The 113,300-nt window shown below is 65.5% G+C and carries 112 protein-coding genes and 1 riboswitch (2 of these 113 only partly in view); of the genes, 61 read left to right on the forward strand and 51 right to left on the reverse strand.

What is annotated here, in order from left to right:
- From ppk1 to BTJ49_RS15520, 6 genes are all read left to right on the forward strand, one after another.
- Positions 1–166, forward strand: partial view of a polyphosphate kinase 1 gene (ppk1, locus tag BTJ49_RS09575; RefSeq protein ID WP_240601797.1) — the final stretch only. The gene continues 1,931 nt to the left of window position 1, outside the view; only the last 166 of its 2,097 coding nucleotides appear in the window; its start codon lies beyond the left edge, outside the window; it ends in the stop codon at positions 164–166.
- Positions 167–232: 66 nt separating this feature from the next.
- Entirely contained in the window at positions 233–1,753 is a 1,521-nt protein-coding gene (locus BTJ49_RS09580) for a Ppx/GppA phosphatase family protein (RefSeq protein ID WP_113065174.1), read from the forward strand.
- A gap of 84 nt (positions 1,754–1,837) precedes the next feature.
- Positions 1,838–2,560, forward strand: coding sequence for a peptidylprolyl isomerase (locus BTJ49_RS09585; protein ID WP_113065379.1), 723 nt, complete (start codon positions 1,838–1,840; stop codon positions 2,558–2,560).
- Positions 2,557–3,288 (forward strand): UDP-2,3-diacylglucosamine diphosphatase, encoded by a 732-nt coding sequence (locus tag BTJ49_RS09590; RefSeq protein ID WP_113065175.1) that lies wholly within the window; start codon positions 2,557–2,559, stop codon positions 3,286–3,288. Before BTJ49_RS09585 ends, BTJ49_RS09590 begins: the two co-directional genes overlap by 4 nt.
- A 5-nt stretch (positions 3,289–3,293) precedes the next feature.
- Positions 3,294–3,758 (forward strand): YaiI/YqxD family protein, encoded by a 465-nt coding sequence (locus BTJ49_RS09595; RefSeq protein WP_113065176.1) that lies wholly within the window; start codon positions 3,294–3,296, stop codon positions 3,756–3,758.
- A 176-nt stretch (positions 3,759–3,934) separates the two neighbouring features.
- A complete protein-coding gene (locus tag BTJ49_RS15520; protein WP_146742314.1) occupies positions 3,935–4,159 on the forward strand; it encodes a hypothetical protein in 225 nt (74 codons plus the stop codon).
- Here BTJ49_RS15520 and BTJ49_RS09600 read toward each other — a convergent pair.
- The 10 genes from BTJ49_RS09600 to folC form a co-directional block, all read right to left on the reverse strand.
- Positions 4,124–5,383, reverse strand: a complete 1,260-nt coding sequence (locus tag BTJ49_RS09600) for a delta-60 repeat domain-containing protein (RefSeq protein ID WP_146742315.1) — start codon at positions 5,381–5,383, stop codon at positions 4,124–4,126. The genes BTJ49_RS15520 and BTJ49_RS09600 overlap by 36 nt on opposite strands.
- 134 nt (positions 5,384–5,517) lie before the next feature.
- The gene (locus tag BTJ49_RS15525; RefSeq protein ID WP_146742316.1) at positions 5,518–6,096 is read right to left on the reverse strand and encodes a hypothetical protein; all 579 of its coding nucleotides are present in this window, start codon (positions 6,094–6,096) and stop codon (positions 5,518–5,520) included.
- Positions 6,097–6,170: 74 nt separating this feature from the next.
- Positions 6,171–6,524 carry a hypothetical protein gene (locus tag BTJ49_RS09605; RefSeq protein WP_113065178.1) on the reverse strand — a complete coding sequence of 118 codons (354 nt, stop codon included), beginning with the start codon at positions 6,522–6,524 and terminating at the stop codon, positions 6,171–6,173.
- A gap of 361 nt (positions 6,525–6,885) precedes the next feature.
- A complete protein-coding gene (locus BTJ49_RS09610; protein WP_240601798.1) occupies positions 6,886–7,173 on the reverse strand; it encodes a hypothetical protein in 288 nt (95 codons plus the stop codon).
- A 424-nt stretch (positions 7,174–7,597) separates the two neighbouring features.
- On the reverse strand, positions 7,598–8,044 hold the full coding sequence (locus tag BTJ49_RS09615) for a hypothetical protein (protein ID WP_113065180.1): 447 nt from the start codon (positions 8,042–8,044) through the stop codon (positions 7,598–7,600).
- A 1,026-nt stretch (positions 8,045–9,070) separates the two neighbouring features.
- Positions 9,071–9,868, reverse strand: coding sequence for a ferritin-like domain-containing protein (locus BTJ49_RS09620; RefSeq protein ID WP_113065181.1), 798 nt, complete (start codon positions 9,866–9,868; stop codon positions 9,071–9,073).
- A gap of 200 nt (positions 9,869–10,068) precedes the next feature.
- Positions 10,069–11,544 carry an amidophosphoribosyltransferase gene (purF, locus tag BTJ49_RS09625; protein ID WP_113065182.1) on the reverse strand — a complete coding sequence of 492 codons (1,476 nt, stop codon included), beginning with the start codon at positions 11,542–11,544 and terminating at the stop codon, positions 10,069–10,071.
- Between the two features lie 211 nt (positions 11,545–11,755).
- Positions 11,756–12,397, reverse strand: a complete 642-nt coding sequence (locus tag BTJ49_RS09630; RefSeq protein WP_113065380.1) for a CvpA family protein — start codon at positions 12,395–12,397, stop codon at positions 11,756–11,758.
- A 19-nt stretch (positions 12,398–12,416) separates the two neighbouring features.
- Positions 12,417–13,391, reverse strand: a complete 975-nt coding sequence (locus BTJ49_RS09635; protein WP_240601799.1) for an SPOR domain-containing protein — start codon at positions 13,389–13,391, stop codon at positions 12,417–12,419.
- Between the two features lie 50 nt (positions 13,392–13,441).
- Complete coding sequence (gene folC, locus BTJ49_RS09640; protein WP_113065183.1) at positions 13,442–14,713, reverse strand: bifunctional tetrahydrofolate synthase/dihydrofolate synthase; 1,272 nt, start codon at positions 14,711–14,713, stop codon at positions 13,442–13,444.
- Positions 14,714–14,795: 82 nt separating this feature from the next.
- Here folC and BTJ49_RS09645 point away from each other — a divergent pair, with 82 nt between their 5' ends.
- From BTJ49_RS09645 to BTJ49_RS09660, 4 genes are all read left to right on the forward strand, one after another.
- Positions 14,796–15,233, forward strand: a complete 438-nt coding sequence (locus tag BTJ49_RS09645; protein ID WP_113065184.1) for a nucleoside deaminase — start codon at positions 14,796–14,798, stop codon at positions 15,231–15,233.
- Between the two features lie 180 nt (positions 15,234–15,413).
- On the forward strand, positions 15,414–16,937 hold the full coding sequence (locus BTJ49_RS09650) for a serine hydrolase domain-containing protein (RefSeq protein WP_113065185.1): 1,524 nt from the start codon (positions 15,414–15,416) through the stop codon (positions 16,935–16,937).
- A gap of 328 nt (positions 16,938–17,265) precedes the next feature.
- On the forward strand, positions 17,266–17,598 hold the full coding sequence (locus BTJ49_RS09655; RefSeq protein WP_113065186.1) for a hypothetical protein: 333 nt from the start codon (positions 17,266–17,268) through the stop codon (positions 17,596–17,598).
- A gap of 69 nt (positions 17,599–17,667) precedes the next feature.
- Positions 17,668–18,114: a GNAT family N-acetyltransferase gene (locus BTJ49_RS09660; protein WP_113065187.1), complete on the forward strand. Its 447-nt coding sequence runs from the start codon at positions 17,668–17,670 to the stop codon at positions 18,112–18,114.
- 280 nt (positions 18,115–18,394) lie between these two features.
- Here BTJ49_RS09660 and BTJ49_RS09665 read toward each other — a convergent pair whose 3' ends face one another.
- The 6 genes from BTJ49_RS09665 to BTJ49_RS09690 form a co-directional block, all read right to left on the reverse strand.
- Complete coding sequence (locus tag BTJ49_RS09665; protein WP_113065188.1) at positions 18,395–18,922, reverse strand: hypothetical protein; 528 nt, start codon at positions 18,920–18,922, stop codon at positions 18,395–18,397.
- Positions 18,923–18,931: 9 nt separating this feature from the next.
- Complete coding sequence (locus tag BTJ49_RS09670; RefSeq protein ID WP_113065189.1) at positions 18,932–19,303, reverse strand: hypothetical protein; 372 nt, start codon at positions 19,301–19,303, stop codon at positions 18,932–18,934.
- Between the two features lie 341 nt (positions 19,304–19,644).
- On the reverse strand, positions 19,645–22,158 hold the full coding sequence (locus BTJ49_RS09675; RefSeq protein ID WP_113065190.1) for a heavy metal translocating P-type ATPase: 2,514 nt from the start codon (positions 22,156–22,158) through the stop codon (positions 19,645–19,647).
- A complete protein-coding gene (locus BTJ49_RS09680; RefSeq protein ID WP_113065191.1) occupies positions 22,155–22,580 on the reverse strand; it encodes a heavy metal-responsive transcriptional regulator in 426 nt (141 codons plus the stop codon). Before BTJ49_RS09680 ends, BTJ49_RS09675 begins: the two co-directional genes overlap by 4 nt.
- A 55-nt stretch (positions 22,581–22,635) precedes the next feature.
- Entirely contained in the window at positions 22,636–22,833 is a 198-nt protein-coding gene (locus BTJ49_RS09685; protein ID WP_113065192.1) for a CsbD family protein, read from the reverse strand.
- 118 nt (positions 22,834–22,951) lie between these two features.
- Complete coding sequence (locus tag BTJ49_RS09690) at positions 22,952–24,064, reverse strand: SLC13 family permease (RefSeq protein WP_168184708.1); 1,113 nt, start codon at positions 24,062–24,064, stop codon at positions 22,952–22,954.
- Positions 24,065–24,172: 108 nt separating this feature from the next.
- Between BTJ49_RS09690 and BTJ49_RS09695 the strand changes: the two genes are divergently transcribed.
- The gene (locus BTJ49_RS09695; protein ID WP_113065194.1) at positions 24,173–25,138 is read left to right on the forward strand and encodes a cation diffusion facilitator family transporter; all 966 of its coding nucleotides are present in this window, start codon (positions 24,173–24,175) and stop codon (positions 25,136–25,138) included.
- A 28-nt stretch (positions 25,139–25,166) separates the two neighbouring features.
- Here the strand turns inward: BTJ49_RS09695 and BTJ49_RS09700 are convergent, their stop codons facing one another.
- The 4 genes from BTJ49_RS09700 to BTJ49_RS09715 form a co-directional block, all read right to left on the reverse strand.
- The gene (locus tag BTJ49_RS09700) at positions 25,167–25,775 is read right to left on the reverse strand and encodes a cytochrome c (protein WP_113065195.1); all 609 of its coding nucleotides are present in this window, start codon (positions 25,773–25,775) and stop codon (positions 25,167–25,169) included.
- Between the two features lie 15 nt (positions 25,776–25,790).
- A complete protein-coding gene (locus BTJ49_RS09705) occupies positions 25,791–26,816 on the reverse strand; it encodes a copper resistance protein B (protein ID WP_113065196.1) in 1,026 nt (341 codons plus the stop codon).
- 41 nt (positions 26,817–26,857) lie between these two features.
- Positions 26,858–28,588, reverse strand: coding sequence for a copper resistance system multicopper oxidase (locus tag BTJ49_RS09710; RefSeq protein ID WP_113065197.1), 1,731 nt, complete (start codon positions 28,586–28,588; stop codon positions 26,858–26,860).
- A gap of 94 nt (positions 28,589–28,682) precedes the next feature.
- Complete coding sequence (locus tag BTJ49_RS09715) at positions 28,683–29,069, reverse strand: hypothetical protein (protein WP_146742317.1); 387 nt, start codon at positions 29,067–29,069, stop codon at positions 28,683–28,685.
- 75 nt (positions 29,070–29,144) lie between these two features.
- On the opposite strand from BTJ49_RS09715, the gene rlmJ reads away from it, so the two are divergent.
- Together rlmJ and BTJ49_RS09725 are read left to right on the forward strand one after the other, a co-directional pair.
- Positions 29,145–29,993, forward strand: coding sequence for a 23S rRNA (adenine(2030)-N(6))-methyltransferase RlmJ (rlmJ, locus tag BTJ49_RS09720; RefSeq protein ID WP_113065199.1), 849 nt, complete (start codon positions 29,145–29,147; stop codon positions 29,991–29,993).
- A 63-nt stretch (positions 29,994–30,056) separates the two neighbouring features.
- A complete protein-coding gene (locus BTJ49_RS09725; RefSeq protein ID WP_206098393.1) occupies positions 30,057–30,608 on the forward strand; it encodes a Slp family lipoprotein in 552 nt (183 codons plus the stop codon).
- A gap of 3 nt (positions 30,609–30,611) precedes the next feature.
- Here the strand turns inward: BTJ49_RS09725 and BTJ49_RS09730 are convergent, their stop codons facing one another.
- Positions 30,612–31,520 (reverse strand): cation diffusion facilitator family transporter, encoded by a 909-nt coding sequence (locus BTJ49_RS09730; protein ID WP_113065201.1) that lies wholly within the window; start codon positions 31,518–31,520, stop codon positions 30,612–30,614.
- A 170-nt stretch (positions 31,521–31,690) separates the two neighbouring features.
- Here BTJ49_RS09730 and ccoN point away from each other — a divergent pair, with 170 nt between their 5' ends.
- Genes ccoN through BTJ49_RS09775 form a run of 10 tightly spaced genes read left to right on the forward strand, consistent with a single transcriptional unit; the run spans position 31,691 to position 39,977 of the window.
- Positions 31,691–33,115, forward strand: coding sequence for a cytochrome-c oxidase, cbb3-type subunit I (ccoN, locus tag BTJ49_RS09735; protein WP_113065202.1), 1,425 nt, complete (start codon positions 31,691–31,693; stop codon positions 33,113–33,115).
- Positions 33,116–33,125: 10 nt separating this feature from the next.
- Entirely contained in the window at positions 33,126–33,740 is a 615-nt protein-coding gene (gene ccoO, locus BTJ49_RS09740; RefSeq protein WP_113065203.1) for a cytochrome-c oxidase, cbb3-type subunit II, read from the forward strand.
- Entirely contained in the window at positions 33,737–33,889 is a 153-nt protein-coding gene (locus BTJ49_RS09745) for a CcoQ/FixQ family Cbb3-type cytochrome c oxidase assembly chaperone (RefSeq protein WP_113065204.1), read from the forward strand. The genes ccoO and BTJ49_RS09745 overlap by 4 nt, the downstream gene beginning before the upstream one ends.
- Positions 33,886–34,791, forward strand: a complete 906-nt coding sequence (ccoP, locus tag BTJ49_RS09750) for a cytochrome-c oxidase, cbb3-type subunit III (RefSeq protein WP_113065205.1) — start codon at positions 33,886–33,888, stop codon at positions 34,789–34,791. The genes BTJ49_RS09745 and ccoP overlap by 4 nt, the downstream gene beginning before the upstream one ends.
- Complete coding sequence (locus BTJ49_RS09755; RefSeq protein WP_113065206.1) at positions 34,788–35,081, forward strand: hypothetical protein; 294 nt, start codon at positions 34,788–34,790, stop codon at positions 35,079–35,081. The genes ccoP and BTJ49_RS09755 overlap by 4 nt, the downstream gene beginning before the upstream one ends.
- Positions 35,078–36,511, forward strand: a complete 1,434-nt coding sequence (ccoG, locus tag BTJ49_RS09760) for a cytochrome c oxidase accessory protein CcoG (protein WP_113065207.1) — start codon at positions 35,078–35,080, stop codon at positions 36,509–36,511. The genes BTJ49_RS09755 and ccoG overlap by 4 nt, the downstream gene beginning before the upstream one ends.
- Positions 36,508–36,675 carry a hypothetical protein gene (locus BTJ49_RS15745; protein ID WP_168184709.1) on the forward strand — a complete coding sequence of 56 codons (168 nt, stop codon included), beginning with the start codon at positions 36,508–36,510 and terminating at the stop codon, positions 36,673–36,675. The genes ccoG and BTJ49_RS15745 overlap by 4 nt, the downstream gene beginning before the upstream one ends.
- A gap of 1 nt (position 36,676) precedes the next feature.
- Entirely contained in the window at positions 36,677–39,097 is a 2,421-nt protein-coding gene (locus BTJ49_RS09765; RefSeq protein ID WP_113065208.1) for a heavy metal translocating P-type ATPase, read from the forward strand.
- Complete coding sequence (gene ccoS / locus BTJ49_RS09770) at positions 39,094–39,258, forward strand: cbb3-type cytochrome oxidase assembly protein CcoS (RefSeq protein ID WP_113065209.1); 165 nt, start codon at positions 39,094–39,096, stop codon at positions 39,256–39,258. Before BTJ49_RS09765 ends, ccoS begins: the two co-directional genes overlap by 4 nt.
- Positions 39,255–39,977, forward strand: coding sequence for a sulfite exporter TauE/SafE family protein (locus tag BTJ49_RS09775; RefSeq protein ID WP_113065210.1), 723 nt, complete (start codon positions 39,255–39,257; stop codon positions 39,975–39,977). Before ccoS ends, BTJ49_RS09775 begins: the two co-directional genes overlap by 4 nt.
- A gap of 4 nt (positions 39,978–39,981) precedes the next feature.
- On the opposite strand, the gene fnr is transcribed toward BTJ49_RS09775, so the two are convergent.
- Positions 39,982–40,749: a fumarate/nitrate reduction transcriptional regulator Fnr gene (gene fnr / locus BTJ49_RS09780; RefSeq protein ID WP_240601800.1), complete on the reverse strand. Its 768-nt coding sequence runs from the start codon at positions 40,747–40,749 to the stop codon at positions 39,982–39,984.
- A 145-nt stretch (positions 40,750–40,894) separates the two neighbouring features.
- Here fnr and BTJ49_RS09785 point away from each other — a divergent pair, with 145 nt between their 5' ends.
- The 7 genes from BTJ49_RS09785 (at position 40,895) to BTJ49_RS09815 (ending at position 49,362) form a co-directional block, all read left to right on the forward strand.
- A complete protein-coding gene (locus BTJ49_RS09785; protein ID WP_240601801.1) occupies positions 40,895–41,566 on the forward strand; it encodes a GNAT family N-acetyltransferase in 672 nt (223 codons plus the stop codon).
- Between the two features lie 64 nt (positions 41,567–41,630).
- Entirely contained in the window at positions 41,631–45,092 is a 3,462-nt protein-coding gene (gene mfd, locus BTJ49_RS09790) for a transcription-repair coupling factor (RefSeq protein WP_113065213.1), read from the forward strand.
- A gap of 150 nt (positions 45,093–45,242) precedes the next feature.
- Positions 45,243–45,635 carry a hypothetical protein gene (locus BTJ49_RS09795; RefSeq protein ID WP_113065214.1) on the forward strand — a complete coding sequence of 131 codons (393 nt, stop codon included), beginning with the start codon at positions 45,243–45,245 and terminating at the stop codon, positions 45,633–45,635.
- A gap of 117 nt (positions 45,636–45,752) precedes the next feature.
- Positions 45,753–46,304: a hypothetical protein gene (locus BTJ49_RS09800; RefSeq protein ID WP_113065215.1), complete on the forward strand. Its 552-nt coding sequence runs from the start codon at positions 45,753–45,755 to the stop codon at positions 46,302–46,304.
- Positions 46,305–46,376: 72 nt separating this feature from the next.
- Entirely contained in the window at positions 46,377–47,066 is a 690-nt protein-coding gene (locus BTJ49_RS09805; protein WP_113065216.1) for a DUF4396 domain-containing protein, read from the forward strand.
- 56 nt (positions 47,067–47,122) lie between these two features.
- Positions 47,123–47,611 carry a GFA family protein gene (locus BTJ49_RS09810; protein WP_113065217.1) on the forward strand — a complete coding sequence of 163 codons (489 nt, stop codon included), beginning with the start codon at positions 47,123–47,125 and terminating at the stop codon, positions 47,609–47,611.
- Between the two features lie 191 nt (positions 47,612–47,802).
- The gene (locus tag BTJ49_RS09815; RefSeq protein WP_113065218.1) at positions 47,803–49,362 is read left to right on the forward strand and encodes a M4 family metallopeptidase; all 1,560 of its coding nucleotides are present in this window, start codon (positions 47,803–47,805) and stop codon (positions 49,360–49,362) included.
- A 246-nt stretch (positions 49,363–49,608) separates the two neighbouring features.
- On the opposite strand, the gene egtD is transcribed toward BTJ49_RS09815, so the two are convergent.
- Both egtD and egtB read right to left on the reverse strand, forming a co-directional pair.
- Positions 49,609–50,580: an L-histidine N(alpha)-methyltransferase gene (egtD, locus tag BTJ49_RS09820; RefSeq protein ID WP_113065219.1), complete on the reverse strand. Its 972-nt coding sequence runs from the start codon at positions 50,578–50,580 to the stop codon at positions 49,609–49,611.
- Entirely contained in the window at positions 50,577–51,851 is a 1,275-nt protein-coding gene (egtB, locus tag BTJ49_RS09825; RefSeq protein WP_240601802.1) for an ergothioneine biosynthesis protein EgtB, read from the reverse strand. The genes egtD and egtB overlap by 4 nt, the downstream gene beginning before the upstream one ends.
- Before the next feature lie 153 nt (positions 51,852–52,004).
- On the opposite strand from egtB, the gene BTJ49_RS09830 reads away from it, so the two are divergent.
- Entirely contained in the window at positions 52,005–52,469 is a 465-nt protein-coding gene (locus tag BTJ49_RS09830; RefSeq protein WP_113065220.1) for a GNAT family N-acetyltransferase, read from the forward strand.
- Between the two features lie 60 nt (positions 52,470–52,529).
- Here BTJ49_RS09830 and BTJ49_RS09835 read toward each other — a convergent pair whose 3' ends face one another.
- The 3 genes from BTJ49_RS09835 to BTJ49_RS09845 all read right to left on the reverse strand — a co-directional run bounded on the left by BTJ49_RS09835 (position 52,530) and on the right by BTJ49_RS09845 (position 55,666).
- Entirely contained in the window at positions 52,530–52,949 is a 420-nt protein-coding gene (locus BTJ49_RS09835; RefSeq protein WP_113065221.1) for a hypothetical protein, read from the reverse strand.
- A 69-nt stretch (positions 52,950–53,018) separates the two neighbouring features.
- A complete protein-coding gene (gene rlmKL, locus BTJ49_RS09840; RefSeq protein WP_113065222.1) occupies positions 53,019–55,148 on the reverse strand; it encodes a bifunctional 23S rRNA (guanine(2069)-N(7))-methyltransferase RlmK/23S rRNA (guanine(2445)-N(2))-methyltransferase RlmL in 2,130 nt (709 codons plus the stop codon).
- Entirely contained in the window at positions 55,145–55,666 is a 522-nt protein-coding gene (locus BTJ49_RS09845) for an alpha/beta hydrolase (protein WP_113065223.1), read from the reverse strand. The genes rlmKL and BTJ49_RS09845 overlap by 4 nt, the downstream gene beginning before the upstream one ends.
- Positions 55,667–55,752: 86 nt before the next feature.
- Between BTJ49_RS09845 and BTJ49_RS09850 the strand changes: the two genes are divergently transcribed.
- From BTJ49_RS09850 to BTJ49_RS09865, 4 genes are all read left to right on the forward strand, one after another.
- Complete coding sequence (locus BTJ49_RS09850) at positions 55,753–56,319, forward strand: N-acetylmuramoyl-L-alanine amidase (RefSeq protein WP_113065224.1); 567 nt, start codon at positions 55,753–55,755, stop codon at positions 56,317–56,319.
- Between the two features lie 51 nt (positions 56,320–56,370).
- The gene (locus BTJ49_RS09855) at positions 56,371–57,243 is read left to right on the forward strand and encodes an acyl-CoA thioesterase II (RefSeq protein WP_113065225.1); all 873 of its coding nucleotides are present in this window, start codon (positions 56,371–56,373) and stop codon (positions 57,241–57,243) included.
- Positions 57,244–57,264: 21 nt separating this feature from the next.
- Positions 57,265–57,666: a DUF2007 domain-containing protein gene (locus BTJ49_RS09860; protein ID WP_113065226.1), complete on the forward strand. Its 402-nt coding sequence runs from the start codon at positions 57,265–57,267 to the stop codon at positions 57,664–57,666.
- A gap of 74 nt (positions 57,667–57,740) precedes the next feature.
- On the forward strand, positions 57,741–58,478 hold the full coding sequence (locus BTJ49_RS09865; RefSeq protein WP_113065227.1) for an arginyltransferase: 738 nt from the start codon (positions 57,741–57,743) through the stop codon (positions 58,476–58,478).
- Positions 58,479–58,620: 142 nt separating this feature from the next.
- On the opposite strand, the gene purT is transcribed toward BTJ49_RS09865, so the two are convergent.
- Entirely contained in the window at positions 58,621–59,802 is a 1,182-nt protein-coding gene (purT, locus tag BTJ49_RS09870) for a formate-dependent phosphoribosylglycinamide formyltransferase (RefSeq protein WP_113065228.1), read from the reverse strand.
- An 84-nt stretch (positions 59,803–59,886) separates the two neighbouring features.
- The gene (locus BTJ49_RS09875; protein WP_113065229.1) at positions 59,887–60,264 is read right to left on the reverse strand and encodes a DUF423 domain-containing protein; all 378 of its coding nucleotides are present in this window, start codon (positions 60,262–60,264) and stop codon (positions 59,887–59,889) included.
- A 52-nt stretch (positions 60,265–60,316) separates the two neighbouring features.
- On the opposite strand from BTJ49_RS09875, the gene BTJ49_RS09880 reads away from it, so the two are divergent.
- Together BTJ49_RS09880 and BTJ49_RS09885 are read left to right on the forward strand one after the other, a co-directional pair.
- Positions 60,317–60,943, forward strand: coding sequence for an SCO family protein (locus BTJ49_RS09880; RefSeq protein WP_113065230.1), 627 nt, complete (start codon positions 60,317–60,319; stop codon positions 60,941–60,943).
- A gap of 5 nt (positions 60,944–60,948) precedes the next feature.
- Positions 60,949–61,413 carry a copper chaperone PCu(A)C gene (locus tag BTJ49_RS09885; RefSeq protein WP_113065231.1) on the forward strand — a complete coding sequence of 155 codons (465 nt, stop codon included), beginning with the start codon at positions 60,949–60,951 and terminating at the stop codon, positions 61,411–61,413.
- Here BTJ49_RS09885 and BTJ49_RS09890 read toward each other — a convergent pair.
- The 7 genes from BTJ49_RS09890 to BTJ49_RS09920 form a co-directional block, all read right to left on the reverse strand.
- Positions 61,403–62,248 carry a cytochrome c oxidase assembly protein gene (locus tag BTJ49_RS09890; protein WP_113065232.1) on the reverse strand — a complete coding sequence of 282 codons (846 nt, stop codon included), beginning with the start codon at positions 62,246–62,248 and terminating at the stop codon, positions 61,403–61,405. The genes BTJ49_RS09885 and BTJ49_RS09890 overlap by 11 nt on opposite strands.
- A 59-nt stretch (positions 62,249–62,307) precedes the next feature.
- A complete protein-coding gene (locus BTJ49_RS09895; RefSeq protein WP_113065233.1) occupies positions 62,308–64,155 on the reverse strand; it encodes a Gldg family protein in 1,848 nt (615 codons plus the stop codon).
- A gap of 1 nt (position 64,156) precedes the next feature.
- A complete protein-coding gene (locus BTJ49_RS09900; protein WP_113065234.1) occupies positions 64,157–64,891 on the reverse strand; it encodes an ABC transporter permease subunit in 735 nt (244 codons plus the stop codon).
- On the reverse strand, positions 64,888–65,823 hold the full coding sequence (locus BTJ49_RS09905; RefSeq protein WP_113065235.1) for an ABC transporter ATP-binding protein: 936 nt from the start codon (positions 65,821–65,823) through the stop codon (positions 64,888–64,890). Before BTJ49_RS09905 ends, BTJ49_RS09900 begins: the two co-directional genes overlap by 4 nt.
- A 189-nt stretch (positions 65,824–66,012) precedes the next feature.
- On the reverse strand, positions 66,013–67,482 hold the full coding sequence (locus BTJ49_RS09910) for a polyketide cyclase (protein WP_113065236.1): 1,470 nt from the start codon (positions 67,480–67,482) through the stop codon (positions 66,013–66,015).
- A 190-nt stretch (positions 67,483–67,672) separates the two neighbouring features.
- A complete protein-coding gene (locus tag BTJ49_RS09915; protein WP_113065237.1) occupies positions 67,673–68,314 on the reverse strand; it encodes a response regulator transcription factor in 642 nt (213 codons plus the stop codon).
- 52 nt (positions 68,315–68,366) lie between these two features.
- The gene (locus BTJ49_RS09920; RefSeq protein ID WP_240601803.1) at positions 68,367–69,584 is read right to left on the reverse strand and encodes a sensor histidine kinase; all 1,218 of its coding nucleotides are present in this window, start codon (positions 69,582–69,584) and stop codon (positions 68,367–68,369) included.
- Positions 69,585–69,832: 248 nt separating this feature from the next.
- Here BTJ49_RS09920 and BTJ49_RS09925 point away from each other — a divergent pair, with 248 nt between their 5' ends.
- From BTJ49_RS09925 to BTJ49_RS09945, 5 genes are read left to right on the forward strand one after another with little or no spacing between them, the layout of a single operon-like run.
- Positions 69,833–70,447, forward strand: a complete 615-nt coding sequence (locus BTJ49_RS09925) for a GNAT family N-acetyltransferase (protein WP_113065239.1) — start codon at positions 69,833–69,835, stop codon at positions 70,445–70,447.
- Positions 70,444–71,211, forward strand: a complete 768-nt coding sequence (gene minC / locus BTJ49_RS09930; protein ID WP_113065240.1) for a septum site-determining protein MinC — start codon at positions 70,444–70,446, stop codon at positions 71,209–71,211. Before BTJ49_RS09925 ends, minC begins: the two co-directional genes overlap by 4 nt.
- A 49-nt stretch (positions 71,212–71,260) precedes the next feature.
- On the forward strand, positions 71,261–72,073 hold the full coding sequence (minD, locus tag BTJ49_RS09935; protein ID WP_113065241.1) for a septum site-determining protein MinD: 813 nt from the start codon (positions 71,261–71,263) through the stop codon (positions 72,071–72,073).
- A gap of 2 nt (positions 72,074–72,075) precedes the next feature.
- Entirely contained in the window at positions 72,076–72,342 is a 267-nt protein-coding gene (gene minE, locus BTJ49_RS09940) for a cell division topological specificity factor MinE (RefSeq protein ID WP_113065383.1), read from the forward strand.
- Entirely contained in the window at positions 72,329–72,838 is a 510-nt protein-coding gene (locus BTJ49_RS09945) for a hypothetical protein (RefSeq protein WP_113065242.1), read from the forward strand. The genes minE and BTJ49_RS09945 overlap by 14 nt, the downstream gene beginning before the upstream one ends.
- A 15-nt stretch (positions 72,839–72,853) precedes the next feature.
- On the opposite strand, the gene BTJ49_RS09950 is transcribed toward BTJ49_RS09945, so the two are convergent.
- Positions 72,854–74,113: a multidrug effflux MFS transporter gene (locus BTJ49_RS09950; protein ID WP_113065243.1), complete on the reverse strand. Its 1,260-nt coding sequence runs from the start codon at positions 74,111–74,113 to the stop codon at positions 72,854–72,856.
- A 111-nt stretch (positions 74,114–74,224) separates the two neighbouring features.
- Positions 74,225–74,300, forward strand: a riboswitch (Fluoride riboswitch).
- A gap of 61 nt (positions 74,301–74,361) precedes the next feature.
- Here BTJ49_RS09950 and crcB point away from each other — a divergent pair.
- The 7 genes from crcB to BTJ49_RS09985 all read left to right on the forward strand — a co-directional run bounded on the left by crcB (position 74,362) and on the right by BTJ49_RS09985 (position 84,672).
- Entirely contained in the window at positions 74,362–74,748 is a 387-nt protein-coding gene (gene crcB / locus BTJ49_RS09955; RefSeq protein ID WP_113065244.1) for a fluoride efflux transporter CrcB, read from the forward strand.
- A 15-nt stretch (positions 74,749–74,763) separates the two neighbouring features.
- Entirely contained in the window at positions 74,764–75,117 is a 354-nt protein-coding gene (locus BTJ49_RS09960; RefSeq protein WP_113065384.1) for a DUF190 domain-containing protein, read from the forward strand.
- Between the two features lie 149 nt (positions 75,118–75,266).
- A complete protein-coding gene (locus BTJ49_RS09965; protein ID WP_146742318.1) occupies positions 75,267–77,672 on the forward strand; it encodes a hypothetical protein in 2,406 nt (801 codons plus the stop codon).
- A 51-nt stretch (positions 77,673–77,723) separates the two neighbouring features.
- Positions 77,724–78,842, forward strand: a complete 1,119-nt coding sequence (gene cfa / locus BTJ49_RS09970; RefSeq protein WP_113065246.1) for a cyclopropane fatty acyl phospholipid synthase — start codon at positions 77,724–77,726, stop codon at positions 78,840–78,842.
- A gap of 68 nt (positions 78,843–78,910) precedes the next feature.
- Positions 78,911–79,786 (forward strand): TraB/GumN family protein, encoded by an 876-nt coding sequence (locus tag BTJ49_RS09975; RefSeq protein WP_113065247.1) that lies wholly within the window; start codon positions 78,911–78,913, stop codon positions 79,784–79,786.
- Between the two features lie 63 nt (positions 79,787–79,849).
- Positions 79,850–82,090 (forward strand): DNA topoisomerase IV subunit A, encoded by a 2,241-nt coding sequence (gene parC, locus BTJ49_RS09980; protein ID WP_113065248.1) that lies wholly within the window; start codon positions 79,850–79,852, stop codon positions 82,088–82,090.
- Between the two features lie 191 nt (positions 82,091–82,281).
- Positions 82,282–84,672 (forward strand): penicillin acylase family protein, encoded by a 2,391-nt coding sequence (locus BTJ49_RS09985; protein ID WP_113065249.1) that lies wholly within the window; start codon positions 82,282–82,284, stop codon positions 84,670–84,672.
- A gap of 583 nt (positions 84,673–85,255) precedes the next feature.
- Here the strand turns inward: BTJ49_RS09985 and BTJ49_RS09990 are convergent.
- Entirely contained in the window at positions 85,256–87,598 is a 2,343-nt protein-coding gene (locus BTJ49_RS09990) for an SEC-C domain-containing protein (RefSeq protein ID WP_113065385.1), read from the reverse strand.
- An 891-nt stretch (positions 87,599–88,489) separates the two neighbouring features.
- Positions 88,490–89,323, reverse strand: a complete 834-nt coding sequence (locus tag BTJ49_RS09995) for an oxidoreductase (RefSeq protein ID WP_113065250.1) — start codon at positions 89,321–89,323, stop codon at positions 88,490–88,492.
- Between the two features lie 151 nt (positions 89,324–89,474).
- Here BTJ49_RS09995 and BTJ49_RS10000 point away from each other — a divergent pair, with 151 nt between their 5' ends.
- The 3 genes from BTJ49_RS10000 to BTJ49_RS10010 all read left to right on the forward strand — a co-directional run bounded on the left by BTJ49_RS10000 (position 89,475) and on the right by BTJ49_RS10010 (position 93,134).
- On the forward strand, positions 89,475–90,386 hold the full coding sequence (locus BTJ49_RS10000; protein ID WP_240601804.1) for an AraC family transcriptional regulator: 912 nt from the start codon (positions 89,475–89,477) through the stop codon (positions 90,384–90,386).
- Between the two features lie 625 nt (positions 90,387–91,011).
- Complete coding sequence (gene dbpA / locus BTJ49_RS10005; RefSeq protein WP_113065252.1) at positions 91,012–92,406, forward strand: ATP-dependent RNA helicase DbpA; 1,395 nt, start codon at positions 91,012–91,014, stop codon at positions 92,404–92,406.
- Between the two features lie 278 nt (positions 92,407–92,684).
- Positions 92,685–93,134 carry an XRE family transcriptional regulator gene (locus tag BTJ49_RS10010; protein WP_113065386.1) on the forward strand — a complete coding sequence of 150 codons (450 nt, stop codon included), beginning with the start codon at positions 92,685–92,687 and terminating at the stop codon, positions 93,132–93,134.
- Between the two features lie 242 nt (positions 93,135–93,376).
- Here the strand turns inward: BTJ49_RS10010 and BTJ49_RS10015 are convergent, their stop codons facing one another.
- Positions 93,377–93,865 carry an 8-oxo-dGTP diphosphatase gene (locus tag BTJ49_RS10015; protein ID WP_113065253.1) on the reverse strand — a complete coding sequence of 163 codons (489 nt, stop codon included), beginning with the start codon at positions 93,863–93,865 and terminating at the stop codon, positions 93,377–93,379.
- 116 nt (positions 93,866–93,981) lie between these two features.
- Between BTJ49_RS10015 and BTJ49_RS10020 the strand changes: the two genes are divergently transcribed.
- From BTJ49_RS10020 to dsbG, 4 genes are all read left to right on the forward strand, one after another.
- Positions 93,982–94,794: a phosphodiester glycosidase family protein gene (locus BTJ49_RS10020; protein ID WP_113065254.1), complete on the forward strand. Its 813-nt coding sequence runs from the start codon at positions 93,982–93,984 to the stop codon at positions 94,792–94,794.
- 111 nt (positions 94,795–94,905) lie between these two features.
- Positions 94,906–96,879: a CocE/NonD family hydrolase gene (locus BTJ49_RS10025; RefSeq protein WP_240601805.1), complete on the forward strand. Its 1,974-nt coding sequence runs from the start codon at positions 94,906–94,908 to the stop codon at positions 96,877–96,879.
- Positions 96,880–97,070: 191 nt separating this feature from the next.
- Entirely contained in the window at positions 97,071–97,910 is an 840-nt protein-coding gene (locus BTJ49_RS10030) for a TlpA disulfide reductase family protein (RefSeq protein WP_240601806.1), read from the forward strand.
- The gene (dsbG, locus tag BTJ49_RS10035; RefSeq protein WP_113065255.1) at positions 97,907–98,683 is read left to right on the forward strand and encodes a thiol:disulfide interchange protein DsbG; all 777 of its coding nucleotides are present in this window, start codon (positions 97,907–97,909) and stop codon (positions 98,681–98,683) included. The genes BTJ49_RS10030 and dsbG overlap by 4 nt, the downstream gene beginning before the upstream one ends.
- Before the next feature lie 16 nt (positions 98,684–98,699).
- On the opposite strand, the gene BTJ49_RS10040 is transcribed toward dsbG, so the two are convergent.
- From BTJ49_RS10040 to map, 11 genes are all read right to left on the reverse strand, one after another.
- Positions 98,700–99,542: an RsiV family protein gene (locus BTJ49_RS10040; RefSeq protein ID WP_168184710.1), complete on the reverse strand. Its 843-nt coding sequence runs from the start codon at positions 99,540–99,542 to the stop codon at positions 98,700–98,702.
- Entirely contained in the window at positions 99,539–100,318 is a 780-nt protein-coding gene (locus tag BTJ49_RS10045; protein ID WP_168184711.1) for an alpha/beta fold hydrolase, read from the reverse strand. The genes BTJ49_RS10040 and BTJ49_RS10045 overlap by 4 nt, the downstream gene beginning before the upstream one ends.
- An 84-nt stretch (positions 100,319–100,402) precedes the next feature.
- A complete protein-coding gene (locus tag BTJ49_RS10050; RefSeq protein WP_113065258.1) occupies positions 100,403–100,816 on the reverse strand; it encodes an NUDIX domain-containing protein in 414 nt (137 codons plus the stop codon).
- Positions 100,817–100,877: 61 nt separating this feature from the next.
- The gene (gene dapE, locus BTJ49_RS10055) at positions 100,878–102,008 is read right to left on the reverse strand and encodes a succinyl-diaminopimelate desuccinylase (protein WP_113065259.1); all 1,131 of its coding nucleotides are present in this window, start codon (positions 102,006–102,008) and stop codon (positions 100,878–100,880) included.
- A 67-nt stretch (positions 102,009–102,075) separates the two neighbouring features.
- Entirely contained in the window at positions 102,076–102,561 is a 486-nt protein-coding gene (locus BTJ49_RS10060; RefSeq protein ID WP_113065260.1) for a shikimate kinase, read from the reverse strand.
- A 50-nt stretch (positions 102,562–102,611) separates the two neighbouring features.
- Complete coding sequence (locus BTJ49_RS10065; protein WP_113065261.1) at positions 102,612–103,670, reverse strand: VIT1/CCC1 transporter family protein; 1,059 nt, start codon at positions 103,668–103,670, stop codon at positions 102,612–102,614.
- Position 103,671: 1 nt separating this feature from the next.
- A complete protein-coding gene (locus tag BTJ49_RS10070) occupies positions 103,672–104,028 on the reverse strand; it encodes a Spx/MgsR family RNA polymerase-binding regulatory protein (RefSeq protein ID WP_113065262.1) in 357 nt (118 codons plus the stop codon).
- Positions 104,025–104,852, reverse strand: coding sequence for a 2,3,4,5-tetrahydropyridine-2,6-dicarboxylate N-succinyltransferase (gene dapD, locus BTJ49_RS10075; protein WP_113065263.1), 828 nt, complete (start codon positions 104,850–104,852; stop codon positions 104,025–104,027). Before dapD ends, BTJ49_RS10070 begins: the two co-directional genes overlap by 4 nt.
- Before the next feature lie 132 nt (positions 104,853–104,984).
- Positions 104,985–105,575 carry a DsrE family protein gene (locus BTJ49_RS10080; RefSeq protein ID WP_113065389.1) on the reverse strand — a complete coding sequence of 197 codons (591 nt, stop codon included), beginning with the start codon at positions 105,573–105,575 and terminating at the stop codon, positions 104,985–104,987.
- Positions 105,576–105,660: 85 nt separating this feature from the next.
- Entirely contained in the window at positions 105,661–108,324 is a 2,664-nt protein-coding gene (glnD, locus tag BTJ49_RS10085) for a [protein-PII] uridylyltransferase (RefSeq protein ID WP_240601807.1), read from the reverse strand.
- 266 nt (positions 108,325–108,590) lie between these two features.
- Positions 108,591–109,355, reverse strand: a complete 765-nt coding sequence (gene map / locus BTJ49_RS10090; RefSeq protein WP_113065265.1) for a type I methionyl aminopeptidase — start codon at positions 109,353–109,355, stop codon at positions 108,591–108,593.
- A gap of 348 nt (positions 109,356–109,703) precedes the next feature.
- On the opposite strand from map, the gene rpsB reads away from it, so the two are divergent.
- The 5 genes from rpsB to uppS all read left to right on the forward strand — a co-directional run.
- A complete protein-coding gene (rpsB, locus tag BTJ49_RS10095) occupies positions 109,704–110,585 on the forward strand; it encodes a 30S ribosomal protein S2 (protein WP_113065266.1) in 882 nt (293 codons plus the stop codon).
- Positions 110,586–110,645: 60 nt separating this feature from the next.
- Entirely contained in the window at positions 110,646–111,524 is an 879-nt protein-coding gene (gene tsf, locus BTJ49_RS10100) for a translation elongation factor Ts (protein ID WP_113065267.1), read from the forward strand.
- A 167-nt stretch (positions 111,525–111,691) separates the two neighbouring features.
- The gene (gene pyrH / locus BTJ49_RS10105; RefSeq protein ID WP_113065268.1) at positions 111,692–112,417 is read left to right on the forward strand and encodes a UMP kinase; all 726 of its coding nucleotides are present in this window, start codon (positions 111,692–111,694) and stop codon (positions 112,415–112,417) included.
- A 97-nt stretch (positions 112,418–112,514) separates the two neighbouring features.
- Positions 112,515–113,072 (forward strand): ribosome recycling factor, encoded by a 558-nt coding sequence (frr, locus tag BTJ49_RS10110; protein ID WP_113065269.1) that lies wholly within the window; start codon positions 112,515–112,517, stop codon positions 113,070–113,072.
- A gap of 25 nt (positions 113,073–113,097) precedes the next feature.
- Positions 113,098–113,300, forward strand: the 5' portion of a protein-coding gene (uppS, locus tag BTJ49_RS10115) for a polyprenyl diphosphate synthase (protein ID WP_113065270.1). 547 nt of this gene lie beyond the right edge of the window; only the first 203 of its 750 coding nucleotides appear in the window; the start codon lies at positions 113,098–113,100; the stop codon falls past the right edge of the window.

Below are 113,300 nucleotides of genomic sequence, written 5' to 3' on the forward strand. Positions count from 1 at the left end.
CGACCCGGAGCTGGCGCAGCGCGTCTACGACGAAGCGCTGGTCAACTATCTGCAGGACAACACCCAGGCGTGGCTGCTCAACTCGGACGGCCGCTACACGCGCACCGAACCCGGCGATGCGCCGCCGCACAGCGCGCAGAAGGCGCTGCTGGCGCCCCTGCTCTGACTGCCGGATCTGCAGCTTCGACCGCCGCCGTGTCATCATCCCAGCGGTGAACGCAAGGAACGGCTCGTGAGCGAAACCGGCGACAGCCTCCACGACGGCGACCTGCTGGCCGCCGCCGACCTCGGATCGAACAGCTTCCATCTGGTCGTGGCGCGCTACGACAAGGGCACGCCGCGCATCATCGATCGCGTGCGCGACAGCGTGCGGCTGGCTGCCGGCGTGCGCAGCGACGGCGCGCTCGATCCCGACTACCTGCAGCGCGCGCAGGACTGTCTGGCACGCTTCGGCCAGCGCATTGCCAGCATTCCCGGCGCGCACGTCCGCGCCATCGCCACCAATGCCGTGCGCCAGCTGGCCGACCCCGAAGGCTTTCTCGAGCAGGCCGAACAGGCACTCGGCCAGCCGGTGGAAGTCGTCTCCGGCCGCGAGGAAGGCCGCCTGATCTTCCTCGGCGTCAGCCACGGCCTGCCGCGCTCGAAGCAGCGCCGGCTGGTGATCGACATCGGCGGCGGCAGCACCGAATTCATCATCGGCCGCGGCCTCGAACCGCTGCAGACCGAAAGCATCCAGGTCGGCTGCGTGGCCTCGACGCTGCGCTTCTTCCCCGACGGCGCATTGACCGCCGCACGCTGGCAGCGCGCGCAGGACGAGATTGGCTTGCAGCTCCAGCAGTTTGCCGCCGACTACCGCGAACTGGGCTGGAACGAGACCATCGGCTCGTCCGGCACCGCCAAGGCCATTGGCACCATCGTGCAGAACATGAAGCTGTCCGACGACGGCGTGCGCATCGAACACCTGGCAGTTCTACGTGATCGCCTGCTGGAAGCGGGTCGAATCGACGCCATCGACCTGCCCGGTCTCAGCGCCGAGCGCGCGCCAATCATCGCCGGCGGCGTGGCCATTCTCGAAGCCGCTTTCCGCGCGTTGAGCATCCGCCGCCTACAGGTCTGCGAGATCGCCATGCGCGAAGGCGTGCTGTGGGATCTGGTCGGCCGCAGCAGCGACCGCGACCCGCGCATCGCCAGCATCCGCTCGCTGGCCGCGCGCTACGCCGTCGACACTGCCCAAGCCGAGCGCGTCGAGGACACCGCGCTGCAGCTGTTCGAACAAGCCGCCGCCGGCTGGGACTTCCACCCCGGCGAGCGCGAGTGGCTGAGCTGGGCGGCGCGCGTGCACGAGATCGGCCTGTCGATCGCGCACAGCCAGCATCACGTCCACGCCGGATACATTCTTCGCCACGCCGACCTGGCCGGTTTCTCGCGCCAGGAACAGGAACTGCTGGCCGCCATCGTGCAGGGCCATCGCCGCAAACCGGACGTCGCCTTGTTCGACGCCCTGCCCGTGCGCTACCGCACACTGGCCCGACGCATCGCCGCCCTGCTGCGCCTCGCCGTGCTGCTGCGCCGCGCGCGCCGCGAACAGAAGCTGCCGCCCCTGCGCCTGCACGCCGAAAACGATCGCATCGACCTGCATCTGCCTCCCGCCTGGCTGCAACGACATCCGCTGACCGCCACCGATCTGGAGCGCGAAGCCTCGTACATGGCCGAACTGGGCCTCCGCCTGGACATCCATGCCGACCGCGCCTGAACGTCTGCCGCGCCGACCACGCGCACACCGCGCACGGCGGGTATCATGACCGCTCCGCTGCATCCGACCGAACGATTCCACGCCATGCAAAGAATCCTGATCGCCCTCGCCTTTCTGCTGCTGTCGCCGGCGCTCTGCGCACAACAGGACAACCCCGCACCGGCGTCGTCCTCGGCCGCAGGGACCCCGGCGCCGAATCCCGAAGTGCGGATCCACACCAGCATGGGCGACATCACCCTGGAGCTGTTCCCGCACAAATCGCCCAAGAGCGTGGCCAACTTTCTGCAGTACGTGCGTGACGGTTTCTACGACGGCACGGTGTTCCACCGCGTCATCGACGGCTACCTGATCCAGGGCGGCCTGTACACACGCGAACTGACGCCCAAGCGCACCCGCGCACCGGTACAGGCCGAGGCGGACAACGGCCTGTCCAACCTGCGCGGCACCATCGCCGTGGCGCGCGGCGCGGACCCGAACTCGGGCACCGCACAGTTCTTCATCAACCTGGTCGACAACCGCCGTCTGGACTACACCAGCGACCAGAGCGGCCTGACCTGGGGCTACACCGTGTTCGGCAAGGTCATCCAGGGCATGGACGTGGTCGACAAGATCGCCAAGCTGCCCACGCATCCGCAGGGCCCGTTCGCCGGCGACGTGCCCAAGCCGCTGGTCATCATCGAGAGCGCGAAGGTAATCGGCGAGGACCAGCCCGCCAGCAACGCCAGCGCAGCGACACCGGCCAAGGCCGCCTCGGCCGCGAACGCGCCCAAGGCCGACAAAGCCACGGCGAAGAAGACATCCGCATGAGCACCCTGTTCATTTCCGACCTGCATCTCGACGACAGCCGGCCGCACATCACCGCGCTGTTCGAGCAGTATCTTGCCAGCGACGAAGTGCGCGGCGCCGACGCGCTGTACATCCTGGGCGACCTCGTCGAGGCCTGGATCGGCGACGACGACGACGCCGAACTGCCCGCGCGCATCGCCCGCGCCACCCGCGCCGTGCGGGAAGCGGGCGTGCCGGTGTATTTCATGCACGGCAACCGCGACTTCCTGCTCGGCGAGGCCTTCGCCGAACGCGCCGGCCTGACCCTGCTGGACGATCCCACCGTGCACGACCTGTACGGCACACCGACGCTGCTGATGCACGGTGATCTGCTGTGCACCGACGACACCGTCTACCAGCAGGTGCGCGCCAACGTGCGCACACCGGAGTGGAAGGCGCAGGTGCTGGCCACACCGCTGGAAGCGCGCCGCGCGCTGGCGGCCAAGTCGCGCGCCGAAAGCCAGGCGCACACCGGCAGCACCGGCGAGACCATCATGGACGTCAACCAGGACGCCGTCGAAGCCGCCATGCGCGACGCCGGCGTGATCCAGCTCATCCACGGGCACACGCACCGCCCGGCTGTGCACGACCTCGAACTCGACGGCCGCCACGCGCAGCGCATCGTGCTCGGCGACTGGTACGAGCAGGGTTCCGTGCTGCGGGTCGACGCCGACGGCATCGACCTGCGCAGCCTGCCCGTCTCCGACTGATCGCGATGCGCATCTGGGTCGACGCCGATGCCTGCCCCGTCGTCATCCGCGACATTCTCTTCCGCGCCGCCGAACGCACGGGCGTCGAACTGACACTGGTCGCCAACCGCTGGCTGAAGGTACCGCCCGCGCGCAACATCCGCGCGATCCAGGTCGAGCCGGGCTTCGACGTCGCCGACAACGAAATCGTGCGCCGCGTGGCCGCCGGCGATCTGGTGGTGACGGCTGACATCCCGCTCGCCGCCGAAGTCGTCGCCAAGGACGCCGTGGCCCTGAACCCGCGCGGCGAACGCTATACCGCGGAAAACATCCGCGAACGCCTGAACATGCGCGACTTCATGGACACCCTGCGCGCCAGCGGCATCGACACCGGCGGCCAGTCCGCACTCGGCACCCGCGACCGCCAAGCCTTCGCCAACCAGCTCGATCAACTGCTGGCGCAAGCCCGGCCGGCGCCTCGCCGCGACTGACACGTCTGCCTCGCCCGCAGCGCGTCGCCGCAAGACGGACGCCGCCCGCCTGACCATGAACCCGCTTGCCCGATATTCACAGCCGCAAGGCGGACAGCGCCACCCGACAAGGCGCCCGCTTGCCGGATTCTCGCCGCCCTAGCAGGCTGGACACTCCACCACGCCACGACACCGCCATGGCCGCCACCGACCCGCGCGTCGACGCCTACATCGCTAAATCCACCGACTTCGCCCCCTCGAACACCTGCGCGCCATCGCAAGAAATGGTTCCTGACACCGTCTTTACGAAAAAAGCAAACCCCTCCCAAGCGAACCAGGAAGGGTTTGCTGATGCTTCCGTTAAAACAACAAATGTCGAGAACCGGCTATTGGTAGCGCGCAACAACGAACGTCGTTGGTGAGTTGCCATAGCCCGCAACGACGATTTTTCCGTCACTTTGTATGGCGAGCCCTTGTACAGCAGCATTCGCGCTGCCGACCGTGGTGGTGACAGGTCCGAAGCTGTAATCCAGGTTGCCGGACTGGTCGTAACGATTCAGCGTCAACTGGCGGTAGCTGCCTGCACTCGAGTAGCCGCCGACAATGATGCCTCCATTGGCATCGATGGCTACGTCGTTGCCGATCGCATCGCTGCTACCGATGGCGGTAAGGACCTTGCCGGTGCCGGAGCCAAAGGTGGTGTCCAGCGCACCGGTAGTGGTGTAACGAACAGCCGCGAAGCGGTAGTAGCCGCTGCTCGATGTGTTCGCGTAACCGGCAACGACAATATCTCCATTGCTTTGCATGGCCAGCGAAGTGGCGATGGCGGAATTGCCGGCGAACGTGCCGCCCACATGGGTCAGAACCTTGCCGCCGGTACCGAACGTGGAGTCCAGCGTGCCATTCGTGGTGTAACGCACCACCGCGAATACAGTGCCGCTACTCGACGCGTAGCCGGCCAACACAGGTTTACCGTCCGCCTGAATGACCAGGTTGTTTGCGAAGGCGGAGCCGGTACCAACTGCCGAGGTGACGGTACCGGAACCACCGCCGAAGCTGTAATCCAGCGTTCCGCTGCTGGTAAGACGCGCCAGCGCAAAGTCGGAACCGGCATAGCCAGCCACCCAGATCAAGCCATCCTGTACGGCAACGGCCCAGGCTTCCGAAGCCTTTCCGTAGAAATTGACGGTCGCCTTGCCCGAGCTGCCAAAGGTGGTATCCAGCGAGCCATCCGGGTTGTAGCGATAGATGGTGAAGTTGCGGGTGGAAGTGAAATTCGGGCACGAGGTGCCCACCACGACGATCTTGCCATCCGCCTGCAAAGCCAGTGCGCGCGCCTGTCCGTGGCAACTTCCGGAAAGACTGGTGACAACCTTGCCGGTACCGTTGAAGCTCGTATCCAGCGCGCCACTCGTCGTATAACGCGCAAGGACGAAGTCGCCCAAGGCGTCCTGGCCCGTGGTGACAATCCGTCCGTCCGGTTGGACAACAACCCGGGCGGCGGCACCGTAGCTCCCGAAGGCAGTGGACGTGACGCCCGCCGAACCGAACGAGGGGTCCAGCGAAGCCGCACGCGTAGGCGCGGCGAAGGCGATGAGGGTGATGAGGGCGATGCCAAATGACATCCTTATCGTGTTACGGATCACGGCTTACTCTCCTTGTTGAAAGTGGTTGTATCCATCTGATTTTTCAATTCACCGTCGCTTACTGCCAAGCCTCACTCGTTGGCTTCCAGAAAACTCGCCAACCTCGCAAAAAAATTGTCCCCGACACCGTTTTTTCACATCCTCATGCTTCTAGATCCTGGTTGCTGCATTGGCTCAGGATCAGGCTCATATCCCATCGATTGCTGGTAATCTGAAATTGACATACATTCGACTATATTTCCGTCGTCTTTAACACAAGCCACTAAAGAATAGTCTGCTAGTGATAGCCCGCCAGCGCCTCCACCACCATCAGGTGGGTTTTTTAGACCAGTGAATTCTTCTACATATTTGGCAAATGCGTTCTTATCAATACCTGTTTTTAGGGCGGACTCTATTGAATCTCGATCTTTCGCGGAAAAGTAGGTTTTGCAGTTGAGGCGAAAGTTTCCATTGAATTCACCATAGATTAAATAATGATGATCATCTTTATCAGACAATTTTGTTAAAGCTTTTTCGTAATCATAAAATTTTTTAATTTCTGAGCTTAAGCAGCTTTCATCCCGCTTGAATTCAATTAGCACCCATTTATTATTGGAAGATATTATAGTATCACCGAGCTTTTCCTCTTTTCCGTCTAAAGGCGATACAAGCAAGTTTGGATCAACATGCTTTAATATAAAATAATACTCAACCGTTTTTTCCCACCACTTCATAAATATAAGATCTCCTTTATCCAGCTAACGCTGGAGTTAAGCGGCGGCGGTACGCCGTCCGCTTGACTGAACAGTTAGATTGCATTTAGCCGAAATCCCCAGAAGACCTTGAAGACGGTCTCGGGGTCAATTTGAGCATGATAGTTGAAGTACAAACGCAGAGTTCCTTGTTCGTAGTCTAGGTCGTCTTGACGTGCCATGAACATACGAGGCTCCGACCATTGCTGTGCAACCACGGCCAGCACGATATTGGACGTGACCGACCAAGTCGCGTGACCACCGGCAATGCTTGGAAGATAGCCCGACTGAACAATGCTCTCGATGATTTCGACTGGTTCGGTGCCGTCCGGCACAGAAAGCGACCTTGCGTTTGGCGCATCCACGTCGTCACCGGCTGCGACGCTGCTTCGAGATACGTAAACTTCCATATGCGATCTAACGCTGGAATTGAGCGGCGGCAAAGCCGTCCGCCTCGAATGAGTGGTTAGGTGCCACGAGCCGGCGCCTCCGTGCCCCAAACTACACCTTTTGTACTTACCGAGAGACCTGCGACCCGCCGTAGCTCTTGCCATGGTCGCGTCGAGGTTTCGTACTCGATGATCTCGTATTTGCGGCCACAAGTTTGCCAGCTCTTGCAGGGTGCTACGTTTGGCTCGCAATCCCAAGGGATGGTTGCCAAGTGACGCAAAGCTTCCCACGCCTTGGCTAAAGACGGATGCTCACTGACTTGCTCAGCGTGGCTTTCGTCCTCAATTACGAAACACTTTGGCATGGCACCTAACGCTGGAGTTAAGCGGCGCCGAAGGCGTCCGCCTTGAACGAAATGTTAGACGGCTCACCCGATGCAGATGGATACCGCTGATGAGGTTGCTGCGATTGATTCAATGCCTTGGTAGAGCCGCCCATCGTTGATGCCTCTGAGCGATTCGGTGTTGACGAAAATGAGCTGACACTCACCAGGCCACCCAGGGCCGCCGCCAGTAACTGCATCTCGGAACGCGTCGAGGTTACAACCAAAAAGATGGCCGCCCGAAGGCTTTGCTGCGTGCAAGTAAGTGCACCAAAAGTCTGGCTCACTAGTAATTCCTGTGCAGTCGATAGTGATGATGTTCATACCGTCTAACGCTGGAGTTAAGCTGCCGGCCGCTGGCGTAGCCAGTGGGCGGTCAGCTTGGACGAGTTGTTAGGCACCCGCCACTGCGAGTGGTGCCTTGTTTCCGCAAACTACGCAACGCTCTTCAGCTCTTGCGCAGTCGATGCACAGAACCCAGGAGCCATTGCAATAATTCTTATCGCTCTGGCTATTCCACGTTAAGCCGCATAGCGTGCAACCACGCACGGATCTTACGAGTTCCGTCTCCTTGCAGGCTGCTGAGCAGAACAATGGTTCTTGCTTGTTCGCCATGATCCTCCCTGGACGCCTAACGCTGAAGTTAAGACGCCGACCGCTGGCGTAGCCAGTGGGCGGTCGGCTTGAATGAATTGTTAGGCAGCTCTCGACTCACCACCAGAACCAAAGCCTGAAGCTGCCCTTGCCAGTAGGGCCAATGGAATAGTCTCCACGCCCGTGAGGAATGCCCGAGATGCCCTCGTGGAGTGGTGTCAGCCAGTCCGCGCCTATTGTAAGAAGCGCCGGATCCAGGTCGGGCGGGAATGACCAGTCGGCAGGGTTGCCGGAGAAAGCTAGCCGAAGCTTGCTGGGTGCTCGCCAAGCAGCCAGGCCGGACTTGTTGTTTGGAACACCCAGCTGAGCCTTGGAGGGCGGTGTGATCTTGACTGCGCGGGAGGCGGGGGTGCCATCCGCGGCCAAGGCATCAAGCAAGGCAACAAGAGACTCGCAGCCGGCCGCATCAGCGGTGAGGTGCCAGCCCGGGTAATTGCGCTCGTTCTCCGTGTAGTACCAGAGCGAGACATTGCCGGATTGTTTCCATGAATGAGCGCGATGCATCAAAGCTGCCTAACGCTTGAATTAAGCGGCACGCGTCAGCGTGTCCGCTTGGATGAACTGTTATGCGGCTGCCGCAAACTCAACACACAGTACATCGAGGCGACCCCACGCGTTGAAGTTGAGCCTAATATGGCGCAGGCCAGCAACAGAATGAATCGTACACCCGGGTGGATGCGCGGACAGTAGATCGCTTTCGAAAAGCTCGCAAGACCCATCTGAAGGTTCGCCAGGAAGCAGAGAATCATTTCCCTCTTGCCACGAGAACGCTGCGACGCCTGCGAACCTGACATGAATGGCTTGCCCGGATGAACTATTGAAGCGCACTGACAGCTTACCCGGAGCTGAAGCAAGATCCGGGTAGCTAGTATCTGCTGTTGAGAAGCCGGGTTGGAGTTTCTCTAGCCGCATAACAAGATTGGAGTTGAGCGGCGGGCCGATCAACGGTGGTTTTCGCTTCAGCCTTCACCCCGTCCGCTCGGACGACTAGTTCGACGTCCGTAGGCTCACGAGCGTTACTACAGCCTACTACGGTAAATGACGAAGTGGCTCCGCAGCGATCCGCTTTTAGCGTCTTCAGATGACCAAAGGGCCTGGGGCCGCCGGATCAACGAAAGTTATCCGGCGGCCCCAGGCCCTTTGGTCAGTATCCGCCGCTGCGTAAGTGGGTCAATCAGGCGACTCCGCTTCGTTGTGTCAGCGATGATCTCTCTTCGCAAGCGTCCTACGTGAGCCTATGGGCGTGGAACTAGAAGTATCCCCCGAATCCGGGGTGTTGCACCCAATATTCAGCAAACCTCATCCCGAGGTCAAGGAAAAACACCAACCCAAACAGTCGGATAGCTGGACCGATGGATCGGAAACATGCTGAACAGGCTGCGTTTACGCATCGGATATGAGGGTGTAACGCCTTACACCTGCGGACATGCAGGTGTAAGCGGTATGCGCGGCGACGATTGCGACTCGATGCGTGGGTGGGTCACATGGGACGTACCGCGCATGCTGATGATGACCCGGCCGCAGGCTCGTTCAGAGACCCGCTTCGAGCGCTTCCAGCTCGGCTTCGTCGAAGCCAGCTTCGCGCCGGGCTTCGTGGTTGAACGGGCCACGCAAGTTGCTGCCCATGTATTCCTGTAGCAACTTGCGGAAGGTCGCGCGCGGTTCCAGGCCGTCGCGTTCGCAGCACCAGCGGAACCAGCGGCTTCCGAAGGCGACGTGGGCGACTTCCTCGCGCAGGATCACTTCCAGCACGACCACGGTGGCGTCGTCGCCGACACGCTGCAGGCGTTCGATCATGCCGGGCGTGACGTCCAGGCCGCGCGCTTCGAGTACGCGCGGGACCAGGGCCATGCGGGCGGTGTCGCTGTGAGCGGTCTTTTCGGCCATTTCCCACAGGCCATTGTGGGCATCGAAGTCGCCGTAGGCGTGCCCCAGTTCCTTCAGTCGCGTGGACAGCAGCGCGAAGTGCCGCGCTTCGTCGTGCGCGACGCTGGCCCAATCGCGGTAGTACTGCGCGGGCATGCCGCGGAAGCGGTAGACCGCGTCCCAGGCCAGGTTGATGGCGTTGAACTCGATGTGTGCGACAGCGTGCACCAGCGCGACGCGACCCTCGGGCGTACCCAGACCGCGCTGCGCGAGTTCGCGCGGGTGCACCAGACGCGGGCGTTCGGGACGCCCTGCCGAGATCGGCTGTGGCGGCAGCGCATCCGCGTCAGGCGCGAGCTCGCCGCGCAGTAGTGCATCCCAGGCCGCATGCGTCCGACGCAGTTTTTCCTGCGGATCGGCGCAATCAAGGCACTGCTTGGCGGTTGCGTGAAGGTCGGGCATGCAAGACAAACGTGACGTCGGGTCGGACAGGCGTGGAGCGCAAAGGATATACGGACGAGGCTGAAGCAGCAGATCATCCGGCAGCTTGCGCACAAGACACTGGGTTCCTGCCTACGCAGGAATGACGGCAAAGAGACTGCGCGCTACTCCTGCCGTAGCGCTTGCCACACTCGCAGCTTCGCCCTCGCAGCAGCCCTTTCTCAGGCGCTGCGCAGCTTGGCCTTGGCCTCGTCCGAGCGCAGCATTTCGATCTGCGCGAGATAGGCCGGATCGACGCCGGTGATGTACTCGCCGGAGAAGCACGACGTATCGAAGTGCTTCAGCGATTCGTTGCCGTCGGCCACGGCCCAGATCAGATCGTCCAGATCCTGGTAGATCAGGCGGTCGGCGCCGATCAGGCGCTGGATCTCGTCGACGCTGCGGCCGGCGGCGATCAGCTCGGATGCAGCGGGCATGTCGATGCCGTAGACGTTGGGGAAGCGCACCGGCGGCGCGGCCGAGGCTACGTAGACCTTGCGCGCGCCGGCTTCGCGCGCCATCTGGATGATCTGCCGCGAGGTGGTGCCGCGGACGATGGAGTCGTCCACCAGCAGCACGTTCTTCTTGCGGAATTCCAGGTCGATGGCGTTGAGCTTGCGGCGCACCGACTGCACGCGCTCGCCCTGCCCCGGCATGATGAAGGTGCGGCCGATGTAGCGGTTCTTGACGAAGCCTTCGCGGAACGGCACGCCGAGCTGCATGGCCAGCGTGCTGGCGGCGGTGCGCGAAGTGTCGGGAATCGGGATCACCGCGTCGATGTCGTGGTCGGGCCACTCGCGCAGGATCTTCTCGCCCAGCTTCTCGCCCATGCGCAGACGCGCCTTGTACACCGACACGTCCTCGATCATCGAATCGGGACGCGCCAGGTAGACGTATTCGAAGATGCACGGTGCGTGCACCGCGCCCTCGGCGCAGTGGCGCGCGGTGATGCGACCGTTCTCGCTGATGATGACGGCCTCGCCCGGCTCCACGTCACGCATGAACTTGAAGCCGAGGATGTCCAGCGCCACGGACTCCGAAGCGACGGCGTATTCGCGGCCGTTCGGCGTCTCGCGCTGACCCAGCACCAGCGGGCGGATGCCGTGCGGATCGCGGAACGCGACCAGGCCGTAGCCCAGGACCAGGCCGACGCAGGCGTAGCCGCCGCTGGCGCGCGCATGCACGCCGGCCACCGCCTTGAAGATGTGATCGGGCGTCAGCTGCATCCGCTCCTGGATCTGCAGCTCGTGCGCCAGGATGTTGAGCAGGATTTCCGAATCGGAATTGGTGTTGATGTGGCGGCGGTCCTGCTCGAACATCTCGCGGCGCAGCGCCTCGGTGTTGACCAGGTTGCCGTTGTGCGCGAAGGCGATGCCGTAGGGCGAATTCACGTAGAACGGCTGCGCCTCGTCGACGTCTTCGCTTCCGGCCGTCGGATAGCGGCAATGGCCGATGCCGATGCGACCGTGCAGCTTCTCCATGGCCTTCTGCGTGAACACGTCGCGCACCAGGCCCTTCCGCTTGTGGAGACGCAGCTTGGCGCCGTCCACCGTGGCGATGCCGGCGGCGTCCTGGCCGCGGTGCTGCAGCACGGTCAGGCCGTCGTACAGGGCCGACGCCACGTTCGCGGTGCCGACGATTCCGATGATTCCACACATGAGCAGGCGTTCTCTGAAGCTGGGGCCGGTGGCGGAGGACGGCGCAAGCCGTCGCGCATCCGCGGGGCGGGATCATCCCGCGCCTCGCGGGCGGGGCATATTGTACGACCAAGCGGCCTCCCGCCGCATGGTTCGACTGGACCTCCTGTCTGCAGATGCGGCATCCCCTGCCGCCGGGGGCGTGCGCGCAACGCGCGCCGAAGGTCGGAAGCTAGGGTGTTCCCGTCCTCACCGAGAGCGGCTGCGGGCGCGCTGCGGCACTGGACGGCACCGCTGCCCGGGCCGCACCTGCCATACCGGAAAGACCCGTCTGCACGGCTTCCGGCAGGTGATCGGCGGCGGCCGGAAGCGTCGGCGTGCGGTCGTCGGGATGCACGTAGCGGCGCACGCTGTCCGGCAGGCGCTGGGCCAGCCAGTCGGCGACCACCTGGGCCTGCCCCAGCAGCACCGACTGCTGCCACCACGGATCGCGCGAAAACGGCGTGAAACCGAGCAGGAAGACCGCGAGGGTGACCAGCAGCACGCCGCGCACGAAGCCGAAGCCCATGCCCAGCAGGCGGTCGGTGCCGGAAAGTCCAGTGCTCTCGACCAGTCGCGCAATGATGAAACGCACCAGCGCGCCGAGCAGCAGTACGGCAACGAAGCACAAGCCGTAACCCACCAGCATGCGCGCGGACGGCAGTTCGATGGAGTGCTCGAAGTAGGCCGCGACGCTGGGACCGAACAGCCAGGCCACCCAGAACGCCGCGATCCAGATGACCAGCGCCATGACCTCGGACACGAACCCGCGCCACAGGCCGATCAGCACGGACAGGACAATGACGCCCAGCACCACATAGTCGGCCCAGTTCATGGCGTCGAGCGCATCCACGTCAGGGCACGGTGACGACGACGCCGCCCAGCTTCAGCTTGGACTGCAGGTCGCGACGCACTTTCTCGGCGTCGGCGCGCTGAGTCTGCGGTCCCACGCGCACCCGCCACAGGGTGCGGCCGCCGCTGCGCACGTCGTCGACGAAACCGTCGAAGCCGGCCTTGCGCAGCTTGTCGCGCAAGGCGGTGGCGTCGGCCTTATGGCTGTAGGCGCCGATCTGCACCGCCCAGCCACCAGCGCGACCGGCCGGCAAGGCGCTGGCCGGCGCATCGCCCTTCTGATCGTGCGCGGAGGACACCACGCTGGCCGGCGCACCCGGAATGGCCTGCTTCAGGCGCAAACGCGCAGTCTCGGCCGCGGCCCGCGTGGCGAACGGCCCGGCGCTGACGCGCGCGCCGACCTTGCCGGAAATCGTGACCTTGTCGGTCTGTACGCCGTAGCCCAGCTTGCGCACGCGCTCGACCAGGCTGCGCGCATTCGCGGTATCGCTGTAGGCACCGAGGTTGACTCGATACGCGCCGTCAGCCGCCTGTCCGGGCGCGGAAGCCGGTTGCTGCGCGGTCGGCTTCGGCTTGGAGGGCGCGGGTTTGGGTGCGGGTTTGGCCGGAGCGGCGGGCGCCTGCGTCGCCGGTTTCGTCGGCGCCTGCGCGGCCGGAGGTGTCTGCGCCGGCTGCGCATCGTTTTCCGGGTGCACGTCCGGCGGGCGGCGCGACGGGATATCCACGGTCGCGAGCTGGTCACCGCCGGAGGCGGATGCCGTGGCCGCGTTCGCGGGCATCGCCGCGCTGGACGGCGGCGCCACGCTCATGGTTCGCGTGGTCAGCTCCTGATCCGGCGAGGCGGGCAGCGCGAGGCTGAGCGTCTTGCCGTTGTCGGACGGCGGCGAACCGCCGGAAAAGAACATCGGCACGATGATGACAGCAAGCGCGATCAGCACCAGGGCACCGATCAGACGCGTTTTCAGAGCGGGCTCCATGGAAGTCCCCGTTGGCGCGATGCGGAAATTATACCTGTCGTCGAAACGCTTTACGGCATGTGCGGCGGATCGCCGTTCATGCGCCGTAACACTGCCGCGACCAGAAAGAACGAACCGAAAGCGACGATGCGCGCCGGCGCAGCCCTGCGCGCGGCATGCAGCGCACTGCCGACGTCATCGTACAGGTCGTGTTCCGCCGTGTCCGGCAAGGCGAATGCACAAGCCTGTGCGGAAAGCCCGCGCGATGTCTCCGCCGTCAACGACGCCAGATGCCAATGCGCGATGCGGTTGCCGAGCGTGGCATACACGTTGCCCACATCCTTGTCGTCGAGCGCGCCGAACACGGCGTGCACGGGGCCATCGACGGGATGCTCGTCAAGCCACTGCGCCAGCACGCCCGCAGCCTGCGGATTGTGCGCCACGTCGACAATCAACTCCGGCACCTCCGCCAGCCGCTGCAACCGGCCGCGCACCCGCGCCGCGCGCACACCCTGCGCCAACGCCTGCTCCGTACACGGCAGCACGCCATCGAGCGCATGCAAGGTCGCGATGGCGGCCGCCGCGTTGGTCCGCTGCGCGGAAGCGTCCAATGCCGGATTCGGCAGCGTCAGGCGCGTGCCATCTTCGTGCTGCCAGACCCACCCGTCGGCGGCGTCCTGCACGTGATAATCCACGCCGTTGCGCTGCACCCGTGCACCGATACGATTCACGGTCGCCAGCAGCGCCTCCGGCGGGTCCAGCTCGCCGACGATCAGCGGCCGGCCGGCGCGCGCGATGCCGCCCTTCTCGGCGCCAATGCTGTCGCGGTCCGGACCCAACCAGCTCTGGTGATCCAGATCCACCGTGGTGACGATGGCGGCATCGGCGTCGACGATGTTGGTCGCATCCAGGCGTCCGCCCAGACCGACTTCCAGCAGCGCCACGTCGACACCGGCGCGCGCAAACAAGTCCAGCGCGGCCAGCGTGCCGAACTCGAAATAGGTCAGCTCGGTCTCGCCGCGCGCGTGCTCGATGCGCTCGAAGGCCGCGCACAGATCGGCGTCGGAAGCATCCGCGCCATCCACACGCACGCGCTCGTTGTAGGCCAGCAGATGCGGCGAGGTGTACGCGCCGACGCGATAGCCCGCCGCCTCCAGCATGGCTTCGAGGAACGCCACGGTGGAACCCTTGCCGTTGGTACCGCCGACGATCACGCTGCGCGGCGCGTTCGGCGCACCCATGCGCTGCCACACCGCGCGCACCCGATCGAGACCGAGATCGATCTCGCGCGGATGCACGCGCAACTGGTAATCGAGCCATTCATCGAGCGTGCGTTTCGTCATGGCGCGAAGTGTAACGGGGATGTGCGCGCATCGGTCCTTCACGCTACCTTTCCGGCAACGACACCATCACGGAACGAACATCATGGACACCTTCATGCAAACCGCCATCGAGGAAGCCCGCCAGGGACGCGACGAAGGCGGCATCCCGATCGGCTCGGTGATCGTGCACGAAGGCCGCATCCTCGGCCGCGGCCACAACCGCCGCGTGCAGCAGGGCAGCGCGATCCTGCACGGCGAAATGGACGCCTTCGAGAACGCCGGCCGCCAACCCGCCGCGGTCTACCGCGAAGCGACGCTCTACACCACGCTCTCGCCCTGCTCCATGTGCAGCGGCGCGATCCTGCTGTACGGCATCCGCCACGTCATCGTCGGCGAGAACCAGACCTTCATGGGCGAAGAAGAACTGCTGCGCTCGCGCGGCGTGCGCGTGGAGGTGCTGCAGGACGAAACCTGCATCGCACTGATGCGCGAGTTCATCGACGAGCGGCCAGAGCTGTGGAACGAGGATATTGGCGTCTGACCACTCTCACATCCTCATGGATGACCGTGCGATGCACTGCCACGGGCGGTACGCAGACCTATCACTGAGATGGGGCCGCCGCGCGCTGTCTTCGTCGGCGACGAGTGCATCCGTTCGGGACCAGAACGTATCTAAGTAGTCGATACCGCCACATGGGCGGCTGCCAAGGATCGACTACCCATGAACAACCGCACCCTCTTCTCGCCATGCGCAATCCGCAAAGCCGGACTGGCTTCGCTACTCTGGGCAGTGCTGACCGTCAGTTGCCTGGCTACTCCATCGGTAGCGCTGTCGGCACCACATCAAACACTCCCCGACACGCCCGCAGGGCGGCTCACCGGCGAATTGATTCATCATGTCGACACCGACAGCCCGGCGCAGATCCGCAAGTGGTTGCCCAGCCTCCTTGCTGCGTCCATCGACCCGGACAGTCGCAAGGACTTTGTCGCGAACATGGCTTCGGCCGCCCGTGACAGTGGCGGCCTGCAGATATTCGATATACGCAGCAACGCGCATCGCCCCGGGTTTATCCAGGTGGCCGTCAAGGCACGCCGCGGCGACAGGCATGCCTTGTTCGTGCTGAACGTCGATCCGGCGCATGCCGGCAAACTCGACCAGGCGATGTTGTGGCCCATGCAGGACCCGGCGTTGTATGCGGGTTGGCCGAAAGGTGCGGTTTCTCACGCCAAACTGCGTCGACTGATCCAGAGGGCGCTCAATCGTTTGGTGCATACCGAAGATTTCTCCGGCTGCCTGACGGTCGAGGACAACGACCAAACGATCTTCAACGCATGTCGTGGCCTTGCCGAACGCAGTTTCGCCGTACCGGTGAATCACCAGACCCGCTTTCGTATCGCCTCGATGGGCAAGATGTTCACGGCCGTCGCCATCGCGCAACTGGTGCAGGTCGGCAAGCTGTCATGGAACGACACCCTGGCCAAGCGGGTGCCGGAATACCCCGACCAGGCGACGGCGAGGAAGATCACCGTGTGGGAACTGCTGCACCACACCTCCGGCCTGGGTGATTACATGGTGCCGGCGTTCTTCGAGCATCGCGAACGCTACGTCCATCCGGCCGACTATCTGGGGTTGATTGCCCGCCAACCAATCGTGAGCGCGCCGGGCAAGCAGTGGAATTACAGCAACTCCGGCTATGTGCTGCTCGGTCGCATCATCGAGAATGCCTCCGGCGAGAGTTATTTCGACTACGTCCAGCGCCACATCCTTGCGCCGGCACACATGAAGTCCAGCGGCTTCAGCAGCTTGGACCAGATCATCCCGAAGCTGGCGACCGGCTACTACCACGGCGCCCTGTTTTCCCGCGCCTGGAAGTCCAACTGGTTGAAGCTTCCCTACATGGCAGCCCCGGACGGTGGCGGCTACTCCACCAATGTCGACTTGCTCCGTTTCGCCAAGGCACTGCGCGACGGCACACTGGTCAAGCCCGCAACCCTGGCAAAGATGTTCGATGACGAAGTCCCGGCCGGGCCGGGCTGGAATGCCGCTGGTTTCGGCGACCGTCTCTCGCACGGTCGCCACATTCGCGGCAAGGTCGGCGGCATCGAGGGTACGACGGCTGATCTGCAAATGGTCTGGGAAACCGGCGCGACCGTGGTCATGACCAGTAATGAAGGACCGTCGGAAAACTGGATGCTGGTCGAACGTATCGCCGACCTGCTCGCAGCAGAAGGCACCAGGCACTGACTGTTCGAGTCGTGTTGCCCCGATAAATTGTCCCTGACACGATTTTCCCCTGACACGATTTTCCCCTTGCAGCTGTTCTGATGTTCGTGACCGCTGTCGGCACAGCATCACTTCACTTTGGCCATTGCGGTCCTAGCAGCCTTTCATCTCGGGGGCCGCACTGCCGTGGTGCGTCACAGCTACTCATTGCTTCTTATGCAGTCTTTGCAGCATCTCTTGGCCTCACGGCAACCACTGTCTGGCTCGACCGAAAACGTCGTGGCAAGCTCTAACCACTCATCCAGTTGGACGCGCCGATGTGCGCCGCCTAAATCAGGCACCAGAACCCATGGGAAGCACCGAGAATCTCGAAAACCAGTCCTTGCTTATCGAGGCCCTTGAAGCATTTCTCGGATCCCGGATCGGCGTTGTTGAAGCAACTCGTTTGATTTGCAGTGCTTGCTTTGCACTTCGACAAGACAACAACCCCTTGTTCACTCCATTTATCGGCATCAACTCCGAGACGCACATATTTTCAGTGGGACCCGCTCGCGAGCTGTGGGCGCATGAGGCACTCGTTCGCTACGATCAAGAGCGCGCGTTTCAGGAGCAAAACTTCAATGCGTTTGCAACGCGATCAGCCATAGCGCTGCTCGCATGGGCACGCGCGCAAGAGTTCTAGCTCACCATCCAAGCAGACGCTTGTGACCCGCGGCGGTTCATTCCAGCATTGGACCCAAGAGAAGAAGCCATGTCCGTAGTCGTCCGACAAGCCACCATCGAAGATCTGGAACATTTAGCGCCGTTGTTCGACAGCTTTCGGCAATTCTGCCAAAAGAAAGCGGATGTGCGCCTGGCGCACGCCTTTCTCGCGGAGCGCATTCAGCGCGAAGAGTCGCTGATACTGGTGGCCGAACTGTCCGACCGTCTCGCAGGGTTCACCCAACTCTATCCCAGCTTTTCGTCCGTCGACGCCAGCCGCACATTCATACTGAGCGATCTGTTCGTCGCTCCCGAAGCGCGCCGCAAGGGCGTAGCGCAGGCCCTGCTCGCAAAGGCCACTCAGGTCGCACGCACCCAGGGGGCGGCAAGCCTAAGCCTGTCCACCGCACGCGCGAACAAGCAAGCTCAGAAGTTGTATGAGTCTCAGGGATGGGAGCAAGATGACTTCTTTTTTCACTATAACTTGGCGCTCTAGATCCGACAGACTCATGCCATCGGCCGAACATTCTCCGCTTTGCCGCGCCAACCTACCGGATAGTGCTCGACGTTGAACGACTACCTCTGCCCGAGCACAGTCCTTGCAGGCTGCGCGGGACCCGATCAAGCCACGAGGTGTGACTTTCGACCCTGAGCTGCTGGTCGGGACAAACTTAATTGCCTCCGCCCCCTTACTGCCTTACGTCCCCTTACTGCCTCAGCAGTGGAGTGCAGCGTCAACGGCTAACAGCTGAGCCGCTAACAAGAGGGGCTTAGCGTCAGTGTCGCAATGCACCAAAGCCATGCATATCGTCATCGTTCTGCTTATCAATATTGATGATTTCAGCGGCCATCCTCATGATGGAATTTGAAAACACGAACATCAGTGCGATAGGAACGACATAAATAAACCAACCACCCGCATTGAGCACAGAAACATCTCGAACCACCTCGCTGGCTCTCTTCATGATGTCCTTGATCTGCTGATCCTGGGTGTTTTCAACTGCCTTTGAGCGTTCGCTAACTTGCGCTCTGAGATCCGAATCGTGTGTCAGGCGACGATGCATCTTTGCCTGCATCTCAAGGTCAAGCACATCAACAAGGTTAATCGCATTATTGATGCCGTGTTGCGTAATCTCGAAGGCAACACGGTCGTAGTTCTCGTTGTCAAACGAGAACGTACGCAGTTCGTCACGTAGCGCAAACAGTTTATTCCGCCAACGGCAGTGGACAGTTGGAAGAACAATGCGCTGGTACAAGTAGTGCCAAGCGCCAAGAAAGACGAGTGCAATGACTACATATTCCATATGACCTCCTCAAGCCCTGCTGGACGGTAACTTCCCGCCAGCAATACGCTCCTGAAGTGCAGTCTTTTCCTTTCCAATTCGACTGCTTTCGGCATCCGTGGTTCCTTTCGCGAATCGCGCATGCATGACCCACCCTAGCAACGTCATGATCCAAAGAACATAGCCAAGCACGTGATGGTGCACGATGAGTTCGACGCATCTATAGCCGAATTTGGAGAGTTCATCAGGGCTTACGCGAACCATCCAGATCAGCAAGGCAAGCCCTAATAGGACAGGAATCAACTGGCCTTTGTTCATCGCCGCGATGATGATGTCCCGAAACGCCTGCGCCCAGGTCACCTTTTCAACCGTGACCTTCCTATCTCGACTTTTCTTAGACACGCGCCCCCCATAGCATCCTTTCTATGCGCCCACAGAAGTGAGTACTCGCTGACCAGAACACCACAAACCATGGCGTCATCGACTCGATCAACCGTACATGCTACTACAAAAATCAGTCACCATTGAATGCATGCCTCAAACGGCCATCCGTATACAGGATGGCGTGTGAAAACGGCCCCAGGTTAACTTACGACCATTTGAATCATGCTCGGTCAGCTGTTCTAGCGCCTGGATCGAGAATGCACTAATCGGAACGAGCGACTGCTTCTGGCCAATCCCAGTCTTACGTGTAGGACCCTGCCCCCTCACACGCCAAGTTCACCTGCAAATCACCACCCCAATCAACCCAGTTCGACCCGCCTCAACCGCAAAGCGTTACTGACCACCGACACCGACGAAAGACTCATCGCCAACGCCGCGATCATCGGCGACAGCAGCAGGCCGAACCAGGGGTACAGCACGCCGGCCGCCAGCGGCACGCCGAGGGCGTTGTAGACGAAGGCAAAGAACAGGTTCTGACGGATGTTGCGCACGGTCGCGCGCGATAGCGTGCGTGCGCGGCGCAGACCGCCGAGGTCGCCTTTCACCAACGTCACCTGCGCGCTTTCCATCGCCACGTCGGTGCCGCTGCCCATGGCGATGCCGACATCGGCGGCGGCCAGTGCGGGGGCGTCGTTGATGCCGTCGCCGGCCATCGCCACGCGATGTCCGTTCGCCTTCAGCGCCTGCACCGCTTCGGCCTTGTCTTCGGGCGACAGCCCCGCCTGCACGTCGTCGATGCCGAGCGCATCGGCCACGGCTTTCGCCGTGGTGGCGTTGTCGCCGGTGAGCATGCGCAGGGTCAGACCCTCGGCATGCAGCGCCTTGACCGCCTCGGCTGCACCTTCGCGGATGCGGTCGGCGACGGCCAGCAGGGCCAGCACGCGCCGGCCGTCGGCCAGGAACGTCACCGTGGCACCGTCCGCGCGCAGCGCTTCGGCGCGCTGTTCGATGCTCTCGTCCAGTGTCACGTCGTGTTCGCGCAGCAGGCGCGCGTTGCCCAGCATCACGCGTTGGCCGTCGATGCGACCCAGCACGCCGCGCCCGGTCGGCGCTTTGAAGTCTTCGACGTCGGGGAGCTTCAGCTCGGCTTCCTCGGCGGCGGCCAGGATGGCGCGCGCCAGCGGATGTTCGCTGGAACGTTCCAGTGCGGCGGCCAGCGTCAGCGCGCGGTCGCGTTCGATGTCGCCCAGCGCGACCACGTCGCGCAGCGACGGCCTGCCTTCGGTCAGCGTGCCGGTTTTGTCCATGACCAGCGTGTCGACATCGCGCAGGGCCTCGATGGCGCCGGCGTCGCGGAACAGTACGCCGTGCTGCGCACCGCGCCCGCTGGCGACCATGATCGAGATCGGCGTCGCCAGCCCCAGCGCGCACGGACAGGCGATCACCAGCACCGACACCGCCGCCACCAGCGCGTGCGCCAGACGCGGATCGGGGCCGATCAGCGTCCACGTCACGAACGCCAGCGCCGCGACGGTCACCACCGCCGGCACGAACCATGCCGCGACCTTGTCGGCGATGCGTTGCAGCGGCGCCTTGCTGCGCTGCGCCTGCGCCACCAGCGCGACGATCTGCGACAGCATGGTTTCGCCGCCGACCTTCTGCGCGCGCATGACCAGGCCGCCGTCCTGATTGACGGTACCGCCGGTGACGGTATCGCCGGCCTGCTTGGCGACCGGCAGCGGTTCGCCGGTCAGCATGGATTCGTCGACGTGGCTGGCACCTTCGATGACCTCGCCATCCACCGGAAGCTTTTCGCCGGGGCGCACGCGCAGGCGGTCGCCGACTTTCACGTCATCCAGCGAGACGTCGTGTTCCTTGCCGTCCTCGCCGATGCGGCGCGCGGTCTTCGGCGCGAGGTTGAGCAGCGCCTTCAGCGCATCGCCGGTGCGGCGGCGCGCGCGCAGTTCGAGAAAGTCGCCGAGTGTGACCAGGGTGACGATGACCGCCGCCGACTCGAAATACACGCCGACGTTGCCCTGCGCGTCACGGAAGCCCGCCGGGAACAGCTGCGGGAACAGGAACGCCACCGCGCTGTACACCCACGTCACGCCGGTGCCCAGCGCGATCAAGGTATACATGTTCGGGTTCCACGGCTTGAGCGAATTCCATCCGCGCTTGAAGAAACTGGCGCCGCCCAACAGCACGACCACGCTGGCGAGCACGGCTTCCACCCATGCGCCGACGCGCGACCACGGCGCGGGCAGATGCACGTCGAACGCATGCGGCACCATCGCCAGCAGGAACACCGGGATCGTCAGCACGACCAGCGTCCAGAACTTGCGCGACATGGCCTGCAGTTCGCCGCCGTCATCGTCGTCGGCGCTCGGCATCATCGGCTCCAGCGCCATGCCGCACTTGGGACAGTCGCCCGGCCCCTGCTGCTGGATTTCCGGATGCATCGGACAGGTGTACATCGCGTTCTTCGGCGCCGCCGGCTGCACCGGCGCCGGACCCAGCCAGCGCCCGGGATCGGCCTCGAACTTCTCGCGACAGCGCGCCGAGCAGAAGTGGTAGGCGTGACCCTCGTGTTCGGTCGCGTGCCTGGGCGCATCGGGATCGGTGCGCATGCCGCAGACCGGGTCCATGCGTCCCTTTTCGATCTCGCGGCGACGGCCCTTGGCGTGGATCGCCTCGGGATCGTCGCGGAACTTGTTCAGGCAGCCGTCGCCGCAGAAAAAATAGCGACGGCCTTCGTGATCGACGTGACGATGCGAATCCAACGCCACGCGCATGCCGCAGTTGGGGTCGACGGCGTGGGCGTCGTCGAACGGGAATGCGATCTTCGGGGTGTGGGTGTGCGTGTCGTGGCTCATGACGCTTCCTTGGCGGACAGCGCCTTGAGAATGGGACATTGCGCCAGCTCGCCGTGGCCGGGACAGGCGTCGATCAGTTTCTTCAGCCCGCGCTGCATGCGCTTGAGCTCGCGGATGCGATGCTCGACATCTTCCAGCCTCGCCTCGGCGCGCGCCTTGACGCCGGCCACGCCGCGGTTGCGGTCCGTGGACAGCGCCAGCAGTTCGCGGATGTCGTCGAGGCTGAAACCCAGATCCTTGGCGCGGCGAATGAAGCGCAGCTGGGCGATAGCCGAGGCGTCGTAGTCGCGATAGCCCGAGGCACGCCGGCGCGGTTCGGGCAGCAGCCCCTCGCGCTCGTAGTAGCGGATGGTGTCGACGCCGACGCCGGCCTCGCGGGCCGCCGCGCCGATACGGTAGCGGGGTGTGGGTGCGGTATCCATGCGGAAAGTCTAAACCCTGGACCATGGTCCAGAGTCAAGACTTCCGCCGCCTGGATTACATTCTCACTTCGAAGCGCTGCACCTGCTCCTCGGCTTCGTCGCGGGCGATGCCGTAGCGTTCCTGGATCCTGCCGATCAGGTAGCTTCGATGCCCTTCAGCGATATCCAGGTCCTCATCGGTGAGCCGGTCCCACTCTTTCTTGAACGGACCCTTCCAATCGGCCCAACGGCTTTTGAAACGATCTTCACTCATGACGCGTCTCCGTATCCGGAATAGGTGCACGACCGCATGATCGCGCCGCCCCATTACAGCAAGTCGCGCATGAACCCGAGACGACGCATGACGTACCTTGCACGGTATGCCGATGGCTTCACGGCCGCAACCACCACCAGGCCAGCGTCAGCACGACGAAAAAATATGGCACGGAAATGCGGTGGAACACGCGCCATGCCGCTGCACTGCCTTCCATCCGCAAGGCGATGAGATTGGCCAATGAACCGATCGCCAGCCCGCTGCCGCCGATGTTGACCGCCACCGCCAGCCACAAGGGATCGGACACCTGCTGCTTCAACGCCACGGTAGCCGGCACATTGCTGACCGCCTGCGACAGCAGCGCGCCGACGAACAGCGTGACGTCGGGGCGGTCCCACGCCAGATGCGCCATCATCGACCGCACCTGCGGCAACGCTGCGAGATGACCCAGCGCAAGCAGCATCAGGGCGATGCTGACCATCAACAACCAATCCAGACGCGCCAGCGCGCCACGCCGAACGACACGCAACGCGACCAGCACGAACACCAGCGCCGTGAACTCGAACCGCCATTCGAGCAGCGCCAGCAGAACGATGAACAGCACCCCGCCGATCACGGCGAGCCGCCGATCCAGCGGCGTGCGCGGCGGCGACGGGGCGAGCCGTTCGAACCGTCCCCGCGGAATCAGCAGCCATGCCGCGACCAGCAGGCAGAACACCATGATCGCGACAACCGGCGCCATCGCGACGACGAAATGCAGCATGCCCACGTTCGCCTGCCGCCACAGCAGCAGATTCTGTGGATTGCCGATCGGGCTGAGGGCCGACCCGGCATTCACCGCCAGCGCCACCAGCGCGACCACGCGCAGGCGCGGCAGTGCAGTCAGCTCGCAAAGCGCCAGCGCCAGCGGCAGCACCAGGAACAGACTGACGTCGTTGGTCAGCAACATCGCCGCGCACGCGGACAGCGTCATCAACGCAAGCACCAGCATGCGCTGCGAATGCACATGCGCGAGCAGACGTTGCGCCGCCCATTGCACCAGACCACTCTCCCGCAGCACCTGCGCCACGGCCAGCAAGGCCAGAAGACTGCACAGCGCCGGCGCATCCAGCCAACGCAGCCAGTCGTTCCAGGGACGCGGGTCGACCCAGGCCAGCACCAGCGTCAGCGCGATCAGCAGCGCCGGCATCCAGTGCCGGCGCAACAGGGCGGTGACTCGGGTCGGCAACACGTGCATCGCCCCAGCATATCGCCAAGCACCGCGCAGAATGTCATGTCATAACACTGCGCCGTCGGCGTATGCTCGCGCCACCGAAGCCGCCTGCATGCGAGGAACGCGTTGCACGCCCATCATCACGACCACGACCACCACGGTCACGATCATCATGCACACGGTGTCTCCGCCGATGCGGATCGTCGCTATCTGACGCTCGCCCTGTTGCTGCTGACCGGCTACATGGCGCTGGAAGTCGTGGCCGGCATCATCGCCTCGTCGCTGGCGCTGATCTCCGACGCCGGCCACATGCTCACCGACGTCGCCGCCATCGGCCTGGCACTGGTCGCGATGCATCTGGCGCGGCGGCCCGCCGACGGCCATTACACCTTCGGTTTCAAGCGCGCCGAAATTCTCAGCGCGCAGGCCAACGGCATCACCCTGCTGTTGCTGTCGGGCTGGTTCATCATCGAGGCGGTGTTTCGTCTGGTCGATCCGCCGCAGGTCGAAGGCCGCTGGGTGTTCTTCGTCGCCCTGGCCGGCATCGTGGTGAACCTGCTCGCGGTGTGGATCATGAGCAAGGCCAACCGGCGCAGCCTGAATGTCGAAGGCAGCTTCCAGCACATCCTCACCGATCTCTACGCCTTCATCGCCACCGCCGTGGCCGGCGCGGTGATCTGGGCAACGGGCTGGAACCGCGTCGATGCGCTGGCGGCACTGGTAGTCGCCGGACTGATGCTGCGCGCCGGCTACGGCCTGGTGCGCGATTCCGGCCGCGTGTTCCTCGAAGCCGCGCCGCGCGACCTGCATCCGGCCGCGATCTCCGAGGCGATCCTGGCCATGCCGCACGTCAACCGGCTCGACGATCTGCATGTCTGGGAAGTCACCTCGGAGATGCCGGCGCTATCCGCGCATGTGCTGGTCAGTCACGAAGTCGACTGCCACGACACCCGGCGCGACATCGAACACATGCTCAAGCAACGCTTCGGCATCACCCACACGACTCTTCAGACCGACCACTGCGCCGAGGGCGAACCGACGGAAGCTGCGCCCTGCGCCTTCGGACGCGGCCACCTGCACGAACACGCCTGAATCCTGCCGGCTTCAGTCCGGCATCCATTCAATGCGCGCTGGACGCCGGCGCGGGCACGCCCTGGCCTGTGGCCTCGGCCGTATCGGCATGCACATGTGCGATGTGCGCTGGCGCTGCGTCGTCATCGTCGTCCGCATCGCCGGCGCTCAACGCCCGATACTGCGCAACACTCATCTGCGGCTGCTGTTCCAGATAGGCCACCATCGCCCAGATCTTGTGATCATCGTGCGTCTTGCCCCAGGCCGGCATGGCGGTCATCTTCACGCCATGCTTGATGACCCAGAACGCCTCGGCCGGTTCCGGCACGAAACGCGTCAGGTTCGGCGGCTTGGGATACAAGCCTGCGCGCAACTCCGAATCATGCATGCCGGGCGCCAGATGGCAGCCCGTGCACATTTCGCGATAGTGCTCCGCGCCGAGACGGATCAACGCCGGATCGCTGAGATTCGGCATGCCGGTCACCTTCGCCGCGCGCGTTTCGATGGACCGCTCGCGCAGCACCGCGATGGCCTTTCGGGTAATCGTCCAGTGCGGCGCATCCGCACCGATGTCGTACAGGCCCGAATAAGCCCAGGCACCCAGCGCGACGATCGCCACGGCGACGATCAGGATCAGGGACCCGATCCACTTCTTCATCTTGCTGCTCCTTCGTCAGAACCACATCCGCACGCCGGCGACCCAGTTACGCTCCAGCACCGGTTCGCCGGCACGTCGTGCCAGACCGGCCGATGCGCCCAACCGACGCGACCACTCTATCCCCAGGTAGGGCGCGAACCGCCGGCGAATCTCGTAGCGCAGACGCAACCCGAACCCGGCATCGGATACGCCGCGCGCAATGCCGCGTGCCGGATCGTCCTTGCCGTAGGCGTTGAGCTCGAACTTCGGAGTCAGGATCAGGCGCTGCGTGAACAGCACGTCGTATTCGACTTCGACGCGTGCCGCGGTGCGTCCCGACGAGCCGGCATAGACCTCCGCCTGCACGTCGAACCAGTACGGCGCCAGCCCCTGCACGCCGAACGCGACCCAGTCGCGCGACGGTCCTTCACCGCCATCGTGCCGGACGCCAAGCTGGGTATCCCAGTACGCGCTGACGGCATGACTCCACAACGCCTCGACGCGGCTGTCGGTGACGCGTCCGCCGCTGGAGTCACCCTCGAATTCCAGCACCGCGCGGTCGAGATCGCCGCCATACCAGGCCCGGCCTTCCAGCGAGGCGCCCTTCGCATGATCGCCGTACACATATTCGAGACGATCCACGGCGAGCATGCCGAAGCGGCTGTCGCCGTGCATGTGCACGTCGTGATCGGGCGCGAAGGAGATGCCGTCCGAGTAGTCCGGATCGCGCGCATCCGGCGGCGCGCTGCCACCCTGCATCGCGCCCATGGACATGCCCTGCATGGTGTTGCTTTCGCCATGCTGCATGCCCGGCATGGCTTGCATCGACGAGTCGACATGATCCGTGTGCGCCATGTCCCCGGCACCATGCATCCCGGACATGGCGGACGGGTCGTGACCGTCCTGGTGCGTGGCCGGCATCGGTGATTTCGCAGAGGGCGTCGTCGCATCCATCGATGTCTGCGGCGTCATGGACATGCCCTGCATGGCCGGCATCGCGCTCGCGCTGGATGCCGGAGCCGGCGCTTCCTGTGCCTGCGCCGGAAGCGTCGCGATCCCCATGCACGAAGCGAGTCCCGCCAGGAGTAAACGATAAACACGGCTCATGACACCACCACCTCGCGGAACATGCCCGCCTCCATGTGATAGAGCAGATGGCAGTGGTAGGCCCAACGCCCCAGCGCATCCGCCTTGACCCGGTAGCGCACGCGCTGCGCCGGCTGCACGCTGACGGTGTGCTTGCGCACCTGGAACGCCCCGCTCGGCGCTTCCAGCTCGCTCCACATGCCGTGCAGGTGGATCGGGTGGGTCATCATGGTGTCGTTGACCAGCGTCACGCGCAGATGCTCGCCGTAGCGGAAATGCAGCGGCTTGGCGTCGGCAAACTTCTGGCCGTCGAACGACCACATGTAGCGTTCCATGTTGCCGGTCAGATGCAGCTCGATGTCCCGCCCCGGCTCGCGGGTGTCGATGGGGCCGCCGATCGTGTGCAGGTCGGCGTAGGTCAGCACCTTGCGACCGTTGCCGCGCAAGCCGATGCCGGGGTCGTCGATGTTGTCGCGCGGGTGATCCACGCGCATGTCGACGCCGGGGCCGTACTCGGTGCGCGCGTGATGCGCCGGCGGATCGTCCGGCATGCTCATGCCATGCATCGCATGCCCGTCGTGCTTGCCGCCCGGCATGGCCATCGCGCCCATCATGTCGACCATGGCCAGACGCGCGCGCGGGTCCATCGCCGGCACCTCGGCCCGCATGCCCGTGTGCGGCGCCAGCGTGCCGCGGGCGTAGCCGGTGCGGTCCATCGACTGCGCGAAGATGGTGTACGCGCGGTCATCGGACGGCTCGACGATGACGTCGTAGGTCTCCGCCACGGCGATGCGGAATTCGTCCACCGTGACCGGCTCGACGTCCTGACCGTCGGCGGCGACCACAGTCATCTTCAGGCCCGGAATGCGCACGTCGAAGAAGCTCATTGCCGAGCCGTTGATGAAGCGCAGCCGTACCTTCTCGCCACGCGAGAACAACCCGGTCCAGTTGCCGTTCGGCGCATGGCCGTTCATCAAGTAGGTATAGGTATAGCCGGTGACATCGGACAGATCGGCCGGACTCATGCGCATGCGGTTCCACATCTTCCGCTTCGCCAGCGCCTTCTGCAGGCCCTCATGCTTCACGTCACGCAGGAACTCGGGCGCGGTCGGCTCGGCGAAGTTGTAGAAGTCGCTGTGCTTCTTCAGCGTGGCGAAGATCGTCCACGGGTCCTCGTCGGTCCAGTCGCTGAGCATGACCACGTAGTCGCGCTCGGTCGGATGCCGCTCGCCGCCTTCCGATTCGACCACCAGCGGACCGTACAGGCCGGTCTGCTCCTGAAAACCGGAATGGCTGTGGTACCAGTAGGTGCCGCTCTGGCGCAGCTTGAAACGGTAGGTGAAGGTCTCGCCCGGCGCGATGCCGGGGAAGCTGAGACCGGGCACGCCATCCATGTCCGCGGGCAGCAGGATGCCGTGCCAGTGGATGGATGTCGGCACGCGCAAGCGGTTGCGAACCTGGATGGTCACGGTGTCGCCCTGCTTCCAGCGCAGCAGCGGTCCGGGCACGGAACCGTTGATGGTGGTGGCGATGCGCGCGCGACCGGTGTAGTCGACCGGCGTCTCGCCGATATCGAGTGCGAAGCGGGTGCCGGAGAGGTGGGGCAGGCCCTGGGGTGGCGGCGCGGCCAGGGCGCGCGGCGTGCGCAGCAGGCTCAGGCCGACAGCGGCGCCGCCGAGCGCCAGGCCTTGCACGAAACGGCGTCGGGTCAGGGCCGCCGGCGGCGGCCCGTGTCGGAAATCGGACATATCGAAGAATCTCCTCGCGTGGGCCGGCCGGAAGCCGCGCCCGGAATCGCGCACCACGGCGAGTGCGCGTACACAGATCGTGAAATGGGGAGATTCAGCTGCGTGGTGGTCGTAGCGGCGGCGAGGACGGAGGCCCCGCCCAGTCCGGCACGTGCGCCGGCCAGGATGGCGACACGGTCACGGCCAGCGTGGGCCACGCTCCCTGCGCCAGGACCGCCAGGCCGCCGCAGGTCAACGCGCAGCCGCAGGCGTGCAGACAGCCGGTGTCGTGCCCGGCCCCGCCGCAGCACGGCATGCCGCAGGCCGCATCGGAGTGCGCATGCATCTGTGCCATGATCGCGGTCACCGGCGTCGCCTGCGCCGCATGCGACGCGCGCACACCGGCAAGCGTCGGCATGGCCGCCATCAGCAGCCAGGCGAACAACGCCAGCGCCGTCAGGCGCGGGGCATGCGACAATCGCTGGAGGGACAAGGTACGCACGCCGCTAGCGTACTTCGCTCCGCCCGCCCGCTCAACGCTGGACCCGGGTCCAGCCTCGCCGCGCACGACTGCCGAATGAACTACCGCCACGCCTACCATGCCGGCAATTTCGCCGACGTTCTTAAACATTGCGTGCTGATCGCGCTGATCGAGGCGCTGCAGGCCAAGCCCAAGCCGCTGTGCTATCTCGACACGCACGCCGGCGCCGGTCGCTATGACCTGAGCGGCGAAGCCGCGCGCAAGACCGCCGAGGCCGACGCCGGCATCGGTCGCCTGCGCGCGCTGCACGGCCGGCTTCCGCTGCTGGACCGCTACCTCGACCTGGTCGCCGCCGAGGGCGCGGACCACTACCCCGGCTCGCCGCGCATCGCCGCTCGCCTGCTGCGCGCCGACGATGCCGCGCAGCTATGCGAACTGCTGCCCGAGGAAGCCGCGAAGCTGCGCGCGCTGTTCCGCGACGACCGCCGTATTCACGTGCACGAGCGCGACGGCTACGCGGCCATGAAAGCGCTGCTTCCGCCCACGCAGAAACGTGGTCTGGTCCTGATCGATCCGCCGTTCGAGGAGCAGATCGACGAGTACGCTCGCATCCAGACGGCCTTGGACACGGCGCTGACGCGCTGGCCCAGCGGCGTCTACGCCGTGTGGTATCCGATCAAGCTGGGCCGCGAGCTGCATCCGTTCCGCCGCTGGCTGCGCGGCTGCGCGGCGAAGACCGTGCTCGACATCGAGCTGTTGACCCGCCCGGACACCGTGCCGCAACGCCTCAACGGCGCCGGCATAGCCGTGCTGAATCCACCTTGGCGCCTGGATGCGACGCTGCACCCGCTGCTGCGCCTGCTCGCCACGCAGCTCGCGGCCGATGGCGAACGCGGCACGGCGCGCCTGAACTGGCTGAAAACCGAAGACGGCACAGCGGTCTGAACCGCTTGCCGTCCGCGCCGCTTGGGCTAAGCTGGCGGCACGCTCGCGCGCACAGGACCGATCATGACCCGCTTCGCCCGCCTTCTTCCGAGCCTCGCCGTCGCCACCCTGCTGGCGCTCGTCGCCGGCTGCGCGCCCGCGCCGATCTACACCGTCGCGCCCGGCACCGCGATCATCACGCCGACGCAGGTCGCACAGACGCCGGAGCAATACCAGAACCAGACGGTCATCTGGGGCGGCACCGTGGTACGCGTGGAGAACTTCAGCGACCACACCGATGTCCAGCTGCTGGCCTACCCACTGGACCGCTCGCAGCGGCCGCGCATTGCCCGCGACAAGGGCATCGGCCGCTTCATCGCCGTGCTGCCCGGCTACGTCGAACCGCTGAGCCTGCCACCGGGTTCGCCGGTAACCGTGCGCGGCACGCTGGATGGCGTGCATGCGGGCCAGGTCGGCGAAGCCAGCTACGTGTTCCCGCGCGTCAAGGTGGAACAGCACCACGCCTGGACGGCGGAGGAAATGCGCCAGGGGCACCCGAACTTCAGCTTCGGCATGGGCGTCGGGGTCGGCAGCGGCGGCCGCAGCGGGGTCGGCGTGGGCGTTGGCGTGCACTGACCCTCAGTCGTCGACGTCGGGCTCGAAGAAGCACCAGCGCACCGCGGCAAAGCGGGCACGGAAATCCCGTTCCACGGCATTGATGTCGTCGACCTGCGCGCGACCCGACGATGCCGGGCGCATGCGCGCCTTGATCGCCACCATCACCTCCGGCCCCATGTGCAGGGTCAGCAGGTTGTAGACGCACTCGACTTCCGGGCGCTCGCGCAGGAAGGCCAGCATCGTCTCGCGCTGCTTCGGCTCTACGCCGTGCCCGATCAGCAGGCCCTTCACCTCGACCGCGACCAGCACGGCGACCACCACCAGCAGCACGCCGATGGCGATGGTGCCCAGCGCATCGAAAAGCAGGTTGCCGGTCAGCATCGTCGCCAGCACCGCGAGCAGCGCCAGCAGCAACCCCAGCAGCGCGGCGGAATCCTCGCCGAAGATCACCAGCAGCTCGCTGGAACGGCTCTCGCGGAACCACTGCCACAGGCTGCGATCGCCCTGTTCTTTGCGCACTTCCTGCAGACAGCCACGCATCGAGAGACCCTCGGCGACAAGGCCGAACACCAGCACGCCGACCGCCAGCCACGGCCAGCTGAGCGGTTCGGGATGCGTCAGCTTGTGCACGCCCTCGTAGATCGAGAACACGCCGCCCACACTGAATAGCAGGATCGCGACCAGGAATGACCAGAAATACAGCGCACGCCCCCAACCCAGCGGATAGTCGTCCGAGGGCGGCCGCTTGGCCTGGCGCAGTCCCAGCAGCAACAGCCCCTGATTGCCGCAGTCGGCCAGCGAGTGCACGGCCTCGGCCAGCATCGCGCCGGAACGGGTGATCAGGGCCGCCGCCAGCTTGGCGACGAAGATCGCGAAGTTGGCACCCAGCGCCAACAGGATGACCTTCAGGGAATTGGCGTGTCCGGACATCGGTCCCCCGTAATCGCCTCGAAACGAGAATCGAGTGTAGCCGAGCCACCCGCAGGCGCGTGAACCCGGCGCCTGAAGGCTCATGCGCACGGCAATTGACCAAGATCAAGATGGCCTAGCCACCCAGCCCCTAGAGTCTCGCTCGATGCGCAATCACTTTGGGGAACCGCATGGACTCGACGAAGACCTATAACGACAAGGTCGTACGGCAGTTCACCGCCGCCACGATCCTGTGGGGCGTGGTCGGCATGCTGGTCGGCCTGTACATCGCCGCCCAGCTGGCCTGGCCCGCACTGAATTTCGACATCCCGTACCTGACCTTCAGCCGCCTGCGTCCGCTGCACACCAGCGCGGTGATCTTCGCCTTCGGCGGCAGCGCGCTGATGGGCACCGCCTTCTACGTGGTCCAGCGCACCTGCCAGGTGCGGCTGATCAGCGACAAGCTGGCGGCCTTCACCTTCTGGGGCTGGCAACTGGTCATCGTGCTGGTGGCGATCACCTATCCGCTGGGCATCACCCAGAGCAAGGAATACGCCGAGCCGGAGTGGTTCATCGACATCATCATCACGGTGGTGTGGGTGGTCTTCGCGATCGTGTTCTTCGGCACCCTGGCCAAGCGCCGCGTCAAGCACATCTACGTGGCGAACTGGTTCTACGGCGCCTTCATCATCACCATCGCGGTGCTGCACATCGTCAACAACATCGCCATCCCGGTGTCGTGGACGAAGTCCTACATCGTCTACTCCGGCGCGGTCGATGCCATGGTGCAGTGGTGGTACGGCCACAACGCCGTGGGTTTCTTCCTCACCGCCGGCTTCCTGGCGATGATGTACTACTTCGTGCCCAAGCAGGCCGAGCGTCCGATCTATTCCTATCGCCTGTCGGTGGTGCACTTCTGGGCACTGATCGCGATCTACATGTGGGCCGGCCCGCACCACCTGATGTACACCGCGCTGCCCGACTGGGCGCAGTCCCTGGGCATGGTGTTCTCGCTGATCCTGCTGGCGCCGTCGTGGGGCGGCATGCTCAACGGCATCCTCACGCTGTCCGGCGCATGGCACAAGCTGCGCACCGATCCGGTCCTGAAGTTCATGATCGTGTCGCTGTCGTTCTACGGCATGTCGACCTTCGAGGGGCCGATGATGTCGATCAAGACGGTCAACTCGCTGTCGCACTACACCGACTGGACCATCGGCCACGTGCACTCGGGCGCACTGGGCTGGGTCGGTTTCATCACCATGGGTTCGCTGTACTGCCTGATCCCGCGGCTGTACGGCCGCAAGCAGATGTACTCGCAGAAGCTGGTCGAGACGCACTTCTGGATGGCCACCATCGGCGTGGTGATCTACATCGCCGCGATGTGGATGGCCGGCGTGATGCAGGGCCTGATGTGGCGCGCGACCAACGACGACGGAACGCTGACCTACACCTTCATCGAGTCACTCAAGCAGACCTATCCGTTCTACTACGCGCGCTTCTTCGGCGGCCTGCTGTACCTGAGCGGCATGCTGATGATGGCGTGGAACACCTGGATGACCTGGCGCACTTCGCGCGAACCCGCGCCGGCGCTGATTCCCACCGCCGTGCACGCCTGAGGAGCCCGCCATGCTGCATGCAAAGATCGAGAAGAACGTGGGCCTGATGGCCGTGCTGATCGCGGTCGCGATCAGCTTCGGCGGCCTGGCCGAGATCGTGCCGCTGATGTTCGAGGCCAACGCCACCCAGCCCGTGCCCGGTCTGAAGCCGCCCGCCGCGCTGCAACTGGCCGGACGCGACATCTACGTCCGCGAGGGCTGCTACAACTGCCATTCGCAGATGATCCGCACCCTGTCGTTCGAGACCCAACGCTACGGCCACTACTCGGTGGCCGGCGAGTCGGTCTACGACCATCCGTTCCTGTGGGGCTCCAAGCGCACCGGCCCGGATCTGGCCCGCGTCGGCGGACGCTACAGCGATGACTGGCACCGCGTGCATCTGATGAACCCGCGCGACGTGGTGCCGGAGTCGAACATGCCCGGCTTCCCGTGGCTGGCCGAACGCACGCTGGACGCGAAGGAAGTCGCCTCGCACATGCGCGCGCTGCGCAGCATCGGCGATCCATACACCGACGCCGACATCGCCGCCGTTCCCGCTGCGGTCAAGGGCAAGACCGAGATGGACGCCCTGATCGCCTACCTGCAAAGCCTGGGCACGCACGGCCCGAAGGAGGACACGCCATGATTTCCGGCATCCTGACCGCCCTGCTCATGATCCTGTTCATCGGGGTCGCCGTCTGGGCCTACAGCGCACGGCAGAAGCCGCGCTTCCGCGAAGCCGAGATGCTTCCGCTGATCGAGGACACGCGCGCCACGAAGGAGGATCAGGCATGAGCACCTTCTGGAGCATTTTCGTGATGGTCCTGGTGACCATCAACGTGGTCGGCGCGGTATGGCTGCTGTTCGGCAACGCCAAGAGCGACCCGAGCGAGACCACCGGCCACACCTGGGACGAGAATCTGACCGAGTACAACAAGCCGCTGCCGATGTGGTGGATCGGTCTGTTCGTGCTGTCGGTCGCCTTCGGCATCGGCTACCTGGTGCTCTACCCGGGCTTCGGCGCGACCAAGGGCAGCCTCGACTGGAGTTCGGTGAAGCAGCACGACGCCCACGTGGCCGCGGCCAACGCGCGTCTGGAGAAGCTGTTCGCGCAGTTCCGCGACATACCGATGAACAAGCTGGTCGACGATCCCAAGGCGCTGAGCATCGGTCACAACGTGTTCGCCAACAACTGCGCGATGTGCCACGGCTCGGATGCGCGCGGCGCACGCGGCTTTCCCAACCTGACCGACAACGACTGGCTGTACGGCGGCAATCCGCAGCAGGTCATCACGACCATCACGCACGGCCGCAACGGCGTCATGCCGGCGTGGGGCGCGGTCGCCGGCGACCAGGGCGTGACCGAGTTGGCCAACTACGTGCGCGAGCTGTCCGGGCAGTCCCACGACGCCACGCTCGCCACGGCCGGCAAGGCGCGCTACATGACGCTGTGCATCGCCTGTCACGGTCCAACGGGCAAGGGCAACCAGGCACTCGGCGCGCCGAATCTGACCGACAACACCTGGCTGTACGGCGGCGACCTGGCGACCATCGAGGCCACCATCCGCAACGGCCGCAACGGACAGATGCCGGCCTGGGACAAGACCCTCGGTCCGGACCGCATCCGCATGGCCGCGGCATGGGTGCTCGCGCAGTCGCAGCAGGCCCCGGCCGACACGGCGGAGGCGGCGCAGTGATCGCGCCACGCGTATCCGCGTCGACGTCGCGTCTGCCGCTCGCGGCACGCGTCGGCGCGGTGGCGTGGCCATCGTTCTTCGCCGCCGGAGTCGCGACCATGGTGTTCTTCGCCGTCGTCGATCCCGACCGTCTGGCCACGATCACCTGGCCGACGCTGAACGTGAGTCGCGGCGTCGGCTACACGCTAGGCTTCTTCATGTTCTGGGTCTGCACGCTGGCCTCGAGCCTGTTCACGTCGCTGCTGCTGAAACCGCGCGGCGACGTTCCGGTGGATGACGAGAACGCATGAACGAACGCATTCCCCTGCAGTTAGTCGACGGCGACGAGGGCACCCTCTACGCGCGCCAGCCCAAGGTCTACCCGCGCGAGATCAAAGGCCGCTTCCAGCGCCTGCGCAACGCCGCCGTGCTGTGGCTGCTGGGCATGTTCTACGTGTTTCCGTGGCTGAACTGGGATGGCCGGCAGATGGTGCTGTTCGACCTGCCGCACCGCAAGTTCTACATCCTCGGCCTGACCTTCTGGCCGCAGGACTTCTTCTTCATGGCCTGGCTGCTGATCATGGCCGGGCTGTCGCTGTTCTTCTTCACCGCCCTCGCCGGCCGGCTTTGGTGCGGCTACGCCTGTCCACAGACGGTATGGACCGAGGCGTTCCTGTGGATCGAACGCAAGATCGAAGGCGACCGCAACCAGCGCATGCGTCTGGACAAGGCGCCGTGGGGCGCGAAGAAGTTCGCGCGCAAGGGCCTCAAGCAGCTGGCGTGGATCGCCTTCGCGCTGTGGACCGGTTTCACCTTCGTCGGTTTCTTCACGCCGATCCGCGAACTGGCCGGCGAAGTCGCGCACTTCGATCTGGGCGGCTGGGAGATGTTCTGGATCGCGTTCTACGGCTTCGCCACCTACGGCAATGCCGGCTTCCTGCGCGAACAGGTCTGCAAGTACATGTGCCCATACGCGCGCTTCCAGGGCGCGATGTTCGACCGCGACACGCTGATCATCAGCTACGACGAACCGCGCGGCGAGGATCGCGGTCACCGCAAGCGCGGCACACCGAGCGTGCTGGACTGGGCGGACAAGGAAGGTGAGCGTCCCGCGCTGGGCGACTGCATCGACTGCCAGGCCTGCGTACAGGTCTGTCCGACCGGCATCGACATCCGCAACGGCTTGCAGGTCGGCTGCATCGCCTGCGCGGCGTGCATCGACGCCTGCGACGCGATCATGGACAAGATGGCGTACCCGCGCGGGCTGATCCGCTACACCACCGAGCACGCCATGGAAGGCAAGCCGAGCCGCGTGCTGCGCGTGCGCACACTGATCTACGCGACCGTGCTGCTGCTCCTGGCCGGCGCCTTCGCCTGGAGCATCGGTCATCGCAGCATGCTGCTGGCCGAAGTGCTGCGCGACCGCAACGCACTGTGGCGCGCGGGACCCGCCGGCAGCGTGGAGAACAGTTACACCCTGAAGTTGGTCAACAAGAGCGACCAATCGATGACGCTGACCCTGAGCCTGGACGGCGACACGCCGCTGGTGCTGGTCGGCCGCCAGTATCTGGACATCGCCGGCGGCGAAGTCGCCTCCGTGCCGGTCACCCTGCGCGCGCCGGCCGGCAGCGTGCACGGCCGGCAGCGCGTGACGCTGCAACTGAACTCCACCGACCCGAACGCCTCCCAGCCCGTCGCCGACGTGACGACGGCCTTCTTCGCACCGAGTGATTCGCCATGAACACACCCACGCTTCCCTGGTACCGCGTTCCCGAGGTCTGGCTGATGATCGTGCTGCTCAGCGCGGCCGTGGCCGGCGGCATCACCACGCTGGTGATCGCCGAACGCCTGCCGGACGCGCAGATCCACAACCCGAACACGCAGGGCCGGCTGCACGGCCACTGACATGACGCAGGCCTGCTTCCACTGCGGCGAGCCGGTGCCGTCCGACTGCACCCTCACGGTGCGGGCGAACGGCGTCGACGCGCCCGTCTGCTGCCGCGGCTGCGAGGCCGCGGCAACGTGGATTCAGGGGCTGGGCCTGTCCGACTACTACCGTCTGCGCAGCGAACCCGCCGAACGCGCCGAGCCGCTGGCCGACTTCAGCGCCTGGGACCGACCGGCCATGGCGCGGCTGCATGTGCGCATGCACGCCGACGACCGCGCCGAAGTCGTGGTGCTGGTCGACGGCATGCGCTGCGCCGCCTGCGGCTGGCTGATCGAACGCGCATTGGGTGCCGAATCTGGTGTGTGCGAGGTCGGCGTCAACGCGCCGGCACGCCGGGTGCGGCTGGTGTTCGATCCGCGCGACACGCCGCTGTCGCACCTGCTCACGGCGCTGGCGCGACTCGGCTACGACCCGCATCCGCTGGACCTGGCCGCACTCGACGCGCTGCGTCAGCGCGAGAGCCGCGATGCGCTGAAACGCTTGGTGGTCGCCGGACTCGGTACCATGCAGGCGATGATGTACGCGGTGGCACTGTACGCTGGCCACTTCGACGGCATGGACGTCGCCACGCGCGACTTCTTCCGCTGGCTCGGCTTTCTGGTCACCACGCCCGTGGTGCTGTACGCCGCCCGTCCCTTCTTCGCCGGCGCGCTACGCGAACTGCGCGCGCGGCATGTGTCGATGGACACGCCGGTGGCGCTGGCCATCGCACTGATCTACCCGGCCAGCCTGATCGCCACGCTCGGCCGCGGCGGCGAAATCTACTTCGATTCGGTCAGCATGTTCGTGCTGTTCCTGCTCGGCGCGCGTTATGTGGAAATGCGCGCCCGCCATCGCGCCGGCGATCTGGTCGATGCCCTGGCCCGTCTGCAGCCCGCCACCGCCGAGCGGCTGATCGACGGCGACCGGGTGGAAACCGTCGGCGTGCACGAACTCGAGACCGGCGATCGCGTGCGCGTCAGTGCAGGCGCCGGTGTGCCCGCCGACGGCGTGCTGCTGGACGGGCCGTGCCAGGTCGACGAATCGCTGCTCACCGGCGAGTCCACGCCGCGTCGCCACGTGTCCGGCGACACGCTGATGGCCGGCACGCTGCTGCAGGACGGGCCGGTACAGGTGCGGGTGACCCAGGTCGGCGCCGATACGGTGCTGGCCGGCATCGTGCGCATGATTACCCGCGCGGCCAGCGACAAACCGGCGCTGGCGCGGGCCGCCGACGCACACGCGCGGCGCTTCGTCACGCGCACGCTCGCCCTGACCGTGCTGACCGCGCTGGCCTGGAGTGTGTTCGATCCCTCGCGCGCCTTCGACGCCGCCATCGCGGTGCTGGTCATCAGTTGCCCCTGCGCGTTCGCGCTGGCCGTGCCGGCAGCGCTGACCCGCGCCGTCGCCGTGCTCGCCCGGCGCGGCGTGCTGGTGGTCGACGGCGACGCGCTGGAACGGCTGGCTGGCGTCGACACCGTCGTGTTCGACAAGACCGGCACCCTGACCGTGCCCAGGCTGAATCGCGCACGCAGCGAGGCCGTTCGCGGCGAACTCGAGCATGCACTGCATATCGCCGCCGCACTCGAACAATCCAGCACACACCCGCTGGCGCGCGCCCTGCGCAGCGCCGCCGACGAAGCCGTTCTACCGACGGTCCACGATCGCCGCGATACCGCCGGCTGCGGTGTCGAGGGCGTGATCGACGGCGTGCGTTACCGCCTGGGCCGTGCCGACTGGACCGGCGAAAGCAGCGGCGACGAACGTCTGGTGCTGCGCGACGAACGCGGCACGCTCGCCCGCTTCGCCCTACGCGAGTGCCCACGAACCGAGGCCGCCAGCACCGTGAGCGTCCTGCGTGAAGCCGGTCTGCGGGTGATCCTGCTCAGTGGCGATCGCCGCGCGCGCGTGGCGCGCATCGCCGAAGCGCTGGGCATCGAGACCTGGCGTGCCGAGGCCACGCCGACCGACAAGCTGGACAACCTGAAACAGCTCCGCCGCGAAGGCCGTGTCGTGGCGATGGTCGGCGATGGCATCAACGACGCCCCCGTACTGGCCGGCGCCGATGTCGCCATCGCGCTGGGCAGCGGTGCGGCGCTGGCCCAGGCCAGCAGCGGTCTGTTGCTGGCCGGCGACCGCCTGGATCGGCTGCTGGACGCGCGCGCGGTCGCGCGGGAAATGCTGCAGGCCACCCATCGCAACCTGCGCTGGGCCATCGGCTACAACCTGGCCGCCGTGCCGCTGGCTGCATTCGGACTGGTCCCGCCGTGGCTGGCCGCCATCGGCATGTCCGCCAGTTCGCTGCTGGTGCTGCTGCAATCACTGCGCATCGGTCGTCATGTGTCCACACAGGCCACGACGAAGTCCGTCGCGCCGACTCCCCGCGAGGCGCTGGCATGAACGTGATCCTGCTGCTGATTCCACTGAGCATGGTGCTGCTGGGCGCCGGCGTCTGGGCCTTCTTCTGGGCGGTCAATCATGCGCAGTTCGACGACCTCGACACGCCGGCGCTGATGCCGCTGTCCGACGATGCGCACCCGGACGAGGACACGGACGCATGACCGGCGCCCTGACCATCGCCGCCGCCGCGCTGCTGGGCCTGGCCGGCTCCGGGCACTGCGCGCTGATGTGCGGCGGCATCTCGCACGCGCTGGGACTGGCCACGCAACGGCGCCCCGACGGCCGCCCCCGTCGCGCCTTGCTGCTTACCTACCAGTTCGGTCGCATCAGCGGCTACGCCCTGGCCGGCCTGCTGCTCGGCAGCGTCGGTGCCGCGCTGTACGGATGGCTGGACGACGCCACGCTGCGGCTGGGGCTGCGCGTGCTGATGGCGACGGCCTTCGTCGTCATCGGTGTCGGCCTGTGGACGGGGCGTGGCGTGCTCGACCGCATCGCCGGCACGCGCGTGTGGGCCTGGCTGTCACCGCGAATGCGTCGTCTGCTGCCCGTCGACAGCCTGCCCAAGGCCTGGATGCTGGGACTGGCTTGGGGCTGGATGCCCTGCGGTTTCGTCTACACCGTGCTGCTTCTGGCCTGGACCAGCCTGGACCCGTGGAGCAGCGCCGCCACCATGGCCGCGTTCGGTCTCGGCACCCTGCCCGCGGTGCTCGGGGTGTCGCTGGGCGCGGATTTCCTGTCGCGCACGGCCGGTGCGCATCTGCGGCGCGGTACCGCCGTGGTCATGCTGGGCATGGCAGCGCTGACGCTGGCCGGCCCGTGGCTGGCGCCGCTGGGCATGCCCGACGCCCTGTTGCCGTTCGACTGTGTGGCGCGCGGCTGACCGCTCAGGAGGACGAGGACGCGGACTTCTGCGTGTCCGTCGGCGTGTCGCCGCCGTGCGCCATCGCGCGCAGCGCATCCATGTCGCGGATGCGGACGATGCGGCGTTCGACCTCGAGCACGCCCGCCGTCTGGAACCGACCCATCAGACGGCTGACCGTCTCGATCACCAGCCCCAGGTAATTGGCGATGTCCTGCCGCGACATGCTGAGGTTCAGCTCCAGCGGATCCAGACCCAACCGCTTGCGCCGCTCGGACAGGCTGTGCAGGAAGATCGCCAGTCGCGCCGGAGCCTGACGCCGCCCCATCATCACCATGTGTTCCTGCTCGAGCGCGAACTGGTCGCTCATGACCCGGTACAGCTGCTGCTGCAGACCGGGCAGTTTCGACGCCACCACCGACAAGTCGTTGAACGGCACTTCGCACACCGTCGAGCGTTCCAGCGCCTCGGCGCTGCAGCGGTGTCGCTCGGACGGCAGCGCATCCAGCCCCAGCAGATCGCCGGGCAAATGGAAACCGAGCACCTGATGGTCGCCGTCGGGCAGATCGACATACGTCTTGAACGAACCGGAGCGCACGACGTAGAGCCTGGCATGCGAGCTGCCGGTATCGAACAGCGTCGTGCCGCGATCGGTCGGCTTGCGCTGCTGCACCAGATGGTCCAGACGGGTCAGGTCGTCGGCCCCGATCGATGCCGGCAGACACAGCTGCGCCAACGCACAGGACCCGCAGGACTTGCGCAAGGCATTGAAATCGATGACCTCTGTAGCCACAGCGGACTCCCTGACCGCGGATGCTTCCGTCACCATAACGATTTCGCGCGCATCCTGCCACGGTCGCTTGCTCGCACCTGAACGTCGCACCCTCTACATCCTCCGCCCGGTAGACACCCTCGACCCGGACCCTCAGACTATACGCATGAGTATGGTCAACGTCCTGCGAAGCGAACGCATCGTGCCCGTGCCGGCGCAGGCCACGCCCCTGCCGCCTCGCGGACGCGCCCGCTTCGGTCAAGCAGCGGACGAATCCGAGCGCGCGAAAGGCGAGCAAGTCCGTCTCGACGACGGGCGCACGCTCTACCTGCGCCCGATCCGTCCCGACGACGTCGACGCCGTGCGCCGCTGTTTTACTCGCCTGCATCCAGACGAAGTACGCATGCGCTTCATGCAGGCCATGCGCGAGCTGCCGCTGCCGCTGGCCAGACGGCTATGCACGCTGAACCCGGCCGAGGCTTCGGCCTACGTACTGATGGACGAGACCTGCAACCCCGCCGAACTGCGCGGCGTCGGCCGCATCCACCTCGATGCCGCCACCCACAGCGCCGAATTCGCGGTCCTGGTCGAGCGCGCCTGGACCGGCAAGGGGCTGGGCCATCTGCTGATGTTGCGCCTGATCGAGGAATGCAAACGACGCGGCCTCGAGGAAATCTGGGGCTACGTGCTGGTGGACAACCGGCCGATGCTCGATCTGTGCCGAGAACTGGGCTTCCGCCACCGCCTGTCGGTCGATGATCCCGGCATGCGGCTGCTCAGCCTCGCGCTCGATGGTGCGTCCGAGCCGGTTTCGCGCCCCACGGAACGCGACTGCTAGAATCATCCTCTTTCCTTTACGCGCTGGCCGCCCGAGCGACCGGCGCTGTCCTGTGTTGCCGAACATGCCCACAGCACTGATCCAGCCGCCCCTGCCGACCACCCCGAAACAGCGCCGCTTCTGGAGCGCGCCGGACGGCGCCTCGATGGCGCTGGCCGTCGTCGCCGCCGCCCGCGAGCACGAGGGACTGGTGGTCGTCGCGGTGCGCGACAACCTGCGCGCGCACCAGCTGGAGCAGGAACTGGAGGTCTTCGCCGGCGATCTTCCGGTGCTGCATTTCCCGGACTGGGAAACCCTGCCCTACGACCTATTCAGTCCGCACCCTGAAATCGTGTCGCGGCGCATCGCCACGCTGTACCGCCTGCCGACCGTGACCCGGGGCGTGCTGGTGGTACCCGTCTCCACACTGATGCAGCGCCTGGCGCCACGCAGCTATGTCGCCGGCAGCGGCCTGTCCATCCGCGTCGGCCAGACGCTGACCATCGCCGACGAACAGCAACGCATGGAAGCCGCCGGCTACCGCCACGTGCCGCAGGTTGGCGATCCGGGCGAGTTCGCGGTGCGCGGCGCATTGATCGACATCTTCCCGATGGGCGCGGCCGAGCCGTACCGCATCGAGCTGTTCGACGAGGAAATCGAATCGATCCGCAGCTTCGATCCGGAAACCCAGCTGTCCGCGCACAAGGTCGAATCGGTGGAACTGCTGCCGGCGCGCGAGTTCCCGCTGACCGATCACGCCACGCGCGATTTCCGCAACCGCCTGCGCGAGCGCTTCCCCATCGACGTGCGCCGCTGCCCGGTCTACCAGGACATCAAGCAGGGCGTCGCACCGGGCGGCATCGAGTACTACCTGCCGCTGTTCTTCGAGACCACCGAGACGCTGTTCGACTACCTCGCCGACAACGCGCTGTTCGTGCTCGGCGAACGCGCCCTGGAGTCGTCCGACGCATTCTGGACGCAGGTCGGCGAGCGCCACGAACAGCGCGCGCACGACATCGAGCGCCCGATCCTTCCGCCCGAGGATCTGTACCTGCCGCCGGACGCGCTGCGCGAACAGCTCAATCGCCAGTTGCGCGTGGAACTGGTCGACAAGGATCATGAGCACGCCCGCGCCCTGGGCACGCAACCGGCGCCCTCGCTGCCGCTCAACACGCGCGGCGAAGAGGCTGGCGAATCGCTGAAGCACTTCCTCGATGCCTATCCGGGCCGCGTGCTGATCGCCACCGATTCCGCCGGCCGGCGCGAGGCGCTGTATGACCAGCTCGGCACGTTCGGCGTGCATCCGCAGCCCGTCGACGGCTGGCGCGCATTCGCCGAGGCCGAAGGCGACGACGCGCCGAAACTGGCGATCACCGTCGCCGAACTGGAACAGGGCTTCGCACTGACCCAGCCCGCACTGACGGTGCTGACCGAGCGCGAACTGCTGGGCGAACGCGTGCGCCAGGAGCGTCGCGGCCGCCGCACCGCCACGCGCGATCCCGACACCATCATCCGCGACCTTACCGAGCTGGAAATCGGTTCGCCCATTGTGCATCTCGACCACGGCGTCGGCCGCTACCGCGGACTGACCTCGCTGGACGTCGGCGACACCGCCAACGAATTCCTGGTCATCGAGTACGCCAAGCAAGCCAAGCTCTACGTGCCGGTCGCACAGCTGGGCCTGGTCAGCCGCTACACCGGCACCGCGCCGGAACTGGCACCGCTGCATTCGCTGGGCGGCGACGCCTGGGAGAAGGCGCGCAAGAAGGCCGCCGAGAAAGTCCGCGATGTGGCCGCCGAACTGCTCGCCATCTACGCCCAGCGCGAGGCGCGCAAGGGCGCGGCGATGCCCATCGACCGCGTGATGTATGCCGACTTCGCCGCCAACTTCCCGTTCGAGGAAACGCCGGACCAGCGCAACGCCATCGAAGCCGTGCTGAACGATCTGGCCGCGCCGAAACCGATGGACCGCGTGGTCTGCGGCGACGTCGGCTTCGGCAAGACCGAAGTCGCGCTGCGCGCCGCCTTCGTCACCGCCGCCGCCGGCCGTCAGGTCGCGGTGCTGGTGCCGACCACCCTGCTCGCCCAGCAGCACTACCAGAACTTCGCCGACCGCTTCGCCGACTGGCCGATGCGGGTCGAGGTGCTGTCGCGCTTCCGCGCCAAGAAGGACGTAGACGCCGCACTGAAAGGCATCGTCGATGGCACGGTCGACATCATCATCGGCACCCACAAGCTGTTGCAGAAGGATGTGAAGTTCAAGGACCTGGGTCTGGTCATCGTCGACGAGGAACAGCGTTTCGGCGTGCGTCAGAAGGAAGCGCTGAAGAAGCTGCGCGCCGAGGTCGACCTGCTGACGCTGACCGCCACGCCGATCCCGCGCACGCTGAACATGTCGATGAACGGCCTACGCGACCTGTCCATCATCGCCACGCCACCCGCACACCGCATGGCGGTGAAGACACTGATCAGCGAATACGATCCGGCGCTGGTGCGCGAGGCCGTGCAGCGCGAACTGGCGCGCGGCGGCCAGATCTACTTCCTGCACAACAACGTCGAAACCATCGAGCGCACCGCGCGCGAACTGGAAGACCTGCTGCCCGACGCCCGCGTACGCGTGGCCCACGGCCAGATGCCCGAGCGCGAGCTGGAGCAGGTGATGCTGGACTTCCATCGCCAGCGCTTCCACATCCTGGTCTGCACCACCATCATCGAGACCGGCATCGACATTCCGACGGCGAACACCATCGTCATCGACCGCGCCGACCGCTTCGGCCTGGCTCAGTTGCACCAGTTGCGCGGCCGCGTCGGCCGCTCGCATCACCGCGCCTACGCCTACCTGATCGTACCCGACCGCAAGGCCATCAGCGCCGACGCGCAGAAGCGTCTGGAAGCACTGGCCTCGCTGGAGGAACTCGGCGCCGGCTTCACCCTGGCCACGCACGACCTGGAAATCCGCGGCGCGGGTGAACTGCTCGGCGACGAACAATCCGGCCAGATCCAGCAGATCGGCTTCGGCCTGTACACCGAACTGCTGGAACGCGCGGTCAAGGCGCTGCGCAGCGGCAAGGTACCCGACTTCGATCTCACCGCCGACCACGAAACCGAGGTCGAACTGCATCTTCCCGCGCTGATCCCGGACGACTACCTGCCCGACGTGCACACGCGCCTGACCCTCTACAAACGCATCGCCAGCGCCCGCGACACCGATGCATTGCGCGAACTCCAGGTGGAAATGGTCGACCGCTTCGGTCTGCTTCCCGATGCCGTCAAGCAACTGTTCGCGGTGACCGAGTTGAAGCTGCGCGCCACGCCGATGGGCATCCGCAAGCTCGAATTCGGTCCCGTGGGCGGGCGCATCCTGTTCCAAGAGAAACCCGAGATCGATCCGATGGCGATCCTGCGCCTGATCCAGGGTCAGCCGCGCGTGTACAAGCTCGACGGCCAGGACAAGCTGCGTATCACGCTGGACCTTCCGGGCGCCGCCGAACGTCTGCGCACCGCACACGATCTGCTGGACACGCTGGGCGCGCGCAAGGCGGCCTGATCCACACGCAGCGCCGGAATCTTGAACGCAAACTGATCCGCCGTCGCCGCTTCGCCGAATCCTGCCTGCCGCATGCGGTCCAAAGGCACGCGTGCGGTAGACCCGACGCCTGCCGTACGCGCCTCCCCCGATTCGCAAGGAGCGTGTGCCATGTTCACGAAACCAACGTCTCGTTCGCTTCCCCTCGTCCTCGGACTGGCCCTGACCGGCGTCGCCGCCGGCGCGATGGCGCAGAGTGCGCCCACCGTATCCGCCCAGGTGACGAACGGCCCCGCCATGAAGCCATCGCCGCCGCAGCCGGCCGTCTACCACACCCGGCAAGGCACGCTGATCGTCAAGAGCTCGATGCCTGCACCGCCGAAATACGGCCCGGCCCCGACCTTCGCTGCGCTGGACAGCAACCACAATGGCCGTCTGAACGCCGAGGAAGCCAATGCGTATGCACCGTTGGCCAACGACTTCCTGTACGTGAGCCACGGCACCAAGACGATCTCGCGCGGCGCCTATCGGCGGTGGGTGCACCAGCGCTCGACCACGTCCTGATCCGAGCGCGGCGAGGCCACGCGGACACGGTCGCAGTCATGGCAGCCGTGTCCGCGTGCTTGCACCCCAACGCATGAACCCGCATGGTAGGGACACCCGAACCGAGCGGAGATGCTCATGCGTCCTGCAAGCCTGTTCGCCGCATTGTTCCTGTGCGCGCCGGTACTCGCGGCGGCGCCCGCGAAACCGCCACGACCGGCCCTGCTCTCTGATCACGATCTCGGCAAGACCTGCGCGGCACCGGTCTTCCGCCAGTTCGACTTCTGGCTCGGACGCTGGCACGTGACCAACCCCGCCGGTGTGACCGTCGGGCACAGCCGTATCACGCGCATCTCGCGGGGATGCGCCATCCGCGAACAATGGTTCGGACGCAAATCGACCGGCAACAGCCTCAACTACTACGACGCCGGAACCAAACAGTGGCACCAGGACTGGGTCGGCAGTGGCGGCCAGGTACTGCATCTGCACGGTCGCCTGCAGGGCGCGTCGATGGTGCTGACCGGCACCCGCAAGGACAAGCGAGGCCATGTGCGCGACCGCATCACCTGGACGCCGCTGAACAGTGGCCGCGTACGCCAGCACTGGGAGATCTCCCGAGACGGCGGCACAAGCTGGAAGACGATTTTCCTCGGCACCTACACGCGCGCAACGACAAACGGCACGCTCTGACACCGGCCAATTCACCGCAGATTGCACGGCTCCGCGCTAGCCTGTCCGGTGGTTTTTGCAAAGGAGTCGCACATGCCTTCCTGGCTGATCCTCCTGGCCGAATGCTCCCTGGGTCTCGCCATCGCCTGCGCGGTCTGGATCGCGTGGGATATCGTCCGCGGCTATCGTCAGCACATGGCGATCATGAATCTGGTCTGGCCCATCACCGCGCTGTATGCCGGCCCACTAGCCGTGTGGAGCTACCTGCGGGTCGGTCGACGGCACAGTCCGCGGGGGCGTCGCGAAGCCGAGGATCGCGGGAAGGCCGATCGTGAACCCGGACGCCTCCAGCACGCCGCGCTGGCCGCGACGCATTGCGGCAGCGGCTGCACCCTGGCCGACCTATTGATTGAATCGGCGCTGATCGCCCTGCCGCTGACGCTCTTCGGCAGCGAGGTCGCCGCCGCGTGGACGCTGGACTATATGTTCGCGTTCGCCATCGGCATCGCGTTCCAGTACTTCAGCATCCGGCCGATGAGCGACGAGCCGCCGATGGCCGTGCTGAAGGCTGCCGTGAAGGCCGACGCGCTGTCGCTGACGTCCTGGCAAATCGGCATGTACGGATGGATGGCCATCGCGCTGTTCGTGCTGTTCCCGGCCGGACTGCCGAAGACGGGCGCGATGTTCTGGTTCATGATGCAAATCGCCATGTTGGCCGGTTTCGCCACGGCGATGCCGGTGAACGCCTGGCTGCTCAAGCGCGGCATCAAGGAGCCGATGTAGCGACTCCAGCCGCCGCGCCCGCAGCCATCCGCCCACCCCGACGACGGAGACGCGACATGAAACTGGAAGGTTCCTGCCACTGCGGAAGCGTGCGCTTCAGCTGCAAGGCCTATGCGCCGGTCCCGTACATGCACTGCTACTGCTCGATCTGCCGCAAGACAGCCGGTGGCGGCGGTTACGCGATCAACCTCGGCGCCTACGCGGAGAGTCTCAAGGTCGAGGGTCGCGAGCATCTCGCGGTCTATCAGGCCGTGATCCACGACGAGCACGGCGACACCCGCACCAGCAGCGGCCAGCGGCACTTCTGCAGGTTGTGCGGTAGCGCGCTGTGGCTGTACGACCCGACCTGGCCCGAGTTGGTCCACCCGCACGCCTCCGCCATCGACACACCGTTGTCCGAAGCACCCGAGCGAGTGCATATCCAGCTCGACTCGAAGGCTTCCTGGGTGCCGGCCCCCGAGGGGCCGCACGATGCACACTTCCCGGAGTACCCGGATGAATCGCTGCGCGAGTGGCATCGACGGCATGGCCTTCTGGACGACTGAGCGCCTCGGAAAACCTACTCAATCTGAGGAGTTGCGGTGCAGCGTGACGCTCACCGCATCGTCATGTCATGGTGATTTCGTTCGTACCGCGGAGCGCAGGGAACGCCCCGCATCAGCGACGAACAGGTCGCGGTCGTGCTGGGGAGCAGGGGGAGACGGCCGCATCTTTCGGATTGGGAGGAAATCCATACATGTTGCAGAAAAAAGTTGCCTGCGCCGTGCTCGGCGCACTGGGTATGTTCGGCCTTTCGATGGCGTCCGCCGCACCGGGGAACGTGCGCATGGGCGCGATGGGTCACGTCAACGATCGCGGCCTGGCGCAGGGCATCGGCCTGAGCGCCGATGCGTCGCTGATGCCGGCGCAGTCCGCGCGCACCGCGCACGGCACCCTGAAGACACGTGAGCACCAAATGTTCCGCGGCGTGCCCGTGTACGGCCGCAGCGTTGTCGTCGAACGCGATGCGTCGGGTGCGGTGATGAGCGTGACCGGCCATGTCGCCCACGGTCTGGGCCTCGGCCTGACTTCGATGCGTCCGGGCCTGAGCAGCGACGACGCCGTGCAGCGCCTGCGCAATCATGTCGGCCTGCTGCCGCTGGGCATCGGCGTCAACGGCGTGCGCGATGCCGACCTGCGCAACGTGCAGAGCAAACTGTTCGTCTACGCCGAGGGTGCCAAGCCGCGTCTGGCCTACCTGACCTCGTTCTTCAACGACAGCACCGGCAAGCCGATGCGTCCGATGGCGCTTATCGACGCCAACACCGGCGACGTCATCGAGAGCTGGGACGGCCTCACCACCAAGGGCAAGCCCGGTGGTGGCGGCAGCACTGGCGGTTCGCCTTCGACGGCGACCGGCCCCGGCGGCAACCAGAAGACGGGTCAGTACTTCTACGGTACCGACTACGCCGCATTGCAGGTCCAGCAGTCCGGCAGCACGTGCTACATGCAGAACGACAACGTGCAGACCTACGACATGGGCCAGAGCCGCAACCGCGTCACGCTGTGGACCTTCGCTTGCTCGTACAGCGACGGCGACGGCATCAACGGCGCGTACTCGCCGATCAACGACGCGCACCACTTCGGCGGCGTCGTGCACGACATGTACAACGACTGGTTCGGCGCCCCGCCGCTCAACCAGGTGCTGAAGATGTACGTGCACTACAACCGCAACTACGAGAACGCGTTCTGGGACGGCTCGGAGATGGTGTTCGGCGACGGCGCCAGCCATTTCTATCCGCTGGTGTCGCTGGACGTGACCAGCCACGAAATCAGCCATGGCTTCACCGAGCAGAACTCGGGCCTGCAGTATTCCGGCCAGTCCGGCGGCATGAACGAGGCCTTCTCGGACATGGCCGGCGAAGCCGCCGAGTACTATGACCGCGGCAGCAACGACTTCGAGGTCGGTGCGGACATCGTCAAGCCGGGCACCAGCCTGGGCAACGCGTTGCGCTACATGTGCAACCCGACCCAGGACGGCGCGTCGATCGACAACGCGGCGGACTACTACAGTGGCCTGGATGTGCATTACTCCAGCGGCGTCTACAACAAGGCGTTCTGCGATCTGGCCAAGACCGGCGGCTGGAACACCAAGATGGCCTTCGAGGTGTTCAAGCGCGCCAACGAGCTGTACTGGACGTCGACCGCGACGTTCAACAGCGGCGCCTGCGGTGTGGAGACCGCCGCTGACGACTACGGCTACTCGCGCAGCGACGTGACGGCCGCCTTCGCCGGTGTGGGTGTGAGCTGTCAGTAAGTCCTGTCTTCGACGTCAGGATGAAAAGGGCCGGCGCCATGCCGGCCCTTTTCTTTTGCCTCCGGCACGGCCTGCCGCGCGAGGAAGTCGAATGCAGGATGGCCTGCCCGCCCATGCGCACCGGCTGCCTTACCGTCGATCATCACACTGCAAGAAACGCGATGGTCGACGCAGACGGTGTCTCGAGGAGTGCTCGATCAAGCTCGTGACTTCGGACGCCCCTGCGTGACGCGCGGCCCCGTGCGATCAGGCCGCCACCAGATACTGCAGACTGAAGAGCTCGTCCGGATCGGTCCAGACCCGTTCGACACGCAGTCCGGCTTCGCCGACCAGTCGCGCAAAGGATTCGCGGGAATACTTGCAGCTGTATTCGACGAGGATCGATTCGCCGGCATCGAAGTGGAAGGCGCGCCCCTCGATGTGCACGTCCTGCTTACGCAAGCTGTCGATATGCGTCTCGATACGCTCGGTCTGCGGATTGAAGCGCGCCCGGTGGGCGAATCCGTCCACGTCGAAATCCGCGCCCAGTTCACGGTTGATGTGCACCAGCATGTTGAGCGTGAAGGCGGCGGTCACGCCGGCTGCATCGTTGTAGGCTGACTCGATGATCGCGGGGTCCTTGAGCAGATCGACGCCGACCAACGCCGCACCGTTCTCGCCCATTTCCTCGCGCATCTGCCGAAGCAGGCGCACCGCCTGCGAGGCCTCGAAATTGCCGATGGTCGAACCAGGGAAATAGATCACGGTCCGACGCTGTTTGCGATCCGGGATCGGCAGTTCGATGGGCTGCGTGAAGTCCGCGCACACCGGCAGCATCTGGATCGACGGATGGTCGTCGGCCAGGCGTTCGACGCTGGCCATCAGCGCGCTGCGCGAGATCTCCACCGGCATGTACGCCACCGGCGCATGCAGGTGCTCCAGCAGCAGACGTGTCTTGATGCCACTGCCGCTGCCGTATTCCACCAGCAGCACTTCGGGTCCGAGCGCATCGGCGATCTGCGACAGATGCTCGCGCATCAGAGCCAGTTCGGCGCGCGTCAGGTAGTACTCCGGCTGCTCGCAGATGCGCTCGAACAGACGCGAGCCGCGCGCATCGTAGAAGTACTTCGAGGACAACTGCTTGGGCTGTCGCGAGAGTCCTTCGAGCACGTCGCCGAGCATGTCGTCGGCACTGGGCTGGAGGTCATGGAGTTGCACGTCCAAGGCGGCGGATGTCATGCGTCGCGTCCCAGTCGGATCCCGCTGAACTGCCAGCGACTGGCGGGATAGAAGAAGTTTCGGTAGCTGGCACGAACGTGGTCGCTCGGCGTCACGCAGGAACCGCCGCGCAGCACCCACTGACCGCACATGAACTTGCCGTTGTACTCGCCCAACGCGCCCGGCAGCGGGCGGAATCCGGGATAGCTGACGTACGGGCTGGACGTCCATTCCCAGACATCGCCGAACAGCTGCAGCGGTGCGTCCTCATCGGCGTCGTCTGGCGCCGCGCACGGTTGCAGCAGGCCGCGATCGCGCAGATTGCCCTGCCCCGGATCGCGGTCGGCGGCCAGTACCTCCCACTCGGCTTCCGTGGGCAGTCGCGCGCCGGCCCAGCGCGCGAAGGCGTCGGCTTCGAAATAGCTCACGTGCGCCACCGGCGCGTGCGGATCGAGCGCGCGCAGGCCGCCGAGCGTGAAAGCGCTGTCCAGGTCCTCGCTCCAGTACAGCGGGCGGTTCCAGCCTTCGCGCTGCACCGTATCCCACCCCTCGGACATCCACAGCGTCGGCGTGCGGTAGCCGCCGTCACGGATGAACTCGATGAATTCGGCATTACTGACCGGGCGCTGCGCGATGGCGTGCGGGTGCAGCAGTTCTCGATGACGCGGCCGCTCGTTGTCGTAGGCGAATCCATGCGCCGGCGCGCCGGTCTCGACCAGTCCCTCACGTCCGCGCAGGAAGTGCTGCGGGCGCGCGCGACCTCGCGGCGGTTCGGGCAGCTCGGCATACGCGGGCAACAGCGGATTGCATGCGAACAGATGCTTGATGTCGGTCAGCAGCAACTCCTGATGCTGCTGCTCGTGGTGCAGACCGATAACCACGATCGCGGCAGTGTCCTCGTCCACGCCGGCTTGCAGTCGCTCGCGCATGCACGCATCGACGTGGCGACGGAAATCGACCACCTCCAGCAGACTCGGCCGCGTGATCAGGCCACGCTGCGGCCGCGCATGCATCGGACCGGCCGACTGGTAATAGGAATTGAACAGGTAGTGCCAGTCCGCGTGCATCGGCGCATAGCCGGGATCGCGGCAGAGCACGAATTTCTCGAAGAACCAGGTGGTGTGCGCCAGATGCCATTTGGCCGGACTGGCGTCGGGCATGGACTGTGCGACCGTATCCTCGGGCGTCAGCGTGGCGCACAGCGCCATCGTCGCATCGCGCACCCGCGCATACCGCGCGTCCAGTGCTTCGACAGGCTCCATGCCCTGGGGCGATTCGGGTTGGGCGTTCATCCGATACGCTCGCTGCGTGCATCCACCGGATGCGCGTTCGATGACCCTACCAGAGCCGCGAAGATGGCACAAAAGCCTCGACAGCAAAACGCGAAACACCTTCGCGCACGCGAACCGTTACGCTCGAAGACATCCGCAAACCGGAGCTTCGCCATGCCGCACACCCTACGCATCCGCCAGGGGCTGCTCGACGACCTCGACACCCTCGCACCGCTGTTCGATGCTTACCGCCGCTTCTACGAGCAACCGGCCGACCTCGACGCCGCGCGTCGTTTCCTCCACGAACGCCTGGCCCTGCGCGAGTCGGTGATCTTCGTGGCCGAACGCGTCGAGACTTCGGACAACCAGACACTCGGTTTCACGCAGCTGTACCCGGGATTTTCCTCGGTGGCGGCGCAGCGTCTCTGGATTCTCAACGACCTGTTCGTGATACCCGAAGCACGCGGTCAGGGCGTGGGCCGCGCGTTGCTCGAACGTGCCCGCGAGCATGCGGGCCGCACCGGCGCTTGTCGCATGACGCTGTCCACCGCCAACGACAACACCGGCGCGCAGCGACTGTACGAAGACGTCGGCTACCTGCGCGATACCGATGTGCACTACGCCCTGCCGGTCCCATGAACGACGCATAAAAGAAAAGCCCGGCCATGCCGGGCTTTTCGTGCAGCGCTGCGACGATCTTCAATCGTCGTCGTACGAATCGTCGTGACCGATGTAGCGTGTCTGGTACGGATCGCTGTAGACCGTGCGCTGTTCGTAGACCCGCTCCACCGGACGGTCGCGATAGATCACGCGAGTGCGCGAGTACGTCACCGGAGGATTGTCGTAGTACACGACGCGCGGCTGACTGGCCTCGACCACCAAGTGCGTCAAAGCGCCCAGTACCACGGCACCGGCCACCCACCGCCCCACATGGTCGCGATGGCGATGGTAGTAGTAGTGATGCCCGTATCCGCCGTGATAGCGCACGGCGTGACCGTAGTGCCCACGGTAATGGTGGTATCCGCCATGACGACCATGACCGGCGAATGCGCTGGGCGCGCAAGCCAGCGCGGCGACGGCCGCGGCGCATACGATCGATTTGAACAGGGGCGTGGTCATGTCGGTTCTCCGCAATCTGGAGTCAGCGTGGTGCTTCGCTCCTGAATCGATACTGAAAAGTGCAGGCCTTCAGGCGTGTCGCTTCAGAAGCCAGCAGCCGTGGATATCGGCGCGGCGCGCGAAGTCGAAGGGAATCGACTGCGCACTCCAGTCCTGGATCGCGAAGGTTGCCGAAAGCGCTTCCACATCCAGCTTGAATCGCCTGAAATTATTGGAGAAAACGATCACACCACCGTCCTCGAGCCGCGCCGCGCACGCCTGCAGAAGGGCCACATGGTCGCGCTGGACATCGAAGTCCTCCTCGGTTCGCTTGGAGTTGGAGAAGGTCGGCGGATCGACGTAGATCAGGCCGTAGCGGCTGCGATCCTCGCGCACCCAGGCCATGGCATCGGCCTGCGCCAGCCGGTGCGCCTCGCCGGTGAAGCCGTTCAGCGCCAGATTCTTCGAGGCCCAGTCCAGATAGGTCCCGGACAAATCCACGCTGACCGTCTCGCGCGCGCCGCCCGCCGCGGCGTACACCGAGGCCGTGGCGGTATAGGCAAACAGGTTCAGGAAGCGCCTGCCCGACGCCAGTTCGCGCAGCTTGGCGCGCACCAGGCGATGATCGAGGAACAGGCCGGTGTCGAGATAATCGGTCAGGTTGGCCAGAAAGCACAGACCGCCCTCACCCACTTCGATCATCTCGCCACTCTGATCGAACTGCCCGTACTTGGAACCGCCCTTGCCGCGACGGCGCTGCTTCACCGCGATGCGTTCGCGTGGCACCTCGAAGACTTCCGCCGCGGCGCGCACGGCCTCGCGCACACGCCCGGCAGCCACGTGCTCGGGCACATCGGCCGGCGCGCGATACTCCTGCAGGTGCAGCCAGTCTTCGTAGACATCGATGGCCAGCGCGTATTCCGGCAGATCCTGATCGTAGGCGCGGTAGCAGGTGATGCCCTCGCGCGTCAGACGCTTGCGCAGATGCTTGAGGTTCTTGCGCAGGCGGTTGGCCAGCATCTGCGCCGAGTCGGACAAGGGCTTCGGCACCGGCGGCGGAGCGTCGGCGGCGCGCAGCGAGAAGGTGACCAGCGTGGTTTCCAGCGCGCCGTTGTACAGCGCGTAACGCTTGTCCGCGCGCACACCCAGCGCACTGCCGAGCGCGGCGTCACCGCACAGCACCGCAGCGTGCCAGCCGGGATAGCGTTCGCGCAGCACCGTGCCGAGTTCGTGGTACAGAGCCGGCAGCCGTTCGCGATCGCCGAGCCGCTCGCCGTAAGGTGGATTGGTCACGATCAGGCCACCGGCATCGTCGGCCGCCGGCGGCAGATGCGCGACGTCATGGCGTTCCAGCCGCATGAACCCGGCCACGCCCGCCGCTTGCGCGTTGCGCACGGCGATGCGCAGCACGCGCTCATCGCGGTCGCTGCCGAAGAAGCAGGGACGCAGAGTCCGCAGCCCCTCCTCGGCACGTGCCTGCGCGTCGTCCTTCAGACGCTGCCACAGCGCCGCGTCATGACCACGCCAGCCGAGGAAACCGAAGTAGTCACGATGCAGGCCCGGCGCGACATCGGCCGCCATCCAGGCCGCCTCGATCAGCAGCGTGCCGGAGCCGCACATCGGGTCGACCAGCGAACCGCCCTCGGCGTAGATCCGCGGCCACTGCGCACGCAGCAGAATGGCCGCGGCCAGATTCTCCTTCAGCGGCGCCTCGCCCTGCCCGCTGCGCCATCCGCGCCGATGCAGCGGCGCGCCGGACAGATCCAGCGACAGCGCCGCGCGATTGCGCTTCAGGCGCAGGTGCACGCGCACATCCGGTCGCTCGGTGTCGACCGAGGGACGCGTGCCCAGCTCCTCGCGGAACTGGTCGACGATGGCGTCCTTGACCCGCTGCGCGGCGTAGCGGTTGTGCCGGACGGTGCTGCGCGAGACCACGGCATCCACCGCCAGCGTGCCGTCCGCCGCCAGATGCGGCGCCCAGTCGACCCCGCGCACGCCGTCGTACAGCGCCTGCTCGTCGGCGGCGTCGAACTGCATCAGCGGCCACAGCACGCGGCTGGCCAGGCGCGAATGCAGGCAGGCGCGATAGGCCATTTCCAGATTGCCCTCGACATGCACGCCGGCCAGCGCCTCGCGCGCCGATGTCGCGCCCAGGGCCAGCAACTCATCGCGCAGCAGGTATTCCAGACCGCGCGGACAACTGACAAAGAAATCGCTCACGCCGAGAGTCGCTCCAGGAAGAGGCGGAACTGCTGCTCGATCACGGCCACGTGATCAGACAGGCGATGGCCGTCGGCAACCAGCAGGGCCGGCATGCCGACGCGGTCGGCGAAGGCCAGCGCGGCGTCGGCCGGGCACAGGTCGTCGGCGAAACCGTGGATCAGCATCGACGGCACGTCGCGCGCCATGTCGAACTGCGGCTCCACGCCGGGGATGCCGATCGGCAGGGCCAGCAGGAACAGCGCGCGACACGGCGCACGCAACGAGGCCAGTCCGGACACGAACGCGCCCATGCTCGAACCGACCAGGATCGGCGGCTGCGGCGCGGCATGGATGCGCTCCAGCAGACGCTCGACGCGCGGCGCGACCGAAGCCTGCTCGCCCAGCTCGTCGCAGTCGCGGTAATCCGGCCGCTCGGTGGAATAGCCCAGCGCCTCGGCGGTCTCGGCCAGCACGCTGACCTTGGTCGCCTGTGGTCCGCTGCCGGAGCCGTGGGAAAGAATGACGTGGCCGCGCATGAGCGCTCCGATACGATGAACAGATCGCCCATTGTAGCCGCTGCCGCCGCCATGACGCGGCGCTGGCCGCATGCGACACTGCGCGCATGCCTTTGCCGCCTCCGCACATCCACGACCAGCCCCTGCCCTACGTGGCCAAGCTCGACGAGCGCCCGGCCGGCGCCGTCGATCTGGTGGTGATCCACTGCACCGAATTGCCCGATCTGGCCACCGCACGCCGCTACGGCGAAAAGGTGCTGTACGCCTCGGGCACCGGCAACAGCGGCCATTTCTACATCGACCGCGATGGCCAGGTGTACCGCTACGTGCCGGGCACGCGGGTCGCCAACCACACGCGCGGCTACAACGAGCGCTCGATCGGTATCGAACTGGTTAACACAGGCCGTTATCCGGACTGGCTCGACAGCCGCCACCAGACCATGACCCAGCCCTACACCGCCGCGCAGATCGCCAGCCTGCGCGCGCTGCTGGGGCAGTTACGGCACGACTATCCGAACCTGCGCTGGATCGCCGGACATGAGGACCTGGACACCACCCTGGTGCCGGCCAGCGACGATCCGTCGATCCAGGTCCACCGCAAACTCGACCCCGGCCCGCAGTTCCCCTGGCCGAAGGTGCTCGAAGGCCTGTCCCTGCAGCGCCTGCATCCCTGAGCGCGGCCCCGCCCCGCTATACTTGCGTCCATTCCCGCACCCGGATTCCGCATGAGCAACACGCACGTCGGCGAGCTGATCGAACTGCTGCGCCTGGAGCGCCTCGAAGACAATCTTTTCCGCGGCCAGAGCCGCGACATCGGCACCCGCTTCGTGTTCGGCGGACAGGTACTCGGCCAGGCGCTTTCGGCGGCACAGCAGACCGTCGAACCGCACCGCCATGCCCATTCGCTGCATGCCTACTTCCTGCGCGCCGGCGACATCAACGCACCGATCGTGTACTCGGTCGAGCGCGCGCGCGACGGGCACAGCTTCTCCTCGCGGCGCATCGTCGCCATCCAGCACGGCAAGCCGATCCTCAACTGCGCCGTGTCGTTCCAGATCGAGGAAGAAGGCTTCGAGCACCAGACCTCGATGCCCGAGGTGCCCGCGCCCGAGGACATCGCACCGCAGGACCCGCTGCCGCCGGAGGAATTCGCCAAGCTGCCGGTGAAGCTGCAACGCTGGCTCGGCGCCGACCGCCCGTTCGAGTTCCGCCAGGTCTGGCCGCGCGATGAGATGCACCCGGCCAAGCGACCGCCCTACCAGCACATCTGGTTCCGCCTGACCGCGCCGGTGCCCGACGCCACGGCCGATCAGCAGCGCGCGCTGCTGGCCTACGCCTCGGATTTCCACCTGATCGGCACCAGCACGCTGCCGCACGGCATTTCCTACATCAGCCACAACGTGCAGATGGCCAGCCTCGACCACGCGATGTGGTTCCACCGCCCGTTCCGCGTCGACGAGTGGCTGCTGTACTCGTTCGACAGCCCGACGGCGCAAGGTGCGCGCGGCCTGGCGCGCGGCATGATCTTCCGCCGCGACGGCACGCTGGTGGCCTCGACCGCGCAGGAAGGCCTGGTGCGCCTGCGCGACGACGACTGAGCCACGGAGTATCCTTGCCCCATGCGCGAGATCTACACCTCCCCTCGAGACGAGAACATCAACCGCGTGGTCGCCATGCTCGCCGAGCATGGCATCGAGACCAAGATCAACAACCGCGCGTCCTACCAGCGCTCCAGCTACAAGCGCTTCAGCTACACGCAGCCGGGCGATACCCAGCGCTGGCCGCAGGTGGAAGTGCGCTTCGCCGATGACCTGCCCAAGGCACGCGCGCTGCTGCGCGAGGCCGGACTGGAACCGCTGACGCGGCATGCCGACGTGCTGGCTGCCTCACGCGCCAGCGACAGTGCCGAACGCGCCGTGCTCAAGCGCAAGTCCACCGTGCGGCGCGCCCGCACGATCGCCTTCGCCGCCATCGTCGCCGTGATCGCGCTGATGGTGCTGCGGATGACGTTCTCCAGCTGACCCGCCCACGTGCAGCTGGACGCGTTCCGCCGCGATCGTCGTAGACTGTGGATGGACCCCGCCGGACCGATTCGATGCGCTCCGAACGCATTCGCCTGTTCCTGACCCTGCCCCACGCCTGTGGCTACTACGCCGACCGCGCGGCGCAGAATCTGGTGCTGGACCCGGCCGCACCGAACCTCGACCGCCTCTATCCGGGCGCGCTGGCGCAGGGCTTTCGTCGCGCCGGCGGACATCTGTATCGACCGCGCTGCGCGCGATGCCAGGCCTGCATCCCCTGCCGGGTGCCGGTCGAGCACTTTCGTCCCGACCGCAGCCAGCGACGCTGTCTGAAACGCAACGCGGATCTGACCCTGCACGAAGCCGAACCCACCTACACCGAGGAACGCTTCGCGCTGTACACCAAGTACCTGCGCAGCCGGCACCCGGGCGGCGGCATGGACGAGGCCGAGCCGGACGATTTTCGCCACTTCCTGAGCGCGCCGTGGAGTCCGACGCTGTTCCTGGAGATGCGCAAGAACGGCCACCTGCTCGGCGTCGCCGTCACCGACGTCTGCGTCAGCGGCCTGTCGGCCGTCTACACCTTCTTCGACCCGGACGCATCGGCGCGCAGCCTGGGCACCTTCGGCATCCTCAGCCAGCTCGAGCTGGCACGGCGGCGCGGCCTGGAATACCTCTACCTCGGCTACTGGATCGAAGGCCACCCGAAGATGGACTACAAGCGGCGCTTCCGCCCGCTGGAGGTCCTCCGCGAAGAGCGCTGGACACCGTTGCGGGACGATACCGACGCGGCAAAGCCGTCAGGAGCGTGAACGGCTTTGCCAACCGGATGGCACGGCCGCCACCTTTCCGGCCATTCTTCGCGTACAGTGACGCTCATGACGCTGGCGAATGGTGGAAACGCGGTCCTCGTGCAACCGACGTCCCGCCTCGGCTGACCCCCGCCTCACGCCGCTAGAACGTAACCTTTATCTGCGCCGCGGCGTCCCGCGCCTTCGCGCGCGCCTCGTCGACGTTCTCGCCGCGCGCCAGCGTCACCGCCATGCGCCGGCGACCGGACACTTCCGGCTTGCCGAACACGCGCAAAGCCGTATCGGGTTCGGCCAACGCCTTGTCCAGCCCGTGGTAGACCGGATGCCGTCCCTCGCCCTCGACCAGCACCGCGCAGGACGCGGACGGCCCGAAACTGCGGATCGCCGGAATCGGCAGGCCCAGAATCGCCCGCGCATGCAGGGCGAATTCGGACAGATCCTGCGAGATCAACGTCACCAGTCCGGTGTCGTGCGGGCGCGGGCTGACCTCGGAGAAGATCACCGTATCGCCCTGGACAAAGCACTCGACGCCGAACAGTCCGTACCCGCCGAGCGCTTCGGTCATGCGAGCGGCGATGCGTTCGGCCTCGGCCCGCGCGGCGTCGCTCATCGGCTGCGGCTGCCACGACTCGCGGTAGTCGCCGTCTTCCTGCACGTGCCCGACAGGGTCGCAGAACGACGTGCCGTCACGATGGCGCACGGTCAGCAACGTGATCTCGTACTCGAAATCGACGAAACCCTCGACGATCACCCGCCCCTGCCCGGCACGGCCCCCGGACTGGGCGTATTCCCAGGCCGGCCCGATGTCGTCGCGCGTGCGCAGCACGCTCTGCCCCTTGCCGGAGGAACTCATCACCGGCTTGACCACGCACGGCAGACCCACCGCTTCGATGGCCTGCTCGTATTCCTCGCGCGTGCCGCAGAACCGGTACGGCGACGTCGGCAGCCCCAGCTCCTCGGCCGCCAGGCGGCGGATGCCTTCACGATCCATGGTCAGTCGTGCGGCGCGCGCGGTCGGGATCACATGCAGGCCCTCGCGCTCCATCGCTTCCAGCGTGGGCGTGTGGATCGCCTCGATCTCCGGCACCACCAGGTCCGGCTTCTCCTGCTCGATGAGGCGGCGCAATGCTTCGCCATCGAGCATGTCGATCACATGGCTGCGATGCGCGACCTGCATGGCCGGCGCGTCCGCGTAACGATCCACGGCGATGACCTCGACCGCGAAACGCTGCAGCTCGATCGCCACTTCCTTGCCGAGTTCGCCCGAACCCAGCAACAGCACGCGCGTGGCGCGTTCGCTCAAGGGTGTGCCCAGTGCTTTCATGATGACTCCAGAGGCTGTCGATCCATTGTAGCGGTCAGCGTTCGCCATGAACGGCGATCGCGTGCCGTGCAGACGGCGACGCCGCTAGTGACGCACGCGCATCGACCACCCCAGGGCCAGCCAGCCGACCACGAAGGCGATGCCGCCGAACGGCGTGATGATGCCGGTCCACCGCGGCGCACCGAGCGCCAGCGCATAGAGGCTGCCGCTGAACAGCACGATACCCAGCGCGAACGCAACCAACGCGACCTTCACCGAACGCCCGCTGGGCGCGAGAACGACCGTCAGCGCCAGCGCCAGTGCATGCCAGAACTGATACTGCACGGCGGTTTCCCAGATCTGCATATGCTGCGCGTCCAGCGTGGCGCGCAGGCCGTGCGCACCGAACGCGCCCAGCAGCACCGCGCTGGCGCCGGCGATGGCCACCAGCCAGCCACCTGGGGAAGGGACAGAATGTCGCATGCATCGGCTCCCGAAACGAAAACCCGGCCATCTTGGCGTATGCTGACCGGCCATGAACAGCCCTCGCCTACCTCTTCGTCGCGCAGGCCTGCTGACCGGCCTGATCGCGACCCTGCTCGCCGCGGCCCTGCTGGCCGGTTGCCACAGCGCACCGAAGCTGAAATTCCGCCTGACCGATGTCACCGGCCACCTGCCCGACCTGAAGTTCCAGCTGACCGACGATGACGGCCAGACCGTGACCGCGAAGCACTACCGCGGCAAGGTCACGATGCTGTATTTCGGCTACACCCACTGCCCCGACGTATGCCCGCTGACGCTGACCCGCATCCACGTGGTGATGCAGCGCCTGGGCAAGCTGGCTGACGGCGCGCGCTTCCTGTTCGTCACCGTGGACCCGGCGCGCGATACCGTGCCCGTGCTGCACCAGTACGTGACCGCCTTCGACAAGCACGCCGTGGGCCTGACCGGCACCCGCGCGCAGATCCGCGCACTGGCCAAGCGCTACCGCGCCGCGTTCGACCGCGGCAAGCAGGCCAAGAACGGCGGCTACGAGGTCAACCACAGCTCGGCCATCTACATCTTCGACCGCCAGGGCCGCGCCCGCGTGCTGGCCACGCCGGCCACCAGCAACGACGACCTAGTGCATGACCTGCACCTGCTGCTCAACACGGGAGACTGACCGACATGCGCATCCCCAAGACGCTCGCCCTGGCCTTCGTGTTCGCTCTCGCGCTACCCGCTCTGGCTCTGGCCCAGGCCAAGGAAAGCGCTGCCGTGCACGTCAGCGCGGCGTGGATTCGCGTACTGCCTGGCGCGCTGCCCAACGCCGGCTACGCGGTGCTGCACAACGACAGCGATAGCGCCGTGAAGCTGGTCGGTGCCAGCAGTCCGGCCTACGGACAGGTGATGCTGCACAAGAGCAGCGAGTCGGGTGGCGTTTCGCGCATGCATATGGTGCCGAGCCTGACCATTCCGGCGCACGGCAAGGTCGAGTTCGCGCCCGGCGGCTATCACCTGATGCTGATGCGCGCCGTGCACCCGGTGAAACCCGGCACCCATGTCGCGATCCAGCTGCGCTTCGCCGACGGCAGCATCCTGCACGCTGGTTTCCTGGCCCGCCCGGCCAACGCCACCGGCATCAGCGACTGACGCGACCGCGCACTCCGCGCCTCGGCAGACGGCCGCGCGCGGACAGCGACATCCAATTGCGCAGCGCGATCAATGCGGCGATCACGCTCATCATCGCGCTGGGAATCCACAGCACCAGCCCGCCGATCAGCTGTGAGGTCATCGTGCTGATGGACGGGAAGGCACGCCCGCAGATGTCGTAGATCGGATACAGATCATGACGCGCGAAGGTGACCATCGCGCCGATCAGGATCTGCGGTACCGCAACCGCCAGTGCGATCAGCACGCGCACGCCCGGCGCCAGCCGCGCGGGCGGACTCGGTCGTCGATCCAGCACCAGCCACCAGAACATCAACCCGTCGACGGTGACGCTCCAGTTCATGACCCGGTACCAGCGCCAGTCCAGCATCGCCACGAAGTGGATCGGCGGCCACAGCCAGATGTAGATCACGCCGAAGAACAGGATCGACGCCACCCACGGATTGAGCAGCACATCGAACAGCACATGCCACACCGGTCCGGCCTGCATACGCGCCAGACCGCGCGTGCGCCAGCGTAGTGGCAGACCCGCACGCAGTACCGGCCCCGGCGCGGACAATGCGATCAGGAACGGCCCGAGATGGTGCAGCGCCAGATGCTGGATACGGTGGATGAAGAATTCGCGTTCGGCGTAGTAGTCCAGGTAGGTATGCAGCGCCACGTAGATCAGCGCCAGACCGGTCCAGAACGCAAATTGCCGCCAGAACCCCGGCGGGCGCCGTCTCGCGCCGCGCACGTACAGCACGACAGCCATCGCGCAGAACACGACGACCGTCGGCGAGAATTCCCAGGGCACGAACCAGTGCAGCACGCTCATTCGATCCATTACACCAGAGTCACGCCCGCCACGCCTCCGCACTGGCCGCGCTTGCGCCCTTATGTCGCATCGCGCTTGCCGCTGCGGCGCTGTCGCAGCCATCCGTAGAGCATGCCGAACAGCATCACCAGCAACGGCATCAACAGGATGTTGAACGCCTTCACGCGCGTGCCCAGTGTATCGATCTCCGCGTCCAGCTGATGTTGCACCTCGCGCAGCTGCCGACGAATCGACAGCTTGCGCTTGAGCGCCTTTTCCAACTGCTGCTTGACCTTGTTGTCCGGCGCCGCAGTGCCGCCCTTGTCCGGCTGCAGCTTGGCCAGCTCCTGCTCGGTCGCCGCCAGCTCGTCTTCCAGCGCCTTCTCGCGATTGTGGAATTTCACGTCAGCCGCGCGGCGCAGCCCCTGCACGCGTGTGAATGGACGCTGCGAGATGGCATGTCCGCGCACGGAAAGCAGTGCCGAGGAACCGCCCAGATTGTCCAGAATGTTGGCAACGAAATCGCCATTGTTGGCGAACGCGCTGAGCAACTGCTCGCCCAGGAACGGCGTGCGCCGCACCCACAGACGATCCGACAGCAGATCGGTGTCGGCCACCAGAATCACCTGCCCCGGTTCACGCATGCGATCCAGGTGATGCGGCCCCGTCCGATTCGGGAAGGCCGACTGGAACTGTCCGCGCAGCCGCGCGGCGATCACATAGTGCTCGCCGGTCGGCCGGTAGTCCTTGTACAGCTCGGTCGGGTCGGCCGTGTCGCGGACGCGGTCGGCGGAAACCGGCATGGCTTCGCCGCTGGTCTGCACCAGCGGAAACAGGCGTGAATTCGTGTGGCGCACCAGCTCGAAATAGCCGCTGCTGGAGACATCTATGTTCTGCAGGCTCGCCGTGATCACGTCGCGATGATTGAGCTCCTGCGCTCCTAGCCCGAGCACCGCGAAATCACGCACCGGCGCCGAGTTTCCACCCAGCGAGATCGACAGCGAGAGCGAACGGTCCAGCACCACGCGATTCGGATCGAATTCCACACCCCAGGCCCGGAACAGGCGCGGAAGGTCGGAACTGCTGCCCGCGACCGTCCCGGCCAGCGATCCGACCGGCAGCGCATCCATTTCGGCGTCGGGATCGACAAACACGGCCAGATGACCGCCATGCATGACGTACTGGTCGATGGCGTACAGCTCGTCATCGCTGAGGTTCTTCGGATGCACGATCATCAACACGCTGAGCTTGTCGTTGATCTGCGACGGATCGTTCGGGTCCAGCATGTGCACGTCGAACAGCTGATGCAGCTGCCGCATCACGGCCCAGGGCGGCGTGCCGCTGATCGCACTGCCGTCGATGGGCAGCGTACTGAGAATGCCGATCCGCGGCTTGCTGGGCGCGTCCAGCTCGTAGACCAGCCGCGTGATGTTGTATTCCAGAAAGGCTTCCTGACCCGGGTCGAAGAACGGGATCGAAAGCTCGGTGCCGCTGGCCGTGCGTCCGGCCAGACCGAAGAACACGCGTTCGCCGTTGCTGCCGCCCGGCATGGCCGTCAGGCCGCCGCCCAGGGCTCGATCCTCGTCGTCCGAGTAGGGCACCGGGTCGACCACCGAAAGATGCAGGCGCCCATGCGAGCGCGACACCATTTCCTGCAGCAGCTCGCGCACCCGTTGTTCGTAGCTGCGCAGTTGCGGAAGATCCCGCGTGGCGTGCCGCGAGAAATACAGCGTCAGGTGCACCGGGCGATGCAGCCCCTCGATAATCTTCTGGGTACCGGGGGACAGGCTGTACAGATGATCCGAAGTCAGGTCCACCCGCACTCCGCGCAGCCACATCGCATTCGCGAAGATGACCCCGACGAATGCAGCCAGCAGCGCTAACAGCCCCAGACGCAGAAGGAACGAGCGGCGAACCAGCGTGCGCATCTCAGTCCCCCCGCTTCAATTGCAGGACGATCACGCCGGCCCAGAGCCAGACCACGATCGAGGTCACGAAGTAGACCAGGTCCTGCACATCGAGCACGCCCCGTGCGATGGCGCGGAAATGAAACAGGATGCTGAACGCGGACACCATCCCGACCAACCGACTCGGGAGCCAGTCGATCAGCATGTCCTGGATCGCCGGCAGACCCGCCAGCACCAGCACGAAACACACCGCGGCGGTCAGGATGAACGCCACGACCTGGCTGCGGGTTAGCGCCGAAAGGCAACAGCCGACGGCCAGGAAACTACCCGCCATCAGCCAACTTCCCAGGTAGCCGGCAAGGATCACGCCGTTGTCCGGGTTGCCGAGGTAGTTCACCGTGAGCCACATCGGAAAACTGAGCACGAGCGCCAGCGCGACGAACAGCCAGGCGGCGAGGAACTTGCCCAGCATTGCCTGAGTCACGCTGATCGGCAACGTCAGCAGCAGCTCCAGCGTGCCGCTCTTTCGCTCCTCAGCCCACAACCGCATGGTCAGCGCCGGCGCGAGCACCAGGTACAGCCATGGATGGAAATTGAAGAACGGCTGCAGATCGGCCAGACCGCGCTCGTAGAAGTCACCGACATAGAAAGTCAGCACACCGGCCATGAACAGGAAGATGACCAGGAACACGTACGCCAGCGGCGTCACGAAATAGCTGCGCAGTTCGCGCCGCATGATCGCCAGGATCGCGCTCATGTCTCGCCCTCCCGAGAGCGAGCGGTCATGGTTCGGAACACTTCCTCGAGGCGACCGCGTTCGAGCTGGATCTCCAGCACCTTCAAGCCCTGTGCACGCAGTAACTCCTGCACCGGATCGAGCAGTTTTTTGCCCGGCTCGGGCAGCACCGTGACGCGGCCGTCGAGCGGGTCGACCTCGACCGCCGCCACACCGGGCATGCGTTCGAGCATGGCTCGCGCCACGCCTGCGCCCGCGGCGCTGAACGACACTGCGCCGTGGTAGCGCGAGCGCGTCTCCAATTCGGCCGGCGTCGCGTCCGCAAGCAGACGCCCTCGCGCCACGATCAGAACGCGATTGCACAGGGCGTGCACCTCTTCCAGCAAGTGCGTTGAAATAAGGATGGTGCGCTTGCGCGCCATGGCGTCGATCAGCGCGCGCACCTCGCGCTTCTGGTTCGGATCGAGGCCGTCGGTGGGCTCGTCGAGCATGAGCACGGCCGGCTCGTGCAGAATCGCACGCGCCAGCCCGACGCGACGGCGGAAGCCCTTCGACAGCGTGTCGATGGTCGAATGCAGCACATCGTGCAAATCAAGGTGCTCGACCGCTGCATCGATATGTCGATGCAGCTCGCTGCCGCGCAAGCCACGCACGCGCCCGATGAAAAGCAGGAACTCGCGTACGGTCAGTTCGCCGTAGCTGGGTGCACCCTCAGGCAGATAGCCGAGCACGCGCTTGGCGGCGAGCGGCGACTTGCGCACATCGTGCCCGCACACGCGCGCCGTGCCGGCAGAGGGTGCGATGAAGCCGCTGATCATGCGCATCACGGTGGACTTGCCCGCACCGTTCGGCCCCAGCAGACCGACGACCTCGCCCGGCTCGGCGCGGAAACTCAGATCGTCCACCGCGGTGAGTCGTCCGTATCTGCGCGTCAGGTGTTCGGCTTCGATCATCAGGCGGGGTTCGTCATGCAGAGGGCGGGCACTCGGGCAATGTACCGTATGGCGCGCGGTGAACAAACGCCCCGTTCCGGCGCCACGTCCGCAACCGTCCGCGTCACGTGCATCGCGCCCTGCCTCGCGTGCAAAAAGAAACGGACCCTCCCGAGGGAGAGTCCGTTTCCATAGAACTGCCTTTCAGCCTCAGTTGGCGCTTTCGGCATCCGCAGGCTCGGCGCTGCTGGCGGCAGGTGCGGCACTGCTGGAATCGGCGGGCGCGCTGCTGGAGGCATCGGCCGGCTGATCGGTCATGCCTGCAGCCTGTTCCGGCGTCTGCTCCGGCGCATCGGTCACCGGCAGGAAGACGTGGAAGGTCTGCTCGTCGTACAGCACCTCGCTGCCATCCGGCTTCTTCGATTCGTACGCGACGATCTGCTTGTTGTAGAAGCGGTGCACCACGGTGTCGGTGTCGTAACCGTGCGTGGCGGCATAGGCTTCCAGCTTCAGGCGGGTCGGCGGAATGCCGGCCGGGTTACCGGTCCAGCTCGCTTCCAGCGCACGACCGCCGAAGGCCAGCATGCCGCGCACGTTCTGATCGACGATCAGGTGGCCGTACTTGTCGCGGGTGCCCGGCTTCGGACCGGTGTCCATGTCGGCCTTGTCGGCCTTCTTGCCGGACTTGGCATCGGCCTTGGCGACCTTGTCGGCGCTGGCGGCCATCGCCGGCGCGGCCGCCGAAGCGCCTGCTGCCGCACTGGCACCCTCGGCCGGCGCGCTGGAAGCGCTGTCCGGTCCTTCCAGCTTCGGCTGGACCGGCGCCGTCAGCGCGTAGTCCTGACCGTCGATCTTCAGCGTGCTGGCGTCGATCGGCACGGCCACGTCGAACGTGTAGTTCTGATCACCGTAGTTGGTGGTGAAGATGATGCGCGGACCGGCCTGCTTGACGCCCAGCTTCTTCATCGCGTCCTGAAGCTGCGTCATCGCCGTGGCAGTCGCCGCATCGACATCGGTCAGATTGCGCTTGGCCGCCGTGGAGACGTACAGCACAGGCTGCTGCGGCGTGTCCACCAGCTTCGGGTTCAGATCGTCATAGACGATATTCGGCACGGCGGCGAGCATGCTCTGCACGTTGCCGAGGCTGTACTGGACCATCGAATCCGGCGTGCCGTGGATGAACAGGTTGGAGTAGCGATCCAGCAGGTTCCAGCCGTAGTCGACGTCGTAGTTCCAGGTCACCTTGACCAGACGCTTGCCGCGACCAGCGCGCTCCATGTTGATGGTGAAGCGCTTGTTCTCGCCCGGCCAGTCGTTGGTGACCTTCCAGACGATCGTGGCCGAACCCTGCTCGCCGACATCGGCGAAACCGGGCGTGGCGGAGGCGATTTCCAGACGGCCGTTGCCGACCTTGGGCACGTCGCTGGTCCAGCTGATCGCAGCGCCCGGACCGTAGGCCTTGCCCTCGAGCTTGTAGGTCAGATTCGGGTCATAGACACGCAGAACGGCGTAGTCCTGGAATCGACGGAAGTTGTTAAAGACATCGTATACGTCACGAATGTCCTTGCTGACCATGGTGGTGCGATCCACATGGCCGGAGCTGGGCATGAGAACGCCGATCACCACGGCAAGAACAGCCACGATGATCAGGGCGGTGATGAATTCTAAAACACGCGTCATTCGACAAGTCTCCGAACGTGGTACCGGTGCGCGCCTCTCCGGCCCTGGCCGGACACAGGCACACCCAACAATTGCGGCGCGCCGTTCCCAAGGTGCGACACCGAAGTCCCCGATGGTACTTGTTCACGCTGCGCCGGGCTAGGGGCAGCGAAAAATTTCCGTTTTGCGCCGTCCGCGCAGGCTCTGCGCCCTACACGATCCCCAATTCCAGCGCCTTGAGCACTGCACGGGTACGGTCCCGGACCCCCAGCTTGGACAGGATGTTGGACACGTGATTCTTCACGGTGCCCTCCGCCACGCGCAGGGAATTGGCGATTTCCTTGTTGCTGTAGCCGCCCGCCAGCAGACGCAGGATCTCCGTCTCACGCTCCGTGAGAGGGTCCGGTTGTTCCAGGCTGGTGAATTCATTCTGGATCCGCCCGACGCCGGCCTTGAGCCGCTGCGTCACCACCGGCGCCACCAGCGAGCCGCCCGCGGCAACCGTCCGCACGGCCTCGACCAGCTGGTCCAGCGACACATCCTTGAGCAGATAACCGCGCGCACCCGCCTTCAGGCCCGCCAGCACCAGTTGATCGTCGTCGAACGTGGTCAGAATCACCGTCGGCGGCAGCGCATCATTGGCCGACAGACGCTGCAGCACCTCGATGCCGGTCATCTTCGGCATGCGCAGATCCAGCAGCACCACATCCGGCTTGAGCTTGGGAATCTGCTCCACCGCCTCGGCGCCATCGGCGCACTCGGCCACCACCTGCACATCTTCGGCCAGATCCAGCAGCGAACGGATGCCTTGCCGCACCAGATTCTGATCGTCGACCAGACACACTGAAATCATGAGTTTTCCTCGCAACCAGTCATGATGAATCGGGCCTCATGCCCACCTGTGTTCATGCCGCGCCCGACGCCTTCGGCCTCGCGCTCACCCCGGGCAGGCCGACCTCGGGCTCCAGCGGCAGCCAGGCGCTGAGGTGAAAGCCGCGCGTCTGCGGGTGAGGAATGTCCAGACGACCGCCGACCTCGGCCAGCCGCTCGCGCATGCCGACCAGTCCGTTGCCCGGCTTCAACTGCGGCGCGCCCCGACCGTCGTCGCGCGCATCCAGCTGCAGGCCGCCGTCGGCCGTGCGTTCGATGTGAAGCCAGAGGTTGCTGGCATGCGCATGGCGCACGGTATTGGTCAGCACCTCCTGCACGCAGCGCAGCAGCACCTGGGCGCGCTGCGGATCCTCCACGGCGAAACGCGACGGCATCTTCAAGTGCACATGCAGACTGGGCACGCCCTCGATCAGGCTGTTCAGCGCCTGCGTCAGATCCAGTTCGGCGTCCTGACGCAACTCGCTGACCACCTCCCGCACATCGGCGAGCAATTGCTTGGCCGTACCCTGCGCCTTGCGCACGTGATCGGCCGCCGGCGGCTGCGCCAGATGGCTGGCCACTTCGAGATTCAGGCTCAACGCGGTCAGATGGTGACCGACCAGATCGTGCAGTTCGCGCGAAATGCGCATGCGCTCGGCGATGCGGCTGGATTCGGCCAGCAACGCACGCGTGGCGCGCAATTCGGAATTGAGCTGCCGCTGGCGCTCGCGCTCCTCCGCCTGCTGCTTGGCGACCAGCGACACCACGAAGGCCAGCGCGGCAATGCCCAGATAGACGCTCGACTGCAGCAGAGCCGTGGCGATGCTGTACTGGTTCTCGGGAAACCGCGAGAACACCATCACCAGACTCAGGTTCTGCAGCACCATCCACGCCACACCGATCCACAGTGGCAACAGCCACGGCAGCACCACGGTGATCACCACCATCAGCATGGCCGACAGACCGCTGTGGCTGATCCAGCCGACCATGATCGACGCCGCCGTCATCACCGCCAGGCCCAACGTCTTCAGGACCCAGTAGCGCCGCGAGCCGAAGTTGTGGGTCAGCAGCCAGTAGATGACGCCGAACACCAGATAGCAGCCGGCCCAGATCAGCAAGGCCATATTGGGCCGCTGCAGCATACTCAGACGCTGATTCGCCCATGTGGTCACCAGCGGCACGCCCACACAGAGATAGGTGAACAGGGCCGCGTAGCGCAGCATGCTGGTGTGATTGAGCTTGATGCCGAACATGGCTTGCATCATAGACGCCGCGGAGGGCGAAGCAATCGGTCCGAAGTCATGGCCGCAGCCAGGACGAAATCTGAACGCGCTGTGCATCATGATGCCTCACGACGCCTGCGTCCGTGCGATAATGCGCGGTGTCATGGCAGACGAGGGCTGCCGGATTCGACTGCGATGCGCCCGGCACATGGCCGCGTCGCAAGGGACCCCGCGACGCCTGTGCGGCGCGGTTTCACGTTGTATCAAGCGGAGTAGCAATGGTCTTGGCCGTCCGTGACGTGTGCGAGCACGACCTGGATTCCGTACTGGCAGTCAACAATGCTGCCGGCGAAGGCATCCTCCCCATGAGTAAAGCGCAACTGCGCCACTTCTTCGACACTGCCGACTATTTCCGCGTCGCCGAAATGGACGGCGCCATCGCCGGCTTCCTCATTGCCGTTCGCGAGTACGCGGATCATGACAGTCCCAACTTTCTCTGGTTCCGCGAGCGCCTGCCGCGCTTCCTCTACATCGACCGCATCGTGATCGCCCGCAACAGCCGTCGCCACGGGCTTGGCCGCGTGTTCTACAGCGACGTGCAGAGCTACGCCGAGGTGCGTGTGCCCCAGCTCACCTGCGAAGTCTTCCTGGAGCCGCGCGACGACGCCACGCTGCTGTTCCATGGCAGCTTCGGCTTCCATGAGGTCGGCCAGCAGCGGATGCCCGGCAGCGACCGTCCGGTCAGCCTGCTCAGCAAGAGCCTGTGCAGCTACGACTTCGTCCGCGAGCGCTACCTCGAACAGGGCGGCCTGCCCGACGTACCCTGGCTTTGCGAGCGCCGACGCGCAGATGCCGAGGCACCGCAGCACGCCGTGGGGACCGGCCACGCATGAACTCCGTGAATACTTCTCTCGAATCCGCTTGCGACCTGCGCTTCGGCCAGGTCGGCATGGCCTGTGTGCGCGTGCGCCAGGCTGACGCCGCCGCCATTTGCGAAGAACTGGAACGCCGCGTGCAGGCCGCGCCGCAGCTGTTCCTGCGCACCGCCGTGGTGCTGGACCTGAGCCATCTTTCCGACTTGCCGGACGACGGCATGGTCGACGCCATGCTCGAAGCCGTCCGCACGGCCGGCATGCTGCCGGTCGGTCTGGCCTACGGCACCAAGGAAACCGAGGCGCTGGCCGAGCGCATGCATCTGCCGCTGATCGCCAAGTTCCGCAGTGCCTACGAGCGCGCCGACGGCTCGGTCACGGCAGCATCGCCCGCACCGACAGCAGCGTCGGCAGCCGCAGCTCCCGCTCCGCAGCCGGCCGCCGCGGACACGCTCGGCCTGCGCAGCCAGTACCACGACGGTCAGGTGCGTTCCGGCCAGCAGATCTATGCACGAGAGCGCGACCTGGTCGTGAATGGCGTCGTGGCCAACGCCGCCGAAGTCATCGCCGACGGCTCCATCCACGTCTACGGCACCTTGCGCGGCCGCGCCCTCGCCGGTGCGCAGGGCGACGAGGACGCACGCATTTTCTGCTCCGACTTCCGCGCCGAGCTGGTGTCCATCGCCGGCCAGTACCGCGTGTTCGAACAATTACCCGCCGACATCGCCGGCAAAGCGGTACAGTGCCGTCTGGATGGCGACAAGCTGCTCATCGAACCCCTTTGATCTTCCACCGAACGCAAACAGGGCAACCCCCGAATCTGGAGATACCCACTTGACTGAGATCCTCGTTGTCACGTCCGGCAAGGGCGGCGTCGGCAAGACCACCACCAGCGCTTCGCTGGCGACTGGTCTGGCTCAGCTCGGCAAGAAGGTTGCCGTGATCGACTTCGACGTCGGTCTGCGCAATCTCGACCTCATCATGGGCTGCGAGCGCCGCGTGGTGTACGACTTCGTCAACGTCATCCAGGGCGAAGCGACGCTGAAGCAGGCGCTGATCCGCGACAAGCGTCTGAACAACCTCTACGTGCTCGCCGCCTCGCAGACGCGCGACAAGGACGCGCTGACCCAGGAGGGCGTGGAAAAGGTCCTCAAGGGTCTGGAAGAGGACAAGTTCGACTACGTGGTCTGCGACTCGCCCGCCGGCATCGAGAAAGGCGCACATCTGGCCATGTACTTCGCCGACCAGGCCGTCGTCGTGGTCAACCCGGAAGTGTCCTCGGTGCGCGACTCCGACCGCATCCTGGGCCTGCTCGCCAGCAAGACGCGCCATGCCGAGAACGGCAGCGGCGAGGTAGCCCAGCACCTGTTGCTGAGCCGCTACAACCCGGTCCGCGTGGCCGCCGGCGAAATGCTCAGCGTGCAGGACGTCGAGGAAATCCTGGGCATCTCGGTGGTCGGCGTGATCCCCGAGTCCGAGCAGGTCCTGGCTGCCTCCAACGCCGGCGTGCCGGTGATCCTGGACAATGAATCCCTGGCCGGCCAGGCATATCAGGACACGGTCGCACGCATCCTCGGCGAGGAACGTCCGCTGCGCTTTCTGGACGTGCAGCGCAAGGGTCTGCTGAAGCGCATGTTCGGAGGTTGATGATGGGAATCCTGGATTTTCTGCGCAGCAAGCCGAAGAACACCGCCAACCTGGCGCGCGAGCGCCTGCGCATCATCGTCGCGCAGGAACGCAGCACGCGAGGCGGACCGGACTACCTGCCCCTGTTGCGCAGCGAGTTGCTGGAAGTGATCCGCAAATACGTGCACGTCGATCCGGACGCGGTCAACGTCAACCTCGAATCCGACAGCGGCCACGACGTGCTGGAACTGTCCGTGGCGCTGCCCGAATCGGAAGATGACAACGCCTGACCACGCCGTAGCGGAGGCCGAAGCCGATACCGTGCTGCGCGTCGTCGACATCACCTTCGGCGACGCGCAGCATCTGCTCGCCCGTCACGGACTGCAACTCCAGCTCGTCGCGGACGACGCGCCGATTCCCGGCAGCTACTGGGGCGAGCCCGAGGCCGGCATCATCGGCGCGCAGGTCTTCGTGCGTGGCGACACGCCCGTGCACTCGATGCTGCACGAAGCCTGCCATCTGATCGTTCTTCCCGCGGAACGCCGCGCGCAGGTGCACACCGATGCCACCGACTCCATCGAGGAAGAAGACGCGACCTGCTTCCTGCAGATCGTGCTCGCCGACGCCCTGCCCGGCGTGGGTCGTGAGCGGCTGATGCGCGACATGGATGCCTGGGGCTACAGCTTCCGGCTCGGCAGTACCCGGGCGTGGTTCGAACAGGACGCCGAGAATGCCCGCGTCTGGTTGGCGCAGCGCCAGCTGTTGCCGGACCTCGCCGCCGCCTGATCCGCGCCGGCTGACTCAGGCCGGCTCCACCGGTTCGCTCTCCGCCGGCACCGCTTCCGGTCCCGCCGTCGGGTGCAGGCGCCGCAACGAGCATTCGCAGCGATACCAGGCCACCCACCCGATCGCCGTGAGCAAACAGGTGCCCCAGGCCAGCTCCACCATCGACACCGACAGCAGTGGCGAGAAGACACCGGCGACGATGGCGTTGAACAGCAGACTCAACCCCGCCTGCACCGCCGACACTGAACCGCGCCGATGCGGAAAGCGATCCAGCAGCAGCAGTGTCAGCGTGGGAAACGCCAGTTGCACTCCGATGCCCTGCACCGCCAGCGGCAGCATCGACCACGGCACGCGCGGCTGCGGCAGTGCATAGGCCAGCGTCACGTGCGCCACGCACGCCACGAGCATCAACAGATAGCCCATGCGGATCGTGCGGCGTGCGCTGATGCGGCCGGCCAGCTGTCCGGACAGCGCGCTTCCGCCCATCAGGCCGATCACCACCGGCACGAACAGCCACGGAAATCCGTGCGCTCCCAGTCCGAGATGCTGAAGCACGATCACTGGTGCCGAAGCGATGTACAGGAACAGACTGCTGAAATTGACCGTGGCCGCGATCGTCAACTGCCAGAAACGGCTGTCGCGCGCGATGGCGCGATAGCCCGCAAGCAATGGCCCCGGCGCGAATCGCGTCCGAGCGGCGTGCGGATGCGACTCGGCCAGCAACAGCGCGCAGGCCAGCGCCATCAGCCAGGCGAATCCGGCCAGGCACCAGAAGATCGCGCGCCAACCGCTGACGCCGAGAATGAACGCCCCCACCATCGGCGCGATCGCCGGCGCCACACTGAAGATCATCAGGGCACGCGCCAGCAGACGCTGCGCCGCCGCACCCTCCAGCCGATCGCGCACCACGGCGCGACCGACCACGATGCCCGCGCCCGCGCAGAGTCCCTGCAAGCCGCGGAATACCAGCAGCATGGTGAAGGAATCAGCCAGCGCCGCACCCATCGAGGCCACGCCGTAGCACAGCATGCCAATCACGATGACCGGCTTGCGGCCATAGGCATCAGACAGCGCGCCGTGGAACAGGCTCATCGCCGCGTAGGCCAGCAGATACACGCTGACCGTCTGCTGCATCGCGTCCGCACCGACACCGAACTCCGCACCGATGCGCTCGAAAGCCGGAAAGATCGCATCGATGGAGAACGGCCCGATCATCGACAGGGCCGCAAGCAGCACGGCCAGCAAGCCGTAGCGCTGGGAATCGTTTCGAGTCATGACGGGTTCGCGTGAGCGGGCATCCGATTGTAGCGGGTCTGCCCCGCGCCGCCCGACAGGTGACGCCAACCATGGCAGGCAGTTATGATTCGCCGACGGGCCTCCGGCAATGGGGTCCGGGGAGATGGCATGCCTCCCGTCCGGCCTCCGGACGAACCGCCCGAGGGCTGATGATGTCTGTTCCGTCGAACCCCGCGCCATTCCGGTCGCGGGGTTTCGCTGGCTGACAGGATCACGAGGGAGTCCCGATGGGCATCACCGCAATCATCGCCATTGCCTGCGGCGCCGGTCTCGGCGCACTGCTGCGCTACTGGCTGGGCATGCTGTTCAATCCGATCTTTCCGACGCTGCCCATCGGCACGCTGGCCGCCAATCTGCTGGGCGGTCTGCTGATGGGTGTCGCACTCGGCGCGTTCGCGCATTACCGAACGCTCCCGGCCGAAGTGCAACTGATGATCGGCACAGGTTTCCTCGGCGGTCTGACCACGTTCTCGACCTTCTCGGCCGAGGCCACGACCCTGCTGCTGCGCCAGCAGTACATGTGGTTCGCCGGCCATGTCGCGGTGCACGTGATCGGTTCGATCACCATGACCATCGTCGGCCTGACCTTGATCCGCACCCTGCTGCGCGCTTGAATGGAGACCTGCCGCATGAATGCTACCGAGACGATGCACCTGCAAGGCGTCAATCTGCGCTTCTACGTACACAGCAATGCCAAGCACAAGGGCCGGCTGCTGTACGAATGGATTCTGGAACAAGCCCGTGACCAGGGCCTGGCCGGCGGCTCGGCCTTCCGCGCCATCGCCGGTTTCGGCCGCCACGGCGTGCTGCACGAGGAAGCCTTCTTCGAACTCGCCGGCGACATGCCGGTGCGCGTGGAATTCGTGCTGCGCGACTCGGAAGCCGAACAGCTGTTGAACACGGTGCGCGAGGCCGGAGTGGAACTGGTCTACACCAGCTCGCCCGTCGAGATCGGCGTACTGGGGCAGCACAAGAACAACTGAAGCACCGCCAGCGCGACGAACACGCGCCACCACGGCCCTCGCGCACTGGCATAGGCACGCCGGGGCGCGCGTGGATGCCCCGTATGCAGGACAGGCCATTCACCATACTCGGGAAGTATGGACAAATGGCTCCGCACAGGGGAGTACCGATGCATATTCGTACGTGGCTCGTCATGGCAGCATGCGCTGTCTCCTTTCTGGGCAGCGCTCATGCAGCGCAGCATCGATTCACCGTCAAGGACGACATCCGCATCGCCACCTTCGGCGACTACCCCGTCCCACCCATCACTTGGTCGCCGGACCGCAGCAAGGCCGCCGTTTATGTCGAACGCGGGCAGCTCGAGCAGAACAAAGTCGAAGGCATCCTTCGCATCTATTCCACACGCGCACTGAAGAAATGGATCACGGGACCCAAATCCGCTGCGCCACCGACGCCGCTGTGGACCATTTCGATGGCGCCCTACAAGGAAGGGCCGGCAATGAGCAACATTCGCTGGACGCCGGATTCACGCGCTCTGACTTTCCTGAAGTTCGTTCACGGCAAACACCGTCTGGTCTTTGCCGATTTGTCCGGTAAACGCCTGCAAATACTTTCACTGCCCGGACAGGACGTCACTGCAGCGGACATCCACGACCGACACCACTACGTCTACGCGGCACGCGATCCGAAAATCTACAAGCCCAGTGCCAGACAAACCGGCAGCGAGGACGTGACCGGACGACCGCTGTTCACCATCGTCTACCCAGTCGACAAGTATCCGCAGCAAGCCAAGTTCTATGAACGCAGCGAGTTGTGGGCCGCACGGGGCGGCGCACCGACGCGCCTGGAAGATCCCAACAGCGGCAAGCCGCTGTACATCTTCGGCGAGGGCCAACGCGACCTCAGTCTGTCGCCGGACGGAAATTGGCTGCTTACGGCCCTTCCAGTGCGCAACGTCCCTGTCGCCTGGGAGCAGTGGCCCGTCGTCCTGAAGACCTACAGCGTGCATGGTGGACCGCAGGATCTCGGTCCGCTCAGCCTCAACCAACGCCTCGTCAGCCGCTACGCGCTGATCAACCTGAAAACCGGCGCGCAACGCTTCCCGTCGAAAGCACCGACCGGCTTCTCCGCGACCTGGTTCACGCTGGTGCAGCCGGCATGGTCGCCCGATTCCCGACGCGTGCTACTTCCGGACCAGTTCCTGTTCGGTGCGGACGGGAGCATCACTCGGAACCCGCCATGCGTCGCTCTGGCTCGCGTCGACCATGCAGGCGTGTCCTGCATCGAGCACCTGAAACCGCTCTATGTGGACGGCAAGCCCGCTCGCAAGGAATCGCTCAAGCACCTGCGCTTTGGCGGTCCCGACAACCGTGAAATTCTGATCGACGTCGAGCGTCTGCATGTCCGCGATCACCGCAACGTGACACGCCGCTACATGCCCCATGGGCAACACGACTGGACGCTACTCACCGCGAAAACCGGACACGACGCGACCGACAGCGACACGCTGAAGCTGTCCATCCGCCAACGCTACGACCTGCCGCCGAAGCTGGTCGCGACCGATACCGCGAATCACCGCTCCCGCATTGTCTGGGACCCGAACCCCCAACTGGCCAACGTGACCCTGAACCCGATTTCGATCTTCCACTGGAAGCTTCCGAACGGCCACGTCATGACCGGCGGCCTGTTCAAGCCCGCGGATTATCAACCGGGCAAACGCTATCCGCTGGTCATCCAGACGCACGGCTTTCACATCGGCGAGTTCAGCCCGAGCGGCGTCTACACGACGGCCTTCGCCGCCCAGGAACTGGCCGCGCAGGGCTTCATCGTGCTGCAGACCAACAGCTGCCCGGAAATCCTGACGCCCGACGAAGCCCCCTGCCAGGCGCGTTCGTACGACGCCGCGATCGACAAGCTGCAACGGCTGAAATGGATCGACCCGCAACGCATTGGCATCGTCGGCTTCAGCCGCACCTGCTACTACGTGCTGGAAGCACTGACCCGAGGCAAACACCATTTCGCGACCGCCACCATCACCGACGGCGTCAATGCCGGCTACTGGCAGTACATGCTGTCCCTGGATGCATTCGGCAACAGCACGTCCCGTGAAGACGACACGCTCAACCAGGCGGCCCCCTTCGGCAAGGGTCTGCAGAAATGGCTGAAGAATGCGCCCACCTTCCACATGGACAAGGTGACCACGCCGCTGCTCGTCGTCGGCACCGAAGCCAGCGGCGTCGAATTCCTGTGGGAACCGTATGCCGCGCTGCGCTATCTGCACAAGCCCGTCGCCATGAACTTGCTGCACTCCGACGAGCACGAAAACACGCAGCCGGCCGCGCGCATGGCCTCGCAAGGTGGCACCGTTGACTGGATGCGTTTCTGGCTGCAGGGTCACGAAGACCCGGCACCGGAGAAACGCGCACAGTACCGCCGGTGGGAGCATCTCTGCGACATGCAGCGCGCGCAACATCCCGAAGACCCGAGCTTCTGCGTGAAATCACCCGCGTCCATCCCCACTTCGGATACGGCGGCGAGCCACGTATCGATACAGGGTACGCACACAAGGACCTGACACGTCCCGCGACGTTCGCCCCGAAAACTTTTCCGCATCGAGGAGCAGCCTGTGAGCGACGATTCACTCAAGGAACGCGCCATCGCCCTGCTGGCGAAGGCGGACATCCACCTCGACGGCCCCGCGCCGACCGACATCCATGTGCATGACTCCCGTCTGTACGCACGCGTGTTCGCGCATGGTTCGCTCGGTCTGGGCGAGGCCTACATGGAGGGCTGGTGGGATGCCGAGGACCTGCCCGGCTTCTTCACCCGCATTCTGGCCGCGCAGCTGGATCGCGACCTGAAGACGCTGGACACGCTGATCGCGCACCTCAAGGCGCGCTTCGTCAATCTGCAACGCGGCGAACACGCCTTCGAGATCGGCAAGGCCCATTACGATCTCGGCAACGACCTGTTCAAGGCCATGCTGGGCAAACGCCTGGTCTACTCCTGCGGCTACTGGGCCGAAGCCGACAACGTCGACGACGCGCAGGAGGCCAAGCTCGACCTGGTCTGCCGCAAGCTGAAGCTCAAGCCCGGCATGCGCGTGCTCGACATCGGCTGCGGCTGGGGCGAAGCGCTGAAATTCGCCGCCGAACGCTATGGCGTGGAAGGCGTCGGCGTGACCGTATCGCAGGAACAGGCCGAGTTCGCACGCGAACTGTGTGCCGGACTGCCCGTCGAGATCCGCCTGCAGGACTATCACGACGTCGACGAAACCTTCGACGCCATCTACTCGATCGGCATGTTCGAACACGTCGGCGGCAAGAACTACCGCAGCTACTTCGAGATGGTGCGTCGCTGCCTGAAGCCGGACGGTCTGTCGTTGCTGCACACCATCGGCAGCAACGGCGCGCCGGCGCAGCCGGACCCGTGGATCGAGAAGTACATCTTTCCCAACTCCATGATCCCCGCCGCCAGCCAGGTCGCGTCCGCGCTGGAGGACCTGTTCGTGGTCGAGGACTGGCACAACTTCGGCCCCGACTACGACCGCACGCTGATGGCCTGGACGGCCAATTTCGACGCCGCCTGGCCGCAGCTTTCGGCGAACTACGACGAGACCTTCCGTCGCATGTGGCACTTCTACCTGGCCACCTCGGCCGCGGTGTTCCGTTCGCGCCGCGACCAGCTCTGGCAACTGACACTCAGCCCGGACGGCGTGCCCGGCGGCTATCGCGTGCCGCGTTGACCCGCACCGGTCGCGCGCCGCGCGAATCGCGCTAAAGTAGGCGGATCGTCGTCCCACGAAGGACCGCCATGACGCTTCTACAACGCCTCGCGCGACTGGCCGTGGTCGCGCTCGCCCTGCTCGCGCTGCCGGCGCTGGCGCAGCCCGCGCTGTGGGTCGCCCACAGCGGCAACAGCACCCTGTACCTGTTCGGCACCGTGCACCTGCTGCCCGACCACATGAACTGGCACGACGCGCAACTGGACAAGGCACTGAAGTCCAGCAAGACGCTGTATATCGAACTGACCGACGACAACCAGGCCAACGTGCAGATGCTGGCGCTGAAGTACGGCCTGGACCTGTCGCACCCGCTGTCCAGCAAGGTCAACGAGGCCGACATGCACCGCCTGCAGCAGGCCGCGCGGGTCGCCGGTCTGCCCGGCGGCGAAGCCACGCTGGAGCCGATGCGCCCGTGGCTGGCGGGGCTGACGCTGAGCGTCGCGCCCCTGCTGAAGGCCGGCATGGACCCCAACAGCGGCGTCGACAAGCAGCTCAAGGCGCAGTTCGAACAGGCCGGCAAGCCGGTCAAGGGACTGGAGACCGCCGAGCAGCAGATCCGCTTCTTCGCCGACATGCCACCAGCCATGGAACTGGCCTTCCTGCACAGCGTGCTGAAGGATTTCGGCAACGCCAAGAAGGATCTCAACGAGCTGATCGGCTACTGGCAGAGCGGCAACGTCGATGCCATCGCGCGCAAGGCCGACCTGAAACTGCGCAAGCAAGCTCCCGGCCTGTACAAACGCCTCATCGCCGACCGCAATGCGCGCTGGGGCAGAAAACTGCACAACATCATGCAGACGCCCGGCGTGTATTTCGTCGCCGTCGGTGCGGCGCATCTCGCCGGTCCCGATAGCGTACAGATGCAACTGGCCAAGCACGGCATCCAGACCCGACGCCTGCCCTGAACGACTTCTCGCGCGCATCACCGGGCGCGCTGGACCCACAGAACGACACAGCAGAACCCACGCATGAACCTGCAAGCCAACTACGAACAGATCCCGCTCAAGGAATACGCTGAACGCGCCTATCTCGACTACTCGATGTACGTCGTGCTGGACCGCGCACTGCCCTTCGTCGGCGACGGCCTGAAGCCGGTGCAGCGGCGCATCATCTACGCCATGAGCGAACTGGGCCTGGCCGCCAGCGCCAAGCCGAAGAAATCCGCGCGCACCGTCGGCGACGTGATCGGCAAGTTCCACCCGCACGGTGACTCGGCCTGCTACGAGGCCATGGTGCTGATGGCGCAGCCGTTCTCGTACCGTTACCCGCTGATCGACGGCCAGGGCAACTTCGGTTCGCCGGACGACCCCAAGAGCTTCGCGGCGATGCGCTACACCGAGTCCAAGCTGCATCCCATTGCCGAAGTGCTGCTGGCCGAACTGGGCCAGGGCACGGTGGACTGGTCGCCGAATTTCGACGGCACGCTGGAAGAACCCTCGTGGCTGCCCGCGCGCCTGCCGCACGTACTGCTGAACGGCTCCACCGGCATCGCCGTGGGCATGGCCACCGACATCCCGCCGCACAACCTGCGCGAAGTCGCCACCGCCGCGATCCGGCTGCTGGAAGAGCCGAAGTCCACGGTGGCCGACCTGTGCGAGCACGTGAAGGGCCCGGACTACCCCACCGCCTCGGAGATCATCACGCCGCGCGAGGCACTGCTGGAGATCTACGAGAAGGGCACCGGCTCGGTGCGCGCGCGCGCCATCTACCGCGAAGAGAACGGCAACGTCGTCATTACCGCGCTGCCGCACCAGGTCAGCCCGTCCAAGGTGCTCGAGCAGATCGCCGCGCAGATGCGCGCCAAGAAGCTGCCGATGCTGGAAGATCTGCGCGACGAATCCGATCACGAGAACCCGGTGCGCCTGGTGCTGGTCCCGCGCTCTTCGCGCGTGGACACCGAAGGCATGATGCAGCACCTGTTCGCCACCACCGACCTGGAGAAGAGCTACCGGGTCAACCTGAACATGATCGGCCTGGACGGCCGGCCGCAGGTGAAGGATCTCAAGACCATCCTCGGCGAATGGCTGAAGTTCCGCACCGCCACGGTGACGCGCCGCCTGGAACACCGCCTGGCCAAGGTCGAACGCCGCCTGCACCTGCTCGAAGGTCTGCGCATCGCCTTCCTCAATATCGACGAAGTGATCCGCATCATCCGCACCGAGGACGAACCCAAGCCGGTGCTGATGGAGCGCTTCGGCCTCAGCGTCGAACAGGCCGAATACATCCTCGAGACCAAGCTGCGCCAACTGGCCCGACTCGAAGAAGTGAAGATCAACGCCGAGTGCGACAAGCTCGAGGAAGAGCGCGCACGCATCAACGTGCTGCTGAAGTCGCCGACCAAGCTCAAGCGCCTGATCCGCGACGAGATCAAGGCCGACGCCGAGAAGTTCGGCGACGACCGTCGCTCGCCGCTGGTCGAACGCGACGCCGCTCAGGCGCTGGACGAAAGCGACCTGGTGGTCTCCGAACCGGTGACCGTGGTGCTGTCACAGAAGGGCTGGGTGCGCGCGGCCAAGGGCCACGATGTCGACGCCGAAGGCCTCAACTACCGCGAAGGCGACCAGCTCGGCTGCGCCGTGCCCAGCCGCACCAACCAGCAGGTCGCGTTCGTCGACTCCACCGGCCGCAGCTACTCGACCCTGGCGCACACCCTGCCCTCGGCGCGCGGCAACGGCGAACCGCTGACCGGCCGCTTCAGCCCGCCCGCCGGCGCGCGCTTCGACGTCATGGCCAGCGGCGGCAACGACACCCGTCTGGTGCTGGCCTCGGACTTCGGCTACGGCTTCGTCGCCCGCTTCGAATCGATGCTCTCGAACAAGAAGGCCGGCAAGCAGCTCATCAACCTGCCCGACGGCGCGCACATGCTGCCGCCGCCGGTCACCGCCGAGCCATCGCGCGACCGCATCGTCGTCGCCACCACCGCCGGCCATCTGCTGATGTTCTCCGTCGCCGAGCTGCCGGAACTGGACAAGGGCAAGGGCAACAAGCTCATCAGCATCCCCAAGGCCAAGCTGGACAGCGGCGACGAACGCGTCGCCGGCGTCGCCGTGATCGCCGAAGGCAGCGGCGAGGTCACCCTGTTCGCCGGCCAGCGCAAACTGATCCTGAAGTGGGCCGACCTGGTCGAATACGGTGGCACCCGCGCCACCCGCGGCGGACTGCTGCCGCGCGGGTTCCGCCGCGTCGACCGCCTCGTCGCCTCGGCCTGACGCCTATCGCCTCCCCGTCACCGGCACGCCTGTCGTGCCGGTGACGGCCCTCGACGTCCCCCCCGGATTCCGGCTCACTTTTGCATCGACCGCCGAGTGCGCGATGATGGGCGCATCGGGGATATCGTCACGGGGCAGTCCCGCACCGTCCACGCACACAGCGTCGGCGGCATCGGGCAAGGGAAAACACAATGATGCGTTGGATCAAGCGGATTCTGGCCGGGATCGTGCTCCTAGTGCTGGTGGTGGCGGCTGCCGGCTACCTGGCCTTCGCCGGCAGCGAGGCGCGACTGGACGGACGGGTCACCGCCAAGGGCCTGTCAGCCCCCGTGACCATCGCCCGCGATCACCTCGGCGTCGCCACCATCACCGCCGACAACCGCACCGACCTCGCCTACGCCCTGGGCTTCGAACACGCCCAGGAACGCTTCTTCCAGATGGACCTGCAACGGCGCATGGCCGCCGGCGAACTGGCCGCCCTGGTCGGTCCGGGCGCGCTGAAGCTCGACCTCGACCATCGCCGCCACCGCTTCCGCGAGCGCGACCGCGCGCTCATCAAGAACCTGCCGGCCGAACAGCGCGCACTGCTCGCCGCCTACCGCGATGGCGTCAACGCCGGCCTGAAGAAACTGCGCGTGCGTCCGTGGGAATACCTGCTGCTGCGTACCAAGCCGAAACCGTGGCGCATGGAGGACACCTTCCTCACCGTCGACGCGATGTTCCTCGACCTCAACCGCAACGGCGACGACTTGCGCGAGATGGACATCGAACGCCTGCGCAAGGCGCTTCCGCGCCCCGTCGCCGACCTGCTGATGGCACGCTCACCGCGCTGGGAAGCCCCGTTGCAGGGCGATCCCTCACCCGCACCCGTGCTGCCGGACGCCAGCGTCTTCACCCTGCGCGGCCAGCCGCCCGCACCCGCCGCCAGCGTCGCCCTGGTCGGCCCCGACGCCGCATTCCCCGGCAGCAACAACTTCGCCGTGGCCGGCAGCCTGACCGGCGGCGGCGCCATCGTCGCCAACGACATGCACCTGAGCCTGCGCGTGCCCAACATCTGGTTCCGCGCCCAGCTGCGCTACAAGAACGATGTCGGCGCGCCGGTCGTGCTCAACGGCCTCACCCTGCCCGGCACACCGATGCTGATCGACGGCAGCAACGGCCACATCGCCTGGGCCTTCACCAACTCCTACGGCGACTGGCAGGACTGGGTGCGCGTCGATCTCGATCCGAAGAACCCGAACCGCTACCGCACGCCGGACGGCTGGGCGACCATCCAGGACCACAAGGAAACCATCGAGGTCAAAGGCGAGACCGCGCGCACGCTGACCGTGCGCGAGACGCGCTGGGGACCGATCATGGGCAAGGACCTGGACGGCACGCCGCTGGCGCTGTCCTGGATCGCCCACCTGCCGCGCACGCACAACCTCAACCTGCTGAAGCTGGAACAGGTCGATACCGTGCATCAGGCCTTGCTGGTCGCGCCGACCATCGGTATGCCGCCACAGAACTTCACCGTTGGCGACGCCGCCGGCCACATCGGCTGGACCGTCACCGGCAACGCGCTGCCGCTGCGCTCGGGCTTCGACCCGCTGGTGCCGGCCGAGTGGTCGGTGCAGGGCACGGGCTGGATCGGCTTCGCCTCGCCGCTGCAGTTCCCGCGCATCGAGGACCCGGTCGACGGCCGCCTCTGGACCGCCAACAACCGCACCACCTCCGGCGACTGGCTGACGCTGCTCGGCGACGGCGGCTACGACCGCGGCGCGCGCGCGCAACAGATCCGTGACGACCTCAACGCCCGCAACCGCTTCACCACCGAAAGCATGCTGGCGATCCAGCTCGACGACCGCGCCGTGTTCCTGACGCGCTGGCAGCAACTGCTGCAGGACGTGCTCCAGCGCCACGACGAAGTGCATCTGGACGCCCTGCAGAAGCTGACCGCGCACTGGCAGGGCCGCGCCAGCATCGGCAGCGTCGACTACCGCCTGGTGCGCGCTTTCCGCGAACAGGTCGTCGAACGCGTGCTGGCGCCGTTCGTCGCCCGCGTGCGCAAGAAATATCCGGACTTCAAGCTGCCCATGCACAGCGAAGCCGCCGTCTGGGCCATGATCCAGCAGCGCCCGATGAATCTGCTCGACCCGCGCTACGCAGACTGGGACGCCCTGCTGCTCGACGCTGCGCAAGCCGTCAACCAGAACCTCGGCAGCCGCCCCGGCGGACTCGCCGCGCAGACCTGGGGCGCGCGCAACACCGCCGCCATCCGGCACCCGCTCGCACGCGTGCTGCCCGCCTTCCTCGCCCGCCGCCTGTCGATGCCGGCACAGCCGCTACCCGGCGACCACGACATGCCTCGCGTACAGACGCCGGACTTCGGTGCCTCCGAACGCTTCGGCATCATGCCGGGGCACGAGGCGCGGTCATATCTGCACATGCCCGGCGGGCAGAGCGATCATCCGTTGTCGCCGTTTTTCGGGGCGGGGCATGAGGCCTGGGTGCATGGGCGGCCTACGCCGCTGTTGCCGGGGCCGGTGGAGCATTCGTTGACGTTGGAGCCTGCTCCGGACTCGTCTTCGTCTTCGGATTGAGGGGACCCGCGCGGCTAGCGCACCATGCGTTCGGCGCTTATGGCGCTTGGGTTCCGTGCTCCTCACGGAGCCCGGGTTCATTTTCTTGCCTTCTCCAAGAAAACGAACCAAAAGAAGGAGACCCCGGCGTCCGCGCCCTACGCGCCTGCGGCGCTACGGGTTCGCTCCGGGTTCCGGGGGTTCGTCGACAGGTCATCCTGACCTGACGACGAACTGGCGCACATCCCTGTGCGCCACCCTACGGGCCTGATCCTCCACCCTCCGCCGCTACCGGAGGGGATGGAAAAGCTCGCGGGTTGAGAACCTGCAAACTTCATGGGTTCGCAATCCGCAGCATTCGTAGGTTGGACTGAATTTGCGAAGCTCGACATCACCGCAAGCGACCATCACGGACAACCGCCTCCTAAAGCCCGCTACCGACCCAAAGAGGTCACTCAAGTACCGTATTCACTTTCCTTTGAATTACACGAGCCGCGGGCACACGCGACATGTATCAAAGTGCTGAAATCCGCAGCGATAATCCTGGCCATTCTCTTAAGTGGATCTCAGGAATAGACAGAATGAGTGACTTAGGTCATTCGCCTCATGTTCCTAGCGAACCATGACATCTTTTGTACTTTAGGCCGCTACCGCACGGACAAGGGTCATTCCGCCCCAGCTTCTTAGTCTTCGCGGGATGAAATACTCTTTTTGGTTTGTTGGGCTTCGAGACCCGCCCGCGTTGAGCTATTCGTGCGGCGTCTTCGTAAACATGGGCGTTTTTTTCCGTTTGAGCCGTCGGTATTTGAACAGCGAAAAACCGTGCGCCGTGATAGGCACCATCGGCACCAACCTCTGCAAAGATGCCAAAGGTCTTGGAAGCACCAACCGCCAGCGCGGCTGCGCCCGCTTTGTCATTGATCTTGGCCCAGTCAATTTGGGTGTCATGCCGCTGGAGCCAAACGAAGAGCGCGTCACCTTCCCCGGATTGAACAAAGTAACGGCTTGGATACTGGTTAAGAGTTTGGCGAAGCTCAGACAACATATTCGCTAGATCATTTCGACCTTCCTCTTCCCGATCACGGATATAGCTATCGGCCAAAAGCCATCCACGTGCTCGGGTGGCGTCGAGCGCTTCAAGCAGCTTCAGCACTTCCACCGGGAACGGCTGCGCCGGAAACGGGCGGCTTTCCCAATCTTCATCTTCGAAGCTCCTGTCTATGATGTCGCTCATACCGTTCCATATGACCAAATCATTCTTACCGCCCTTCAGCTGCTCGGCAATGTCTTGATCGAAGCGGTTCTTCTTCAGGTACGCACCTAGGTGGTCGAACTCGTCGAAGAGATGAGCGCGGCGTATACCTGCCACGGCTTGCCTAACCTCCATGTAGTGAGCAAATGCACCAGGAGTCGGCAGGAACCGCTTAAGCACGAACAGGTCGTCAATGGATAACGAAATGAAGGCATGCTTCCCAAGGAGCGGCTCAACCTGTGGCAGATCCTTGCAGAACGTCGAGAAGGGCGAAAATGACTCGACTGTCAGCCCAATGGGCACCATCACACGATAGTCGGTGCGGCGGATACTGCCACACTCTATGTGCTTGCCGCCGACGAGGTGGTAGAGAGGCACTTCGTCCGCAGAATTCAAGTAATTAAAGAAGCGCTCGCACTGCTTGTACGCCTTAAGTACCAAATCTTGCACTGACTGGGCGTGACGGCCGAAATCAAGCGCCGGCGACGCAATGGTGGCTGCCGCTCCTGCCTTGGCTTCGATCAAAAACAGCACATCATCGACCAGGGCTAGAGTGTCATTTTCAACCCATTGCTTGCTGGTAGGGTCCTTGTAGTAAACCTCTTGGAAAATCGTAGCGCCGGGAAGCTGGGGTGCCAGAATGTCGGCGAAGGCCGCTTCACTCATCCTTTTCTGACGACATTCAAAGGTCTTTCTGTAGTCCGGCCTCCGCTGAAGGAGGTTGTAGAGGAGCGCGCGATACCCCGCATCGCGGATAAAGCATGGGTCAACAGAGTAGTACTCCGATCCGAGTTGGATTAGGGGTTTCTTCCGGGCAGGCAATGTCCGGTAGGGTGTTCCTGCAAAATCGCCCGCTGCGAAGAACTCGATTTCTTCTCCGCGCCGGTACGCTAGGTCCGCCAACAGCGTCGGCGGCAACTTCGTATGACGGCTCACATTGGCGATGCCACCACGAAGCATGTCATCTATCGCTTGTCCGGCGGCATTCGCTTGCTCCTCATTGGCCGCAACCCAGGCTTCCATGACGTCTTCCAGAGGCTTGCCCTGCGCAGTAGCAAAGGCTTGTGCCTCCTCAAACTGCTTCTCCATCTCGGCAATAGCGGTGGCATGTCCAGAGCGGGTAGCGTTGGCTATGGCTTGAAAACCTTCTGCGATCTCGGCGGCACCAACGCCGTACACTTCTTTTAGGACATCATTGTGCGGCGCCAGAACATAGCAGTAAAACTCGCCTTCTAAGACTTGATAGCGGTTTCCGCGAAGCATGACCCAGATGGATTTCGCATGGAATTCAATGTCTGCCGTGTCGGGACCGAAGGCTCCGTCTTTCGAATCGGCGGAGGTAGCCATGGCGAAGAACATGGCCTTCTCTCGCAGTTTGTGGCTAAGTTCAAACAGCTCGACGCATTTAGCTTCGTCGAATGTCACCTCAACAGGAGCGGTATCGGACGCGAGGACCGCATGCACGTACTCCAGCAAGAATTGGTTTTCGTTGATCTGGTCATCTAAGCCGCTCGCTTCGCAATGCTCCTCGATAGCGTTTTGGCCTGCCATCGCTTTCATCATATGTTGGGCGTAGATGTATCCCAGCAAGTCATGCGCAGGCATGGCTACAATCAGCGCTCGCATGCGAGCGGCTATGTCTTCCATGTCTTTCAGCAAAGAGGCCGCGGCCTCTTTTCGTTTTTTTTCATCCATGGCCATTTACACCTGATGTTTCAGTGACGAAAGCACTAAACGATACAACTTTGACATGCTGCAGCTAACCGCTAGCAACGATACGTGAAGGAAGCTCAGCAATTTTGCGATTCCCGAGTGTCCGCAATTGGCCGGAAGAAGCCTGTCACCACAGGTAGGTGGAAATAGCTCATTCCAGCCGGATGATCCGGCTTGCAACCCTTCCCCTTCGGTAGCGGCGGAGGGTGGAGGATCAGGCCCGAAGGGTGGCGCACAAGGATGTGCGCCAGTGTTTCGTCAGCACAGGATGTGCTGTCGAAACACCCCCGGAACCCGGAGCGAACCCGTAGGAGCGTAGCTCCGGAGGGCGCGGACGTTGGGGTGTCTTTGTCTTGGTGACTTCTATTGGACAAGCAATAGAAGTCACTCGGCCGGCGCGAGCCGGACGAAACCCTAAGCCTCGCTCCACCAAAAAAGCCAAATCACAAAAATGGTGCCAGGGACAATTTTTGCGACACCGCACCATACGTGACCGTCCACAATGGGTCGGTAACGGGCTTTAGGAGGCGGTTGCCCGTGATGGTCGCTTTTGAGGGGACGGCGGTAATTAATTCCTGCCGAGTGATCCGATGTACACCCTCCCCTTCGGTAGCGGCGGAGGGTGGAGGATCAGGCCCGCAGGGTGGCGCACAGGGATGTGCGCCAGTGTTTCGTCAGCACAGGATGTGCTGTCGAAACACCCCCGGAACCCGGAGCGAACCCGTAGGAGCGTAGCTCCGGAGGGCGCGGACGTTGGGGTGTCTTTGTCTTGGTGACTTCTATTGGACAAGCAATAGAAGTCACTCGGCCGGCGCGAGCCGGACGAAACCCTAAGTCTCGCTCCCACCAAAAAGCTAAATCAGACGGAAAGACTCACCCATCCGTCGAAACAGTAACCTCCTCCCACGCGCGAATCTCAGCTTCCAGCGCCGCCAGCTTGTCGCGCACCAGTCCCAATGCATCGCTGCCTAACAGCAGATGCGCCAGCGGCTGATCGGTAGCCATCACCGCAAGCATCGCGCGCGCCGCCTTGCGTGGGTCGCCGAGCTGCTTGCCGCTCTTCTCCTCGCGTGCCTGGCGGATGGGATCGAACAGACGGTCATAGTCCGGAATCGAGCGCGGCGTCCTCGCCATCGAGCGTCCGGCCCAGTCGGTGCGGAACGAGCCTGGCGCGACGGCCGTCACGGCGATGCCGAATGGCGCGACTTCCTTGCCGAGCGCTTCGGAGATGCCTTCCAGCGCGAATTTGCTGCCGCAGTAGTAGGCGATGCCCGGCATGGTGATGTAGCCGCCCATCGAGGTGATGTTGAGGATGCGTCCACGCCGGCGCGGACGCATGTACGGCAGCACGGCCTTCATCATGGCGACAGCGCCGAACACGTTGACGTCGAACTGTCGCCGGATGTCCGACAGCGGCGACTCTTCCAGGATGCCTTCGTGACCGTAGCCGGCGTTGTTCACCAGTACGTCGATCGGTCCCACGTTCGCCTCGATGTCCGCCACCACGCCGTCGATGGCGTCGAAGTCGGTCACATCGAGCACATAGCCGAACGCGGCACCCACGGACAGCGATTCGAAGGCTTGCTTGTCTTCCATGCTTCGCACGGTGCCGACGACCTTGTGCCCTGCGGCCAGGGCCTCTTCGGCGAGCGCACGGCCGAAGCCGCTGCTGACGCCGGTGATGAGCAGTATTTGGCTGGATGCCATCGAAGCTTCTCCAAAGAGCAAATCGGAGCGTGCATGATAGTCTTCGATATGAATCGAAATAAGCCGAATTTCGCTTCATTTCTTGCCTAAAACTATGAATAGCCACTCTTCGCCGCATCGCACGCAACCCGCGGCCCCTGACCGGAAGCGCATGGTGACGCTGCTGCACGCATTGGCGCCCGAGGAGGGCTACAACCTCACGCCCCTGCCGAGCGTGCGCATCCTGCGCTCGAATCGCGCGCTGGCGCGCACGCCGGTGCTGTACGACCCCGGCATCGTGATCGTGCTGCAGGGTTGCAAGCGTGGCTATTTCGGCGACCGGGTGTACGTGTACGACGAACACCACTACCTGGCCGTGTCCGTGCCCGTTCCGTTCAGCATGGAGACCGATGCGACGCCGGAGCGCCCGCTGCTGGCCCTGTACCTGCATCTCGATTTCGCCCTGGCTGCCGAGCTGGCCGCACAGCTCGACCGCGCCAGCACATCGGTCCGCATGCAGCCGCCGCAAAGCATGATGTCGACACCGATGGACGCGGCGATGCAGCAATCCGTGCTGCGTTTCCTCGAAGCAATGCACCGACCGCTGGAAGCCTCGGTACTCGGTCCGGGGCTGCTACGCGAACTGTATTTCCGCGTGCTGACCGGCCCGCAGGGCGACTCGATGCGCGAGGCGCTGGCGATGCGCGGGCAGTTCGGCAAGATCGGTCGTTCGCTGCGCCTGATCCACGCACGGTACGCGCAACCGCTCAACGTCACGGCGCTGGCCGAGGAAGCCGGCATGAGCGTTCCCAGCTTCCATAGCCATTTCAAGGCGATCACGCAGGTATCGCCGATGCAGTACGTAAAATCCACGCGCTTGCACCAGGCGCGCCTGTTGATGGTGCGCCAGGACCTGACCGCCGAAGCGGCCAGCCACGCGGTCGGCTACACCAGCCCTTCGCAGTTCAGCCGTGAATTCAAGCGGCTGTTCGGCGCAACGCCCGCAGTGGAAGCGCGCCGCATGCGCGAGAGCTTCGCCATACCGTCTGCCTTCGCGGATGCCATCTACGTTTCGTCGCATTGAACGAACCTGCCATGGACGCGCGCCTCACGGATCTTGCAAAAATGGTGCCAGGGACAATTTCTGCGACATCGCACCCTACGTGACCGTCCGCAATTGTCGGTAACGGGCTTTAGGAGGCGGTTGCCCGTGATGGTCGCTTTTAAGGGGACGGAGGTAATTAATTCCTGCCGAGTGATCCGATGTACACCCTCCCCTTCGGTAGCGGCGGAGGGTGGAGGATCAGGCCCGTAGGGTGGCGCACAGGGATGTGCGCCAGTTCGTCGACAGCACAGGATGTGCTGTCGACGAACTCCCGGAGCCCGGAGCGGACCCGGAGGAGCGTAGCTCCGGAGGGCGCGGACGCTGGGGTGTCCTTGTCTTGGTTACTTCTATTGGACAAGCAATAGAAGTCACTCGGCCGGCGTCAGCCGGACGAAACCCGACGTCTCAACTCTCTGAGAAGACCGTAATCTGGCAGTAGGAAACTGTTCCAGGCCCACTTCCGCCGCTCGACTAGCGCTCGGCTTGCCAACACTATCGATCTGGGCAGATTTGACGAGCACCCGCTTCTGACCGCCGAAAGCCCACCGAGCCGCCCAAGCCACAGGATGCTCGGAGCAATCGCCGATTGATGCGATCATGTCGCATGACCGCCTTCACGACCCTCCCCCTCAAGCCCGCGCTGCTCGACAGCGTGGCGACCCTTGGCTATGCCGAGATGACCCCGGTGCAGGCGCGCAGCCTGCCACCGATACTCGACGGGCGCGACGTAATCGCGCAGGCGGTGACGGGCAGCGGCAAGACGGCGGCGTTCGGGCTGGGCCTGTTGCAGGCGCTGGAGGTGGACACGATCCGGCTGCAGGCGCTGGTGTTGTGCCCGACGCGCGAACTGGCCGATCAAGTCAGCAAGACCCTGCGCAAGCTGGCGGCCAGCATTCCCAACGTGAAAGTGCTGACCTTGTGCGGCGGCATGCCGCTGGGGCCGCAGCTGGCCTCGCTGACGCACGATCCGCATATCGTGGTCGGAACGCCGGGGCGCGTGCAGGAACATCTCAAGCGGAAGAGCCTGCACGGCGGCGGCATCAAGATGCTGGTGCTGGACGAGGCCGACCGCATGCTGGACATGGGCTTCGGCGAGGCCATCGACGACATCGTCGGGCGCATCGCCAAGAGTCACCAGACCCTGCTGTTCTCGGCCACCTATCCCGACGCGATCCGTGCCGTCAGCACGCGCCTGCAACGCGACCCGGTGACGGTGACCGTGGATACGCCGGCCGCGGAGCAGCCAGCCATCGAGCAGCGCTTCCACGAAGTCGATCCGGCGCGCAAGGCCGATGCGCTGGCACAGCTGCTGTCCGCCGCGCACGAGCGCAGCGCCGAAGGTGCGCATGCGCTGGTGTTCTGCAACATGCGACGCGACGTGGACGCCGTAGCCAAGAACCTGGATCAACGCGGCTTCTCGGCGCTGGCCCTGCACGGCGACATGGATCAGCGCGACCGTGAGGAAGTGCTGGTGCGCTTCGCCAACCGCAGTTGCGCGGTGCTGGTCGCCACGGACGTGGCCGCGCGCGGACTCGACATCATCGGCCTGCCACTGGTCATCAGCTATGACGTCGCCCACGACCCCGACACCCACATGCACCGCATCGGCCGCACCGCCCGTGCCGGCGAGCGCGGCGTGGCCATCACCCTGTGCACCCCGCGCGAACGTCCCAAAACCCTGAACATCGAGGACATGCAGGGCCAGCCGATACCGTGGCACCCGCTGAAACTGGCGCCGCCGTCCGCCAAGACCCTGCACCTGGCGCCGATGAAGACCGTGGTGATCGATGCCGGCCGCCGCGACAAGCTGCGCCCCGGCGACATTCTCGGAGCACTGACCGGCGAGGCTGGCCTGAAGGCCGAGGCCATCGGCAAGATCGACGTCTACGCCACCCGCGCCTACGTCGCCATCCGCCGCGACCTCGCCGGCAAGGCACTGCTGCGCCTGCGCGACGGCCGCATCAAGGGACGCAACTTCCGGGTTCGGGCACTGGGCTAAAGCCAGGCGAAGCACTGGCTTGCGCATCTTCGACACGTGGCTGCGTTATCGACCACCGTCAAAAAGACCGTGCGGGTGATTCCGCCCAGGCCAAACCGTATCCCTGGCAGGCAGCTGACGCGCCGATCACAGGCATCCCCGTTGCCGCGCAAAAGCTCCCCGCCACCTGGCTGACGGCTTTCTGGCAGGTCCGTGACGCGGCCATGACGTGGCATGCTGGCCTGCATTCGGCAGGCTACGGTCCGGTCCACAACGGCAAAGAGCACAGGGGCAGAAACATGAAACTCAACCCGGACGGCACCAAGATCAGGCGCTGGCGCGAAGAACGCTGCTGGTCGCAAGAACATCTGGCCGAGGTGGCCGGCATCGGCCTTCGTACCGTGCAGCGGATCGAGAACGGTGATCCGGCCTCGCGCGAATCGGTGATGGCGCTGGCGGCGGCCTTCGGCGTCGATGCGCTCGCACTGTCGACCGATGCGCGGTCAGAAGCCGCCAGATCCAAGCGCGAGGAAACCGCGCGCGGGATCGCCGCGTTCCGGCTGTCCTTCTGGATCCACGTGGCCAGCTACATCTTCGGCGTGATCCTGTTCATCGGCATCAGCATCGGCGTCGGCAGCTTCATCATGAAGTGGGCGCTGATCTGGTGGACCGTGGGGCTGGCCGGTCACGGCCTGGGCGTGGTCATTGCCACCCTGGTCGAGCGCCATCAGCGGATTGAAAACCCGTAGCCGGGACAAGAACGCGGACTGCATTGCGATCATGCCTCGCACTTACATCCGGGGTGTGCCGCATGCGGCACAGGGCGACCGTTCAAGGTGACCGTCCATCTATGGGCCCCTGCATCGTCTTTCGCAGTTTGCTATGACCGCGACGGTATCGCGCGCCCGAAAGGCGCGCTGCGTGACCGAACGCTCACTGATCAGTACCCGCATGATTCGAGCCCCGGTTGCCATTCATGGCGAGGTGAGCGCTAGAACCGACTGAACGCCCACGACTGCATCCGCCCGTTCTCGTATGGCATCACCCCATGGAACGGCCGCGGATCGTCATCGAACACCAGCGGCAGGAAGTGTCGGTCGCCCTCCCACATCGGCAGCTCCATCATGCGTGAACGGTCGACCCACTCCAGCGTTCCTTCGTGGTTGCCGTCGTGCGGTTCGCCCTCGAAGCCATCGATGAGGAACAGGAAACCCAGCCAGTCCTCGCCGTGCTTGCCGAAGCCCGGCCAGCTGATGGTGCCGCGCAACTGCATCGACACGCACTCGATGCCCGACTCCTCGCGGATCTCGCGGCGCATGCCGGCGGCAACGTCCTCGTTCGGCTCCAGCTTGCCGCCCAGGCCGTTGTACTTGCCCAGGTGATGGTCGTCCTTGCGCGCGTTGCGGTGGATCATCAGCACCCGCTCGCGGTCGGGCGAGAGCACGTAGCCGAGCGTTCCGATGATGGGCGTGTAAGGCATGGCAAGGTCCGCGCGAAAAGCTCCATTCTAGACCACGCACCGACCGTGCCCGCCGAACATGAACGGTTCCGACAAAGTCGCTTGCGCGGTTTTCCGACGAACGCGACCATGCAGGCATGAACCTTTTTCCGCCCCGCTCCCGTGGTCGCCTCCTGCATCGCATGCTGCCTGCCCTGCTGCTCTGCGCGGCAGCGCTGGCGGGCTGCGGCTCGCGTGCGGCGCAGTCCGGTGAACAGGTGCGCTTCGATGGCGCGGTGTATCGCGTGGTGTCGGTCGACCTCCGCCATGCCGACCTGACGCTGCACTGGCGCGACCCGGATACCGGCAAGCCGTTCGCCGACATCGATGCGCTGCGTGAATGGGGCAAGCGCCACGGCAAGGTGCTGCGCTTCGCCGCCAACGCCGGCATCTACGACCGCAAGGGCGCGCCGCTGGGGCTGTACGTCGAGGACGGCAAACGGCTGGAACCGCTGAACACCGCGCACGGCGACCCTTCAGCCGGCAACTTCTCGCTGCGCCCGAACGGCGTATTCCTGATCGACAAGCAGAACCATGCCCGCGTGATGAGCACGAGCGATTACCAGACCCAGCGGCCCGATCCGCGCCTGGCAACGCAGTCGGGGCCGATGCTGGTGATCGACGGCGCGCTGAATCCGCATTTCATTGCCGATTCGAACAGTCTGAAATGGCGCAGCGGCGTCTGTGCGCGCTCGCCGGACCAGGTCGTCTTCGCGATCAGCGAGACGCCGGTCAATTTCCACGCCTTCGCGCGCCTGTTCCGCGACAGGCTGGGCTGCCGCAACGCGCTGTATCTGGACGGCACCATCTCGCAGTTCTACGACCACGGCGACTATTTCGGCCCGCCGCTGTTCATGACCAAGCCCTACGCGGGCATGTTCGCGGTGTTCGAGGATGCGGCCCGGCACTGAACGGGAAAAGCACACCGACATCACACCCCCTGAAGTTGCGCAATGCGCGCCCATGCACAGAGCATCCAACCGCGCTATGTTTGTGCTTGGCCGTCCATCCGGGGGTGATTCGTGAAACGTTCCATTCGCCATTTCTGTATCGCGCTGCTTGTCGGCGTCTGTCTTACGGTCGCCTCCCAGGCCGCCGTCGCGCTGCGACCGCTCTACCCGCAACTGAAGAGCGAGACGCCGACACAGTTCAAGCCGTCGCGCGACGCCTTCAACTACACCATCCGCGACGTGATGATCCCGATGCGCGACGGCGTGCGGCTGCATACCGTCATCGTGATTCCGAAGGGCGCCAAGGACGCGCCGATCCTGCTTACGCGCACGCCGTACAACGCCTCCGGCATGGTCACGCACATGGTCGATGGCCACGAAAGCGCGCACATGGGACCGGCGCTGCAGGGCTACGACAATGCCGTCGACACCATCATCGACGGCGGTTACATCCGCGTGATCCAGGACATCCGCGGCAAGTACGGCTCGGAAGGCGATTACGTGATGAACCGGCCGCTGCGCGGCCCGCTCAACGACACACCGGTGGACGAGTCGACCGACACCTGGGACACCATCGACTGGCTGGTGAAGCACCTGCCGCAGAGCAACGGAAAGGTCGGCATCCTGGGCATCTCCTACGACGGCTTCGAACCACTGATGGCCCTGGTGCACCCGCATCCGGCGCTGAAGGTCTCGGTGCCGATGAACCCGATGGTCGACGGCTGGATGGGCGACGACTGGTTCCACCACGGCGCGTTCCGCCAGCAGAACATGCCGTACATCTACGAACAGGAAGCCACGCGCGACAACACCCAGCACTGGTGGAGCGCGTTCCATGACGACTACAACCTGTACATGCACTACGGCTCCGCCGGCGCGATGGGCAAGGCCTACGGCATGGAGCAGCTGGGTTTCTGGAACAAGATCGTCGAACACCCGGCCTACGACAGCTTCTGGCAGCAGCAGGCGATGGACAAGGTGCTGGCCAAGGAGCCGCTGAAGGTGCCGGTGATGCTGGTGCACAGCCTGTGGGACCAGGAGGACATCTATGGTGCGCCCGCCGTGTACCGCGCGCTGGAACCGAAGGACACGCACAACAACATGGTCTACCTGGTGATGGGCCCGTGGCATCACGGCCAGGAGATCGAGGACGCCCGTTCGCTCGGTGCGATCCAGTTCGGCAGCGACACCGGCACCTATTTCCGCAAGCACATCCTGGCGCCGTTCCTGGCGCACTACCTGAAGGACAACGCCCCGCCGAACCCGGTCGCACCGGTCACGGCCTATCGCACCGGCGCGAATCAGTGGGAGCGTCTGCAATCGTGGCCGTCCGGCTGCGCCCACGACTGTGCCATCCAGCCGACGCCGTTCTATCTGCATGCCGGCGGCAAGGCCGGCTTCCACGCGCCAACCGCCAGCGAAGCCAAGGACACGAGCTATGTCTCCGATCCGGCCAAGCCGGTGCCGTATCGCGCGCGCCCGAGTCAGCCGGTCGGCTACGACGGCGGACTGACCTGGCCGCAGTGGCTTGTCGACGACCAGCGCACGTTCTCCGGCCGTACCGACGTGGCGACTTTCGTCTCGCCGGTGCTCGACCACGACGTCACCATCGCCGGCATGCCCAAGGTGCATCTGGTCGCATCCACCAGCGGCACCGACTCGGACTGGGTGGTGAAGCTGATCGACGTGTACCCGGACCAGGTCGCCGACGATCCGCAGATGGGCGGCTACCAGTTGGCCGTGGCGATGGACATCTTCCGCGGCCGCTACCGCGAGAGCTACGCCCACCCGCACCCGCTGACGCCGAACAAGCCGCTGCTGTATCGCTTCGAGCTGCCCACGGCGAACCACATGTTCCGCAAGGGCCACCGCATCATGGTGCAGGTGCAGTCGAGCTGGTTCCCGCTCTACGACCGCAACCCACAGACCTACGTGAAGAACATCTTCTTCGCCAAGCCGAAGGACTACGTGAAGGCCACCCAGCGCATCTACCACGCGCCGGGCGAGGCCAGTTACGTCGAGCTGCCGGTGGTCGAGAAGCATTGATACTCCTGTCGCCGCCCGCCCTGGCGCGGGCGGCGACATTCGGGCGACATTCGGTCGCACCGATTTCCACATGCGGGGACCGCCGCCTAAGATGCGTGTTCCGACGTTTTTTCGAGACCGTGTGAAACTGTCGACGCCCCTCGCAGCGCATCGAAGCCTTGCCACCCGCGCCTGTCGACGCAGGAATCCGCGTGGATAAGGGCATCGCGATCGGTCCGTTCCTGTTCCAGACGCCGCTGCTGGTGCTGCTACTGGCCGTCGCCGTGGCGATGATGGCGGCCGGCGCACTACAGAAACGCGGCGCCGCGGCGGTGCAAACGCCGCTCTGGATCGCCCTGCTCGCCGCGCTGCTGGTCGCACGCGTCGCCTTCGTCGTGCGCCGCTGGCCCGACTACGCCGCCCATCCGCTGAGCATGCTGAACGTGCGTGACGGTGGCTTCATGGCCTGGCCTGGCGTCATCGCGCTGCTCGTCGCACTGCTCGTGCTGCTGTGGCGACGACCGCGTCTGCGCATGCCGCTGACCGTCGCCGGCAGTTTCGGCCTCGGCACCTGGCTCGTCGCCACGCTGGTCGTCGCGCAGTTGTCCGCCGCCATGCAGCGGCCGCTACCGGATCTGACCTTGCACGACCTGAAGGGCGCGCCCGTTTCGCTGCGCGCCTTGACCGGCAAGCCGATGGTCATCAACCTGTGGGCGACCTGGTGCCCACCCTGTCGTCGTGAGATGCCCATGCTGATCGACGCGCAGGCGCGCGACACCGGGGTCCGCTTCGTGTTCGTCGACCAGGCCGAATCGGCCGAGACGGTCCGCACCTACCTGCGCGGACTCCCGCGCGCGCCGCGCCACGTGCTGATCGACGACAGTCAGCAGCTCGCTCGCCAGTTCAATCTGCGCGGCACGCCAACCACACTGTTCGTCGACGCCGACGGCACCGTGCGGGACATCCACGTCGGTGAACTTTCCGCCGCGACGCTGGCCGAAGGTCTGTCGCACCTCGCTTCCCCCGCCCCCGTTTCCGGAGACGCCCCTTGAAACTGACTTCCGTTCTTTCGCTCGGCCTGCTGTGCCTGGCTCTGCTGGCCCCGGGCCACGCGCGCGCCGACAGCGGCAAGACCGCCTACCCCGCCCCCGTTCGCGCCCTGAAGGCCAACGGCATCGACATCCGCGGAACCATGCCCGCGCCGGACGGCTTCAAGGGCTTCATCGGGGAATACCGCGGGCAGCCGATGCCGGTCTATCTGCTGCCCGATGGCAAGCACACCGTGGTCGGCAACCTGTTCGACGCCGACGGCAAGGACCTCACTCGCGACGCCTTCGCCGACCGCGCTTCGGCAGGCATCGACAAGAATGCCTGGAGCAAGCTGGCCAAGGCCGACTGGATTTCGGAAGGCGCGAAGCACGCCAAGCGCACGGTCTACGTGTTCACCGACACCGAATGCCCGTACTGCCATCGCCTGTGGAACGCGATCCGCCCGCAGGTGAAGAACGGCGAAGTGCAGGTGCGCTACCTGCTGGTCGCCGTCATCAAGCCGCAGAGCCTGCCACGCGCAGCATCGGTGCTGGACGCCGCCGACCCGATCAAGGCGTTCGCCCGCAACGAACGCGACTTCCGCGACAGCCCGATCAAGCTGGCCGCCACGATTCCGCCGGCCACGCGCGCGAAGATTGCCGCGAATGTGGAGCTGATGAACACGTTCGGCATCGACGGCACGCCGGGCATCGTCTACAAGGACGAGCAGGGCCGCATCCACAGCCTCAGCGGCATGCCGCCCGAAAGCGGCATCAAGGCCATCTTCGGCCCCTGAATCCTCTTCCGTCCGCTCAGGGCGCCAATCCGAAGGCGCCCCGGTATGGCGGCTTCAGCATCGACGCGAAGTCCTTGAGCGGCACCTTCACGGTCTGCGCCCCGTACACGTAGGGCGCGACCTGATACGGCGAGAACACCAGGACCAGCGACGGCGGCGCATCGAGACCGCCGCCGTCGACCAGGAATTCGCCGAAGTTCTGCGCGGTCGGTCGCGTGCCGTCGTCGATCATGCCGCGCATGTTGTCCTGCCACTGTTTGCGCACCTTGGCCGGCGTCTTGTCGCCGCCCGGCACTTTGTCCAGAAGCTTCGCGTACAGCGCCTTGCGCGCAAGAACGGACAGCCTCGCGCGCGCCGCGACAGGATCGACGAAGAGATCGTCGAACGCCACCAGTCTGCGATGCGGCAGGTCGAACACGAACGTTCCGTCGAGCGGAATCGGATGCGCGCCGCCCGTGTCCATCATTCCCTGCTCGCGCACACTGACGAAGGCCGGCGTGCGCGACGCCACCTTGTAGTCGATCATCATCCGCAGCTGGCGATCGGCGAATTCAGGCAGGGTCTTCGGATCAGGCAGTCCCTTCATGAAATCGACCCGGGCTGCTTCGGTACGCGCATGCAGGGCCCGCGCCAGGACATCGGCCTCGGGCGACAACGGCGGATAGGTGACGTCGATACGGTAGCGCCTGGTGCTGATGTGCTGTTCCAGTGCGCTCGAAACTGTTGCGGCCGCTACCGGGACATTCACGGAAGAACTCCTTCCCGGAGCATCGGACGATTCGGGCGAGCGCTGGCATGCAGTCAACGCCGTCGCCACGGCCACGCCGAACCACAGCGCGCGCGTGATCGTGACGGTCATGGCTGAGTGCCTCGATGAGGCTGCGCCGGCTTGCCGCCGATCTTGCGCAAAAAGGTCTCGAAACTGCGCAGATTCGCCTCGCAGCCCTGCGGGTCGCGTGCACATACCAGCGTCGAAGCGCCGTGCACGCCGGCACTCGGCCGGTAGCGCGTGATGTTCGCACCGTGGGCATCCCGCAGCACCTCATTCACGCGCACCTCTTCCGCGGGGTCCGTGGTGATGTACAGCGGCATACGGATCTTCGCCGCGGCGCGCTTGACCCGGTGCTTGTCGGCGAAATATTCGCCGGGCGAAAAACTCGCCACTGCCGACACGCCCTCCGGATGCTTCGCGGCCAGCAACAACACCAGTGAAGAGGAATACGAGCTGCCCACTATCACGATAGTCGCGTACTGCCGTGCCCGAGCCCAGGCCAGCGTGGCTTCCAGGTCCGGCCGTGCATCGAGGTAGCCAGTGGATGCGCCCCGTTTCGCCACGGTCTCATTGTGTCCGCCGAACAGATCGCCGCCGGACCGTTGATCGATCGCCAGGGTGTCGAAGCCCAGCCGATTGAAGGCAGGGATCAGCGGATCGTATTCGTGCCGGCTGGCCCGGGCTTGATGGAACAGCAGAAGAATTTTTCCGCCGCTCTCGGACGCAGGCGTGAAGGTGCCGAAGACGGCGCCGCCGTCGCGCGTGTGCAGGGTGACCGGCTCGCCGGCCAACGCGAGGATGGGGGCGAACAGCGACAGCAACGCACCGAATCGGAGGACGTGACGCAGAATCGTGGATCGCATGAGTGCATGCTCCCTCGGAAGCGGACCTCGCATGCTACGCCCTCGCACCGGTCGAAGTAAGGGACGCGGCGGCCCAAACCCGCACTACGCCGTGCGTCGCCAAGCCACGAAGGCGGGAAGGATGTGACCAGCGCTCAGCGGCGCGACCCGCACATCGCGAGGCCCCTGCGGATCGACCCAGGCCATGGCCTCGATTTCCGCCTGCGGTGAGGGCGTTCCGACCACCGACACATGGAATGCCTGCGCCCGCACGCGCCGACCCGGTTCGTGCACGGCGCGTTCCTCGAATTCGCCCAGATGCACGGCCGTGGCCGGATCGAGCCGCACGCCGAGCTCCTCTTCGAGCTCTCGCGCCAGCGTCTCCAGCCACGCCTCGCCCGGCTCGATCTTTCCACCGGGCTGAATGAAGGTATCGGAAGCGCGCTTGCGTACGAGCAGCACCTCGCCGGCATCGTTCGCGATCACGGCGGCGACGGTTCGTATGAGATCGGCGGACATGAATCAGCTTCGTCTTCGTTCGATTGGTGCACAGGGGCCGAGCACAGCGGCCTGCATGCGTTCAGAGAAGGGATACGGCAATGGCCCCGTAGAGTCCCGGCAGGCGCTCCAGGTCCGCGACCGCGACACATTCGTCGACTTTATGAATGGTGGCATTGGCCGGCCCCAGCTCGACCACCTCCACGCCCAGCGGAGCGATGAAACGGCCATCGGACGTCCCTCCACCGGTACTCTGCTCGGGGTCGAGGCCGACGTGTTCACGGCAGACCGTGACGACGGTCTCGCGCAGCCTGCCACCGGGCGGGGAGAGAAACGGACGGCCGGAATCGTGCCAGTGGATATGCCAATCCAGCGCGTGCCGATCGAGGATCGCCTCGGCGCGCGCACGCAGCTGTTCCGCGGTGCTCGCAGTGCTGTAGCGGAAGTTGAACAGGGCCTCCAGCGTGCCCGGAATGACGTTGTTGGCACCGGTCCCGGCATGGATGTTGGAGACCTGCAGCGAGGTCGGCGGGAAGTCGTCGTTGCCGTCGTCCCAGTGTTCGGCGACCAGTTCGGCCAGCGCGGGTGCGAACCGGTGGATCGGATTGTCGGCCTGCAGCGGATAGGCCACGTGCCCCTGCACGCCGCGCACGGTCAGCGTGGCCGAGAGCGACCCGCGACGACCGACGCGGATCAGATCGCCGAGCTGCGCCTTCGCCGACGGCTCGCCGACGACGCACCAGTCGATGCGTTCGTCGCGCGCCTTGAAGGCATCGGCCACCTTGCGCACGCCGTCGATGGCGTCGCCTTCCTCGTCACTGGTCAACAGCAGCGCCACGCGACCATCATGATCGGGATGCGCGGCGACGAAGGCTTCCAGCGCCACCACCATCGCTGCGACGCTGCCCTTCATGTCCGCCGCGCCGCGACCGTACAGCACGCCATCGCGGATCGTCGGCTCGAACGGCGGCGTGGCCCAGGCGTCCTCGGGACCGCTGGGCACGACATCGGTGTGGCCCAGAAACGCCAGTGTCGGAGCGTCCTTCGCACCATGCGTGACCCACAGGTTGTCGACCTCGCCGAAACGCAGGCGCTCGATGCGGAATCCCGCGCGTTCCAGACGCGCGGCGATCAGGTCCTGGCAACCGCCATCCTCCGGCGTCACGGAACGGCGGCGGATCAGTTCGCAGGTGAGATCGAGAACGTCGGACATGGAAGGCAAGAGAGCGAAAGTATCGCGTCGAGGCTGACGCAAGGCCGCGCGACGCGCAAGTACTGCGTCAGTCCATCGCCGGCAGCGTGGTGTATTCGGTCTTCTCGCCAGCATGCGCATCGAACAGGCGACGATGCGCGGCGTAGGACCAGGCGTCGTCGCGTTCGTTGTAGCCGCTCACCCAGGCCTGCAGGTTGTCCAGCATCGCGTCCTGCTTTGCCGGCGAGTCGTACTTGTGCGGCTCCCACGGCCGACGCCGGTTGTTGGCCAGACAGGCCTCGCGTCCGGGATTGAGAAACAGCAGCTCGGTACAGGCGTGCGCCGCATGTTCGACCAGATCGCCGTAGCAGCCTTCGATGACCCAGGTCTCGTGCTGCGCGATGAACGCATCGAGATCGGCCAGCACCCGCTCCATCGGTCGCGCCTCCGCGATGCGCCCCGGCTCCCAGACGATGGTGTCCAGGTCGAGATGCGCGCAACCATGCCGCGCGGCGAACCTTTTCGCCAGCGTACTCTTGCCGGAACCGGAGTTGCCGAAGATCAGCGCGCGCATGAAAGTCTCGTCTCGCAAAAACGCTCAGGATGCCCGAGACAGCCGACCGGTCAGCTCAGCACCGCGCCCAGCGCGTTGCCCAACAGCCAGGTGACACCGGCGGCCGCCGTGGTGATGGCGAACTGGCGCGCGATGGAGAACCCGACATTCCGGCCAGTGAACAACGAGGTCGCGGTGGCGATCAGCGCCAGACCGGCAGCCGCCGCGATCACGCTGCCGACCAGCGCCGCGCGACCGTGCAGGAACACATACGGCGCAACCGGAAACGCCGCGCCCAACGCGAACAGCGCGAACGACGACAGCGCCGCGCTCCAGGCCGAACCACCCAGGTCTTCCGGGTCGACGCCCATGTCCTCACGCACCAGCAGGTCCAGCGCCGAACGCGGACTGTCGACCAGCTGCGCGGCCATGGTTTCGGAAGCGGCCTCGCCCAGCCCCTTCTCGCGATAGATCGCGGCAATGTGCTGGCGCACGTCTTCCGGTGCGACCGCCAGCCGCTCTGCGCGCGCGGTGATCTGCGCCTGATAGAACTCGCGCGAGCTGTTCACCGACAGCCATTCGCCCAGCGCCATGGAGCAGGCGCCCGCGACCAGACCGGCCAGTCCCGCCAGCAGCACCGCGTGATCGGCCACGGCGGCGCCGGCCATGCCCATCACCAGACTGACGTTGGAGACCAGACCGTCGTTGGCACCCAGTACCGCTGCACGCAGGGTATTGCCGTCCTGCCCGCGCAGTCCGCTGCGTGGCAGCGCGTGGCCGGCATTGCGGAAATGATCGCGGTAATCCCGGCGATCGACCGGCGTATCGTGATGATCCGCATGCGTGATGCGCGCCACGGTCGGCATGACGAAGTCGCTGCCGAAGCGCTCCGCCAGCCACAGCAGCGAACGCACGCGGATGCTGGGACGATAAGGCGGCGCGGACACGCCGAGCGCCTGCAATTGCCCGGCCCAGAAGTCCGCATTGGCACACTCCGCCTCGGCGATCCGGCGATAGGCGCGTGCAGCACGGGCGTCGTCGCTGAGCGCGGCCAGGCCGTCGTACAGCGCGGCGTTGTCACGCTCGATGCGCAGGTTGGTCAGATAGCGGCGAGTCACGGCGCGTTTCATGTCAGCGTCCGAACCGTTGCTTGAACAGATTGTCCTTGAAACCGACACTGACGCTGCCGTCGTCCAGCACCACGACCGGACGGCGCACCAGCGCGGGGTATTCCTTGATCAGCAGCGTCCATTCCGGATCGCTGCCCGGATCCTTTCGCTGCGGCAGCAGGTTGCGCCAGGTGGTCGAAGCCTTGTTGACCAGCTTCTCCCAGCCGCCCAATTGCCCCGCCCAGTCCTTCAGCGTGGCGGCCGGAACCGGCTGCTCGCGATAGTCGACGAAGTCGTAGGCAACCTCGAAGCGGTCCAGCCACTTGCGCGCCTTGCGGCAGGTATCGCAGGTCTTCAGTCCGTAGACGGTGACGGTCATTGCGCGGTCCTCAGCAGTTCGTTGATACCGGTCTTGGCGCGGGTCTTCTCGTCGACCTGCTTGACGATGATGGCGGCGTACAGGCTGTGCGATCCGTCCTTGGCCGGCAGGCTGCCGGCAACCACGACGCTGCCGGCGGGCACGCGGCCGTAGCTGATCTCGCTGGTGGCACGGTTGTAGATGCGCGTGGACTGACCCAGGAACACGCCCATGCCGATCACACTTCCGCGTTCGACCACCACACCCTCGACCACTTCCGAACGCGCGCCGATGAAGCAGTTGTCCTCGATGATGGTCGGACCGGCCTGCAGCGGTTCCAGCACACCGCCGATGCCGACGCCGCCGGACAGATGCACGTGCGCGCCGATCTGTGCGCAGGAACCGACGGTGGCCCAGGTGTCGACCATGGTGCCCTCGCCGACGTGCGCGCCGATGTTGACGTAGCTGGGCATCAGCACGGCGTTCCGGGCGATGTGCGCACCGCGGCGCACCAGCGCGCCCGGCACCACGCGTGCGCCGAGGTTCAGCAGCTCGTCGTGGTCGCCCAGCGGAAAACGCAGCGGCACCTTGTCGAACGCTTGCGCGGGGCCGCCGTCGACCACCTTGTTGTCGTTGATGCGGAAGTACAGCAGCACCGCCTTCTTCAGCCACTGATGCACGGTCCAGTCGCCGTTCTCCTCGCGCGTGGCGACGCGACGCTCGCCGGATTCGAGCAGGTCCAGCGCCTGCGCCACGGCCGGACGGATGTGCGTCTCGATCTCGCTCTGGGTCAGTTCGTTGCGGCGCTCGAAGGCGTCGTCGATGAGGGCTTCGATGGAAGACATGCGGCGGGGATTCCAGGATCTCGATACAAGCTGCAAAGAGTACACGCAGGCACCGCGTGCTGTCACCGTCGCGGCACGAAAAACGGCCGCCGCGTCGCCGCGACGGCCGTCCATATGGGCAATGCGGAAAGCCTACAGTTGCATGTAGCTGTAGCCGCGATGGCCGTAGATGACCGTGTCGGTCAGCGCCGACAGGGTGATGGTCACGGCGGAATCGATCTGGTCGTCCTTGATGCCGTGTCCGGCCATGGCCTGGCTGCAGATCATCAGCTTCACGCCAGCCTTCTTCAGCGCGTGCAGCACGGCCAGATTCGGATTGTCGTGCTTGAACAGCTTACGGTAGGTGGCATTGTCCAGCGCCAGCGGCGTCGCCTTGCCTTCCAGCAGCGCAACGATGTGCACGTGATTGGACGGCACCTTGGCGAAACCCATCAGGTTCACCAAACGGGCCAGGCGATCCAGCGAGCCGGACATCTTGCCCGGGTCGTCGTTGGCGCTGACCACGTCGACGAAGACTTTGTAGTCGACCGCCGGATTGGGCTGCATGTCGACGTCCGTGCGCGGGTGCACGCCGCCGAACTTGGCGATCACGGGATGGATCCAGCTGACCTCCGCCGCCTTGTGCTTGGACGCCTGATGGTGCTCGGCAGCCAGTGAAGGCAGCGCGAACGCGCACAACGCCAATGCGACCAGGACCGAACGGCCTGACTTTCCGATGTTCATGTCGTTTCCCCGAATGGTGACCGCGCGATGCGGAGTGCGACGACGATACGTGACGCCGCGCCGTTCACCAAGCATCGCCCCGGATTCAGGATGCCTCGCGCTGCGGCCCCACCAGAGGCAGCAGGGCCTCGCGTAGACGGGTCTGCAACGCGGGATCGAGTCGCCCGTTCTCGCCGTCCGTGAGCTGGAAGAAATCCTCCACGCGTTCGCCGAACGTGGCGATGCGCGCATCGTGCACGCGCACGCCGACCTCGACGAACGCCTGCGCCACCACGGCCAGCAGCCCCGGCCGGTCGGTGCAGACCAGCGCCAGCTGGGTCCGCCCGGCGGCGACGTCGTCCGTGAACTCGATGCGCGGAGCCATCTGGAAATGTCGCTGTCGCCGCGTCAGATTGCGCTTGGCCGGCTGCGCGCGGGCCGGCCTGGCCAGCGCGCGTGCCAGCCGCACGCGCAGGTCCTCGGCGCGCTCCAGGCTGGCCGGTTCCTGCGTCTCCGATTCCAGCAGCAGGAAGGTGTCGAGCGCCATGCCCGTAGGCGAGCCCAGCACGCGTGCCTGCACCACGGAGAAACGCATGCGGTCGAGCATGGCGGTCACGGTGGCGAACAGACCGTCGCGATCCGGCGCGTACACGAACACCTCAGTGCAACCACGCACCGAGAACGGATGCACTTCGACCAGCGGCAACTCGCCCTTGGCATTGAGGATGGCGGTGGTCTGCCAGGCGACCTGTTCCGGGCGATGTCGCAGAAAGCTGAGATCGGGGAAGTCGGCCCAAATGTGGGCGACATCGTCGGCATCGAAGCCATCATCGAGCAGCATCGACAACGCGCGTTCACGGCAGTCGCGCACACGCGCCTCGGCGCGCAGCGGCAGGGCCAGGTCCGAGCGCAACGCGTAGCGCGCAGCCACGTAGAGATCGGCCAGCAGACGATCCTTCCACGAATTCCACAGCTTCGGGCTGGTGCCGATGATGTCGGCGATGGTCAGCAGGTAGAGATGGTCAAGATGTTCCCAGTCACCGACCTCGGTGGCGAAGCGATGCACCACGTCCGGGTCGGTGATGTCCTGCCGCTGCGCCGTGGTACTCATCAGCAGATGCCAGCGCACCAGCCAGGCGACCAGGGCCCCGTCCTCGTCGGGCACGCCGAGACGCGTGCAGAAATCGCGCGCGTCGGCCTCGCCCAGCACGGAATGATCGCCACCGCGCCCCTTGGCAATGTCGTGGAACAGCGCGGCCAGAAGCAGGATTTCCGGGCGATCCAGCGTCGCCCAGATCTCGCAGGCGATGGGAAACTCGCGGCGCGCCTGCGGATCGGCGAAACGCGCCACATTGCGCAACACGCGCATGGTGTGCTCGTCGACGGTGTAGACGTGAAACAGGTCGTACTGCATGCGCCCGACCACGCGCGCGAACGGCGGCAGGATCGCGGCGAGCAGCCCGAAGCGGTTCATCCGCCACAGTGCCTCGACCGCCGGCGCACCGCGATGCAGCAAGGCGCGCAACGCATCCAGCACCGCGCGATCCTCGCCAATCTCGGTGCCGCGGTCGGCTGCGGCCTGCTGGATCCGGCGCATGGTCTCGGCAGTGAAACCGACCAGCTCGGGATGATCCAGACGCAGCACGAAGCCTTCGATCAACGCAGCGGGACGACGCAGGAAAAGGTCGGGATCGCGCGGTTCCAGACGCGCGCCCAAACGCATGAAATCATCGTTGAGCGGCTCCGGCGTCACATCGGGCTCGAGCAGTTCCTCGAAACGCTCGCCGAGTTGCACGCCCAGCCGCTCGATCACCGTGGCGGCGCGGTAGTAGCCCTGCATGAACTGCTCGACACCCAGATTCTTGGCATGCTCGTCCTCGAAACCCAGCCTCGCGGCCAGTGCGCGCTGGTAGTCGAACAGCAGACGCTCCTCGGCGCGCCCCGCTTCCAGATGCAGCGCGAACCGGTAGCGCTGCAGGGTCGATTCGGCACTGACAATGGCTTCGTGCTCGGCCGGATCGAGCAACCCCTCGGCAGCCATGGCATCGAAATCACCGACGCCGGCCACGCGCCGCCCGAGCCAGCGCATCAGATCCAGCGTGCGCAGACCGCCCGGACCGTCCTTGAGATTCGGTTCGAGATTGTGCGCGGTATCGTCGTGCCGCGCGTGGCGTTGGGCCTGTTCGGCCAGCTTGGCTTCGAGAAAAGCCTGCGGCGGCCACAGCGCCGGATCCTCGACGATCGCGTTGTAATCGCCCTGCATGCCCGCGTCGCCGGCCAGCCAGCGCCCTTCGATCATGCTGGTGAAGACGCTGACGTCCTCGGCGGCCAGCGCGCGGCATTGTTCGGCATCGCGCACCGCGCTGCCGGGCTTCAGACCGATATCCCACAGACAAGCGAAGAATCGCTGCAGCGCCGGCGCCTGCCGCTCGCCGGACTGCGGGGTGACCAGCACCAGCAGGTCCACGTCCGAATGCGGGAACAGCAAGCCACGCCCGAAACCGCCGACCGCGAACAGGGAAACGCCTTCGGGCGCACCGAGAAAGGCGGTCCAGACATGCAGCAGCACGCGCTGCACCAGCTCGCAACGGCGCCGCGCCAGCGCACCGGCGTCCGCACCAGCCGCAAAGGAGGCCGCCAGAGCCCGGTCGGCATCGGCGATCAGCAGCCGCAGCGCACGTCGCGCATCCGCCGACACACCCGAACGCGGCACGCCGCGCGGCAGGCGCGGCAGGGCGGGCAGCAGACGACGAGTGGCGAGTTCGGGCACGGTGCGTATCAGAAGTGGGACATCGAGAAACGAGTAAAGGCGGATTCCGCGCAGGACGCAAGACATCGACGCCCTTGTTCCATGCACCCGCCCCGGTCTGCATGCCCGGAGCAGCTCCGTTGCAGGCAACGCGGCGCGGTGCGATACATCTCAACGCACGCCCGGACAAAGGCCCCGGAGCATTCGGTCAGAAGCCAACCGCCGTCCGCATGCCGAAGAATTCCGGCACGCGCGCCGTCCTCACTTCTCCCCGCCCACTTGCGCCTTCAGGCGTCCGGCCAGGGCGTCAGGATCTCGAAGCCGTCGTCGGTGACGGCGATGGTGTGCTCCCACTGCGCGGACAGCGAATGGTCTTTCGTGACCACCGTCCAGCCATCCGGCAACGAGCGGGTGCCGGCCTTGCCAGCGTTGATCATCGGCTCGACCGTGAAGGTCATGCCCTTCTCCAGCTTCAGGCCGGCGCCGGGCTTGCCGTAATGCAGCACTTGCGGCTCATCGTGGTAGATCTTGCCGATGCCGTGACCGCAGTATTCGCGCACCACGGAGAAGCCGGCGGCCTCGGCGTGCTTCTGGATGGCGTGACCGACATCGCCCAGGGTCGCGCCCGGACGCACCGCCTCGATACCCTTCATCATGGCTTCCCAGGTCACGTCCACCAGGCGCTGCGCACGCACGCTGGGCGTGCCGGCGATGAACATGCGGCTGGTGTCTCCGTGCCAGCCATCCTTGATGACGGTGACATCGCAATTGACGATGTCGCCGTCCTTGAGCACCTTGCGCTCGTTCGGAATGCCATGGCAGATGACATGGTTGACCGAGGTGCACAGCGTCTTCGGAAAACCGCGATAGCCGACGTTGGCCGGCACGGCCTTCTGCACGTTGACGATGTGCTCGTAAGCGATGCGATCGAGCTCTTCCGTGGTCACGCCGGGCTTGACGTGCTCCTTGAGCAACGCCAGAACCTCGGCAGCGAGGCGTCCGGCGACGCGCATCTTCTCGATTTCTTCGGGGGTCTTGGGTACTGCGGGCATACGCCGAATCCTGTGCTTTTCCGGTTCCGCCGCGACGACCGTTCGTCGCCGGGCGGCTGAACAATTTTCCCGAACCGTTTCAGCTGCTTGTGGAAGCCTTCCGCATGCAGCTACAATTGGCCGGTTCTGTCGCCGCCGAGTGCCTGTTCGGCCCCATGCGGCGCGCGGAGCGAAAGACGATTGTAACCCCTGTGCGGGATACTCGTCGGGCCGGAAGCGAAATGGTTCGCGCCGGCACACTACAACGCCACACACGCATCGACACCGGTTTCGGGGTGCCCTGCCCGCTTTTCAAGCGCCAGGGTCGAGGTCGGGGATGCGTGGAGGTTCAACCCCAAGGAGTACAACATGCCTCAAGTCACCATGCGCCAGATGCTCGAAGCCGGCGTGCATTTCGGTCATCAGACCCGTTACTGGAACCCGAAGATGGGTCCGTACATCTTCGGCGCCCGCGGCAAGATCCACATCGTCAACCTCGAGAAGACGCTGCCGCTGTTCAACGACGCCATGAACTACGTGTCGGGCCTGGCGCAGAAGCGCGGCACGATGCTGTTCGTCGGCACCAAGCGCGCCGCGCGCGAAGCCGTCGCCGAGGAAGCCGCCCGCTGCGGCATGCCGTTCGTCTCCCAGCGCTGGCTGGGCGGCATGCTGACCAACTTCCGCACCGTCAAGCAGTCGGTCGCGCGCCTGAAGGAGCTGGAAGCGGCCGAGACCGACGGCACCTTCGAGAAGCTGGTCAAGCACGAAGTGCTGTCGCTGCGTCGCGAGCGCGACAAGCTGGAGAAGTCGCTGGGCGGCATCAAGGACATGAACCGCCTGCCGGACGCCCTGTTCGTCATCGACATCGGTCACGAGGACATCGCCGTGCAGGAAGCCCGCAAGCTGGGCATCCCGGTGGTCGCCGTGGTCGACACCAACTACGACCCGAGCCTGGTGGACTACGCCATTCCGGGCAACGATGACGCCATCCGCGCCATCCAGCTGTACACCCGCGCCGCGGCCGACTCCGTGCTGGAAGGCAAGGCCGCTTCGCCGGCCGCCGCCCAGGGCGACGGCAACGACTTCGTCGAACTCGACGCCGAGGGCAACCCGGTGATGAAGGCCGACGACAAGAAGAAGGCGCCGGCCAAGAAGGCTGCGGCCAAGAAGCCTGCCGCCAAGAAGGACGCCGAGCCCGCCGCCGAAGCCAAGGCCGACAAGGCCGAGGCCAAGGAAGCCGACAGCAAGTAAGTCATTCACGACGCACGCCCCGCGCGGGGCGTGCGCCCGCAAGAACATCGAGGAAATCCGATGCAGATCAGTGCACAACAGGTCAAGGAACTGCGCGAGCGCTCCGGCGCCGGCATGATGGAATGCAAGAAGGCCCTGGTGGCCAACGAGGGCGACATCGACGTCGCCATGGAATGGCTGCGCAAGCAGGGTCTGGCCAAGGCCGACAAGAAGGCCGGCCGCGTGGCCGCCGAAGGCCGCATCGTCGCGGCGCAGGACGGCGGCAAGGCGGTCCTGGTCGAAGTCAACTGCGAGACCGACTTCGTGGCCAAGGACGATAACTTCCTGACCTTCAGCGACAACGTCGCCAAGGTGGCCCTGGAGTCGGGCGCCGCCGACGTCGACGCGCTGAAGAGCGCCGCCTACCCGGGCGGTGACAGCGTCGAGGACACCGCCAAGGGCCTGATCGCCAAGATCGGCGAGAACATCCAGGTGCGTCGCATGGCGCGCGTGGACGTCGACGGCGTGATCGGCAGCTACATTCACGGCGGCCGCATCGGCGTGCTGGTGGCCCTGAAGGGCGGTTCCGAGGAACTGGCCAAGGGCATCGCCATGCACGTGGCGGCGATGAATCCGAACTTCATCCACCCCGAGGACGTGCCGTCCGAGGTGCTGGAGAAGGAGAAGGAAATCGCCCTGGCGCAGATGACCGAGAAGGACAAGGCCAAGCCGGCCGAGATCCAGGAGAAGATGATCCAGGGCAAGCTGCGCAAGCTGTGCGCGGAACAGTCCCTGACCGGTCAGGCCTACGTCATGGACACCGGCAGCAACGTCGGTGACGTGCTGAAGAAGGAAGGCGCCGAGATCCTGGCCGTCGAGCGTCTCGCCGTGGGCGAAGGCATCGAGAAGGCCGAAGACGACTTCGCCGCCGAGGTGATGAAGCAGGCCGGCCTGGCCTGATTCACCCTCCACCGCTGTACCGAAGAAGGGCCGCGCCTGTCGCGGCCCTTCTTTTATGCCCGCGGCCTGTCCGCGGCATTTCGTCCGAACGGCGCGCGCAGACTGCTATGCCGCGCCGGCATCCGCTACAATCTCGGGCGTTTGCCCGCCTCTCTGGAAATCCGCCCATGTCCGAATCCGCGCCGAAATATCGCCGCATCCTGCTGAAACTCTCCGGTGAGGCCCTGATGGGCGACGAGGACTACGGGATCGATCCCAAGGTCATCGGTCGACTGGCCGACGAAATCATCGAGGCCAGCAAGGCGGGGGTGGAGATCGGCGTGGTCATCGGCGGCGGCAACATCTTCCGCGGCGCAGGCCTGGCCGCAGCAGGCATGGACCGCGTCACCGGCGACCACATGGGCATGCTGGCCACAGTCATGAATGCGCTGGCCATGCAGGACGCGCTGGAGAAGCGCGGCGCCTATGCGCGCGTGATGAGCGCGATCCCCATCCATGACGTGTGCGAGGACTTCATCCGTCGCCGCGCCATCCGCCATATCGAGAAGGGCCGCATCGCCCTGTTCGCGGCCGGCATCGGCAACCCGTTCTTCACCACCGACTCGGCCGCGGCCCTGCGCGCGGTCGAACTCGGCGCGGACCTGCTGCTGAAAGCCACCAAGGTCGACGGCGTGTACACCGCCGATCCAGCCACGCACAGCGATGCGGTGCGCTTCGAGACGCTGACCTACGACGAGGTCATCGAGCGCAAGCTGGCAGTCATGGACACCGCGGCCATCGCCCTGTGCCGCGATCACGGCATGCCGCTGCGCATCTACGACCAGACCAAGCCGGGCAACCTCGCGCGCATCCTGCGCGGCGAGCCCGTCGGCACCCTGGTCGAAGCCGCCTGATCCCGCGCCGCAGCCGCGGCGAAGACTTTCCCCTCGCGCCGGTTGCACGCCGGCGCGCTGCTATACTCGCCGGATCGCCCGGCCCCTGGAGTCCTGCATGATCAACGACATCAAGAACGATGCACAAACCCGCATGGGCAAGAGCGTCGAGTCGCTCAGGCACGAACTGCAACGCCTGCGCACCGGTCGCGCCAGCGTCGCCCTGGTCGAAGGCATCAAGGTGCCCTACTACGGCTCGGACATGCCGCTGACCCAGGTCGCCGGCGTCGCCGTGACCGACGGCCGCTCGCTGACCATCACGCCGTGGGAAAAGGACATGGTCGGCCCCATCGAGAAGGCCATCATGGCTTCCGACATCGGCATCACGCCGACCACCGCCGGCATGGTGATCCGCCTGAACCTGCCGCCGCTCACCGAGGAGCGCCGCAAGGAACTGGCCAAGCACGTCGCCGGCGAGGGCGAGAACGCCAAGATCGCCATCCGCAACATCCGCCGCGACGCGCTGCATCAGGTCAAGGAACTGGAAAAGGCCAAGGAAATCAGCGAGGACGACGAGCGTCGCGCCGAGGAAGAGATCCAGCGCCTGACCGATCATTTCGTGAAGGAAGTCGACGCCGTGGCGCAGGCCAAGGAAGAGGAGCTGATGGCGGTCTGATCCGCCCGGCTTCATCTCCGCGTCCATGAGCACCGACACGCCCAGCCTTCCGCGCCACGTCGCCATCATCATGGACGGCAACGGCCGCTGGGCCGAGCAGCGTCGCCAACCGCGCAGTTTCGGCCACCGAGCCGGCCAGAAGGCGGTGCGCCAGGCCATCGAGCACTGCATGCGCCGAGGCATCGGCGCCCTGACGCTGTTCGCCTTCTCGAGCGAGAACTGGCGCCG

The sequence above is a fragment of the Oleiagrimonas sp. MCCC 1A03011 genome, from assembly GCF_003267965.1.
Classification (GTDB): domain Bacteria; phylum Pseudomonadota; class Gammaproteobacteria; order Xanthomonadales; family Rhodanobacteraceae; genus Oleiagrimonas; species Oleiagrimonas citrea.

Excerpts from the sequence above, each read along its gene's own strand:
- dapE (WP_113065259.1), bottom strand. The coding sequence starts at position 102,008 with ATGTCCGACGTTCTCGATCTCACCTGCGAACTGATCCGCCGCCGTTCC.
- BTJ49_RS09885 (WP_113065231.1), top strand. The coding sequence starts at position 60,949 with ATGCGCATCCCCAAGACGCTCGCCCTGGCCTTCGTGTTCGCTCTCGCG.
- BTJ49_RS09995 (WP_113065250.1), bottom strand. The coding sequence starts at position 89,323 with ATGGCATCCAGCCAAATACTGCTCATCACCGGCGTCAGCAGCGGCTTC.
- tsf (WP_113065267.1), top strand. The coding sequence starts at position 110,646 with ATGCAGATCAGTGCACAACAGGTCAAGGAACTGCGCGAGCGCTCCGGC.
- frr (WP_113065269.1), top strand. The coding sequence starts at position 112,515 with ATGATCAACGACATCAAGAACGATGCACAAACCCGCATGGGCAAGAGC.
- BTJ49_RS09855 (WP_113065225.1), top strand. The coding sequence starts at position 56,371 with ATGAGCAACACGCACGTCGGCGAGCTGATCGAACTGCTGCGCCTGGAG.
- ccoS (WP_113065209.1), top strand. The coding sequence starts at position 39,094 with ATGAACGTGATCCTGCTGCTGATTCCACTGAGCATGGTGCTGCTGGGC.
- BTJ49_RS09845 (WP_113065223.1), bottom strand. The coding sequence starts at position 55,666 with ATGCGCGGCCACGTCATTCTTTCCCACGGCTCCGGCAGCGGACCACAG.
- BTJ49_RS09910 (WP_113065236.1), bottom strand. The coding sequence starts at position 67,482 with ATGACGCGTGTTTTAGAATTCATCACCGCCCTGATCATCGTGGCTGTT.
- ccoG (WP_113065207.1), top strand. The coding sequence starts at position 35,078 with ATGAACGAACGCATTCCCCTGCAGTTAGTCGACGGCGACGAGGGCACC.
- BTJ49_RS09900 (WP_113065234.1), bottom strand. The coding sequence starts at position 64,891 with ATGAGCGCGATCCTGGCGATCATGCGGCGCGAACTGCGCAGCTATTTC.
- ccoP (WP_113065205.1), top strand. The coding sequence starts at position 33,886 with ATGAGCACCTTCTGGAGCATTTTCGTGATGGTCCTGGTGACCATCAAC.
- BTJ49_RS09905 (WP_113065235.1), bottom strand. The coding sequence starts at position 65,823 with ATGATCGAAGCCGAACACCTGACGCGCAGATACGGACGACTCACCGCG.
- BTJ49_RS09920 (WP_240601803.1), bottom strand. The coding sequence starts at position 69,584 with ATGTTCGGCATCAAGCTCAATCACACCAGCATGCTGCGCTACGCGGCC.
- BTJ49_RS09585 (WP_113065379.1), top strand. The coding sequence starts at position 1,838 with ATGCAAAGAATCCTGATCGCCCTCGCCTTTCTGCTGCTGTCGCCGGCG.
- BTJ49_RS10050 (WP_113065258.1), bottom strand. The coding sequence starts at position 100,816 with ATGTCCGCCGATCTCATACGAACCGTCGCCGCCGTGATCGCGAACGAT.
- BTJ49_RS10065 (WP_113065261.1), bottom strand. The coding sequence starts at position 103,670 with ATGAAACGCGCCGTGACTCGCCGCTATCTGACCAACCTGCGCATCGAG.
- purT (WP_113065228.1), bottom strand. The coding sequence starts at position 59,802 with ATGAAAGCACTGGGCACACCCTTGAGCGAACGCGCCACGCGCGTGCTG.
- BTJ49_RS09775 (WP_113065210.1), top strand. The coding sequence starts at position 39,255 with ATGACCGGCGCCCTGACCATCGCCGCCGCCGCGCTGCTGGGCCTGGCC.
- minC (WP_113065240.1), top strand. The coding sequence starts at position 70,444 with ATGAACTCCGTGAATACTTCTCTCGAATCCGCTTGCGACCTGCGCTTC.
- pyrH (WP_113065268.1), top strand. The coding sequence starts at position 111,692 with ATGTCCGAATCCGCGCCGAAATATCGCCGCATCCTGCTGAAACTCTCC.
- minE (WP_113065383.1), top strand. The coding sequence starts at position 72,076 with ATGGGAATCCTGGATTTTCTGCGCAGCAAGCCGAAGAACACCGCCAAC.
- BTJ49_RS09865 (WP_113065227.1), top strand. The coding sequence starts at position 57,741 with ATGCGCTCCGAACGCATTCGCCTGTTCCTGACCCTGCCCCACGCCTGT.
- BTJ49_RS09815 (WP_113065218.1), top strand. The coding sequence starts at position 47,803 with ATGTTGCAGAAAAAAGTTGCCTGCGCCGTGCTCGGCGCACTGGGTATG.
- BTJ49_RS09925 (WP_113065239.1), top strand. The coding sequence starts at position 69,833 with ATGGTCTTGGCCGTCCGTGACGTGTGCGAGCACGACCTGGATTCCGTA.
- BTJ49_RS10000 (WP_240601804.1), top strand. The coding sequence starts at position 89,475 with ATGGTGACGCTGCTGCACGCATTGGCGCCCGAGGAGGGCTACAACCTC.
- ccoN (WP_113065202.1), top strand. The coding sequence starts at position 31,691 with ATGGACTCGACGAAGACCTATAACGACAAGGTCGTACGGCAGTTCACC.
- BTJ49_RS09730 (WP_113065201.1), bottom strand. The coding sequence starts at position 31,520 with ATGTCCGGACACGCCAATTCCCTGAAGGTCATCCTGTTGGCGCTGGGT.
- BTJ49_RS09620 (WP_113065181.1), bottom strand. The coding sequence starts at position 9,868 with ATGCCCGACCTTCACGCAACCGCCAAGCAGTGCCTTGATTGCGCCGAT.
- BTJ49_RS09650 (WP_113065185.1), top strand. The coding sequence starts at position 15,414 with ATGAACAACCGCACCCTCTTCTCGCCATGCGCAATCCGCAAAGCCGGA.
- BTJ49_RS09975 (WP_113065247.1), top strand. The coding sequence starts at position 78,911 with ATGACGCTTCTACAACGCCTCGCGCGACTGGCCGTGGTCGCGCTCGCC.
- BTJ49_RS09635 (WP_240601799.1), bottom strand. The coding sequence starts at position 13,391 with ATGGAGCCCGCTCTGAAAACGCGTCTGATCGGTGCCCTGGTGCTGATC.
- BTJ49_RS09725 (WP_206098393.1), top strand. The coding sequence starts at position 30,057 with ATGACCCGCTTCGCCCGCCTTCTTCCGAGCCTCGCCGTCGCCACCCTG.
- BTJ49_RS09800 (WP_113065215.1), top strand. The coding sequence starts at position 45,753 with ATGCGTCCTGCAAGCCTGTTCGCCGCATTGTTCCTGTGCGCGCCGGTA.
- BTJ49_RS10045 (WP_168184711.1), bottom strand. The coding sequence starts at position 100,318 with ATGCGATCCACGATTCTGCGTCACGTCCTCCGATTCGGTGCGTTGCTG.
- BTJ49_RS10010 (WP_113065386.1), top strand. The coding sequence starts at position 92,685 with ATGAAACTCAACCCGGACGGCACCAAGATCAGGCGCTGGCGCGAAGAA.
- rpsB (WP_113065266.1), top strand. The coding sequence starts at position 109,704 with ATGCCTCAAGTCACCATGCGCCAGATGCTCGAAGCCGGCGTGCATTTC.
- BTJ49_RS09705 (WP_113065196.1), bottom strand. The coding sequence starts at position 26,816 with ATGGGGATCGCGACGCTTCCGGCGCAGGCACAGGAAGCGCCGGCTCCG.
- BTJ49_RS09985 (WP_113065249.1), top strand. The coding sequence starts at position 82,282 with ATGATGCGTTGGATCAAGCGGATTCTGGCCGGGATCGTGCTCCTAGTG.
- BTJ49_RS09630 (WP_113065380.1), bottom strand. The coding sequence starts at position 12,397 with ATGAACTGGGCCGACTATGTGGTGCTGGGCGTCATTGTCCTGTCCGTG.
- BTJ49_RS09810 (WP_113065217.1), top strand. The coding sequence starts at position 47,123 with ATGAAACTGGAAGGTTCCTGCCACTGCGGAAGCGTGCGCTTCAGCTGC.
- BTJ49_RS10060 (WP_113065260.1), bottom strand. The coding sequence starts at position 102,561 with ATGCGCGCGCTGATCTTCGGCAACTCCGGTTCCGGCAAGAGTACGCTG.
- BTJ49_RS15520 (WP_146742314.1), top strand. The coding sequence starts at position 3,935 with ATGGCCGCCACCGACCCGCGCGTCGACGCCTACATCGCTAAATCCACC.
- BTJ49_RS09685 (WP_113065192.1), bottom strand. The coding sequence starts at position 22,833 with ATGAGTGAAGATCGTTTCAAAAGCCGTTGGGCCGATTGGAAGGGTCCG.
- BTJ49_RS09615 (WP_113065180.1), bottom strand. The coding sequence starts at position 8,044 with ATGCATCGCGCTCATTCATGGAAACAATCCGGCAATGTCTCGCTCTGG.
- BTJ49_RS09710 (WP_113065197.1), bottom strand. The coding sequence starts at position 28,588 with ATGTCCGATTTCCGACACGGGCCGCCGCCGGCGGCCCTGACCCGACGC.
- BTJ49_RS09680 (WP_113065191.1), bottom strand. The coding sequence starts at position 22,580 with ATGGATACCGCACCCACACCCCGCTACCGTATCGGCGCGGCGGCCCGC.
- BTJ49_RS09675 (WP_113065190.1), bottom strand. The coding sequence starts at position 22,158 with ATGAGCCACGACACGCACACCCACACCCCGAAGATCGCATTCCCGTTC.
- crcB (WP_113065244.1), top strand. The coding sequence starts at position 74,362 with ATGGGCATCACCGCAATCATCGCCATTGCCTGCGGCGCCGGTCTCGGC.
- BTJ49_RS09665 (WP_113065188.1), bottom strand. The coding sequence starts at position 18,922 with ATGGAATATGTAGTCATTGCACTCGTCTTTCTTGGCGCTTGGCACTAC.
- parC (WP_113065248.1), top strand. The coding sequence starts at position 79,850 with ATGAACCTGCAAGCCAACTACGAACAGATCCCGCTCAAGGAATACGCT.
- BTJ49_RS09945 (WP_113065242.1), top strand. The coding sequence starts at position 72,329 with ATGACAACGCCTGACCACGCCGTAGCGGAGGCCGAAGCCGATACCGTG.
- rlmJ (WP_113065199.1), top strand. The coding sequence starts at position 29,145 with ATGAACTACCGCCACGCCTACCATGCCGGCAATTTCGCCGACGTTCTT.
- dapD (WP_113065263.1), bottom strand. The coding sequence starts at position 104,852 with ATGTCTTCCATCGAAGCCCTCATCGACGACGCCTTCGAGCGCCGCAAC.
- purF (WP_113065182.1), bottom strand. The coding sequence starts at position 11,544 with ATGTGTGGAATCATCGGAATCGTCGGCACCGCGAACGTGGCGTCGGCC.
- mfd (WP_113065213.1), top strand. The coding sequence starts at position 41,631 with ATGCCCACAGCACTGATCCAGCCGCCCCTGCCGACCACCCCGAAACAG.
- map (WP_113065265.1), bottom strand. The coding sequence starts at position 109,355 with ATGCCCGCAGTACCCAAGACCCCCGAAGAAATCGAGAAGATGCGCGTC.
- BTJ49_RS10040 (WP_168184710.1), bottom strand. The coding sequence starts at position 99,542 with ATGACCGTCACGATCACGCGCGCGCTGTGGTTCGGCGTGGCCGTGGCG.
- BTJ49_RS09655 (WP_113065186.1), top strand. The coding sequence starts at position 17,266 with ATGGGAAGCACCGAGAATCTCGAAAACCAGTCCTTGCTTATCGAGGCC.
- BTJ49_RS09765 (WP_113065208.1), top strand. The coding sequence starts at position 36,677 with ATGACGCAGGCCTGCTTCCACTGCGGCGAGCCGGTGCCGTCCGACTGC.
- BTJ49_RS10070 (WP_113065262.1), bottom strand. The coding sequence starts at position 104,028 with ATGACCGTCACCGTCTACGGACTGAAGACCTGCGATACCTGCCGCAAG.
- BTJ49_RS09880 (WP_113065230.1), top strand. The coding sequence starts at position 60,317 with ATGAACAGCCCTCGCCTACCTCTTCGTCGCGCAGGCCTGCTGACCGGC.
- BTJ49_RS09700 (WP_113065195.1), bottom strand. The coding sequence starts at position 25,775 with ATGAAGAAGTGGATCGGGTCCCTGATCCTGATCGTCGCCGTGGCGATC.
- BTJ49_RS09895 (WP_113065233.1), bottom strand. The coding sequence starts at position 64,155 with ATGCGCACGCTGGTTCGCCGCTCGTTCCTTCTGCGTCTGGGGCTGTTA.
- BTJ49_RS09605 (WP_113065178.1), bottom strand. The coding sequence starts at position 6,524 with ATGGAAGTTTACGTATCTCGAAGCAGCGTCGCAGCCGGTGACGACGTG.
- BTJ49_RS09860 (WP_113065226.1), top strand. The coding sequence starts at position 57,265 with ATGCGCGAGATCTACACCTCCCCTCGAGACGAGAACATCAACCGCGTG.
- BTJ49_RS09875 (WP_113065229.1), bottom strand. The coding sequence starts at position 60,264 with ATGCGACATTCTGTCCCTTCCCCAGGTGGCTGGCTGGTGGCCATCGCC.
- BTJ49_RS09960 (WP_113065384.1), top strand. The coding sequence starts at position 74,764 with ATGAATGCTACCGAGACGATGCACCTGCAAGGCGTCAATCTGCGCTTC.
- egtD (WP_113065219.1), bottom strand. The coding sequence starts at position 50,580 with ATGACATCCGCCGCCTTGGACGTGCAACTCCATGACCTCCAGCCCAGT.
- BTJ49_RS09990 (WP_113065385.1), bottom strand. The coding sequence starts at position 87,598 with ATGGATGAAAAAAAACGAAAAGAGGCCGCGGCCTCTTTGCTGAAAGAC.
- BTJ49_RS09850 (WP_113065224.1), top strand. The coding sequence starts at position 55,753 with ATGCCTTTGCCGCCTCCGCACATCCACGACCAGCCCCTGCCCTACGTG.
- BTJ49_RS10015 (WP_113065253.1), bottom strand. The coding sequence starts at position 93,865 with ATGCCTTACACGCCCATCATCGGAACGCTCGGCTACGTGCTCTCGCCC.
- BTJ49_RS09890 (WP_113065232.1), bottom strand. The coding sequence starts at position 62,248 with ATGAGCGTGCTGCACTGGTTCGTGCCCTGGGAATTCTCGCCGACGGTC.
- BTJ49_RS09745 (WP_113065204.1), top strand. The coding sequence starts at position 33,737 with ATGATTTCCGGCATCCTGACCGCCCTGCTCATGATCCTGTTCATCGGG.
- BTJ49_RS09965 (WP_146742318.1), top strand. The coding sequence starts at position 75,267 with ATGCATATTCGTACGTGGCTCGTCATGGCAGCATGCGCTGTCTCCTTT.
- ccoO (WP_113065203.1), top strand. The coding sequence starts at position 33,126 with ATGCTGCATGCAAAGATCGAGAAGAACGTGGGCCTGATGGCCGTGCTG.
- BTJ49_RS15525 (WP_146742316.1), bottom strand. The coding sequence starts at position 6,096 with ATGAAGTGGTGGGAAAAAACGGTTGAGTATTATTTTATATTAAAGCAT.
- dbpA (WP_113065252.1), top strand. The coding sequence starts at position 91,012 with ATGACCGCCTTCACGACCCTCCCCCTCAAGCCCGCGCTGCTCGACAGC.
- BTJ49_RS10080 (WP_113065389.1), bottom strand. The coding sequence starts at position 105,575 with ATGAACATCGGAAAGTCAGGCCGTTCGGTCCTGGTCGCATTGGCGTTG.
- BTJ49_RS09660 (WP_113065187.1), top strand. The coding sequence starts at position 17,668 with ATGTCCGTAGTCGTCCGACAAGCCACCATCGAAGATCTGGAACATTTA.
- egtB (WP_240601802.1), bottom strand. The coding sequence starts at position 51,851 with ATGAACGCCCAACCCGAATCGCCCCAGGGCATGGAGCCTGTCGAAGCA.
- BTJ49_RS09830 (WP_113065220.1), top strand. The coding sequence starts at position 52,005 with ATGCCGCACACCCTACGCATCCGCCAGGGGCTGCTCGACGACCTCGAC.
- BTJ49_RS09785 (WP_240601801.1), top strand. The coding sequence starts at position 40,895 with ATGAGTATGGTCAACGTCCTGCGAAGCGAACGCATCGTGCCCGTGCCG.
- BTJ49_RS09590 (WP_113065175.1), top strand. The coding sequence starts at position 2,557 with ATGAGCACCCTGTTCATTTCCGACCTGCATCTCGACGACAGCCGGCCG.
- BTJ49_RS09915 (WP_113065237.1), bottom strand. The coding sequence starts at position 68,314 with ATGATTTCAGTGTGTCTGGTCGACGATCAGAATCTGGTGCGGCAAGGC.
- BTJ49_RS09795 (WP_113065214.1), top strand. The coding sequence starts at position 45,243 with ATGTTCACGAAACCAACGTCTCGTTCGCTTCCCCTCGTCCTCGGACTG.
- BTJ49_RS15745 (WP_168184709.1), top strand. The coding sequence starts at position 36,508 with ATGAACACACCCACGCTTCCCTGGTACCGCGTTCCCGAGGTCTGGCTG.
- BTJ49_RS09805 (WP_113065216.1), top strand. The coding sequence starts at position 46,377 with ATGCCTTCCTGGCTGATCCTCCTGGCCGAATGCTCCCTGGGTCTCGCC.
- BTJ49_RS09595 (WP_113065176.1), top strand. The coding sequence starts at position 3,294 with ATGCGCATCTGGGTCGACGCCGATGCCTGCCCCGTCGTCATCCGCGAC.
- BTJ49_RS09950 (WP_113065243.1), bottom strand. The coding sequence starts at position 74,113 with ATGACTCGAAACGATTCCCAGCGCTACGGCTTGCTGGCCGTGCTGCTT.
- BTJ49_RS10020 (WP_113065254.1), top strand. The coding sequence starts at position 93,982 with ATGAACCTTTTTCCGCCCCGCTCCCGTGGTCGCCTCCTGCATCGCATG.
- folC (WP_113065183.1), bottom strand. The coding sequence starts at position 14,713 with ATGACGAAACGCACGCTCGATGAATGGCTCGATTACCAGTTGCGCGTG.
- BTJ49_RS09645 (WP_113065184.1), top strand. The coding sequence starts at position 14,796 with ATGGACACCTTCATGCAAACCGCCATCGAGGAAGCCCGCCAGGGACGC.
- BTJ49_RS09835 (WP_113065221.1), bottom strand. The coding sequence starts at position 52,949 with ATGACCACGCCCCTGTTCAAATCGATCGTATGCGCCGCGGCCGTCGCC.